Source organism: Acinetobacter sp. 22512 (assembly GCF_052044755.1).
GTDB lineage: Bacteria > Pseudomonadota > Gammaproteobacteria > Pseudomonadales > Moraxellaceae > Acinetobacter > Acinetobacter pittii.
On record NZ_JBQENP010000001.1, the window covers coordinates 1 to 115343 of the forward strand.

111 protein-coding genes and 2 pseudogenes are annotated in these 115343 nt (G+C 38.9%); 31 read left to right on the forward strand and 82 right to left on the reverse strand.

Annotation, left to right across the window (positions count from 1 at the left end; translation table 11 throughout):
• The 4 genes and pseudogenes from ACTJJG_RS00005 to ACTJJG_RS00020 form a co-directional block, all read right to left on the reverse strand.
• Positions 1-318, reverse strand: a pseudogene (locus ACTJJG_RS00005) (ShlB/FhaC/HecB family hemolysin secretion/activation protein); the annotation flags it as partial.
• Positions 319-517: 199 nt separating this feature from the next.
• Complete coding sequence (locus ACTJJG_RS00010) at positions 518-706, reverse strand: type II toxin-antitoxin system Phd/YefM family antitoxin (RefSeq protein ID WP_000435195.1); 189 nt, start codon at positions 704-706, stop codon at positions 518-520.
• A gap of 61 nt (positions 707-767) precedes the next feature.
• The gene (locus ACTJJG_RS00015) at positions 768-2036 is read right to left on the reverse strand and encodes a DcaP family trimeric outer membrane transporter (protein WP_233752363.1); all 1269 of its coding nucleotides are present in this window, start codon (positions 2034-2036) and stop codon (positions 768-770) included.
• 156 nt (positions 2037-2192) lie between these two features.
• Positions 2193-2870, reverse strand: a complete 678-nt coding sequence (locus ACTJJG_RS00020; RefSeq protein ID WP_017399161.1) for an RraA family protein — start codon at positions 2868-2870, stop codon at positions 2193-2195.
• 198 nt (positions 2871-3068) lie between these two features.
• Between ACTJJG_RS00020 and ACTJJG_RS00025 the strand changes: the two genes are divergently transcribed.
• Both ACTJJG_RS00025 and ACTJJG_RS00030 read left to right on the forward strand, forming a co-directional pair.
• Positions 3069-4058, forward strand: a complete 990-nt coding sequence (locus tag ACTJJG_RS00025) for a hydroxyacid dehydrogenase (RefSeq protein ID WP_230445296.1) — start codon at positions 3069-3071, stop codon at positions 4056-4058.
• Positions 4059-4133: 75 nt separating this feature from the next.
• Positions 4134-5453, forward strand: a complete 1320-nt coding sequence (locus ACTJJG_RS00030; RefSeq protein ID WP_372552847.1) for an MFS transporter — start codon at positions 4134-4136, stop codon at positions 5451-5453.
• A 60-nt stretch (positions 5454-5513) separates the two neighbouring features.
• On the opposite strand, the gene ACTJJG_RS00035 is transcribed toward ACTJJG_RS00030, so the two are convergent.
• The 3 genes from ACTJJG_RS00035 to ACTJJG_RS00045 all read right to left on the reverse strand — a co-directional run bounded on the left by ACTJJG_RS00035 (position 5514) and on the right by ACTJJG_RS00045 (position 7318).
• Positions 5514-6212, reverse strand: coding sequence for an IclR family transcriptional regulator (locus ACTJJG_RS00035; RefSeq protein ID WP_002113797.1), 699 nt, complete (start codon positions 6210-6212; stop codon positions 5514-5516).
• Between the two features lie 203 nt (positions 6213-6415).
• Positions 6416-6874 (reverse strand): DMT family transporter, encoded by a 459-nt coding sequence (locus ACTJJG_RS00040; protein ID WP_372552846.1) that lies wholly within the window; start codon positions 6872-6874, stop codon positions 6416-6418.
• Positions 6875-6883: 9 nt separating this feature from the next.
• On the reverse strand, positions 6884-7318 hold the full coding sequence (locus ACTJJG_RS00045) for a DMT family transporter (RefSeq protein ID WP_372552845.1): 435 nt from the start codon (positions 7316-7318) through the stop codon (positions 6884-6886).
• A gap of 99 nt (positions 7319-7417) precedes the next feature.
• On the opposite strand from ACTJJG_RS00045, the gene ACTJJG_RS00050 reads away from it, so the two are divergent.
• Together ACTJJG_RS00050 and ACTJJG_RS00055 are read left to right on the forward strand one after the other, a co-directional pair.
• Positions 7418-8350 carry a LysR family transcriptional regulator gene (locus tag ACTJJG_RS00050; protein ID WP_372552844.1) on the forward strand — a complete coding sequence of 311 codons (933 nt, stop codon included), beginning with the start codon at positions 7418-7420 and terminating at the stop codon, positions 8348-8350.
• Between the two features lie 379 nt (positions 8351-8729).
• On the forward strand, positions 8730-9194 hold the full coding sequence (locus ACTJJG_RS00055; protein ID WP_372552849.1) for a DoxX family protein: 465 nt from the start codon (positions 8730-8732) through the stop codon (positions 9192-9194).
• Between the two features lie 74 nt (positions 9195-9268).
• Here ACTJJG_RS00055 and ACTJJG_RS00060 read toward each other — a convergent pair whose 3' ends face one another.
• The 6 genes and pseudogenes from ACTJJG_RS00060 to ACTJJG_RS00085 form a co-directional block, all read right to left on the reverse strand.
• Complete coding sequence (locus tag ACTJJG_RS00060) at positions 9269-9712, reverse strand: hypothetical protein (protein WP_032063363.1); 444 nt, start codon at positions 9710-9712, stop codon at positions 9269-9271.
• A gap of 129 nt (positions 9713-9841) precedes the next feature.
• Positions 9842-9982: a hypothetical protein gene (locus ACTJJG_RS00065; protein WP_032070696.1), complete on the reverse strand. Its 141-nt coding sequence runs from the start codon at positions 9980-9982 to the stop codon at positions 9842-9844.
• A 193-nt stretch (positions 9983-10175) separates the two neighbouring features.
• On the reverse strand, positions 10176-10523 hold the full coding sequence (locus ACTJJG_RS00070) for a TonB C-terminal domain-containing protein (protein WP_032070697.1): 348 nt from the start codon (positions 10521-10523) through the stop codon (positions 10176-10178).
• Positions 10524-10627: 104 nt separating this feature from the next.
• Positions 10628-11068, reverse strand: coding sequence for a hypothetical protein (locus ACTJJG_RS00075; protein WP_228132973.1), 441 nt, complete (start codon positions 11066-11068; stop codon positions 10628-10630).
• A 352-nt stretch (positions 11069-11420) separates the two neighbouring features.
• Positions 11421-11654 (reverse strand): annotated as a pseudogene (locus tag ACTJJG_RS00080) (TetR/AcrR family transcriptional regulator); the annotation flags it as partial.
• A gap of 109 nt (positions 11655-11763) precedes the next feature.
• Positions 11764-14163 (reverse strand): membrane-bound PQQ-dependent dehydrogenase, glucose/quinate/shikimate family, encoded by a 2400-nt coding sequence (locus ACTJJG_RS00085; protein WP_025466713.1) that lies wholly within the window; start codon positions 14161-14163, stop codon positions 11764-11766.
• 534 nt (positions 14164-14697) lie between these two features.
• On the opposite strand from ACTJJG_RS00085, the gene ACTJJG_RS00090 reads away from it, so the two are divergent.
• Positions 14698-15615, forward strand: coding sequence for a LysR family transcriptional regulator (locus ACTJJG_RS00090; RefSeq protein WP_017403362.1), 918 nt, complete (start codon positions 14698-14700; stop codon positions 15613-15615).
• A gap of 119 nt (positions 15616-15734) precedes the next feature.
• On the opposite strand, the gene ACTJJG_RS00095 is transcribed toward ACTJJG_RS00090, so the two are convergent.
• The 3 genes from ACTJJG_RS00095 to ACTJJG_RS00105 all read right to left on the reverse strand — a co-directional run bounded on the left by ACTJJG_RS00095 (position 15735) and on the right by ACTJJG_RS00105 (position 17421).
• Entirely contained in the window at positions 15735-16346 is a 612-nt protein-coding gene (locus tag ACTJJG_RS00095) for a glutathione S-transferase family protein (protein WP_017403363.1), read from the reverse strand.
• A gap of 70 nt (positions 16347-16416) precedes the next feature.
• Complete coding sequence (locus ACTJJG_RS00100; protein WP_017403364.1) at positions 16417-16836, reverse strand: DoxX family protein; 420 nt, start codon at positions 16834-16836, stop codon at positions 16417-16419.
• A 12-nt stretch (positions 16837-16848) separates the two neighbouring features.
• Positions 16849-17421 carry an FMN-dependent NADH-azoreductase gene (locus tag ACTJJG_RS00105; protein WP_017403365.1) on the reverse strand — a complete coding sequence of 191 codons (573 nt, stop codon included), beginning with the start codon at positions 17419-17421 and terminating at the stop codon, positions 16849-16851.
• Positions 17422-17579: 158 nt separating this feature from the next.
• On the opposite strand from ACTJJG_RS00105, the gene ACTJJG_RS00110 reads away from it, so the two are divergent.
• A complete protein-coding gene (locus tag ACTJJG_RS00110) occupies positions 17580-18497 on the forward strand; it encodes a LysR substrate-binding domain-containing protein (protein ID WP_000654049.1) in 918 nt (305 codons plus the stop codon).
• A gap of 54 nt (positions 18498-18551) precedes the next feature.
• On the opposite strand, the gene ACTJJG_RS00115 is transcribed toward ACTJJG_RS00110, so the two are convergent.
• The 12 genes from ACTJJG_RS00115 to ACTJJG_RS00170 all read right to left on the reverse strand — a co-directional run bounded on the left by ACTJJG_RS00115 (position 18552) and on the right by ACTJJG_RS00170 (position 30459).
• Positions 18552-19613 (reverse strand): MBL fold metallo-hydrolase, encoded by a 1062-nt coding sequence (locus ACTJJG_RS00115; RefSeq protein ID WP_017403366.1) that lies wholly within the window; start codon positions 19611-19613, stop codon positions 18552-18554.
• Between the two features lie 192 nt (positions 19614-19805).
• Positions 19806-19982, reverse strand: a complete 177-nt coding sequence (locus ACTJJG_RS00120; RefSeq protein WP_017403367.1) for a hypothetical protein — start codon at positions 19980-19982, stop codon at positions 19806-19808.
• 103 nt (positions 19983-20085) lie between these two features.
• Positions 20086-20637 (reverse strand): TetR/AcrR family transcriptional regulator, encoded by a 552-nt coding sequence (locus tag ACTJJG_RS00125; RefSeq protein WP_372552848.1) that lies wholly within the window; start codon positions 20635-20637, stop codon positions 20086-20088.
• Between the two features lie 235 nt (positions 20638-20872).
• Positions 20873-21034, reverse strand: coding sequence for a hypothetical protein (locus ACTJJG_RS00130; RefSeq protein ID WP_262439498.1), 162 nt, complete (start codon positions 21032-21034; stop codon positions 20873-20875).
• A 420-nt stretch (positions 21035-21454) separates the two neighbouring features.
• A complete protein-coding gene (locus tag ACTJJG_RS00135; protein ID WP_372552675.1) occupies positions 21455-22303 on the reverse strand; it encodes a bile acid:sodium symporter family protein in 849 nt (282 codons plus the stop codon).
• A gap of 74 nt (positions 22304-22377) precedes the next feature.
• Positions 22378-24018 (reverse strand): AMP-binding protein, encoded by a 1641-nt coding sequence (locus ACTJJG_RS00140; protein WP_372552676.1) that lies wholly within the window; start codon positions 24016-24018, stop codon positions 22378-22380.
• Positions 24019-24155: 137 nt separating this feature from the next.
• Entirely contained in the window at positions 24156-25529 is a 1374-nt protein-coding gene (locus ACTJJG_RS00145) for a long-chain fatty acid transporter (RefSeq protein ID WP_372552677.1), read from the reverse strand.
• 156 nt (positions 25530-25685) lie between these two features.
• A complete protein-coding gene (locus tag ACTJJG_RS00150; RefSeq protein ID WP_069119932.1) occupies positions 25686-27509 on the reverse strand; it encodes an acyl-CoA dehydrogenase in 1824 nt (607 codons plus the stop codon).
• Between the two features lie 3 nt (positions 27510-27512).
• A complete protein-coding gene (locus ACTJJG_RS00155) occupies positions 27513-27980 on the reverse strand; it encodes a MaoC family dehydratase (RefSeq protein ID WP_372552678.1) in 468 nt (155 codons plus the stop codon).
• Between the two features lie 2 nt (positions 27981-27982).
• Complete coding sequence (locus tag ACTJJG_RS00160; RefSeq protein WP_069119925.1) at positions 27983-28894, reverse strand: SDR family NAD(P)-dependent oxidoreductase; 912 nt, start codon at positions 28892-28894, stop codon at positions 27983-27985.
• Positions 28895-28926: 32 nt separating this feature from the next.
• Positions 28927-29682: an SDR family NAD(P)-dependent oxidoreductase gene (locus ACTJJG_RS00165; protein WP_039210827.1), complete on the reverse strand. Its 756-nt coding sequence runs from the start codon at positions 29680-29682 to the stop codon at positions 28927-28929.
• Positions 29683-29694: 12 nt separating this feature from the next.
• The gene (locus tag ACTJJG_RS00170) at positions 29695-30459 is read right to left on the reverse strand and encodes an SDR family oxidoreductase (RefSeq protein ID WP_069119922.1); all 765 of its coding nucleotides are present in this window, start codon (positions 30457-30459) and stop codon (positions 29695-29697) included.
• 178 nt (positions 30460-30637) lie between these two features.
• Here ACTJJG_RS00170 and ACTJJG_RS00175 point away from each other — a divergent pair, with 178 nt between their 5' ends.
• The 3 genes from ACTJJG_RS00175 (at position 30638) to ACTJJG_RS00185 (ending at position 33395) form a co-directional block, all read left to right on the forward strand.
• On the forward strand, positions 30638-31573 hold the full coding sequence (locus tag ACTJJG_RS00175; protein WP_039762560.1) for a LysR family transcriptional regulator: 936 nt from the start codon (positions 30638-30640) through the stop codon (positions 31571-31573).
• Positions 31574-31666: 93 nt separating this feature from the next.
• Positions 31667-32236, forward strand: coding sequence for a TetR/AcrR family transcriptional regulator (locus tag ACTJJG_RS00180; RefSeq protein ID WP_000113715.1), 570 nt, complete (start codon positions 31667-31669; stop codon positions 32234-32236).
• A gap of 139 nt (positions 32237-32375) precedes the next feature.
• Positions 32376-33395: an MBL fold metallo-hydrolase gene (locus tag ACTJJG_RS00185; RefSeq protein ID WP_017403376.1), complete on the forward strand. Its 1020-nt coding sequence runs from the start codon at positions 32376-32378 to the stop codon at positions 33393-33395.
• A 57-nt stretch (positions 33396-33452) separates the two neighbouring features.
• On the opposite strand, the gene ACTJJG_RS00190 is transcribed toward ACTJJG_RS00185, so the two are convergent.
• The gene (locus ACTJJG_RS00190) at positions 33453-33821 is read right to left on the reverse strand and encodes a hypothetical protein (RefSeq protein ID WP_032056045.1); all 369 of its coding nucleotides are present in this window, start codon (positions 33819-33821) and stop codon (positions 33453-33455) included.
• Between the two features lie 407 nt (positions 33822-34228).
• Here ACTJJG_RS00190 and ACTJJG_RS00195 point away from each other — a divergent pair, with 407 nt between their 5' ends.
• Complete coding sequence (locus ACTJJG_RS00195; protein WP_032056044.1) at positions 34229-34777, forward strand: RrF2 family transcriptional regulator; 549 nt, start codon at positions 34229-34231, stop codon at positions 34775-34777.
• Between the two features lie 158 nt (positions 34778-34935).
• On the forward strand, positions 34936-36141 hold the full coding sequence (locus ACTJJG_RS00200; protein WP_017386087.1) for an NAD(P)/FAD-dependent oxidoreductase: 1206 nt from the start codon (positions 34936-34938) through the stop codon (positions 36139-36141).
• Positions 36142-36235: 94 nt separating this feature from the next.
• Here the strand turns inward: ACTJJG_RS00200 and ACTJJG_RS00205 are convergent, their stop codons facing one another.
• Entirely contained in the window at positions 36236-36928 is a 693-nt protein-coding gene (locus tag ACTJJG_RS00205) for a type 1 glutamine amidotransferase domain-containing protein (protein WP_002113715.1), read from the reverse strand.
• A 156-nt stretch (positions 36929-37084) separates the two neighbouring features.
• Between ACTJJG_RS00205 and ACTJJG_RS00210 the strand changes: the two genes are divergently transcribed.
• Positions 37085-37501, forward strand: coding sequence for a MerR family transcriptional regulator (locus ACTJJG_RS00210; RefSeq protein ID WP_002113932.1), 417 nt, complete (start codon positions 37085-37087; stop codon positions 37499-37501).
• A gap of 226 nt (positions 37502-37727) precedes the next feature.
• Here the strand turns inward: ACTJJG_RS00210 and ACTJJG_RS00215 are convergent, their stop codons facing one another.
• From ACTJJG_RS00215 to ACTJJG_RS00225, 3 genes are all read right to left on the reverse strand, one after another.
• On the reverse strand, positions 37728-38795 hold the full coding sequence (locus ACTJJG_RS00215; RefSeq protein WP_017386086.1) for a saccharopine dehydrogenase family protein: 1068 nt from the start codon (positions 38793-38795) through the stop codon (positions 37728-37730).
• A 15-nt stretch (positions 38796-38810) separates the two neighbouring features.
• Positions 38811-40049 carry an NADH:flavin oxidoreductase/NADH oxidase family protein gene (locus tag ACTJJG_RS00220; RefSeq protein WP_032056042.1) on the reverse strand — a complete coding sequence of 413 codons (1239 nt, stop codon included), beginning with the start codon at positions 40047-40049 and terminating at the stop codon, positions 38811-38813.
• A gap of 160 nt (positions 40050-40209) precedes the next feature.
• A complete protein-coding gene (locus tag ACTJJG_RS00225) occupies positions 40210-41040 on the reverse strand; it encodes an alpha/beta fold hydrolase (protein ID WP_002113902.1) in 831 nt (276 codons plus the stop codon).
• A 323-nt stretch (positions 41041-41363) separates the two neighbouring features.
• On the opposite strand from ACTJJG_RS00225, the gene ACTJJG_RS00230 reads away from it, so the two are divergent.
• Positions 41364-42263 (forward strand): acetoacetate decarboxylase family protein, encoded by a 900-nt coding sequence (locus ACTJJG_RS00230; protein WP_032056041.1) that lies wholly within the window; start codon positions 41364-41366, stop codon positions 42261-42263.
• 84 nt (positions 42264-42347) lie between these two features.
• Here the strand turns inward: ACTJJG_RS00230 and ACTJJG_RS00235 are convergent, their stop codons facing one another.
• From ACTJJG_RS00235 to ACTJJG_RS00250, 4 genes are read right to left on the reverse strand one after another with little or no spacing between them, the layout of a single operon-like run.
• Positions 42348-43817 (reverse strand): amidohydrolase family protein, encoded by a 1470-nt coding sequence (locus ACTJJG_RS00235; RefSeq protein ID WP_372552680.1) that lies wholly within the window; start codon positions 43815-43817, stop codon positions 42348-42350.
• Positions 43814-44608: an ABC transporter permease gene (locus ACTJJG_RS00240; RefSeq protein ID WP_032063340.1), complete on the reverse strand. Its 795-nt coding sequence runs from the start codon at positions 44606-44608 to the stop codon at positions 43814-43816. Before ACTJJG_RS00240 ends, ACTJJG_RS00235 begins: the two co-directional genes overlap by 4 nt.
• Positions 44601-45422, reverse strand: coding sequence for an ABC transporter ATP-binding protein (locus ACTJJG_RS00245; RefSeq protein ID WP_032063338.1), 822 nt, complete (start codon positions 45420-45422; stop codon positions 44601-44603). The genes ACTJJG_RS00240 and ACTJJG_RS00245 overlap by 8 nt, the downstream gene beginning before the upstream one ends.
• 50 nt (positions 45423-45472) lie before the next feature.
• Positions 45473-46465, reverse strand: a complete 993-nt coding sequence (locus ACTJJG_RS00250; RefSeq protein WP_019767751.1) for an ABC transporter substrate-binding protein — start codon at positions 46463-46465, stop codon at positions 45473-45475.
• 658 nt (positions 46466-47123) lie between these two features.
• Here ACTJJG_RS00250 and ACTJJG_RS00255 point away from each other — a divergent pair.
• The 3 genes from ACTJJG_RS00255 to hpxO all read left to right on the forward strand — a co-directional run bounded on the left by ACTJJG_RS00255 (position 47124) and on the right by hpxO (position 50437).
• The gene (locus tag ACTJJG_RS00255) at positions 47124-48137 is read left to right on the forward strand and encodes an isopenicillin N synthase family dioxygenase (RefSeq protein WP_023187873.1); all 1014 of its coding nucleotides are present in this window, start codon (positions 47124-47126) and stop codon (positions 48135-48137) included.
• 233 nt (positions 48138-48370) lie between these two features.
• The gene (locus tag ACTJJG_RS00260) at positions 48371-49087 is read left to right on the forward strand and encodes a FadR/GntR family transcriptional regulator (protein ID WP_069119920.1); all 717 of its coding nucleotides are present in this window, start codon (positions 48371-48373) and stop codon (positions 49085-49087) included.
• Positions 49088-49279: 192 nt separating this feature from the next.
• Positions 49280-50437, forward strand: coding sequence for an FAD-dependent urate hydroxylase HpxO (gene hpxO / locus ACTJJG_RS00265; RefSeq protein WP_069119917.1), 1158 nt, complete (start codon positions 49280-49282; stop codon positions 50435-50437).
• A gap of 97 nt (positions 50438-50534) precedes the next feature.
• Here the strand turns inward: hpxO and ACTJJG_RS00270 are convergent, their stop codons facing one another.
• The 6 genes from ACTJJG_RS00270 to abaQ all read right to left on the reverse strand — a co-directional run bounded on the left by ACTJJG_RS00270 (position 50535) and on the right by abaQ (position 58001).
• Positions 50535-51830, reverse strand: coding sequence for a hypothetical protein (locus ACTJJG_RS00270; RefSeq protein WP_069119914.1), 1296 nt, complete (start codon positions 51828-51830; stop codon positions 50535-50537).
• Between the two features lie 176 nt (positions 51831-52006).
• Positions 52007-53380 (reverse strand): nucleobase:cation symporter-2 family protein, encoded by a 1374-nt coding sequence (locus tag ACTJJG_RS00275; RefSeq protein ID WP_069119911.1) that lies wholly within the window; start codon positions 53378-53380, stop codon positions 52007-52009.
• Positions 53381-53430: 50 nt separating this feature from the next.
• Positions 53431-53766 (reverse strand): hydroxyisourate hydrolase, encoded by a 336-nt coding sequence (gene uraH, locus ACTJJG_RS00280; protein WP_069119955.1) that lies wholly within the window; start codon positions 53764-53766, stop codon positions 53431-53433.
• A gap of 336 nt (positions 53767-54102) precedes the next feature.
• Positions 54103-55677 carry an aldehyde dehydrogenase (NADP(+)) gene (locus ACTJJG_RS00285; protein WP_032063330.1) on the reverse strand — a complete coding sequence of 525 codons (1575 nt, stop codon included), beginning with the start codon at positions 55675-55677 and terminating at the stop codon, positions 54103-54105.
• Between the two features lie 10 nt (positions 55678-55687).
• Positions 55688-56686 (reverse strand): AraD1 family protein, encoded by a 999-nt coding sequence (gene araD1 / locus ACTJJG_RS00290; protein ID WP_032063329.1) that lies wholly within the window; start codon positions 56684-56686, stop codon positions 55688-55690.
• Positions 56687-56696: 10 nt separating this feature from the next.
• Positions 56697-58001, reverse strand: a complete 1305-nt coding sequence (abaQ, locus tag ACTJJG_RS00295) for a multidrug efflux MFS transporter AbaQ (protein ID WP_032063327.1) — start codon at positions 57999-58001, stop codon at positions 56697-56699.
• Positions 58002-58170: 169 nt separating this feature from the next.
• Here abaQ and ACTJJG_RS00300 point away from each other — a divergent pair, with 169 nt between their 5' ends.
• Together ACTJJG_RS00300 and ACTJJG_RS00305 are read left to right on the forward strand one after the other, a co-directional pair.
• Positions 58171-59904 (forward strand): IlvD/Edd family dehydratase, encoded by a 1734-nt coding sequence (locus ACTJJG_RS00300; RefSeq protein WP_032063326.1) that lies wholly within the window; start codon positions 58171-58173, stop codon positions 59902-59904.
• An 83-nt stretch (positions 59905-59987) separates the two neighbouring features.
• Positions 59988-60704 (forward strand): FadR/GntR family transcriptional regulator, encoded by a 717-nt coding sequence (locus ACTJJG_RS00305; RefSeq protein WP_005069141.1) that lies wholly within the window; start codon positions 59988-59990, stop codon positions 60702-60704.
• A gap of 67 nt (positions 60705-60771) precedes the next feature.
• On the opposite strand, the gene ACTJJG_RS00310 is transcribed toward ACTJJG_RS00305, so the two are convergent.
• Together ACTJJG_RS00310 and ACTJJG_RS00315 are read right to left on the reverse strand one after the other, a co-directional pair.
• Positions 60772-61566, reverse strand: coding sequence for a TorF family putative porin (locus tag ACTJJG_RS00310; protein WP_032056029.1), 795 nt, complete (start codon positions 61564-61566; stop codon positions 60772-60774).
• 80 nt (positions 61567-61646) lie between these two features.
• A complete protein-coding gene (locus ACTJJG_RS00315) occupies positions 61647-62561 on the reverse strand; it encodes a LysR family transcriptional regulator (protein WP_032056028.1) in 915 nt (304 codons plus the stop codon).
• A 100-nt stretch (positions 62562-62661) separates the two neighbouring features.
• Here ACTJJG_RS00315 and ACTJJG_RS00320 point away from each other — a divergent pair, with 100 nt between their 5' ends.
• The 7 genes from ACTJJG_RS00320 (at position 62662) to pcaD (ACTJJG_RS00350) (ending at position 69114) form a co-directional block, all read left to right on the forward strand.
• Positions 62662-63768, forward strand: coding sequence for a muconate/chloromuconate family cycloisomerase (locus ACTJJG_RS00320; RefSeq protein ID WP_025465977.1), 1107 nt, complete (start codon positions 62662-62664; stop codon positions 63766-63768).
• A gap of 23 nt (positions 63769-63791) precedes the next feature.
• Positions 63792-64082: a muconolactone Delta-isomerase gene (gene catC, locus ACTJJG_RS00325; RefSeq protein WP_017386076.1), complete on the forward strand. Its 291-nt coding sequence runs from the start codon at positions 63792-63794 to the stop codon at positions 64080-64082.
• 160 nt (positions 64083-64242) lie between these two features.
• Positions 64243-65163 (forward strand): catechol 1,2-dioxygenase, encoded by a 921-nt coding sequence (gene catA / locus ACTJJG_RS00330; RefSeq protein ID WP_032056027.1) that lies wholly within the window; start codon positions 64243-64245, stop codon positions 65161-65163.
• 134 nt (positions 65164-65297) lie between these two features.
• Positions 65298-65969: a 3-oxoacid CoA-transferase subunit A gene (locus ACTJJG_RS00335; RefSeq protein ID WP_005069060.1), complete on the forward strand. Its 672-nt coding sequence runs from the start codon at positions 65298-65300 to the stop codon at positions 65967-65969.
• A gap of 18 nt (positions 65970-65987) precedes the next feature.
• Positions 65988-66641 carry a 3-oxoacid CoA-transferase subunit B gene (locus tag ACTJJG_RS00340; protein ID WP_005802097.1) on the forward strand — a complete coding sequence of 218 codons (654 nt, stop codon included), beginning with the start codon at positions 65988-65990 and terminating at the stop codon, positions 66639-66641.
• A gap of 468 nt (positions 66642-67109) precedes the next feature.
• Complete coding sequence (gene pcaF, locus ACTJJG_RS00345; RefSeq protein ID WP_032056026.1) at positions 67110-68324, forward strand: 3-oxoadipyl-CoA thiolase; 1215 nt, start codon at positions 67110-67112, stop codon at positions 68322-68324.
• Between the two features lie 10 nt (positions 68325-68334).
• Positions 68335-69114, forward strand: coding sequence for a 3-oxoadipate enol-lactonase (gene pcaD, locus ACTJJG_RS00350; protein ID WP_002120942.1), 780 nt, complete (start codon positions 68335-68337; stop codon positions 69112-69114).
• A 57-nt stretch (positions 69115-69171) separates the two neighbouring features.
• On the opposite strand, the gene ACTJJG_RS00355 is transcribed toward pcaD (ACTJJG_RS00350), so the two are convergent.
• From ACTJJG_RS00355 to ACTJJG_RS00415, 13 genes are all read right to left on the reverse strand, one after another.
• A complete protein-coding gene (locus ACTJJG_RS00355) occupies positions 69172-70659 on the reverse strand; it encodes an NAD-dependent phenylacetaldehyde dehydrogenase (RefSeq protein WP_002121058.1) in 1488 nt (495 codons plus the stop codon).
• Between the two features lie 33 nt (positions 70660-70692).
• Complete coding sequence (locus ACTJJG_RS00360) at positions 70693-71910, reverse strand: hypothetical protein (RefSeq protein ID WP_081318615.1); 1218 nt, start codon at positions 71908-71910, stop codon at positions 70693-70695.
• A 144-nt stretch (positions 71911-72054) separates the two neighbouring features.
• Positions 72055-74370 (reverse strand): primary-amine oxidase, encoded by a 2316-nt coding sequence (tynA, locus tag ACTJJG_RS00365; RefSeq protein WP_081318593.1) that lies wholly within the window; start codon positions 74368-74370, stop codon positions 72055-72057.
• Between the two features lie 208 nt (positions 74371-74578).
• Entirely contained in the window at positions 74579-75493 is a 915-nt protein-coding gene (feaR, locus tag ACTJJG_RS00370; RefSeq protein ID WP_032063724.1) for a transcriptional regulator FeaR, read from the reverse strand.
• Between the two features lie 198 nt (positions 75494-75691).
• The gene (locus ACTJJG_RS00375; RefSeq protein WP_080777148.1) at positions 75692-76648 is read right to left on the reverse strand and encodes a p-hydroxyphenylacetate 3-hydroxylase reductase component; all 957 of its coding nucleotides are present in this window, start codon (positions 76646-76648) and stop codon (positions 75692-75694) included.
• Positions 76649-76693: 45 nt separating this feature from the next.
• The gene (locus ACTJJG_RS00380; protein ID WP_032056020.1) at positions 76694-77647 is read right to left on the reverse strand and encodes a PDR/VanB family oxidoreductase; all 954 of its coding nucleotides are present in this window, start codon (positions 77645-77647) and stop codon (positions 76694-76696) included.
• A 34-nt stretch (positions 77648-77681) separates the two neighbouring features.
• On the reverse strand, positions 77682-78419 hold the full coding sequence (locus ACTJJG_RS00385; RefSeq protein WP_032056019.1) for an SDR family NAD(P)-dependent oxidoreductase: 738 nt from the start codon (positions 78417-78419) through the stop codon (positions 77682-77684).
• Positions 78420-78429: 10 nt separating this feature from the next.
• Positions 78430-78915, reverse strand: coding sequence for an aromatic-ring-hydroxylating dioxygenase subunit beta (locus ACTJJG_RS00390; RefSeq protein WP_004701406.1), 486 nt, complete (start codon positions 78913-78915; stop codon positions 78430-78432).
• Positions 78916-78925: 10 nt separating this feature from the next.
• On the reverse strand, positions 78926-80203 hold the full coding sequence (locus ACTJJG_RS00395; RefSeq protein ID WP_032056018.1) for an aromatic ring-hydroxylating oxygenase subunit alpha: 1278 nt from the start codon (positions 80201-80203) through the stop codon (positions 78926-78928).
• A gap of 29 nt (positions 80204-80232) precedes the next feature.
• Positions 80233-80766, reverse strand: a complete 534-nt coding sequence (locus tag ACTJJG_RS00400; protein ID WP_080777145.1) for a nuclear transport factor 2 family protein — start codon at positions 80764-80766, stop codon at positions 80233-80235.
• 4 nt (positions 80767-80770) lie between these two features.
• A complete protein-coding gene (locus ACTJJG_RS00405) occupies positions 80771-81130 on the reverse strand; it encodes a hypothetical protein (RefSeq protein WP_000387554.1) in 360 nt (119 codons plus the stop codon).
• Between the two features lie 25 nt (positions 81131-81155).
• Positions 81156-82304 carry an acyl-CoA dehydrogenase family protein gene (locus ACTJJG_RS00410; protein ID WP_081038559.1) on the reverse strand — a complete coding sequence of 383 codons (1149 nt, stop codon included), beginning with the start codon at positions 82302-82304 and terminating at the stop codon, positions 81156-81158.
• A gap of 36 nt (positions 82305-82340) precedes the next feature.
• Positions 82341-83450 carry an amidase gene (locus ACTJJG_RS00415; RefSeq protein WP_032063722.1) on the reverse strand — a complete coding sequence of 370 codons (1110 nt, stop codon included), beginning with the start codon at positions 83448-83450 and terminating at the stop codon, positions 82341-82343.
• A 149-nt stretch (positions 83451-83599) separates the two neighbouring features.
• Between ACTJJG_RS00415 and ACTJJG_RS00420 the strand changes: the two genes are divergently transcribed.
• From ACTJJG_RS00420 to ACTJJG_RS00430, 3 genes are all read left to right on the forward strand, one after another.
• Positions 83600-84067 (forward strand): MarR family winged helix-turn-helix transcriptional regulator, encoded by a 468-nt coding sequence (locus ACTJJG_RS00420; RefSeq protein WP_069119905.1) that lies wholly within the window; start codon positions 83600-83602, stop codon positions 84065-84067.
• Positions 84068-84467: 400 nt separating this feature from the next.
• Complete coding sequence (locus tag ACTJJG_RS00425) at positions 84468-85817, forward strand: spinster family MFS transporter (RefSeq protein ID WP_017399597.1); 1350 nt, start codon at positions 84468-84470, stop codon at positions 85815-85817.
• Positions 85818-85926: 109 nt separating this feature from the next.
• Positions 85927-87183: an OprD family outer membrane porin gene (locus ACTJJG_RS00430; protein WP_032056015.1), complete on the forward strand. Its 1257-nt coding sequence runs from the start codon at positions 85927-85929 to the stop codon at positions 87181-87183.
• Between the two features lie 35 nt (positions 87184-87218).
• Here the strand turns inward: ACTJJG_RS00430 and ACTJJG_RS00435 are convergent, their stop codons facing one another.
• Genes ACTJJG_RS00435 through ACTJJG_RS00450 form a run of 4 tightly spaced genes read right to left on the reverse strand, consistent with a single transcriptional unit; the run spans position 87219 to position 91054 of the window.
• Positions 87219-87962 (reverse strand): SDR family oxidoreductase, encoded by a 744-nt coding sequence (locus ACTJJG_RS00435; protein WP_032046800.1) that lies wholly within the window; start codon positions 87960-87962, stop codon positions 87219-87221.
• Positions 87963-87978: 16 nt separating this feature from the next.
• Positions 87979-88677, reverse strand: a complete 699-nt coding sequence (locus ACTJJG_RS00440; RefSeq protein WP_013197682.1) for a histidine phosphatase family protein — start codon at positions 88675-88677, stop codon at positions 87979-87981.
• Complete coding sequence (locus tag ACTJJG_RS00445) at positions 88674-89795, reverse strand: phosphotransferase family protein (protein WP_032056014.1); 1122 nt, start codon at positions 89793-89795, stop codon at positions 88674-88676. Before ACTJJG_RS00445 ends, ACTJJG_RS00440 begins: the two co-directional genes overlap by 4 nt.
• A 17-nt stretch (positions 89796-89812) precedes the next feature.
• Positions 89813-91054 carry an acyl-CoA dehydrogenase family protein gene (locus ACTJJG_RS00450; RefSeq protein WP_032056013.1) on the reverse strand — a complete coding sequence of 414 codons (1242 nt, stop codon included), beginning with the start codon at positions 91052-91054 and terminating at the stop codon, positions 89813-89815.
• An 89-nt stretch (positions 91055-91143) separates the two neighbouring features.
• Here ACTJJG_RS00450 and ACTJJG_RS00455 point away from each other — a divergent pair, with 89 nt between their 5' ends.
• Both ACTJJG_RS00455 and pcaU read left to right on the forward strand, forming a co-directional pair.
• Positions 91144-92064: a LysR family transcriptional regulator gene (locus tag ACTJJG_RS00455; RefSeq protein ID WP_032063721.1), complete on the forward strand. Its 921-nt coding sequence runs from the start codon at positions 91144-91146 to the stop codon at positions 92062-92064.
• Between the two features lie 42 nt (positions 92065-92106).
• Entirely contained in the window at positions 92107-92919 is an 813-nt protein-coding gene (pcaU, locus tag ACTJJG_RS00460) for an IclR family transcriptional regulator PcaU (RefSeq protein WP_002120879.1), read from the forward strand.
• A 93-nt stretch (positions 92920-93012) separates the two neighbouring features.
• Here pcaU and ACTJJG_RS00465 read toward each other — a convergent pair whose 3' ends face one another.
• The 20 genes from ACTJJG_RS00465 to ACTJJG_RS00560 form a co-directional block, all read right to left on the reverse strand.
• Positions 93013-93879: an MBL fold metallo-hydrolase gene (locus ACTJJG_RS00465; protein ID WP_069119903.1), complete on the reverse strand. Its 867-nt coding sequence runs from the start codon at positions 93877-93879 to the stop codon at positions 93013-93015.
• Positions 93880-93883: 4 nt separating this feature from the next.
• A complete protein-coding gene (locus ACTJJG_RS00470) occupies positions 93884-94297 on the reverse strand; it encodes a DUF6691 family protein (protein ID WP_017481010.1) in 414 nt (137 codons plus the stop codon).
• A gap of 4 nt (positions 94298-94301) precedes the next feature.
• Positions 94302-94715 carry a YeeE/YedE family protein gene (locus ACTJJG_RS00475; RefSeq protein ID WP_032063717.1) on the reverse strand — a complete coding sequence of 138 codons (414 nt, stop codon included), beginning with the start codon at positions 94713-94715 and terminating at the stop codon, positions 94302-94304.
• 135 nt (positions 94716-94850) lie between these two features.
• Complete coding sequence (locus ACTJJG_RS00480) at positions 94851-95309, reverse strand: DUF6438 domain-containing protein (protein ID WP_081318613.1); 459 nt, start codon at positions 95307-95309, stop codon at positions 94851-94853.
• A gap of 646 nt (positions 95310-95955) precedes the next feature.
• A complete protein-coding gene (locus ACTJJG_RS00485; protein ID WP_440608906.1) occupies positions 95956-98385 on the reverse strand; it encodes a glucose/quinate/shikimate family membrane-bound PQQ-dependent dehydrogenase in 2430 nt (809 codons plus the stop codon).
• A gap of 82 nt (positions 98386-98467) precedes the next feature.
• Positions 98468-99787: a carbohydrate porin gene (locus ACTJJG_RS00490; protein ID WP_032063715.1), complete on the reverse strand. Its 1320-nt coding sequence runs from the start codon at positions 99785-99787 to the stop codon at positions 98468-98470.
• A gap of 65 nt (positions 99788-99852) precedes the next feature.
• Positions 99853-101304, reverse strand: a complete 1452-nt coding sequence (locus ACTJJG_RS00495; RefSeq protein ID WP_372552684.1) for a right-handed parallel beta-helix repeat-containing protein — start codon at positions 101302-101304, stop codon at positions 99853-99855.
• Positions 101305-101323: 19 nt separating this feature from the next.
• A complete protein-coding gene (gene aroD / locus ACTJJG_RS00500) occupies positions 101324-102151 on the reverse strand; it encodes a type I 3-dehydroquinate dehydratase (protein ID WP_081318610.1) in 828 nt (275 codons plus the stop codon).
• A gap of 69 nt (positions 102152-102220) precedes the next feature.
• Positions 102221-102850, reverse strand: a complete 630-nt coding sequence (gene pcaG / locus ACTJJG_RS00505) for a protocatechuate 3,4-dioxygenase subunit alpha (protein WP_001067208.1) — start codon at positions 102848-102850, stop codon at positions 102221-102223.
• A 14-nt stretch (positions 102851-102864) separates the two neighbouring features.
• Positions 102865-103590, reverse strand: coding sequence for a protocatechuate 3,4-dioxygenase subunit beta (pcaH, locus tag ACTJJG_RS00510; RefSeq protein ID WP_000077913.1), 726 nt, complete (start codon positions 103588-103590; stop codon positions 102865-102867).
• 10 nt (positions 103591-103600) lie between these two features.
• The gene (gene pcaC, locus ACTJJG_RS00515) at positions 103601-104014 is read right to left on the reverse strand and encodes a 4-carboxymuconolactone decarboxylase (RefSeq protein WP_000997505.1); all 414 of its coding nucleotides are present in this window, start codon (positions 104012-104014) and stop codon (positions 103601-103603) included.
• 15 nt (positions 104015-104029) lie between these two features.
• On the reverse strand, positions 104030-105385 hold the full coding sequence (locus ACTJJG_RS00520; protein ID WP_032006318.1) for an MFS transporter: 1356 nt from the start codon (positions 105383-105385) through the stop codon (positions 104030-104032).
• A 42-nt stretch (positions 105386-105427) separates the two neighbouring features.
• Positions 105428-106213, reverse strand: coding sequence for a 3-oxoadipate enol-lactonase (gene pcaD, locus ACTJJG_RS00525; protein ID WP_032056001.1), 786 nt, complete (start codon positions 106211-106213; stop codon positions 105428-105430).
• Positions 106210-107568 (reverse strand): 3-carboxy-cis,cis-muconate cycloisomerase, encoded by a 1359-nt coding sequence (pcaB, locus tag ACTJJG_RS00530; RefSeq protein WP_032056000.1) that lies wholly within the window; start codon positions 107566-107568, stop codon positions 106210-106212. Before pcaB ends, pcaD (ACTJJG_RS00525) begins: the two co-directional genes overlap by 4 nt.
• A 2-nt stretch (positions 107569-107570) precedes the next feature.
• On the reverse strand, positions 107571-108782 hold the full coding sequence (gene pcaF, locus ACTJJG_RS00535; protein WP_032055998.1) for a 3-oxoadipyl-CoA thiolase: 1212 nt from the start codon (positions 108780-108782) through the stop codon (positions 107571-107573).
• 12 nt (positions 108783-108794) lie between these two features.
• A complete protein-coding gene (locus tag ACTJJG_RS00540) occupies positions 108795-109448 on the reverse strand; it encodes a 3-oxoacid CoA-transferase subunit B (protein ID WP_032055996.1) in 654 nt (217 codons plus the stop codon).
• An 18-nt stretch (positions 109449-109466) separates the two neighbouring features.
• Entirely contained in the window at positions 109467-110138 is a 672-nt protein-coding gene (locus tag ACTJJG_RS00545; RefSeq protein WP_005069060.1) for a 3-oxoacid CoA-transferase subunit A, read from the reverse strand.
• A gap of 345 nt (positions 110139-110483) precedes the next feature.
• Positions 110484-111200 (reverse strand): 2-C-methyl-D-erythritol 4-phosphate cytidylyltransferase, encoded by a 717-nt coding sequence (ispD, locus tag ACTJJG_RS00550; protein WP_032055994.1) that lies wholly within the window; start codon positions 111198-111200, stop codon positions 110484-110486.
• Positions 111166-111555: a cell division protein FtsB gene (gene ftsB / locus ACTJJG_RS00555; RefSeq protein ID WP_005069056.1), complete on the reverse strand. Its 390-nt coding sequence runs from the start codon at positions 111553-111555 to the stop codon at positions 111166-111168. The genes ispD and ftsB overlap by 35 nt, the downstream gene beginning before the upstream one ends.
• A 277-nt stretch (positions 111556-111832) precedes the next feature.
• Complete coding sequence (locus ACTJJG_RS00560; protein WP_032055992.1) at positions 111833-114016, reverse strand: TonB-dependent siderophore receptor; 2184 nt, start codon at positions 114014-114016, stop codon at positions 111833-111835.
• 376 nt (positions 114017-114392) lie between these two features.
• Here ACTJJG_RS00560 and ACTJJG_RS00565 point away from each other — a divergent pair, with 376 nt between their 5' ends.
• A complete protein-coding gene (locus tag ACTJJG_RS00565) occupies positions 114393-115073 on the forward strand; it encodes a hypothetical protein (RefSeq protein ID WP_032055990.1) in 681 nt (226 codons plus the stop codon).
• The last annotated feature ends 270 nt before the right edge of the window (positions 115074-115343 follow it).

Genomic DNA, 115343 nt, shown 5'->3' on the forward strand with positions numbered 1-115343 from the left:
TTTTTTTATAGCTTTAACCACAAAGTTAAATTGCTGTAGTTCAGACTCAGACTGACCATTTAAAGGGATAAGACTAATTTCTTTAACCGTTACACATGGGCTTTCTTCAACAACTAAATGCTTAAAATCCTGTAATGGTTTTGTATTTTCATAAGGAGTTTGCTGAGCAAGCTGGTCTTGTAATTGCTGGTTAAGCTCTTTTAAACGTTGATCTTGAAGCACCTGGCTGGGCAAAGAAACATCTTCAATCGCATAGACATATTGGTGAAAACCCGCAAAAAGAATAAGGGAAGAAGTTATAAAATTCTTAGTTAACATTTTATAGACAGAATTGTACGTATAAGAACTTTATTTTACACAAAAAAACATATTATTCAATTTTTCTTTATCTTTTGATAAAATAAAGTTTATGAAGATTAAGTAACTAGCGGCCTTCATCTTATTAATTTTAATCAAAAAATCATAATTTTATTTTAAAAACCTTTATGGAGATGCTTGAGAAACGGATAGATGGGGGTTAAAAATCTTTGTTTTTTAATTTATTAAGCTCAAACATTGCATTTTTATATTCAAGGTATGCTTTTTCACTAATTAGAACCACAGCATCTTTCTCTTTTCGTGTAATTTTTACGGCGTAACCTAACAGCACTCTTTCCATGACCTTCGAAAATTGTGATCTTGCATTGGCATAATTAATTTGTTCCACAATATTAGCCCTTCTCAAATAAAAGAAAGCCACTTCTGATATTAAAGTGGCTGTGATTACATTAAAAATTGTATCGACCTAATAAGTTGATTCGAGATAATTTCCCTTCTAAATCTGAAAATGTTTCTCTCTTTCCATATGTGTATTCAACACCGAGATCGACTTTCTCAACAGGCGTCCAAAATAAATTGACGCTTGCATTGATTAGCCTTTTATTTTGATCACGGTTATTTTCTGAAAAATTTGAATCTTTATAGATAAGGCTACCAGCGGACAAAGAAGAACGTAAATTTTCATTCCATTTACGCAGATACCCTAACTCAATAGAATCAAATTCACTTAAATACATCCGATTTTGATCAAAGTAGAAAGCATCATTATCTTTTGAATAAAGCATGTAACGGTTATCGCCAGCGATGTGATAGTAATTAAACACAACTGAGTCATTTTCAGAAAGCTTATACTTTGTGCCTAATCCAGCACCCCAAGCAAGTTTAGTTTGCTCTTCATTCGTGTCAGACACTGCTCGATTTTCATGAAGCATGCCGTGCAATTGAACCAAAAAATCTGGATTTTTAAATTCATATCGCATGGTTAATGCAGGAAAACGGCTTCCACCTTCTACATTTTTATTTTCAACATCACCGCCTTCCAAAGCGAATAATAATTTTTGTTTGGCATCAACGATGTGCTGATAACGGATTTGAATATTACGCTGAGTTCCTGTGCCCATCGCACCTGTAAAATCAACCAAACTTGGAGCTGTATCACTATTTACAAAAGGTGAAGTCGTCTGACCAATTAACCAATTTCCTAGTGAAATATAAGCGTGTCTAACCCGAACCGAACCATTACCGTTATCTCCACCACTTCCCATGAAGTCGGCTTCTAGCTTTCCAACCAAATCTCCTTTCGAGGTGGGCTTAACAATATCCACCCCTACACGTGAAGTCGCGGCAGAAACATTTAATGATTTGCTTGTTGAGTTTGAATTGTCTAATGGTATTGATCCTGTCTTATTCGCAATTGAACGCGTTGAACCTTCAAAATCATATGCAGCATCAACACGTATATTTCCATAAAATTTAATTTTAGTCTGATCAGCCGAAATAGGCTTGTCAGTGTTTGATGTTTTGTTTTGACTCAATTCAAGTGCTTTATTCAATCCGTTATTTTGATTTAAATTCTGCCTCTCCATGAGATAATCTATTTGCTGTTGTAATTTAATTATTTTTTCATTTAGCGCTGAGTTATCTTCGCTTTCAGCTTTGGCTTGCTGCAAAGTAATACTCATTAATAATGATAAAGAAATTATCCCTTTATATTTCATGTCCTTTTCCTTTAGACGAAATCACATAGACCGAATTGAAATTTCCTATTTTTCAATCACTAAAATAATGATTATTGAATTAACTTTAGATAGGCTAACGAAGCTCAATCATTGACTTCGCTAGTTCCCTTTGTGTTTGCATGGTTTTGAATAACCTTATTCGGGTAATTCACATCCCTTTTGTTTTAAGCTGTTAATCACCCAACTACGATCATTTTCACCTACGGCGATTTGCTCTAATTGCTTTTGTTCAGCAGCATGTTTGGCGCTTGCTTTCAGATAAACTTCTTCAACTTCCGCATAAGGCACGCTTAAAAGTCCATCTTCATCACCTAAAATCAAGTCTCCAGGTTCAACCACCATTCCATTAATCGCGATAGGAACATTAATTTCCCCAGGTCCGTCTTTATAAGGTCCTCGATGTGAAATTCCTGCTGCAAAAAGTGGAAAATCGCCCTCTCCAATTACAACCGAATCACGAATAGCGCCATTAATAACGATGCCAGCTATACCTTTCTTAATGGCATAAGCAACCATCATCTCTCCAATTAATGCATTGGTTAGATCGCCACCAGCATCAACTACAATGACGTCTCCCGGCTGGGCGATATCAATAGCATAGTGCAACATCAAGTTGTCACCCGGACGAGCCTTAACTGTAATGGCAGGCCCACAAAGATATCCCTTTTTATGCATTGGTCTTAATTGAGCCCCACCTGAAGTCATTCGATTCATTGAGTCACTGACATTAGCGACTGGTAGATCTCGATATTGCTCAATCCATTTTTGCTCAACTTTTCTGTCGTTTTTTAGCACTCTAAAACCAATTGCCATAACTTTTCCCTTAGATCAGTTTTCTTGTGCAAATTAATATGACAGCATTTTTTTGAAATGTCATTTCATTTTTAATTAAATTTAAACTAAAATTTACTCAATTTTTAAATTTATTTTTACTATTGACTATTTTTTTGAAATGTCGTTTTAATAATATGGATTATTAAGGACGTATTTTGCTCAAAATACTTAAATGGAGTGCAAGTCAAAATGAAACGTAAAGTTCTTATCACGGGGCCAACATTAACTTCAGATGCGTTACTGTATGCTCAGTCTCATGATATTCAGTTGATTCCAACTGAACCCTACATGGCAAAAGATGAAATGGAAAAACTCATCCATGATGAACAGCCTGATGCAATCATTGTTCGAACAGGCAAACTTTCTAGAGATATGATTTTTGCTTCTGATAATTTAAAAGTGATTGCAAAACATGGTGTTGGGTTTGACACAATCGACACTCAAGCTGCTGCTGAACGAAAAATTCCTGTCACTATTGCAGTAGGCGCGAATGCACAATCTGTTGCCGAACACGCTTTTGCACTCATGTTTAATGTTGCTCGACAAGTCACATGGTTAGACCAACGTATTCGAGAAGGTCATTGGGACAAAGCAAGTGCAAATGGTGTAGAGCTTTATGGCAAAACGTTGGGCTTAATTGGTTTAGGGACAATCGGTAGCATACTCATGAAGTTAGTGGCTCCCTTAAACATGAAAGTAAAAGTATATGATCCGTTTTTACAAAATTTGCCAGAGCTCGATTATGTAGAACAGGAACACGACTTTGAAAAACTTTTAGAAACCAGTGACATTATTAGCCTACATTGCCCACTCACAGCTGAGAATAGACACTTATTTTCTCATGCCCAATTTGAAAAGATGAAACGCTCAAGCATCTTAATCAATACAGCACGTGGTGAATTAATTGATCAAGCTGCATTAGTTGATGCACTAAAAAATAATAAAATTGCTGGTGCAGGTTTAGATACCTTTTCTTCAGAACCACCAGAAAAAGATAATCCACTATGGGAATTACCTAACTTGGTTGTGACTCCTCACATAGGAGCAAACACAACAGATTCACGTAATCGCGTCGGTCTTTTAGCACTTGAACAGATTGTGAGTATTTGGGATGGCCAATTACTAAACCCACGAGCTATCGCTAACTGGAAGTTACTCAATAGCTAATCATGGAACTCAATTGTTTCTAAGCTTTTAGATGCGAGAACAATTAAAATACTGAATATAAAAAAGGATTTTTTTATGTCTACAGAATACTCTCAACCGAGTGCGATTGAACGCGAAACGATGCGCAAGGTGGCGTGGCGATTACTGCCATTTTTAACACTTTGTTATGTCATCGCTATTATTGATCGTGGCAATATTGGTATGGCTTCATTACAAATGAATGAAGATCTTGGCCTAACAGCTACTGCTTTTGGTTTTGCCAGTAGCTTATTTTTCTTTGCATATTTTCTATTTGAAGTACCCAGCAACCTCGCCATGCAAAAATTTGGAGCAAAAGTTTGGATTGCTCGAATTATGGTGACGTGGGGAGTGATTACAGCCGCAACAGCTTTCGTTGAAAGCTCTACATCGTTATATATTATGCGATTCTTACTCGGTGCTGCCGAAGCAGGGTTTTTCCCGGGTGTCATTTTATATTTAACCTATTGGTTGCCTGCAAACTATAGAGCCAGAATGGTCGCAATATTTATGGTGGCGATTCCGGGTGCAAACTTTATCGGTTCACCACTATCGGGACTTTTATTATCGCTAGATGGCTGGATGGGCATGCGTGGGTGGCATTGGCTATTTATTTTAGAAGGTATCCCTGCCATTTTATTAGGTATTGCCTGCCTATTTGCACTCACAGATCGACCAGAACAAGCAAAATGGCTTAATAGCGAACAAAAAGCTTGGTTAGTTGAAAGATTACAGTTTGAACGTCAACAAAAAACCCCAATTGGCCATATTTCACTATGGCAACTTTTAAAGAATAAATATATTTGGTTTATGATCATTATTTATTCTGGTGCTTCTGCTGCTGGCAGTACAATGAGTGTTTGGGCACCACAATTAATTAAATCATTTGGTTTGAGTAATTTAGAAATCGGTTTAGTGAATGCGATTCCTTATGGCCTAGCTTCTATTGCAATGATTTTTTGGGGTCGTAGCTCAGATCGTAAAAATGAACGCCGTTGGCATACAGCAATCACACTATTGATGATCTCATTTGGTTTATTAATTGCTTTGTTCACGTCTTCACTTATTGGCACAATCTTTTTACTCAGTGTCGTATTAATTGGTGCTTATTCTATGAAAGGTCCTTTCTGGGCTTTAGCATCCTCATGGATGTCACCGACTACAACGGCGGCAGGTCTAGCAGCCATTGGTGCATTTGCCAATCTGATTGGTGGCGGGTTGATAGTAAATATCTATGGCGCAATTCATGATGCAACAGGAAGCCATGCTATTGCCTTACTTCCACTTGCAGCCTTAAATCTCGTGTCGGCTATCATGGTTTTCGTTATGTCTAGAAAGAAAGCTGTTTTGTTTAGCCAACCACAAAGTACTTCATAAACAATATACATAAAAAGGGGCTAACGATTTAGCCCCTTTTTTATATCTACAATATTAGAATTAATTACGAATACTCTTACCACCTAAACTTTTCGTTAAATCATCTGCAATTTTGAAGAAAAAATCCCCCACAGATTTTGCAATTTCCGCAGTAAAACGACTTGATGGCCCCGAAACGACTAATGCTCCAACTACATCATTTTGAGCGTCAAATACTGGCAATGCCATTGAAGCAGCATGTGGCTCCGTTACACCTGTTGAATAAAAAGGTTCAGTTCTTGCTAAAACCTGTTCGTGTGTTGATCGCAATGCTTGAGCGCCTGCTGCCCCATCCATTGGTCGAACTTCGCCCGGCTGAATATGAACACGCAGTCGATGGGTAGAGTTCACTCTATATTGGCAAAGACGATATGCCCCATGTTTAACGTAAAACGAAGCAGTTTCACCAGTTTCATCAACAAGTTGCTGTAAACACGGCACCACATGTCTTTCTAGATCTAAAGCATCTTGATAAATTGTATTTAAACGCATAACTTCGCTGGCAAGCGTATATCTGCCATCCGAAAGACGGTTAACAAAACCAAAATCTTCTAGCGAAACGATTAAGCGCATGATGGTTGCTTTATTTAATTCTGTTCGTTCTGCGAGTTCTGCTAGGGTTAAAGATTTATCACCTATTCTAAAAGCAGTTAACAAAGTTAAAAGGCGATCAGCCGATGCATTTCCGCTTGTTGCTGGGTGAGGTTTAATTTTAACCATGTTTTTCCTACAATAGCTTGATATCAATTTTAATGTATTGAATTAGGTTTTTAACTTTACCATATTTCTTATATTTTAATTCTATCTCTCGACAGCAACTTCTTTCATTTATCAAAGTACTTAAAATATGAAGCATAGCCTCATTATTAGTGTGCTTTACAACTAACAATGAGACCTATATTAATTTCAATTTTAAGCTTGTATTACGCTTCTATCTTTTTGTCTTTACTACCTGAATAGATAAAATATAAAGCAATCCCTAAGCAAATTAGCGCTCCTAATCGATACGGTGAAAAAGAGAGCATTTCATTACCAAACCAGCCAAAGTTATCAATCAAGATACTCATCAAAAGTTGTCCAAAAATTACAGCTACCGTAGCTACGGCAGCTCCAATTCTTTGCACGGCCATTACCATAATGACAATATACGGCACTCCACACATAGCACCCAACAACTGCCATTTAGGAACATCTAACAAGGTTAAGGTTTGTTTTGGTTCAAAGTAAAAAATAAGGAGCGCCGTAATTAACGCACCGACTGAGAAAGTCAAAAAAGCACTACGAAATACACCAACTTTTGCTCCAAGTTGACCATTAATTGCAGCCTGTACACTCAATAAAGCACCACCAATGACGGCGAGAAGGATCATTAAAATTGTCATGCGGGTCTCCTATGCTTTTGCGACAAGTACAAGTGCAGCAACAATAAAGATGAGTGCCAAAATTCGTTTACGGTCTACCTTTCGGTGTGGAGTTCCTAGTAAACCATAGTGGTCGATGATCAGGCTTTTAGATACCTGTCCCGCTAAAATGCCAATCATGGTCATTGCAATGCCAATAATTGGAGTAGTAATGGTCAAAATAATGACGTAAGCAGGGCCAAGAACACCACCGAGTAATTGCCAAGAAGGAAGCGTAAAAAATGAAGGACTATTACGTGGACTAAAAAACAGCATGAGTAAAAAGGTAAGTGCTGCACCCACACCAAAAATACTAAACGTGGCCCATAACTCACCCACTTCCTTTCCTAACGGCCCTAAAAACCCCGCTTCGACCGATAGCCCCATACCCCCTAAAATGGTTAGGAGTAGTAATAGAATTTGCATCTACATTGCCTCTTCTGTATCTAGGCAACGAATACTAAGGTAGCCAATTCATCAGAAAAACAGCATAATTTATGAATCACTTTTGCAGAAATTGCACAAATGGATTTAACAAATTCGATTGATATCCGCACGCTTCGCTTCTTTATTAGTGTTTACAATGCTCAAAACTTCTCGAATGTAGCGCGTAAAGAAGACGTATCTGCATCTATGATTTCTCGAACCATCCAACAGCTTGAAGATGCGTTGGGACAGCAACTTTTCTACCGAAATACACGAGCAATCACACCGACCGAATCGGGCAAATTATTTTTTGAATATGCAAAAAGAATTACCGAACAATTTGATGAAGCACAAAAGGCATTACAAGATAAAACTATAGAGCCATCCGGACTCGTCCGCATTAATGCTCCTGTATTTTTTGGTCAACGGCATATTGCGCCGTGGTTGGCGGGTTTATCAGAACGTTATCCAAGACTTTTAATAGAGCTAATTCAAACCGACGAATTTATAGATCCATTACGCGAAAGCACCGATTTAATATTTCGCATTGGAACGCTAACTGATTCATCATTTCATGCACGTATTTTTGCTACACAAAAGTATCATTTAGCAGCATCTCCTCAGTATGTTGCTAAATACGGTACGCTTGATCACCCAGCAGAACTTAATCAACACAAATGTCTAGTCTATAAAGGTTTTGAAGGTCCTAACCGCTGGTTAGTGAGAAAGCCTGATAAAGAATGGGTACATTATCCAATTACCCCCTTACTTTCTTCAAACAATGCCGAGAGTTTAATGACAGCTGCGCTTCATGGTATGGGTATTGTTTTATTTCCTGATTGGTTGATTGGGGAAGCTTTAAAACAAGGTGATTTAATAAAGCTTTTACCTGAATATGAAGTCGCGATTAAATCGCAACCCCAGCATATTGCAGCCATTTATCCAAATGTCCGCCATCCCCCACTTAATATTAGAGCAGTGATAGATTATTTTTCAGAAATCTATGGAGACACACCGTATTGGCAGAATTAATTTTGTAAATAGAGTAAAAGAGATCAATTAACTAGTATCTTTTTGATTTATAACAAATCTATAAAGACTTAGCCGCAAATACTAGCTATTATTCTTTTTGTTTTTGGATCGATAACTATCGTGACTCTGTCTGGGCGAAATTCTTCTGTAACTGGCTCCCCAACATAAGCACTTCGATAAACTCTCGTATTAGTTGCCACCCATAAGCCATATAGAATAAGGCTTACGGTATAATAACAATCTATTAATTTATAAAATAAAATCAGGTAATTGCGTTCATTGTAGGAAATTGAAAGACAAATATCATACATCACAAAACTTGCTTAAGCTTGAACACTTCATCCATATTTCTAGAATATTTCTCCACTTTTCCCGCTCTATGTTGAAAATATTTTTCCAAAATCCCCTCTACTCCACAAAATTTAATAATTTTTCTCTAGCTCTTATAAGAATATCGATTGGGCTATTCTTTTTAACGACTGGATATAACAAGCTTTTTGTAGAAAAGAATCAACAAATTATGTTGGATACCATAATTCATGCAGGAATACCATTTCCTGAGTTCATGGCTGTCTTTGTATCACTTTGTGAGTTTGTACTAGGACTAATGCTTACCATCGGGCTTTTTACTCAACTTTCTTGTTTGATCTTAATCTTTATTTGTTTTATTGCCTTCTTCACAGTAGGCATCTATACAATTCCATCAGGACTAGATTTAATAACTTGGACAAGTTGGTTTTTTTATATTCATGATCTAATTTATATATTTATTCTAACTTTTATTCTTTCCAAAAAGCCTGACTCTTTAACCCTTGATCATTTATTATTTAAAAAGTTTATGTAAATAAAAAGCCCTGCTAACAATCAGTCTTTAGCTGGGTTCTCTTTAGTGAAATATGTTTGACTAATTTAACTAATTTAATACTGATACTTATAATTAAGATATAGAAAATAGAGAGCGTACAATACTCCCGCGACAATGAGAGTAAGAAAGAATGAAACTAAACATATGATTTTCATTTCAAATGATATATTCGCTTTAATTCCTGTCTCTTGCTCTCTTCTCTTTATAGAAAGATAACCTTTCATATTCCAAAAAGTGAAAAATATAATCGTAATAATTATGAGACAAAGCAAAAGATAGTATTCAGATGTGAAAGGATTATTGATAGCGTCATTGCATTTTTGCTTTTCTATTATTTCTGCTTGAGTTAATTCAGTTTTCACTGAAACACCCCATTTCTGACTATCAGGTAGAAAATACTTATATTCACAATAATCTATAAATTTTTCTTTCTGATCACGTCCATCTCCTTTAGTTCCAGAAGATGATGTGTGATTAAGTCTTACTGTAGTTGTCATTTGCCATTTGTATTTAAAAATTTGGAGCAATTATAAATACCAACTTGCTCCAAACTCAATAAACACCACTACAATAAAAAAGCCCATCTTCCGATGAGCTTTTTTATTTAATTAAGATTATCAAATGCATTAGGCTTTAAATTCTGCTAATACAAAGTTTTTTACTATTTCATCAAAATTAGGTTTTAGTAGAGTTGGCTTGATATTTTTTATAGTTCTATAACAATAACTCGCTGCAACTCCCATACTAATCAAAGCTAACAATTTCATTGCTCACCTCACTTATTGGGAAGAGTGAAACTTAAAGTATCATTCGCGTTTGTAGTGTTCCAACTCGTTTTAGGGAGGTTTCTGTATATTTTTTAAGCAATGTGTAATAGAAAAAGCCCATATCTTGGTGAGCTTTTTTTAAGGCCAGTAGTGCAATTTACTTACATCGCATCCAATATAACGCAAAAAAGATTTATTCTTCGGTTTTAACTTCGTCTGTAGCTGGAGTAATTATAAATGGTTGACTGAAGTAAACTGGATAATCCAGATTCTTATATCTAAGATTCAGCTTTTCCTGAAATTTCTTAAAGTTTGCAGCTCTGATCATTTTTAAAATTTTTTCATCTTGCTCTGGATCACCACTACTCTTTGTAAGAATTACCTCGAACGAACCATTTTTATATAGTTTTATACGTGCCTCTGCTGTTAGATCTTTTGGTCCTAGTTTAGTGGTTTGAGCACTTAGAGTCTCTCCATTTGCATGAATATTCATGCTGAGAATTAAAGCAAATAATCCACTTATTAAATATCTCTTTATCATATTTTACCTAGTTACGTTTACATATATTTTATAAGCGATACGAACAATCATTTAAAATAACTTTATTGCTTAATTTAAAGTTTGGAATTTCTTTTATAAAAAGTTTAAATTTCTTCATTCCCTTCACCCTTTTTTTCCAAAAAATTTTTTAATTTTATTTTTACTTTTTCATAAAATTCTTTTTGTTTTTTAAGTATGCGTTGATTTACTATTTCATCCTCTTTTAATCCTATTTCGATTCTCAGTTCTCTTTGCAAGTCTAAAGCTTTAATTCCATAGTCACGCATAAAATCCATCACCTCAATCTGCATTCTAAATCTTTCTGGTTCATTTCCTTCAAAGTCATAGAACTGCGTACCATAGTGCCTAATCTTGAATAAATCCTCTATCAGTTGCATTGTAAAATCTAATACTTTTTCTTTGGTCAATGGATCAGAAATGAAACTAGTCTCATGTAAAGAGGCAATTAATTCTGTCAAAGCTAAACTAAAATTTTCTTCGTAAACGTCCTTATTTAAGTTAATGAAAGAAAAAACTGCCATCATAAAGTTTTGCCAGTTACGGACTAAATCCAGATAGATATCTCTTTTTGCCTCAGCTAATTTATCGATTTTATATGCTTTTAAAGTAAATTGAGCAGTAAAAAAAAATTGAAGCTAATAAAATGCACCACCTAAAACAGCTGCCCAAAGTGCGTAATTAGCTTGAATTTGTGCACCTTGAATTGTTGCAGCTGCTGAAATCAGTTCATCCATAAGATTTAAAATTTAGTTTTTAATAATCATAAATATAATATAAAAAAGTTAATAATATTTTCTAAATATTATAAATAATTAATCTCCTACCGCATGATCTTAAATTCATCAATATAAATTTAAAGAAAGTAATATTTCCTATTTAAAAAAACCGCCACACCACCATATCCCTCTCTTCCAAACTTTTTGAGCTTAAAATCTGGAACATCAAGCCATCAATTAAGTTTAAAACCATGTTAGCACTTGGTTTTAACGTATGGTTTTCCAAACTAAAAACCAAATCAAAAAGTTCTTTAAGCAGCTATTTTCTATACTCAATTGCCATGTGGTAGGCCTGCGAGTAAATCTGTTTAGTTTCAAAAATGGCTTTAAGTATGCGGTGCCGCCCAATTATGCCACCACACCTCAAGCAGTAAAACTAAGAAAAAAGAGACCTTTTATGGCCTCTTTTTCTAAAAAATAGAACTTGGTAAAAGATTTTAAATTTATTTTTTCATTAGTTTAAAAGCAACTACATAGTCACCGGGCGGTGTTTGCATAAAGTAATGGCCACCTGCAACAATAACAACATACTGCTCTCCATCAATAGAATAAGTCATAGGTGTTGCTTGTCCACCCGCAGGTAATTTGGCACTCCAGATCGACTTACCAGTTTTACTGTCAAAGGCATGCAAACGGTTATCAGTTGCAGCAGCAACGAATACAACTCCACCATCTGTAATAATAGGCCCACCATTATTAGGTGTACCAATATTAATAGGTAAATATGTTGGCAATCCAAATGGACCATTGTGCTCTGCAGTTCCCAAAGGTTTTTGCCAAATCACTTTCTTGGTGTTCATATTAATAGCAGTAACCATTCCATATGGTGGTTCATTACAAAGCACATTGGTAATTGGAGCATAGAATGGTTGAACATTTACTGCATAAGGAGATTCAGCCATTGCTGCAATTGAGCCATTTTTCTTAGCACTAAATTTCGGATCATCCATCGGTAAAATACCTTCTTGATCTGCTTTAGCTCTTGCAACCAACTGGTTGTACATTGGGGTATTACTCCAGTTAGCGATCAAAATACCATTTTTAGGGTTATAGGCTATGCTTCCCCAATCACTACCACCATTAAATCCAGGATATTGAATCCATGGTTTATTAACCGTAGGAGGAGTAAATTCACCCACATAATATGCTTGTCTATATTTAATACGACAAAGCATTTGATCAATTGGTGATATGCCCCACATTTTTGATTCTGTTAAATCTGAAAACCCTAATCGAGGAATATCTACAGACCATGGTTGTGTAGGCGAACGCACATCATCTGGAATAACAGATTTAGGAGCTTGGCGCTCGACAACTTTTGAAATGGGTTTACCTGTAATTCGGTTTAATACAAATGTCTGTCCTCTTTTTGTTGGCATAATGAGCGCTGGAACAATCTTTCCTGATTGATCTTTATAATCAAGTAGAGTTGCTTGTGATCCTAAATCATAATCCCATGCGTCCTTATGAACAGTTTGAAAGCTCCATTTTTTTACCCCTGTTTGAGCATCCAATGCAACAACTGTGGTAGAAACTTGATTTTCTTCTTCTGTACGTAAAGCGCTATAGTAGTCGGGGGCCGAACTTCCTGTTGGAACATAGACTGTATTTAATTTTTCATCAACAGTCATAACTGTCCAAGAGTTAGGCGTACCACGGCTATAGGTTTCACCTTTTGGAGGTAATCCATGTCGATTTGGTTGTCTTACATCCCAAGCCCATTTAAGAGAGCCAGTATCAACATCGTATGCACGTATTACCCCGGATGGTGCTGTACGGCGTTGGTTATCTTGAACTTTATGGTTGACTACAATTACTCCATTTACTACAGGGGGTGGCGATGTAACAGCCATGAATCCTGGAACTGTATGACCAATCCCTTCTAGCAAGTTAACATGTCCATTTGTACCAAATTGGGGACATGCCTTTCCTGTTTTTGCATCTACCGCTATAAGTTGCATATCTAGTGTGCCTTCAATCACCTTTTCATGACATATTTCATTCTCAGGAATTACTTTTGAAGTATAGAACGTGACACCGCGACACACTGCGGTCGACGGTAATTTTTCATAAGCTAAATTATGCTTATATTCCCAAATTTTCTTACCAGTACGCGCATCTAATTTCAGCATGTTATTGGTAGCAGTACACAAGTAAAGAGCATCATTGACTTTAATTGGTGTTGTTTGGGCAGCCCATTTATTTTTTTTATCTACAGGAGGCATATCTCCTGTACGCGTTACCCAGACTTGTTTTAACTGATTAATATTTTCAGGGTTAATTTGATTAGTGGGTGAAAAACGGGTTCCCTGCGCATCTCTTCCATAATACCGCCAATCACTATCTGGTTGAGTACTATCCGCATGGTATACATTTGAAGTATTTTGAGGAATTTGGCTTGTATCGAGAGAAGTGAAATAGGGATACCATGCTAATGCACCTGCTATAACAAAACATGTAACAATAAAGCCGGTAAAACTATAAGCAACTCTTTTTCGTATACCATGCGCAATATATGGCAGGAGTAAAGATAAAAAAAATGCGAATACAGCTATGGTCGCTACACGAGGTATCCAGCCCCAAAATCTTGTACCAGACTCCCAAATTGTCCAAATGAGTGTGTACACAAAAACTATGCCAAAGATTTTAGCGCCTATAATCTTGTTTAGATATAGATATATACTTGATATTATGAGTAATAATCCAGTAATGCAGTAATACCAAGATCCATTTAATATTATTAAATATGCTCCACCACCAAACAAAGTCAGAGCAAACAATAACTGTATCACTGCATAAGCTTTTATAAAAAAGCTTGCACTCCCTATAGATTTAGAGCCCATTATTACCTCTTTTTAAATTATTTTTAAACATAATTCCAAGCCATATCTTTAAAATCACCGTATATAATTTCTATTCACAGTCACAGTATCTAGATTTAAAAAATTTGCGAAAGGTTAGGTGAATTTTAAAGGAATAGAGAGTGTGAATAATGCTTAAAAACAGTAGAAGATAGATTTTTCTACAGACAAATACTTTTACAAAGACACTATTAATTATAATTTTTTTAAAAAGCTAAACTATCGCTAAAAATGAAATTATATGTTGCATTTTTTGCAACATAAAAAAATAAATAAAAAATAACAATAGTTTATATTAATATTTTTATAAAAATGTATTTAAAAAATATCTTTCACTCTCTCAAAATACATGGTAAAAATCATATATAAAAAACAAATAGATACACAAAAATTTCTTAAAAAATACTCTACTAAAATATACATTTATTTTTCTAGGTATTACTTATTTTCAGTAAAATTACAAAAAAATAAGCATATTATAGAAAAATAAAAATCTTAATTTTTGATGCAGCCCCTATGAAAGACCTGAACGATTTATACATTTTTTCCCTAATTGTAGAGCATGGTGGATTAAGCAAAGTTGAAGAAAAAACTGGTATAAGCAAATCCAAATTAAGCCGTAGATTATCTACATTAGAAAAAAATCTAAATATTAAATTACTACAAAGGGACTCTCGACAAGTCAAAATGACTGCTATTGGCGAACAAATTTATCAATATGTTCAATCTATGCTTAAAGAGGCTCAAAATGTTTATGATTTAATTGATCAATGTCAAGAGGAGCCAATAGGTACTATTAATGTGAGTGTTCCAATTGGAGTTGCAGAAAGACAATTACCTTTGATTGTTCCAGAATTTATGGAGAAATACCCTAAAGTTGCAATAAACTTTATAGTGACTAATAAAAAAATTGATATATTAAAAGAATCAATAGATATTTGTATTAGGGTCGGCTCTAGCAAAGAAGTTGATAACAATTTAGTAATGAGACATTTAGGCTATCTTGAATCCGTTTTAGTCGCTAGCCCTGAATATATTCAACGGTATGGAATACCTAAACATCCAAATGAATTAAATAATCACAAATTATTAAGCAACAACCTGGATAATGAAAATCAGATTTGGTTTTTTGAAAATTTAGAACAAAAGTTAAATACAAGTATAAAGCCATTTATTAAAGCTTCAAGCCTAACATTACTCATGTCATTAGCACAAGATAACCAAGGTATTGCTTTACTCCCTCTTATCAGATGCCGAGATTTAATAAATGAAAAGAAACTTATAGTTATTTTACCTGAATGGAAGCTTCCTAAAGGAAATTTTCATATAATATTTCCACCTAGAAGTGGAGCACTTCCAGCATCTAAAGTTTTTCTCGATTTTTTAATTGAAAAAATGCCAAATTTAATCAATAAAATGCAAGCTATAACATAATTTATTTTTAAATTATTTATTTAAATTTCATTCTACAAAATACGTTATTTCTATAATCTATTTTATGACTATAAAATATAAAAGAGGAACATACGGATGTTCCTCTTTTTACATAAAATTTATTGCGACAAACTTGATTCAAACTTTAGAACTTCTTGTATAGAACTTCTTTTTTCCAAGTTATATTTCAAATTGAGAATTTTAGGCCATTTCTCTAAGTCTATAGAAAAATAGTCACACCAATGTAGCATTACAAAGAAATAGAAATCTGCGATTGAGATTTCATTGCCATTTAAATACTGATTTGACTGAAGTTTATTTTCAATAAAATCAAAACTTCTTGATAACTTGTGTTTGGATACTTCAATCCAAGACTCAATCTTTTCTTTGTAGAAAAAAGCAGAGAAATTTTTATGTATATCCATACTAATAAATGACAATAGACTCATCATTTCATAACGTTCAAAAGAACTAGATTTGGGTATTAGATTTTTCTCTGGAACCAAGTCAGCTAAATAAGTCAGTATTGTTGTAACTTCAGTTATGACTTTACCATTTTCAAGTCCAAGTGCTGGAACTGCCCCTTTAGGATTAATCTTTAAATAATCCAATCCGGATCCAGTGACTTTTGTTGATAAGTCTACAAACTCTGTATCAAATACTTGCCCTGTTTCTTTTAAAGCAATATGAATCGCCATTGAACAGGCATGAGGATAAAAAAATAATCTCATTGATAATAACCATTATTTAAATAGAAAAATAAAGGTAAAAATACAAATATGTACCTTTACCTTTCTGAAATTATTTAAGTTTCTTATCTACACTCAGGCCACCTGCGCCAAAGATAACAAGAGCCAGTAGACCTCCAGCCATTGAAATGTTTTTCATAAACATAATTTGGCTGTTCATATCAGAACCACTGTGAAATAGCACTGCTGCCACTAACGAGAAACCAAACAATAGAAATGCTGCAAGTCGCGTTTGAAGGCCAATCAATACAAGGAAACCACCTCCAAACTCAACCAGAATTGCTAATGGCAATAATGCAGATGACACTCCCATAGACTCCATATATCCAGCATTACTCGAATATTGAAATATCTTTCCTAATCCGGATAAGACAAAAATTACAGATATCATTACCCGCATTAGAAGTGATGCAAATCCAAATACTTTTGGATGTTGGATAATTTTTTCGATTGCGTTATTAATTCTAGTCATAATTATTCTCTCTCAGTTTGGAGCAGGAATAGCAAACATTTGTGGAATACTATTAATTGCTTTACTAATTGATTGAGAACGAGTTGGAAAAGCCATTCCTTCAGCACGTACTACAAATACGTCTTGTATACCTAAGAAATTAAAAATATCTTTTAAATAAGATTCTTGATGATCCATAGGAAATTGATCACCATAAGCACTACCGCGAGCACTCACAATAATAACTTTCTTACCTGAAACTAAGCCTTGTGGCCCATTCTCTGTATATCTGAAAGTCCGACCTGCAATTAAAATTCGGTCAATCCATGCTTTCAAAGTGGTGGGAATACTCAAGTTGTACATCGGTGCCCCTAGTACAAAAATATCTGTTTCTTCAAATTGTTGAAGAATACGTTCATCAACTTGTGCTTCTTCACTCAAACTATCAAAGTGTTTTGAAAAATGTGGAAGTGGTTCTACATGCAAATCGCGATAGGTTACCTCTAAAGGACCATGTTTTTTTAACTCTTGAACTACTGCTTGCCCAATCTCCCGAGTAGCCGAGAATTCACCGAGAGCACTTGAGTCTAAATGTAAAAGTTTCATTTCATACCTATAAGGGTTTTAAGTCGTGAAATGAGTTTATTCGTTTTATATTTGCCACTTAAGCCCTATAATCGGGAACATATGTTGCAAAAAATGCAACCAACAAAGATAAAGTTCGAAGTAAGATAAATTATTGGTTCATTAAGGTTAAAACACCGATGAAAGATTTAAATGATTTATATATTTTTGCTTTAATTGTCGAACATGGTGGTCTAAGTAAAGTAGAACAAAAAACAGGTATATCTAAATCAAAATTAAGCCGAAGACTCTCAAATTTAGAGAAAAATTTAAACGTTAAATTATTACAACGAGACTCAAGACAAATTAAGCTTACTGCAATCGGCGAGCAGATTTATCAATATGTACAATCAATGCTTTTAGAAGCGCAAACTGTTTATGACTTAATAGATCAGTTACGCGGCGAGCCGATTGGATCAATTACTGTAAGCATTCCTATAGATGTTGCAGAAAGAATTATGCCTCTCATTCTTCCTGAATTTATGGATAGATACCCAAAAGTAGAAATCAAATTTATTGTTACCAACAAGAGGGTTGATATTCTTAAAGAATCTGTCGATATTGGGATCCGTATTCGACAGAACTTAGATAGCGATCACAATTTAGTGATGAGACATCTTGGTTATACACAATCAGTATTAGTCGCCAGTCCACAATATCTCAACCAATATGGTACACCTACGCATCCTAGCGATTTAAGTAAGCATAAATTGTTAAGTAATATCGAAAATGAAAATCAAACTTGGTTCTTTAGCAATCAAACTATTAATGAAAATGTAAGTTTGCCTATAAAACCATTTATCAAAGCTGCAAGTTTAACTTTGCTTAATTGTTTAGCTACCGATGGAAAAGGTATTGCTTTGCTGCCTTTATTAAAATGCAAAAGCCTGATATTAGAAAAGAAACTTATCGTCGTTTTACCTGAATGGGAACTTCCAACTGGAAATTTTCATTTAATCTTTCCATCTCGGAGCGGTGCTTTACCAGCATCAAAGGTTTTTCTTGATTTCTTAATCGAAAAAATTCCTCCTCTACTCAAAGAAATGCAGGATATTTAATTAAAATAAATATATAAAATGTCTATACCCGATTTTAGGTATAGACATTTTTTACTATTGATAGGCATACATTAATAAAGCTGTGATTTCACCATTCTTTGGAACTGAAGTTTCAAACCCATAATATTGTCCATATTTTGGTCGTAAATATTCAGTTGCCTGATTACCTATTGCATCAAGATATGCTGGTAGCTGGGCCATATGTGAATTTGTTTTCTGAGGATCAGGAGCTCCTACTCCCCACTGCACTACCCCATATGATTGGCCCACTGCTTGTTTCATATCTTTTAGGAATTCTAAATAGAAATCTACATCAGCTTTAGATCCAACATTTCCATGGCCACCACTCAGAAATACCCAATTTAAACTTTTTAATTCTTTTAAATTTTCTTCAAAATAAAGAGGAACTTCAGCACCAGCGAAACCCCAATAAGGTAATTGATCGGCATTTATTAGATCGGGAATATGTGCAACTTTCTCACTTGGAATTAACCAAACACCTGTATCGGCAGTATGTGCTGCATATTTGAAACCATGTACTTGAACATTCACCCCTTCAAAATTAAAACTACCATTTTTAAAAGGAATTGTTTCAGTAGGTTTTGGTAATTTACTTTTAATTCGGTTTAAAAGCTCTGCTGTAGCATCAGATGAAATAATACGTACTTTGACACCTGCCTTTTTAGAAGCTTCAACAATTACTGGAGCTGAGCTGATATGATCAGCGTGCGCATGCGAATAGACAATTGTTGTAACAGGTAATTTTGTTACTTCTGAGATCGCTTTTAAAATCTTTTCTCCAGCATTTTCAACTGGGTCAAATAACAGTACTCCTTTTTCACCTACATAAAACATCGTTCCATAAAATTGAGATTGAAAAAAATAAGTATGTTCTGTCATACGTTGCAGTACATACTCTTGCTGAAGATTTCGGTTATATAGACGGTCAATTTTTTCCGATGGATTTAAAGCTTTATTACTCGATTGGGAAACATAAACCGCATTTACAGTAGAGGGAGCTTCTGGAATATCTATCGTACTTTGAGCATTGGCTCCATGACTTATGTTCAAATACATTAAGCCTAGTAGTGTGGTATTTAAAAAGATCTTTTTCATTCGAAACCTCAGATATACAATTAAATTAAATGTTCTATACTTGATAAAAACATTCTTATATTTCTGATTTCGAAAGATTAAAACAAGCTACTAAAATAAGAACTTAAGTTGCAAAAATAAGAACAGTCAGCAGTTATTTTTTAACTTAATATTCTCGTATTAATAAATTTTTTTAAATATAAATGCTCAACGCTATTTTCTAGATTCGTAACAGGCTTTTTTTAAGTTTTCCATTGCATCTGCTGGCATAGGTGCTGTCATCATTGCATGATAATTCATACATTCTGGGGTCTCTTCCTTTTGCACATTCTGATTAGTAACACAGGCAGAGATAATAAAAGGGATAGATAATATTCCTAACAATTTCATAAGCAAATTCCCAAATTATGATGAAATAATTCTAAATAATTTTATTTTAATATATGTTTGATTTTGTTAAATATACTCAAAAACCAAACAACTAAAACCATGTTCAATTCATAGTAAAAAACCTCCCCACAACCACATCCCTTTCCTCCAAACGCTTTGAGCTTAAAATCTGGAACATCAATCCATCAATCAGATTTAAAACCATATCGGCACTTGGTTTTAACGCAGGAGTTTCCAAACTAAAAACCAGATCAAAAAGTTCTTTAAGCAGCCATTTTCTATATTCAAGCGCTATACGGTAGGCCTGCGGGTAAATATGTTTAGTTTCAAAAATGGCTTTAAGTAATAGATAGTACAGGCTATTAAAATTGACATGTAAAACAATAATCTCTTTGAGTTTATCACTTGAGGTTCGGTAACGGCTTGAGTAGATAATTGCCAGCACTTCTTCTTTGAGTTTGCTTTTTTGAAAGGATACGCACATTTCAATAAGTCGCTGTTTTGAGTGAAAGTAGTTATAAAAAGTGGCTTTAGGAATTTTGGATTTTTTGACAATTAAGTCCACACCCGCATTGTGAAATCCATAGAGATTGAACAGCTCTATTGCTGTATGAATAACCTGTAATTTTTTGGAAGATCTTTCTAAAGTTGGCATCGTTTTACCGTTATAAATTCTTGTTGTTGCTAAAAGAGATAAAAAGCCTGTGCCTTTTCTGGGAGAAAAAAAGGCACAGCAAAGCCGTAAAGACTGTGCTTGGCACATCTCAAATTTTATTGTTGCTAAGTTTTAGACGTAATGATTTAAAACCTGAAAAGCCTATAGGCAATCAAGTTTCTTTAAATTGATTTAAGTTGTGTCGAGATAGATTTTGACAGTGACTGCCAATAATTTATGAATGTGCATAGCCAACTCCTTCTTCTGGGAGTTCTGCCGAAACATTATAAATTATGGTGGCAGAACGGAAGCGGGTTGACGGACTGGTTTCAACTCCAGCACACTCGAAAGTGTCCCACTCCCGTCCTACCGCTACGGGAGGGAACGAGGTGTGCACACAAGACTACTCCTCAGAAGAAATAATCCTGATGTGGTTGAAATAGCGGTCCGTCAAAACCGACTGGCAATGTAGGCCAGCCCGCAAATGGTAATCTTCAATATTTGAGCTGTCAATGTGAAATTGGCTAGAAATTATTTAATTAAATTATTGTTTTTCATTTAATTACATAATTAAGAAAAACCTTAAATATTGGCTTAACAATTTACTTTTATAACAGCACTCTAACGCTTTCTTTTTATTGTGACTGCGCTTACTCGGCCATAATATTTTAAATTTTGAGACTAAAAAAGGAGGTATTAGCCCCCTCTTTTAATTCAAACTATAAACGTTTGGTGGTAGTTAAATACCTTTAGCTGCCAGATATTACTGAAGATTCTTTGAGTACGTTTTAGTTGATATTTGTGTGATCTCTTTCTTTTATAGACGATTTAGCAATGTGCCAAAGATTGCAGCAACAATGTACATAAATAATGAATAAACTGCTGCTGGCATAGCGGCCATACTGCTTGCCATTACTGTAAAAGCAATGGTCATGGCTAAGGTACTGTTATGAATTCCAATTTCAAACGCGCAAGCTTTTGCCTGAAAGCTATTTACTCCCAATAATCTTGGAACAAAATAGCCAACCATTAAACTACATACGCAGAACAGCAAAGTTGCCAATCCAATTTGCCCAATATACGTCATCAGATTTTGATAATCTCGTGCAACTGCTAATATGATGATCGATACGAGAAAAACGATAGCAAAGATACGCACAGGTTTATTGAGCTTTTCGGCCGTATGCGGCGCAAAATGACGGACTAACATCCCGATCCCAACTGGAACTAAAATAATGAGAAAAACCTGTATGATTTTCGAGAATTGCAAACCTACATTTTGTCCATTTTCCATAAAGTGCTGTATTGCAAAATTCACAATTAACGGAAGTGTAAAGGCAGCAATGACCGAATTTATAGCCGTTAAAGTAATATTTAAAGCGATATCTCCTTTATAGAGATAACTAAATAAATTAGCTGTTGGCCCGCCCGGTGACGCAGAAAGAAGCATCAATCCAACAGCAAGCATTGGTGGTAAAGCAAGAACCTTACAAATAATAAATGCAATACCGACTAAAATAACCAGTTGGCAAAATAATGCGATAAATACAGCTTTGGGGTGTTGTCGCACGCGTTTAAAGTCATTTATGGTCAACTCTAGACCCAAACCTGCCATAATAATTGCGAGTGCAATTGGTAAAAATACGGTAATTAATCCTGAACCCATAATCTCATTCCTTTTTTCATTTATTTATGGAGCTTCTAGTCCCATACGCTTATGTTTTTAATTAAAAGTTCTTATTAAACTTTTAGTTCTTTTCTTAAAATTTTACCCACATTCGATTTGGGTAATTCATTGATAAATTGAATATAGCGCGGTTGTTTGTAGCCAGTCAGGTTTTCTTTTGCATAGATTTGGATTTCTTCAACCGATAAAGAGTCATCTTTTTTGACAATAAAGGCTTTCGGCACTTCACCCGATTTTTCATCTGCAATGCCAACCACGGCGACTTCTAAAATTTTTGGATGTTGGGCTAAAACTTCTTCAATTTCGTTTGGAAAAACATTAAAACCTGACACTAAAATCATATCTTTTTTACGGTCAATAATTTTGGTGTAGCCTTTTTCATTCATAAAGCCAATGTCACCCGTTCTAAAGAAACCATCAGCAGTCATGACTGCTTTCGTTTCTTCAGGTAAATTCCAATAACCTTTCATGACCTGCGGGCCACGAATTGCAATTTCTCCTGCTTCACCCAGTGCTAATTGATGACCTTCATCATCCAAAATTGCAATATCCGTACTCGGTACAGGAATACCGATCGTGCCACTAAAAGTATTAGAGATTGGCGGGTTAAAGGTAGCAACAGGCGACGTTTCTGATAAGCCATACCCTTCACGGATAATACGTCCTGTCAGTTTTTCCCATCCATCGGCAGTGGATTTCAAAATTGCCATACCGCCGCCTGTGGTAATTTCTAAACGGCTGTGGTCCAATTTATTAAAGCCTTCATTATGAAGCAGTGCATTAAATAAAGTATTTACAGCAGGAAAAACCGTAGGACGATATTTTTCAAAACAATGTACGAGAGCGTCTAAATCACGTGGGTTTGGAACTAAAACAGTGGTATATCCTTTATTCATTGCACTATGCAATAAACAAACAGTAAAACCAAAAATATGATAAAGCGGTAAGGCACAGATCGCTATTTCATCTTCAAAAGCATCTCGGTCACCAAAGTAGCTTTTAAAAACCACATTATTTTGTAATAAATTAGCGACAATATTTTTATGGGTTAATTCTGCACCCTTGGATACACCTGTTGTTCCACCCGTATATTGTAAAAGCGCAGTGTCCTCAAGAATAAGCTTAGGACGTATATAGTCTTGGGCATTTGTCTTCAATAAGATTTTCTTAAAAGCGTATTTTTTAGAATCTAAGGTGTCTAATTCATTAGGTTGCTCGACCAACATTTCAGTCATGGTGGTGGTAATAATCTGCTCAACCGACACTTGTTCTTTGACAGCGTCATAAACAGGTAAAAACTGTTCTAATATAAATAAGACTTTTGCACCTGCATCATTTAACTGATGCTTTAACTCACGTGCTGTATAGAGGGGGTTAATATTGACCAGAATATAACCTGCACGAATCACGGCAAGTGAAATAATCGGGTACTGAATAATATTGGGCATCATTACGGCAACACGTGTCCCTTTTTCTAGCCCTAAACTTTGCAAGAATGTTGCTACTTGTCGACTATATAAATCGATTTCAGCATAAGAAAAAGATTGATCAGCAAATATAAAAGCCTTTCTTTGCTGGAACTTATTAAAACTGTTGTCCCATAAATCGAGAAGTGAAGTTTGTTCATCCGGCAATGTAATCGTTCTTTCTATATTCCATTGCTTATATTCGTCTAACCAGATCTGATTTGTCATCTTATTGTCCTTTTATGAGAGGGAGAAATGGACCTATTCCTACTCCACTTTTTATATTTTCTTTAATCTCTTAAACTGCTTACTCTCGTACAGAAATAAACTGTTTATATAACTAAGCGATCCATTAAATAGTTAAATTAAAATTTATAACCAATTTTCAAACCGTAACCGATTGAATAGTTATTTTTATATTCACCAACATAATATTCACTGCCTGCTTGAGCACCAAGCTGTCCTTTGGCATCACCAAGCCATAGATACTTCATTCCACCTGAAATAAAGTATTTTGAAGTTGGACTATATTGCGCACCAAGACCAACACTGTAATAACCTTTAGCTGGCCCACCTGTGGACACCCGTTCACCTGCTCCCGAATCCCAACCTACAGAAACTGAACCTGACCATTTATCGCTTAGGCGTTGCCCAATTCCAAGATTGGCAGACCATTGATCATCATAATAACGAACCAGATTAAAACCATTTGGACGACTTGGCGTTGATAGAACCCCAACAACTTCTGAGATTTCACCGAAACGATAGGGTTTAAACTCAAAATCGTTCCAGTGAACCCAACGCACGTTACCGAACAATAAAGTCCCTTTGCGTAATCCGGTCTGAAATTCCAAATTTACTGACTCTGGCGCTCTAAACTTAGTTGAGCCTGATGTGCCTGCTTCGGGTAAGCCCGCAACAATATGATTGAGTGCATCCTTCCGCGATTCAGTGAGTTGTCCTATAGAAACCATATACGCCAAATGCTGATCAAGAAAATCACGGCCTTGTTGTGTACTTAACATATCAACCAGTGGCGCATTTTCATTGGCAGTCACTTCATGCATAATTTCTGAACGATAGGTCAATGAGGCTTTAATAGCTTTTTCGGGAATTTGATAACCAAATCCTGCCAACCATCCCCAATCTCCAACTTCTTTGGCATTAAAGTCATAGCCATTATATAAACTGAAAACTTGACCTCTTAAATTGACGTTACTTTTAAACGTCTGATAAACAGGACCTGCATAAAAATTCCAGTTTTTATCCGGTTGATAACCAAAAATCAGACTAAAATTTTGCATAACAAAATTCGATTTGGTGTTCCCTGTTACAACCTCTCCACCGGTCTTTTGGGCAAGTGTTGCTGAATCAATGCCTGGTACTAAAATCGTATCACTCGGCTTAGCAACAAAGCTGTTATTTCCATAATATTCAGAGTCGGAAGTAAAGGGCTGATCGTAAAGAAAACCAAATGAAAACTGAGGTGCTAACTGTAATTTCAAGGCTGCACTGGGACGATAATCAGAGTTTGCAATATCAGAAATACTATTACGTGTTGGGTTTGTCCCCGCTTCTTGTCCTTCTAACAAAGTGTCTGAAACAGATAAACTTGCCTCAAAATAATTACCAGGTTGTAGAAATGCAGAAATTGATTGTCCTGTTCGATCAAATGCTGCTGCATAGAGTGGGCTCGTACAAAATGAAGCCATGACCATGACTAATGTTTTCTTTTTCATCTTTTAATCCGTCCTAGATTTTTATTTTTACTTATTAGGGCGCTCTTTACTGAACGCCTGATGTTTTTTTTACATAGTGATTCTTATTAGGTATTTTCTATAAAATCAGGTTGTTCTCCTTTTCTGTCAAACGGCGCGGTTAAGGAATGGTTCTTACTAGAACCATTCTTCTGACATATTGAGTGGAGTTGTCTCTACTGGATCAAGTACCGCTAACCAACTCATAATTTTCGGCATTTCCCAGCCAAAGAAATAATCACACGCTGCAAGCTTCCCACGCAGAAAATCAGGGTCTGTTGAGTTTGGCATGAGTTTATGAATGACTACCGCTTGATCAAGCCATAACCACCCCACCACAAGATGTCCAAAAGCTTCTAGATAATTGGCGGCATTTGCCAGTTGAAGTTCTATATCGGTTAAGGCATGCAATTTCTCTGTTACATTTCGGATGAGTTGCCATTTTTGGTCTAATTGATCCGCATGATCTTTTAAAGAAGGCTCTGCTTTGGCTTGTTCAATCGTATTCATGATTTTTTCATGTAATAGCTTCATCGACAGTCCCTGATTAAGACGAGTTTTTCGTCCTAATAAATCGAGCGCTTGAATGCCAAATGTTCCTTCATGAATAGGGTTGAGTCGATTGTCCCGATAAAACTGTTCAACATTATATTCACGGGTATAACCGTAGCCGCCATGAACTTGAATGGCTAAATCATTTGCGACAAGCCCCCATTCAGAAGACCAGCTTTTCACCACTGGCGTTAATAGATCAAGTAATTTATGGGCTTGATTGCGTTGCTCGGCATCTTCAAGTGAGTGGATATCATCGGTTAATCGAGCTGCATATAGACACAGTGCCAACGCACCTGAGACATATGCTTTTTGCGCCAAGAGCATACGGCGAACATCCGCATGTTGAATGAGCGGAATTTGTGGAGAACTTGGATTGCGTTCACTACGAGAGCGACCTTGTACTCGAGTTTTTGCATAATCTAAAGCATGAAGATAACCTGTATATCCTAATGCTGCTGCCCCAAGTCCAACCGAAATTCGGGCTTCATTCATCATATGGAACATATAGGCCAGCCCTTTACCAGCTTCACCGACTAGCTCACCAATTGCGCCTGCTTCTCCTTCGGGTGTGAAACGACCTTCCCCAAAATTCAGCACACAATTCACAGTTCCCCGATAACCCATTTTGTGGTTAATTCCAGCTAATACCACATCATTACGTTCACTTGGCTGTCCATTTTCATCGAGTAATTTGCGCGGTACGGTAAACAGAGAAATGCCTTGCACACCTGCTGGTAATTGTCCATTTTCATCTGGAATTTTTGCCAAAACCAAATGAACAATATTGTCAGAGATATCGTGCTCGCCACCTGAAATCCACATTTTGTTTCCAAACAAACGATAACGACCATCTTTTGTTTTAATCGCACGTGTACGAATATCAGCCAGACTTGAACCTGCTTGCGGCTCCGATAAACACATCGTTCCGAAGCATTTGCCTTCCATCATGGCGTTGACATAGGGCTTAACTTTTTCAGGTTCTCCATGAGCCATTAATAAATTTGCATTACCAATGGTTAAAAAGGCGTAGCCCGCAGTTCCAGAATTGGCACCGAGTAGATATGCCATACCTGCACGCTCGATGGTATTGGGTAAGTTCATCCCATTCCAATCTGACGGAAACGCTGCACTCATCAAACCTGCATCAGCAAAGGCCTTTAGCGCCACCCCGACTTCAGGATTGACAGTTACACGCTCACCATCAAAAACAGGTTCGTTACTGTCATTTTTTTTATTATGAGGAGCAAATAAATCGGTTGCCAAAGCCTCGTAAACGTTTAAAACAGACGTATATTCAAAACGGTCCTGTCCTGCGAAAGAATTGCGTTGGCTGAGTTCTTCGACTTTTAGCCAATCGAATAGCAAAAAATCGACATCACGGCGAGAGAGAATTAATTCATTGCTCATGGTTTATTCCTCTACATTTACAAGTGTAAGCCACTCGGCCACAAGTGCCGGTTTTGCCTGATCTTCGATGTCAATCGTGACTTCCATGATCAACTGATAACTTCCCTTATTTTTTTGGGAAACATTTTTTAAGTGAAAATTTCCCCGCACCCGCTTACCGCTATGTACAGGACTAATAAAACGCAAATTATTGATGCCATAATTCACGCCAGATTTCTGCCCCTGTACAGTCGGCAACACCTGAGCGGCCATCGCTGAAAGTAAAGAGAGTGTTAAAAAACCATGGGCAATCGTGCCCCCAAAAGGTGTCTGACGAGCAGCTTCTTCATCCACATGAATAAATTGATGATCTTGTGTGACATCCGCAAAGGTATTAATCATGCTTTGATCAATGGTCATCCATTGTGAGCTACCTAATGCTTGACCTTGTAACTCAACAAGCTGGTCGATGCTTAATGTATTTTTTGTCAAAATTATTCTCCTGCCATTAATGAAGCTTTTTTCAGCTCAAGCTCACCCTGAGCGCCTCCTCTGACAGGCACAAACTCATCTGTTCGATCTGAAACATCAGCTAAACGTTGTGCTAAAACATGCTGAACTTGTTCATCCGTACCTAAATAAATTCCTTGCGTAAGGGTAATGTGGGCAGCTTCAAAACTACCTGCGCCAGCACAAAGAATCATACGGGTAGGTGCATCTTCGCTAACCAAAGTCGCGATTGCTGGACTGACCGCACTTGGAGCAAGAGCTTTAAGAGCTTCTTCGGGTAATAATCCTTCAAGCATACGAGTTGCAGCTGTTGGTGCTAGACAGTTCACCCGAACATTAGATTTTTCACCCTCTAAAGCTAGTGTCTGCATGAGTCCAACCAATGCCATTTTTGCAGCACTGTAGTTGGACTGCCCAAAGTTGCCATATAGACCAGAGGATGAAGTCGTCATAACAATACGACCATATTTTTGCTCGCGCATGATATCCCATACTGCTTTAGTGCAATTTACTGCCCCCATTAAGTGGACATCAATCACGGTACGGAAGTCATCTAGTGACATTTTGCTAAAAGTTTTATCTCGAAGAATTCCAGCGTTATTAATTAAAATATCTACACGTCCCCAACGGGCAATAGTTTCATCTACCATCTGTTGAACTTGTTCAATATCAGTGACTGAAGCACCATTTGCCATCGCCTCGCCACCAGCCGCAATAATTTCATCCACGACTTTTTGGGCCGCCATGGTTGAGCCACCTTTTCCGTTTACATCGCTACCAAGATCATTCACGACCACTTTTGCACCCAAACGAGCCAGTAACAATGCATGTTCCCGTCCTAGACCTGCGCCTGCACCTGTAACAATAGCCACTCGATTGCTTAAATTAATTGTCATGATTTTTTCCTAAATATATGAATAAGATGTATTTAATAAGCTGTCACGCCGCCATCAATTGCAATGGCTTGACCTGTGAGATATGAATTTTCTTTGGCACACATCATCAGCATCATTGCCACCACTTCGCTTGGATGGCCCAGACGCTTCATTGGCGAGGCCTGCGCTAAAAAGTCTTGTTTCTCTTTGAGTTCACTGTCGACCACCATCGGGGTGGTTGTATAAAATGGACAAATTGCATTAACTCGAATGCCTTTATTTGCATATTCAATCGCTGCTGTTTTGGTTAATCCCACCACAGCATGCTTTGCCGCAGAATAGGCAGCCAATTTGGGAGCCGCACCTAAACCTGCAACAGAAGCAACATTCAGAATAATGCCACCCCCTTGTTGCAACATCTGACGAATTTGATGCTTCATTCCAAAGAACACACCTTTGGCATTGACGGCAAAACTCAAATCCAGATCTGCTTCATCGGTATCAATAAAGCTTTTCATAGGCGGACTCATACCTGCATTATTGATCCCAACATCGATTCTACCAAACTGAGTAACTGCACTTTGCACCAAAGCCTGTACATCTGCTTCACAGCTGACATCACACACTTGCGCAACCACCTCCACTCCTGCTTGGCGTAGCGGTTCAACTACAGTATTTAACCCTTCAATATTCAGGTCACCCAACACTAGTTTTGCACCATACTTTGCCAGTTGCTCTGCCAGCAATGCACCAAATCCACTCGCCGCACCTGTGATTAAGACCACTTGACCTGAATAATGTTCGTACATTGCTATTTCTCCCTAAATAGTTAAACCGCCATCAACCACAATACATTCACCATTGGTGTAACTCGCAGCATCGGACACTAGATACAATACCGTACCTGCCATTTCACGTGGTTCTGCATGACGGCGTAATGGAATTGTGTCCATCCAGCTTTTATAAATATCTTCATTTTCAAATAGTGCCGAAGCAAATTTAGTCTTGGTAAGACCCGGCAATAAAGCATTCACTCGAATACCCAATGGTCCACATTCTTTTGCAAAGGCTTTGGTCATATTCACCACCGCAGCTTTGGTAATAGAATAAATACCTTGTTGGTCTCCTGGCTGTAGAGCATTTACAGATGCGGTATTAACAATTGCACCGCCCCCCTGTTCTTTCATTAATTTACCTGCCTCGACAGACATGAAGAAATATCCACGAATATTGACTTCAACCGTTTTGTTATATGCAGCAATATCTGTATCCAAAATATGACCAAAATAAGGGTTGGCAGCTGCATTGTTGACTAAAATGTCTAAACGACCATGTTCTTTACGAATATATTCAAAAATTTCTGCAATATCTTCTAACTTACCCACATGGCAAGCAAAAGCCTCCGCCTTTCCATTTGCTGCAATAATTTCATTAGCAACACGTTGGCAATCTTCAATCTTGCGACTAGAGACAATTACATGTGCGCCTTGTTCTGCTAAAAGTTTGGCAATTTCCTCACCAATACCACGGCTTGCACCTGTAACTAAGGCTATTTTTCCAGTCAAATCAAATAAATGCGTTGCCATATCATTTCCTTATGTTCATAGGTTTTATAAAAATTAGTTGTAATCAACGCTTCTAAATGTGGTTACCACAAGCACTACATTCAAAATTCACGGTTTTAATCACTCTATTTCTTATGCTATTTCCTGACCATATCTAACTTGTTACAATGAATAAAATGAATTGTTTGAATAGCAAACTATGAATGAAATGAATAATAATATTGCCTCTCTTGCTCGTATTGACCTGAATTTATTTCGTGTATTTGTGGCAATTTATAAAGAAAAAAATCTAACACGGGCTAGTGAACAACTTTTTCTAAGCCAACCTGCTGTTAGCCATGCATTAGCTCGTTTACGTGATCATTTTAATGACCCATTATTTATTCGAGATGGACACGGTGTTGTTCCATCACCTTTAGCCAAACGTTTATGGCCTAAAATTGAACAGTCATTACAACTTATGCATCAAGCAATTCAAAGCACACATGACTTTGTGCCAGCACGAGATTTAAAACATCTCACAATTGCTATGAATGATGAGTATGAAGGAATTTTTTTACCCTCTATTATTCAGCACTTAACTCAATTTAATCCTAATTTGCAGTTAAATAGCGTACGCATTGATCGTAAAAACTTAAGACATGAGCTTTCTACTGGGAAAATCGATTTTGCGATTGATGTTCAACATTCGGTTGAAGATAGCATTGGTTATGAATGCCTTACTAAAGATCAATTTGTGGTAATAAGTCGCAAGCAGCATCCCTTATTATCCAAAACGAACCTAACCAAAGAAATTTATTTAGAAGCTAAGCACATTACAGTGTCTTCTCGTCCTACAGGTCGTGTCTTTGAAGATTTTTTCTTATCTAAACAAGGTATCAAAAGAACGATTAGTTTCCGCTGTCAACAATATGAAACGGCAATCCGTTTAATTACACAAATGGACCATTTACTCACGATTCCTCAATGTCAAATTGCTCATTTTAAAGATAATTACCCCCAAATTAAGGTGCATCCACTACCGATAGATATTGTTGGATATCAGATGAATTTATATTGGGATCAGCAAAAGGCCCATGAACACCAAATCGTATGGTGTAAGAGCCAAATATTGCAGCTTATGAATAGTTTATAAAATAGTAAATTTATGACAGTAAAATTCTATTTCGCTTGCGCTACTCATATTTTTATGTATGATTGAGTAATCACTCAATTAATATTTTTATATATGGCTCGTCCTCGTAGTGAAGATAAACGTAATGCAATTTTAAGTGCTGCTATCGAAACATTGGCAGAGCTTGGCGAGCGTGCGTCTACCTCAAAAATTGCCAAAGTTGCTGGTGTGGCAGAAGGTACTTTATTTACCTATTTTAGTAATAAAGAAGAACTGCTGAACCAGTTATATCTTTCGCTAAAGGCCGAACTGCGTCAGGTGATGATGCTTAGTTACCCGACTAACGCTGACCTGCAAACACAAATGTCGCATATCTGGCAAAGCTATTTGGACTGGAGTTTAGAAGCTCCCCTTAAACGTAAAGTAATGGCGCAGCTTTCAACATCGGAACAAATTACTGAGCAAAGTAAACAAATTGGTATGCAAACCTTTTGTGACCTCACCCAAAACATTCAAGAATGTATTAATGACGGAAAATTAAGAGATTACCCACCGTTATTTATTGCTTCAATTTTAGGTGCGCTTGCTGAAGTTACACTCAATTTTATTGCCCAAGACCCTTCTCAAGCCGAGCGTTATCGCAAATCAGGTTTTGAAGCCTTTTGGCATGCAGTTTCAATATAGATAAAAGTAAGGATGCGCGGCGTCCTTATTTTTGAATGAATTAATGAGTGAGTAAATACTCATTTAAATAAATCAAAATAAGCACTTAGCCCAAGTTCTTATTTATACATATAGGTTTGTTCCAATAAGGAAAAACAAAATGACTATTTCAAACACAACAGACTTGCCTGCTCCCCTAATGCCATCTCAACAACACAATGGCAAATTTAGAAATACGCGTCCAAATCAACACAAGCCTTCTTTTGGTAAAACGCTTCAGCTCATGTGGAAGTTTTTATTTAATAAACCAAAAGACACCGTTCCAAATAGAGAAATTCCTGTTTTAAGTTTGTCGAAAGAACAGTTATTAAGTGCGCCCGATCGCTCTCTATTTCGTTTGGGCCACTCAACCATCTTGTTAAAACTGCAAAATGAATTTTGGTTAACCGACCCAGTGTTTTCAGAGCGTGCTTCGCCTTTTCAATGGCTTGGACCAAAACGTTTCCATCAGCCACCAATTAGCATTGCGAACTTACCACCTATTAAAGGCGTGATTTTGTCGCATAACCACTACGACCACCTCGACTACCATGCAGTGATGCAACTTCACGATAAAGTTGAGCATTTCTTAACACCGCTTGGTGTGGGTGACACACTCATTAAATGGGGAATTCCAGCAGAAAAAGTTCAACAACTTGATTGGTGGGATACTACCCATGTAGATGGACTAAAATTGGTGGCTACCCCTGCTCATCATTTTTCAGGCCGTGGTATGGGCGATAGCAATGCGACGCTTTGGGCCTCGTGGGTGATTATTGATAATGATTTACGTGTATTTTTTAGTGGAGATACGGGCTATTTTGATGGGTTTAAAGAGATTGGATATCGTTATGGCCCTTTCGATCTGACCATGTTAGAAACGGGTGCTTACGACCCCGAATGGCCTGATGTTCACATGCAACCAGAGCAAACTTTACAAGCACATATCGATTTAAAAGGACGTCATTTGCTGCCTGTGCACAACGGTACTTTTGATTTGGCCCTTCATGCTTGGGATGATCCATTTGAACGTATCGTGGCTTTGGCTCAACAAAATGAGTTAGCGATTAGCACACCGCAAATGGGTGAACTTTTAAACTTAAATGAGCCAAATGTTGAGAATTATTGGTGGCGTTCGTAAGTTTGAAGAAATTATTTGGAGAGTAAAAGAATGCTTTTACTCTCCAATTTTAAAATTTTAACTTCTCTGATGTGCCTTCCAAGGAAACTTAATTGTGCATAAAACAAAAACCAGAAATAAAAATTGGGAAATATACATATAGTTAAGCAAGTCTCGCCCCACTTTTAATGTAATCCAAGTGTTGTGAATGACATCACTAAATATAATAAGAAAAGTTAGAATTAAGCCGATACGAGGTCTATAAAATAGAAGAATTGCTGCAAGTGGATCAATAAACGTTAAAGATGTCCAATAAATACAAGTAAATAAAGGCGCATTGTTATAGTCCCAAAACAAACCATGCATCAAAACTGTTTGTAAATGGTTGAACCCTGCACCAATAAGGCAAAGTGCATAAATACATCTAATAGTAAATTCAGTTTTCAAAAACAACTCTCTTATTCATTCATCATGCTATGTAAAAAATATTTTTATTTGGATAAAGCTATTCAATATTTTAATTGCAACAATCTACATAAATATAATTTAAAAGACTCTAAAAATAAATGATAAATGGCTATCCCCTTTCATCAATCTTACTTATAAGTTGTGAACTATTTGATTAAGCATCTATTAGACATTCATACGATTAAAAGAACTCAATAAAATATTTTTTATAAATTATTAAAATTTTTTTATTTAATAAAATTTAAATTATTCAGTTAGATATATTCACAATTAACACTTTTAAATAGCTTACTTAAAACTAGGACTGATTTTGTCTTAGTTTTATTGTTGACTTAAAACACAGACTGCATTAGTCTGTGTTTGTAATTGATCAATTATGAAATTAAATGGCTTATATCACTAGTAGCGTTGAGTATGCGATTCACTGTCTTCTTTTTCTTGTGAACAATGAAGATAAACCTTTAAGTAGTAAGGACCTTGCTGAATTACAAGGAGTCTCTCCGAGTTTTATGGCCAAGATTTTTCCTAAACTTGAAAAGGCAGGTCTCGTTATTGCTCAAGAAGGTGTTCGCGGCGGCTATTTACTCGCCCGATCTGCTCATGAAATCAGTTTTTTAGATATTGTGAATGCCATTGAGGGTGAAAAACCGCTTTTTGAGTGCCAAGAAGTTCGTGGGAAATGTGCAGTCTTTAACACTGCCCCGCCAGATTGGGCAACCAGTGGTGTGTGCGCAGTACATGCAGTCATGCTACAAGCCGAAAAAGCCATGCGAGATGCTTTAGGTGCTCATACACTTGGCGATATTGCAGACCGTTTTGGCCGTTATGCACCTGACGTGTTTTTTAGTGATGTAAATGGCTGGATCAATGAACGCATCGAAGGAAGAACAGCAAAAATGCGTAAAAGTAAAATATCGCGGGATACCCCCGACTAATAAGTTAGTAGGGGTTCGCACCCTAATATAAAACACCCTTAATCCTTTTTAAATGCCTTCTCAGATTTTTTCGGACAATCAGAGAATGGATTCGCTCACCTTAAATTTTGTGATGAGTAGGAATATGTTGTCCGAAAATCTATCAAAAGGATAATCAAATGAGTAAGCGTATTATTATTGCAGGTTCTGGCTTTGCTGGCTTATGGGCTGCACTCGCTGCACAAAGAGCAATTCACTTAGCGTCGCAAGAACAAAACATTGAGGTACTGATTGTTTCCCCGAGCCCGAATGTTGGGATTCGTCCTCGTCTTTATGAAGCTGTGCTTGAAAACATGAACCCTGATATTTCAGAGTTATTAAGTGTGGTGGGAGTTAAATTTCTGGCAGGTTGGGTAAATAAAATTGATGTCGACCAACAGGCAATTGAGGTTTCAACCACCGATGACAACAAACAATCCTTAAGGTATGACCGTTTTATTCTGGCAACCGGAAGTACGACGTTTATGCCGCCTATATCGGGTCTTACCGAATATGGCTTTAGCGTAAGCACACTAGAAGATGCTGAAAAACTAGACCAACATCTTAAAAACTTAGCTAATAAACCTGCAAATGCAGCGCGTAATACGGTGGTCGTTGCAGGTGGTGGTCTTACTGGGTTAGAAACCGTTACTGAAATGCCTGAACGTCTGCGTAGCATTTTAGGTGAAACTGATGTCCGTGTAGTTTTAGTTGATTCCTCAACAGAAATTGGCGCGGCTATGGGGGATCAAGCAGCTACCGTTATTCGAGAAGCTCTTAGCGAGCTTGGTGTGGAAGGTAAAGCTGGGCTACGAGTTACAGCACTAGATGCATCAGGGGTAACACTTTCTAATGGCGAAAGAATTGAAACAGAAACCGTGATTTGGACTGCCGGTATGCGGGCTAATCCACTCACCTCTCAAATTGCTGGTGAAAAAGATAATTTAGGCCGTTTGATTGGGGATTCTTATTTACATGCACCTGAAGCAAAAAACATTTTTGTGACTGGCGATACTGTAAAAGTTCCAACCGATGATTTAGGCAATTTTAATGTGATGTCGTGTCAGCATGCTATGAGCTTAGGCCGTGTGGCGGGTTATAACGCTGCGGCAGAATTGGTTGATTTACCACTTCATCCATACAGCCAACCGAAGTATGTCACTTGTGTTGACTTAGGTCCTTGGGGTGCACTTTATACTGAAGGTTGGGATCGACAAGTTCAATTTGTGCGTGAGGAAGCGAAAAAAATTAAACAAGAAATTAATACCGTATGGATTTATCCACCAGTTGCTGACCGTGAAGCAGTTTTTGCAATAGCAAACCCTGATTTTGTAATTGTTCCTTAAATTTAACCTCGTAGGATCAATCCATTTATTTAAAAACCCTAAAAGCAAGCCCATCGCTGGTCCTACTTTTAGGGTTTATATTTGAATTATTAAATTATGACTTTTCTAGCTCTTCTATTATTGCTAGAGCCGTCTTTTTAGCTGAAAAAGGGTTTTGACCTGTAATTAACTTGCCATCTTGAACGACATATGGTGCAAAAGGAATAAAAGCCTTTTCATAACGAGCGCCATATTCTTTCGCTAACTCTTCGGCATTGTACGGCACTTTTTTTGCCACCCCTGCCAAAACCTCTTCACTCCATGCAAAGCCTGTTAATTTTTTGCCTGTTATAAGTCGTTCACCATTTGAAAGTCTGACATTGAGCAAGCCACAATAGCCATGACAAACACTTGAAACAATACCGCCTTTTTCATAAATATTTTTGGTGATTTCTTGAAGTTCAGGATTATCTAAAAAATCCCACATCACCCCATGGCCACCTGTGTAATAGATCACGTCATAATCTTGCCAATTAATATCGGAAGGCTTAAAGGTATTTGCCAGCAGCGTAATAAAAGCCTGATCTTTTTCTCGGTCTTTAACAGATTTATCTGCTACTAAAGGCACAAGCGATTTTGGTTCAATTGGAGTTTTTCCGCCATTTGGACTCACAATATCTTGCACATAACCTTGTTTTTCAAATTCGTCATAGGCATGGGTGAGCTCACCTAACCACAGTCCTGTTTGTTGATCTACATCCTTATAGCGTGAAACATTGGTCACGACGTGTAATATGCGTTTAGACATTTTCTCACCTCATTTTTCATATTTATAATTCTATTCTTTCGTCTATCAAAGCATAGAAAGTTGTTACTGAAAGTGTGTGCTTGGTAAAGTTATGAACCTTGCTTTTGTGTTACTATAAGTCTAAAGTTAGCTTGAATGTCAAGAGAGTATGTAGCTATGAATATTAGCGAGTTATCGAAATTAAGTGGTTTAAGTACCCCTACTATTCGTTATTACGAGCAAATTAAACTCTTGCCTAAAGCAAAAAGAAAATCGAATGGCTATCGTGAATATACTGATAACGATTTGAAACAACTTTCTTTAATCCAGCAAGCTCAACAAGTCGGGTTTTCTTTAGCAGAAATTAAAGCATTTTTGCCATCGAAAGTTGTCGCTTGGGACCATGATGCTCTCATTCAAACGATTGAAACCAAAATTCAGGAAATAGAAATTTTAGAACAAAAGCTAAAAGTCAGTAAGCAAAACTTACATACCATGATTGAAGCTATTAATAACAAACCAGATGAAATTACATGTGAGCAAAATGCAGAACGTCTGATGAATCTCTATTTTGACAACGCAAAAACACCATAATTTCAATTAGAGTTAATCGCTCTCGCGTTGTATAGATGGGTACTGGTATCAACTAAGTAACCAAAGCGTTTAAGTATCAATCTATAAATCTAAAAAAACGAATTACGGACCAACGCTGTAATTCGTTTTTTCATGCAAATACTATAGAAAAAAATCAGCCAATCTTTTGATAGCGAAAACCTTATTCGGGACCATCAATAAATGTGCTGTTTTAATAAAGGCTTTATTAATTAATGACCAGTGGACCAGAACCCGGTAGTTCGGTCACTAGCTTATAACCCATCAATTTTGCAGGTGTGTATGTACCACCCTTAACGGTATTTTTGAGCAAATAATTCACTACAGTCAGTGAACCATTTACGGTAAGGCTATAAGCGTTTTCCGTTTGGATGCGGGCGGTTTTGATTTCCCCACGTGAATTTCTTGCTTCACCCCAAACATAGGTGGGTACTTTTGCGCGGAGTTCCTCATTTGGCCCAACAACCGTTTTTTCTATACGCGATTTAATAAACTTCTGTACAGCATTTAGTTTTAATACTGGGCGTAAATAGTTCATCATTTTCGCACCAAAAATCATTTTGGGAAATGCGGGTACAAACACTTCAATGTTTGGAATACCTGTTGTATAGAACGCTGTAGATACGTCTCCCCATGGAACACTCATGGCACTTTTTTTACCATCACCAAAATCAATGGTCCGAACATAATGTGCTAATGGAACGGTAGTAATTTTTCCGTTTTTACGAATTTTTCCGCCTTCGGCCATGCCTTCTGTACTTGTTTTAGCAGTACCCGGTGAGAACCCTGTTCTAGAGTCAAAACCAAGCGCTAAATGGGTCGCATCTGGCAATGCTTCTTTGAGCGCAGCAGCAACACAATCTGTCGGGATCACATCGAAACCGACACCCGGACAAAGCACAACATCGGCTTTTTCAGCTTGACTATTAAGTGACTGTGCCAATTCAAATACAGCGATTTCACCAGTAATATCTAGATAGTGAGCACCAGCCTTTATACAAGCTTCCATCATGGGTTTTGATGTTGCTGAAAATGGCCCTGCACAGTGCATCACCAGTTTAAAGCCTTGGAGTTGTTGACTTACCGCATCTATGTTATCCAGCCCAAAAGCTTTATAGTCAAGTCCCAACTCTTGAGCTAATGTTTCAACCTTAGCGTTGTTACGACCAGCCAGAGTTGGTTTTAGACCTTGGCGTACAGCTTCACGAGCGATTAACTCGCCCGTGTAGCCATTTGCTCCATAAATTATCCAGTTTGAATCGTTAGGATTTGTCATAACACAACTCACTTATTAAGAAGCAAATGAATAGTCACGCATGCCTTTTTTGTATTGGCGGGTACGGCATGACATCGCTGATTGTTGCAAAATTAAAGCCCAAGCTGGTGAAACATTTGGTTTTGTTTTTTTACCAGAGCTTAAATTACGTAACTGGAATTTGACCACCGCCATATTGGCAAGTGAAGCAAGTGTTTTGTTCTTCCAAGTAATCGGTTTTAATTCAGGGCTAAGATTCTGGCCTTGTTTCCAAGCATTTGGCAAATTAGGTTCAATCGCTAGAGCTGTGGCAATACCGACCATATCTACACCGCTTTCAACTACTTTTTCTGCCACTTGTTTACGGCGTATGCCACCTGTCACCATAACAGGCATTTTGGCAACTTTACGAATCTCTTGCGCAAATTCTAAAAAGTAAGCTTCACGAGCAAGTGTACGGCCATCACGTGCTTGACCTTGCATTGCAGGTGCTTCATAGCTACCGCCTGAAAGTTCAACCAAATCGACTGCATGCTCATTTAACATTTTAACCACTTGTTGAGCATCTTCAGCGCTAAACCCACCACGTTGGAAATCGGCTGAATTTAGTTTCACTGCAACAGTAAACTGAGGCGAAACCACTTTACGAACAGCTTCAACAATCTCAATTAAAATGCGAGCGCGGTTTTCTAAAGAACCACCCCATTGATCTTGGCGTTTATTGCTCAGTGGAGAAAGAAACTGGCTTAATAAATAACCATGCGCTGCATGAATTTCTACACCTGTAAATCCTGCTTTTTCACCTAAACACGCCGTGTTTGCAAAACGCTGAATCACCTCTGCAATCATAGATTCCGTCATTTCGATTGGCGTGTTAAAACGATTTGACATTTTGCCAAGATCAAGTGAAATAGCTGATGGTGCCCACGTCTGCTGACCAAGATTGGCCTGCATCTGGCGACCCGGATGGTTAATTTGAAGCCACATCTGAGCGCCTTTTAAGCGCCCAATTTGTGCCCATTTTTTAAAAGTATCTAGATGCTTTTCATCTTCAAGCACTACGCCGCCCGGTCCAGTCATCGCTCGGCGGTCTACCATTACATTTCCGGTAATGATTAAACCTACGCCACCATTTGCCCAAGCCTGATATAAACGCATTAATTCTTCTGATGGTGCATGGTTTAAATCAGCCATATTTTCTTCCATTGCCGCTTTAGCAATACGGTTTGGAACATATGAGCCATTTGGGAATACTAATTTTTCGAACACTTTCATTGGAATGACCTCATTCAGTATGGCTTTACTTTAAGATTAAAGCTAACTTTAATGTCAATACCTTTTAGCATTTCTATATTTATTACTTTCAATTTCATTTACTTATAAATAAAAAAAGAGGCACTTAATAGGCCTCTTTTTTAAACTTTAAAGCTTTAAATTATTCGCGAATAAACGTCAACAAGTCAGCATTAATCACTTCATGGTTTACAGTTAACATACCGTGAGAAAAACCCGGATAGATCTTGAGTTGGCTATTTTGAAGTAACTCAGCAGATTTTACGCCAGACGTTTTATAAGGCACGATCTGATCGTCATCACCATGTAACACCAAAACAGGAATGGTGATTTTCTTTAAATCTTCGGTAAAGTCAGTTTGTGAGAACGCCACAATACCATCGTAATGCGCTTTTGCACTACCCGTCATACCCTGACGCCACCAGTTAGCAATAATACCTTCAGATGGTTTCGCATCTGGTCGGTTAAAACCATAGAACGGACCAGATGGAAGATCTCGGAAAAATTGCGCACGGTTGGTGAGAACCTGATTTTGCAGATCATCAAAAACTTCTTTTGGTAAACCTTCAGGATTATTTTCAGTTTTAACCATCAGTGGCGGAACTGCACTGACAAGAACAGCTTTCTTAACATTGTCTTGGCCATGACGTGCAATATAATGAGCTACTTCACCACCGCCCGTTGAGTGGCCAATGTGAATTGCATTTTTAATATTCAGATGTTTAACCACTTCTGCAACGTCATCTGCGTAGTGGTCCATATCGTGACCATCCCACACCTGACTTGAACGTCCATGTCCCCGTCTATCATGAGCAACTACACGAAAACCTTCTTTAAGGAAAAAAAGCAACTGTGTGTCCCAATCATCTGAACTTAAAGGCCATCCATGATGAAAAAATAAAACTTGGGCATCACGTGGTCCCCAATCTTTATAGAAAATTTCTACGCCGTCTTTTGTGGTTACATATCCCATCTTTGTTCTCCTGGTGAAAAACTGCTTGTTGATTCGTTATAAAGGATTGAATATTTATACTAAGTTTAAAGTTAACTTTAAGGTCAACTATCTTAATCGTCTTTTAAAAATAAAATTTATATGAAGACGCTAGGCGATATTGTATCTTTTTAATCTTTAATTGTTTTTATTTCCCTTAAATGTCAAAGACTTTACACCTCAAAATTAAAGACTTGACCTTAAAGTTAGCTTTAATCTTATAGTTTCTGTATTGATTCTAAATTAACACGTCTTGAAATATACAGCATTAGCTACTCGGTCAATTAATGTAAAGGTGAACTTTCATGAATACAAAACAACAGTTTACTGAAGTTGAATTTGGGCAACAAAAAGTCAAAGTACCCAAAGGTGGTTATTATGACCGTTTCAGAATGAACCCCGATTTAGATGAAGTCGCGCAAGATCCTGCTGTTGGCAACATCGATTTTTTCCGTCATATACCTAAAAAAATTGTGGAATCCCGAGTAGGTCCTGTTTGGGCACCCAATTTTTATTATCGTAGTGCAAATGTACAACTGCTCATGCTTGCACCTATTAAGCAAATTAAAGCAAAACTTCCTGCTGACTTAACGCCATTACAACCATTTCCGGGTTACGGGTTGGTTGCTGTTACGTTTTTTACCTATTCTGTTTGTGACAATGACCCTTATAACGAAGTGTCGATTGCGATTGTTGTCCGTAAGCCTAATGCTCGTGGTTCACATATTGCAGAGTTAATGAAATCGATGCGTCAACGTCATTTTTATGCTCATGTTTTAGCTTTGCCTGTTGATACTGAAATCGCCAGAGTGCGTGGTGTATATGGTTACCAGCTACCAAAATGGTTAACTAAAATTGACGTCAACATTAACTCAAAAGAAGTGCAAGCCGATATTTTTGATGTTAATGGCAAATTGGATTTAAGCTTAAAGACCGCTGTACCGACTTTAAAACATGTTGATTCTGAAACACATATTAATAAAGCAACTATGCTCCATGTAGTTGATGGGAAATGGCACCAGACAGAGGTTCAGTCCAACATTCTTTCTTTTGCGCAAAAGCTTTTTCCAAAGAATGTTCAACTCGAGAAAAATGAGGGGCCTTTAACTACATTGCTAAATGAATTAGGTGCTTCAAAAATTTTACGTCTAGATGTTGTTGAAGATGCTCAGGTGATACTTAATTTGCCGATTAAACTTCTTTGATATTTTGGCGGTATGATTACCGCCTCCCTTTAATTTAAAATAAACTTAAAGCTATTAATATCATAGTCTAATCACATATCTAAGTTAGGCTATTTTCGCCATTTCGACACTACGCTGCTGCAACAGTTTCACCGATTGCTTCGCTTGCCAAGCTAATTCCATCATATCAACATCAGGAATTTGATCATTTTCCACCACCATTTTTCCAGCCACAAACATGGCTTTAATATGTGCTCTCCCACCACTTGCCACAGGGCCAATCGCCATATCATGTAAGCCGAAATAACGCGGATCATCTAATTGATAAGCCACTAAATCTGCCTGTTGTCCAACCTCAATTGAACCCACTTGATCTAAACCTAAAATCTTAGCTCCACCTAAAGTTCCCCAACGAATGATATCCTCAATACTTGCAGCATCTGCTCCTCCTTCAAATAACCCACCCTCATATTGAGGTAGAGCCGACATGCCCTTTCTGGCCCGTTGTAACAACCATGTAGCATGGGTTTCAGATAACATATCTGCGGCTTCATTCGAGCCCGCACCATCTACTCCAATCGAAATGGTCATACCCGCTTGTTCTAAACTGACAAGATCGGCAATACCACTCCCCAAACGTGCATTACTCTGAGGACAATGTGCAATCCCTGTTTGTGTTTGACCCAACAGCTGTATTTCTTCAGGTAATAGCTTAACCAAATGGGCAAACCAGACATCGCTTCCAACCCAATCCTGCTCTGCACAAAACTGTACAGGTGTCATACCAAATTTAGCTCTAGCCGCATCCAGATAATCTACTGTTTCAGATAAATGGCTATGCATGCGGATACCGAATTGTCTAGCAATCTTGGCGCTTTCTCTTAATTGCTGTGCAGTGGTCGAATGCAAAGCTGTGGTGGGTGCCATCACAATTTTCCGGAATGCATCGGAACTTGGTTGATGATATCGCTGTACTAGGAGTTCTATATCCTCCATATAGTCTTCAAATTTCTCAGGACGTAATGCTTGCGGTAATTCGCTTTCTAAGCCACGCGTTAGAGTTGCGCCACCTCGGCATAACACAAAACGCATGCCTAACTTTTCAGCTTCATCAAATAAAATCGCAGCCCCATCGAACGGCATTTGTGGCCAGTAAAGATAATGATGATCGGCTACTGTTGCACAACCTGACCTTAATAATTCAATCAACCCAATGCGTACTGCCACCCGAAATGTGGCTTCATCGAATGCACCACGAAATCTATAGGGTGTACTGGCAAGCCAAGAGGTTAGGTTTTGATTTAAACCTTGCGGTTCTCCCTTCAATAAGGATTGAAATAAATGATGATGAGTATTTACCCAAGCTGGATAAATTACACAGTCTTTCGCATCGATAATTTGTTCATTCGATTGTGCGGTCAGTTGTCCCAATTCAATAATTTTACCGTCTTGAATACGGATATCAGTAAATGAAGAACGTGCTGCATCCCCCGATAACCCTGTCAAAATGGCATAAGCATTTTTGATTAAATAGCGATGATTTAAAGAACCATTATTTGAAAGATCAGGACTCATACTTGTTCACTCTCATGCCATTTACTTAAAAAGAAATGACTTAATAAAGACATCAGCACAAATAAACCCAAGCCTGTGCACGTGATAAGAAATAGTGCGGCAAACATTAATGGTAAATCGAGCTGAAAACCTGCTTGCAAAATTTGGTAAGCCAAACCTGCACTAGTCCCACCAGCTCCAGCCACAAACTCCGAAACCACGGCGCCAATAAGTGCCAAACCAGAAGAAATACGCAACCCACCAAAGAAATAAGGCAAAGCATTCGGCACACGTAAGCGTATTAAAATTTGCCAACGACTGGCTTTATTGATCTGAAAAAGATTAAGCAAACCTTTGTTGACGCTACGTAGACCTAAAGTGGTGTTAGTCAATATTGGAAATACTGCAACTAACATGGCACAAACGACTAATGCTAATGTTGTATTTTGAATCCAGATAATCACCAGAGGGGCAATAGCGACAATTGGAGTCACCTGAAATAAAATGGCATAAGGCATAAAACAGGCTTCTACTACACGGCTTTGTACAAAGACGAAAGCAATCAAGGTGCCAATGACTACAGCACAGACAAAAGCTAATAAGGTAATTTTTAGTGTGATCAACAAGCTTCCAAATAACACACTGGACTCTTTAATCATTGCCATAACAATATCGCTGGGTTTTGGTACGACATAGACAGGTACTTCAAGCTGTTGAAAACTCAACTGCCAAACTAGTAGGAAAATCAGACCTAACCCTAGTGGAGCTGCAATACGTTGTACCTTTGGATGTTCCATTAATGGTTTAATCATGACCATGCCCTCCGCTTGCCTCAGCTAATACTTGGGATAGATGTGAACATTGTTGAATAAAGACTTCAGAACTACGGAAAGCTTCATCACGCACATAAGGCCCCTCAATTTCAAGGTCAGCCACCACACGTCCTGGTCGTGCCCCCATCACAATGACCCGAGAAGATAAATACACTGCTTCATAGATGCTATGAGTAACAAAAACTACGGTTAAATCTCGCTCAGACCATAATTGACGAATATCACTGTCAAGTTTATGGCGAGTAAATTCATCTAAAGCTCCGAAGGGCTCATCCATTAACAGTAAATCTGGTTCAGTCACTAATGCACGAGCCAAGGAGGCACGCATTTGCATGCCCCCCGAAAGCTCGCGGGGATAAGCCTGACTAAAGTTTTCTAAACCAACGGCCTTTAACGCGGCCATAACTTTGGGTGTACTAGTTGATTTCGAAATATGCTGCAAATCCAAAGGTAAGCGTACATTTTCTGCAATATTAGCCCAAGGCATCAGGGTTGCTTCTTGAAAGACCATTGCCATTTTGCATTGTGATTGAATCTCGGCCTTGCCATTCCAACGCACTAGTCCTGCAGAAGGTTGCTCCAGATCGGCAAACATTTTCAGTAAAGTACTTTTCCCGCAACCTGACGGTCCAAGTAATGAAACAATCTCACCACGTGCAATATTTAAATCCAAACGTTGTAAAGCATTAGTACCATTTGGATAAGTCTTTTCTACCCCTCTGACCATAATCATTGGCGTAATAAAATTTGAAGATTCATGTATAGAAGTATCAATTGTTAATGCAGAATTCATATGGTTTCCCCTCCGCGCGAATGCCTTATTTCTTAACCCTATAACCCTGACTACTTGGCAGTTTTAACAAACTGTGTGGTATAAGCAGTTTTCCAGTTGGTTTGAGCTTTTAACAAACCAGCGTTCACCATAAAATCTCGTGTGGCTTTCCAACGCGCATCGGTCATGACCCCGATTCCTTGCGTTTTAGCATCTCCCCCATCAATCAGTTTGAGTTTGCGCATTTGACCTACTGCAAAGGCCAGCAGATCATCTTTCATATTTGGGTTTTCTTTTTTAATCAGACTATTCCCTAATCGAGGATCAGCTAAATAGTTTTTCCATCCTTCCATCGATGCCTGAACAAAACGACGCACAACATCTGGTTTGTTTTGAATCACATCATTGCGTGTAACTAAAATACCGCCATAAGCTGGATAGCCAGCATCAGCAAATAAAAAGAAATTACTTGAAGGCTCTGCTTTTTTTGCCTGAAAGACTTCAGAGGTTGCATAGGCTTGCTGTGCCACATTTTTGCCAGCTAAAAATGGCTGCATATTGAAGGTATAAGGGCGAGCCTGTGCTGCATTTAATTTATATTTCCCTTTTAACCATGGCCACCAGCTTGCTTGCCCACTGGTTGAAACAAGAATTGTTTTGCCTTTTAAGTCCGCCAAAGACTTTACATCGCCATGAGTTAATACACCTTGTGGGTCAAACTGAAATGGTGCCGCAACTGCTTTGATTGGAAAATTACTTTCAATACCCTTTAAGACCTGTAAATCATAATTAATTATAATGTCGGCACGTTTGGACAATAGTAAGGTCATATTATTGACCTGTGGCCCACCAATTTTAATATCGACATCGAGTCCGTATTTTTTATAAATCCCTTGTGCAAGTGCCTGATAATATCCACCTTGCTCGGCTTGTGCATACCATGTGGTTTGTAGAACAAGTTTATCGGCAGCATAACTGGTTGAACTGAAAATTGTTCCTAGCCCCAATAATGCACTCACAATAACAGTACGTCGCCCTTTGCTTACATAGTGCTGAATATTCATAAATAAGCCCCCTAAATCTGTATTGATTTATCTTGCTATTCTTTTTAGGGGGGCAATCAATGTATCAAATGTACATTTCTCTCAAAACCAAGATGGTTTTGTCCCCAAAAGAGGAACAGCAAACGCTGTAGAGCAATGTCCCGCATGTTTACTACACACTGACCGCTTATACTCAGGAATGAACTAGCAAGCTCTGTGCCAATTTTGATTTCATTTTGTTTTTCATAGTAATAATCTAATTTGGGCTTATTTTTAATCATGCCTAGATGAATAAACTGCGTTAATTAATTTGTTTTATATGCGGCTTAGTGGTGCACCAGGTCATCATTCATGCACTCCACAGGTGCTTTTCTAGAATAAAAGCTTTTTAATTATTCATCGCTGATTCCTCTATAAATGCAATATTGCTCTCCCCATCCCAACTTCATAACCTATCCTTAGAAATTGGCACAAAAAGTGCTACATGCTCTATATCAGAGTAGAAGCGTTCAGCATAGTAGTAATATCAATTGCTATGTGGGTCATTGCTCAGAAAACAGCTCATGTTCTTTACATAAAGTTATCTTTTATTAAGAACGTGTGGCTCTTTTTTGAATGTGACCCATCTATTTCAATCTATTTGATTGGGTCACGATTATCCAAAATATGAGGTTGAAATATGAACAGCGCCAATATGACTCCAGTAGCTGAAAATGACTACAGCTTAGAAGAACTGCAAAAAGAAGCTCGTATGGGAGCTTTTGGTCAAGAGACCTTTGAACGGGAAGTCCGGGTCATTGATTTATCAAATTTTGAACAACGTAAATATGAAATTGCGGACCAACTTTGGTCAGCAGCTACCGATATTGGTTTCTTTCAAGTATCGAATCATGGCATTCCACTTGAACAGATTCAAACTGCATTTGAAATGACACAACAGTTTTTTAATCTGCCAGAATCGATTAAAGCTCGCTACCCACTCAATCGCAATGCAGGTTGGGAAAGTAAGGCACAGGTTCGTCCATCGACCAGCACACCAGACCAAAAAGAGTCTTATCAAATTACCCGCCCACGTATGGAAGGTCTTTATCCTAGTCAAGAGGAATTACCTAATTTTAAAGATACCATGTTGGAGTTTGAACATGCATGCTGGCAAGTCGGCATGAAAATTTTATCTTGCTTTGCTTATAAACTAGGCTTTGCCGATAACTTCTTTACTCTTGCTCATGACCCTGATCAAGAAAGCTACCAAAGTACTTTAAGAATGCTGCACTACTATGCAATTGACCCTGCTCTTAAAGATCAATTAGGTCTATGGCGTGCAGGAGCGCATACAGATTTTGACTGTTTAACGCTACTGTTCCAACGTAAAGGACAAGGTGGCCTGCAAGTTTGTCCGGGTAAAGATATGGAACAACAGCAATGGACCAGCATTGAGCCACGTGATGATGTAATTACCTGTAATATCGGTGATATGCTCACGCGTTGGAGCGATGATCAACTACCTTCTAATTTTCATCGTGTTAAAAATCCTGAAACAAATGAATATCAAGGCGCACGTTATAGTTTGGCGTTCTTCTGCCAAGCCAATGAAGATATGATCATTGAAGGACCACAAAAGAAATATCCGGCCATTACAGCTAAAGAATATTTAAAACAAAGAATTAGCGCAAACTTCAACGGAAAGTATTAAAATTACTGTGTACGGTCAGAGATAAATAGTCTCTGACCGTTCTGAAGTTTCAGCAATACATATTGTCATTAATCATTCTTAAACTTTTTATCCTTATTCAATAACGTAATATCCAGTTCAACTGGTCTGATCTGTTATTAAAAATACGGCTAATTTTAAGCACGTGCACCAACAAATAGATAAATTTTGTGTAGAATCAAATTATTTATTTATATATTTATGGTGTGTTGCTTATGAGCCCACAAGCTATGCTCAATGGAAAATCATCTCAGGTGACTGAGCAAGCGGTGGAAATCATTTATCAACGCATTCAACAAAATACTTATGCAGTCGGGTCTGCCTTACCCTCACAACGTGAGCTTGCCATTCAATTAGGAATCAGCCGTGCTTCTTTACGTGAAGCATTAACCCGCCTCGCCGCTTTAGGTCTATTAGAAATCAAAGCAGGCAAAGGTGTTTACGTTATTTCACAGCATAGCCAAGCGGCAGAACAATGGGATGGTGAACATCGTGTATCACTTAAAGATTTCTATCAATTACGCTATGTACTAGAAAGTTTTTGCGCACTTCTCGCATGTGAGTATTTAACTGAAGATGATAAGTCCATCTTACAGCAACATTACCAATCATTAGCAAGTGCAATCAAAGAACAAAATTGGCAAGCAGCCTCTGAATTTGATTATGCATTTCATCAACATATTATTGAACTTAGTCATAATCAATCGATTATTCAAACACTTAAAATACATACCGACTGGATTCAAAAGAGTCAGATCCTACCCTTTGTTCAACCCAATCTGGCATTTAAAACCATTCATGAACATGAATTAATTCTGCAAGCTTTATTTAATCAGGACTCAACAGCAGCTGAAAAAGCTATGCAAGCACATATTATTGGTGCCGCACAGCGTGCTGGTGTGTATTTTTCCAGACATAACAGCACAATATAATCATAAATTCCAAATTTGTAGTGCTATGCACTACTTTGCTCCATACTTTGAACCACATCAATACCACTTTATTAAGATTGCTTTTTAATGAGGCAATATTGCTGGTATGACCAGTAAAACCAGTTAATAAAATTGGCACACTTCTCGCTTAGAACGGTTTAGAAACTTACTTAAATACTTAGGATCTGAACAATGAATATCGCGATTGTAGGTGCAGGTATGGGCGGTTTAACTGCTGGTATCGCTTTAAAAAAATTTGGTCATCAGGTCACAATCTATGAGCAAGCAGCCGAAATATTACCTATTGGCGCTGCCATCTCACTTTGGTCAAATGGTGTTAAGTGTCTCAACTATCTTGGTTTAACGGATCAAATCCAGAAACTAGGTGGACAAATGGAGTCTTTAGCATATCTTGATGGTCTTAACCAACAAACCATGACCCAATTTAGTTTGTTACCTTTATATAAAGAAGTAGGACAACGTGCCTATCCTGTCGCTCGAGCTGATCTACAACAATTATTAATGCAGCAATTTGGTCTGGAAGACATCAGACTCGGGATGAAAATGACTGCAATTGAAGCTCATCAAAATGATGTCACCATACATTTTCAGGATGGTTCTCAGATAACAGCCGATCTACTGATTGGTGCAGATGGTACACATTCACTTACGCGGCAGTTTGTACTGGGCCATCAAGTTGAACGTCGCTATGCTGGCTATGTAAATTGGAATGGATTGGTTGATATTGATGACCAGATTGCACCAGCCATGCAATGGACCACATATATTGGTGAAGGTAAACGTGTATCACTCATGCCCGTTGCACAAAATCGTTTCTATTTCTTCTTTGATGTGCCGCTTGAGGCTGGACTGTCAAATCAGCGTGAATATTATAAGCAAGACCTTAAAATGCATTTTAGTGGTTGGTGTGAACCAGTACAAAAACTCATTGAGCGTTTAGATGAGAAAAAAACCAATCGTGTCGAGATCCATGATATCGAGCCTTTTATGAATTTCTATAAAGGACGTGTAGTGCTCTTAGGTGACGCCGCTCATAGCACGACTCCGGATATTGGACAAGGTGGCTGCCAAGCCATGGAAGATGCGATTTATCTTGCTCGTGCCTTACAAATCAATACTTTTGGATTGGAAGATGCTTTGAACCGTTATCAAAACAAACGCAATGATCGTACTAAGGAAATGGTGTTAAGAGCACGCAAACGTTGCGATGTGACACATATGAAAGACCCGAAAATCACCCAAGAGTGGTATGAATCTTTATATCAAGAACAAGGTACTCACATCATGCAAGGGATCATCAGTAATATTATCGGCAATCCTCTCGACTAAATATTTAAATGCTTTCCCCCTCTATAGGGGGATTTTTTAATTTATAAAAAAAGTGCATATTTCGATTTAAATATGCACTCGATGCTATAAAACACAGTTAAAACTTATAAGATAATGCAAAACGGTTTTGTAAGAAATTTTTGTCATAGCGTGGTGATGTTTGGATACCTGTAAAATTGCTGACACTAAAACCTTTTAAAGCTCCCGTAAAATTATAAATACCAAACAACATGTATTCAGATTGATTTCGACTCGCAACATTTTCCGACTCTTTTAAGTCCATAAATGAATAACGCGCGCCAGCTATCAACTGATCTGTCAATTTACCTTCTAAAGACAACATCAATGCATTACCCGCACCTAAATCTTGAGTGCTGGTGAAAAATGGCTGGGCAAAAAGTTCACCTGAAGAGGTTTTAGCTGCATAGGGTGTTAATAATGCCCCATTCAAGTAACTACCCTGATCTGGTTTTATATAGTTATACGCGACTTTTAGACTGGCGGTAGGCATAACCTTAAACGCAGCCTGTACACCGAAAATTTGGCTATTAACCTCTCCAGCAAGTGCTTTGCTCTGATCTTTACCTGAAATATACTGGATTGAAAATTCAGGACTATAATTAAACTTTGGAATTGCTAAATCAGCTTGAGTATAGATTAGACGAGTATAGTCATCATAATTTTGATACCAAAATTGCGTTTTTAAACTTTTATCATTGGCTAAATTAAAGCGCTTCCCTGCACCAACCGACCAGACCCCATTGGTTTCCACATTTGAATTTTGACGAGAAGTTTTATTGAACTCATCCTCGCCATAACTTTTATATTTATTTACTTTAGTGAGTCGTAAGAAATAATAATTATTCCCGATCTGTACATCAGCGGCCTGATATAAAAACATCAATACACGACGGTCAGCATAATCGCCCATAAAAGGTAAATTTAGCCGCTGGTTACCAATCGTCACTCTAGCCAAATCGTTTTTCCAGCTTACATAAGCTTCTGCTAGACCATCCCTATCTTCTTTTAATTCTGGCACTTCATCATTTTCATTTTTATCATCCAGTCGGCGCTGTATGTCATATCCCACAGCTGCCTGTATGCCATAAAAAGGAGCTGTTTCATATTTAATATACCCACCAATGACGGTCGTATCCTGATTTAAATTATTCACAAAATAGCCATTATTAAGTGAGTAATATGCAGATTTAACTACCCCATGAATACTGCCGCATGCAAATGCTGCACCTATACGGTCAATTGAATCATTACTCGTCTGACAATCCTGCTTTAGATTAAATAGGCCATTCAGACTGGTATCAGCAGCCCATACCGGCACAGTAGCAGCCATGCTCAGCATAAGTAATGCCGATTTTAATTTAAAATTTCTCATAAAATTCCCCTGTAAGATTTGGTTTAAAAGTCGCTTATGGTCTTTCAAAAGACCTGTTTTTGACCTTTTTAAAGTCAAAATCCCCCTAACCTATTCATCATTGAATAAGCGACCTTTAAATTTTTGCGAATGAAAATGTGGTTAAATTAGAATGTCTAATCCCTAACCGGTGTCGATCAATGCCCTGAATTTATGGGCGTAGTTGCAACATCAACGGACTTTTTGCTAAACGGTAAGTGGTTAAAAATAATATTGAGCAAAATGGCAGTGATACAGGCAGAACTAATACCTGAATGTAATAGGGTTTTTACCCATGTCGGAAATTGCGCATAAAACTCTTGGTTTACAATTGGAATCATGCCGATTGTGAGTGAAGTAGCGACAATAATCAGATTTTTATGATCGTTATAATCTACTTTGGCTAGAGTTCGTATTCCACTGGCAGCAACAGTACCGAATAATACAATACCTGCGCCACCTAAAACAGGCATCGGAATTGATGCAACAAAGCGGCCAATAACAGGTAATAAGCCCAAGATAATTAAAATTCCACCAGCTGTTGCGACTACAAAACGGCTTTTAATGCCTGTAATTGCAACCAGACCTACATTTTGAGCAAAGGCGGTTTGCATGAATGAACCAAAGATTGGGGAAATTGCACTCGATAGCATATCTGCACGTAGACCATCACCAATTCGTTTTGAATCAACTTTAGTTCCAACGATTTCACCAATCGCAATAATATCGGCCGTGGTTTCAGTCATGATTACCAAAGTAACAATTACCATGGAAAGAATGGCAGAAAATTCAAATACAGGAGAACCAAAATGGAAGAAACTTGGAAAAGCAAAAATAGGACCTATACTTACTCTTGAGAAGTCAGTAAAGCCTGCAATATAGGCAATTACCGTACCCAAAACAATTGCTACAAGGATCGCAAGGCGGCGCAGAATCTGATTTCGTAACATACTAAAAATAATCACAATCGCTAGCGTAATTACCGCCAAACCAGTATTAGTCGGATCTCCCCAGTTTTCAGCTTTCGGGTTTCCCCCCATAATCCAGCGGATCGCAACAGGTGTGAGCGAAATACCAATCATGGTAATGACGCATCCTGTGACCACAGGTGGAAAGAAGCGGATAATTTTTGCAAAGAATGGTGTAATCAACAAACCAATTAGAGATGCGACAATCACAGCACCAAACGCAGATGGCAAACCACCACCGGTACTCACAATTGCCAAAATAGTTGCAACTCCAGCAAAAGACACCCCTTGCACAATCGGTAATTTTGCACCGAAATATTTAAAACCAATGGTTTGTATAACTGTGGCGAGGCCTCCCACAAATAAGGCGGCAGCTACCAATAAGCCAATCTCTGAAGCATCTAGACCAGCAGCTGCACCAATAATCAATGGCGGTGCAATAATTCCACCGTACATAGTCAATACATGCTGCAAACCATATAAGATGTTTTTATTCATCCCTAAATATTGATGTTCTGCCGAGATATGCGGATCTCGTTCTGGATTTATATTGTCTTGATGCATGGGTTATTTCCTCAAATTAAATTCATGATGTCCATATTGCTTGGGTTGATTTAGCTGCCACGATATGTTGAATATGAGAAAGGACTGATCAATAGGGGCACGTGATAGTGCTGGTGAATATCATTGACTTTAAAATCAATACAGACTCTCGGGTAAAAGCTATTGGTATTTAGAGTCTGAAAATAATCCCCTACTTCAAAAACCAATTGATAATGACCACGAATAAATGAGTCGACATTAAATGCTTGAATACGTCCATCTGCATCAGTGAACTGTTCATCGATTAAAATATATCCATGGCTCGTTTCCTCGAATAATTTCACCAATACTTGAGTTGCTGGCTGGCCGAGTGATGCATTTAAAATATGTGTGCTGATACCCGCCATTATTGAATCTCCTGATTTGAGCGAAGAAGGACGTTTCTGAATCAATTCAGAAACCCAAGTTGGGATATGCACACAGGCTTGTAAGACCAGCCGAGCCTGACTAGAAGCTAATTGATTAAAAGTTTCGAGTTGCATATCCGCTCCAATTTAATGCATTGTCTGACTGGTCTGACCAGATACATTAAATTAAGCAACAAATATGCCAGTTTAAATGAGATAGGCTTTTTAATAGTTATACATACAATAGAACTTTATGTAGACTTTTGAACACTATCCTTAAGGATAGAAAACAACAATAAAAAAAGAGACCCGTTTGTGGCCTCTTTTTTAAATTGATTAGATTGCTTCTCTGGTCATCTCACCATTCACCAATCTTAAAATCTGCAACGGGTTGCTGTCTTTTAAAGCCTCTGGCAATAAATTTTGTGGATAGTTCTGGTAACACACAGGTCTTAAATAACGGTCAATGGCCAAGGTTCCAACTGAAGTACCTCGGGCATCTGAAGTGGCTGGGTATGGCCCCCCGTGTACCATCGCATCACAGACCTCAACACCTGTTGGGTAGCCATTTATAAGTAATCGACCAGCTTTTTCCTCTAGCACAGGGACCACATCTGCAAACTCGATTAAGTCTGCTTCGTCGGCAATTAAAGTCGCTGTCAGCTGTCCATTCATGCTTTGTAGCGCCTGAATGAGTTGAGCTTTATCTTCAACTTCAATGATGACCGTGGTAGGCCCAAAGATTTCTTCTTGTAAAAGCTGGTCACCCGCCAGTAAAAGCTCAACATCAGCTTTAAAGAGTTGTGGCTGTGCCTGATTGTCTTGTTGAGTATTGCCAGCCAAGTGTTCAATGCCTTGATGCTCGGTTAAGTGCTCAAGACCAGCGGTATAACTTTTTAAGGTTCCGGCATTCAGCATAGTCTGTGCAGGTTTGCCACCTATAATTTCGGTTAGGTTACTAATGAGCTGATTAAACTCGGCTGATTTAATTCCCAAGATTAAGCCCGGATTGGTACAGAACTGACCACAGCCTAAAACCACTGAATCAGCCAAGTCCTGTGCAATTTTGTCACCACGGTTTTTTAAGGCTTCTGGCAACATCAGCATCGGGTTAATGCTACTCATTTCAGCAAATACGGGAATTGGTTGTGGACGGGCTGCGGCCATGTCACATAAAGCGCGACCACCACGAAGTGAACCGGTAAAACCCACAGCCTGAATTAAAGGATGTTTCACTAAAGGTTCACCCACGCCATTACCGTAGATCATGTTAAATACACCTTTTGGCATACTTGATTTTTCTACGGCACGCTCAATTGCCTGAGCTACAAAATCTGCTGTCGCCATATGTCCACTGTGGGCTTTCACCACCACAGAACAACCTGCGGCGAGTGCCGAAGCAGTGTCACCACCTGCAGTTGAAAATGCTAAGGGGAAGTTACTTGCCCCAAAGACCGCAACAGAACCAACACCGATTTTAATCTGACGCAGGTCTGGACGTGGTAAAGGCTGGCGCTCAGGCAAAGCGGTATCAATACGGGCACCTAAAAAATCACCACGGCGTAATACTTTGGCAAACAGGCGCATTTGTCCACTGGTACGGGCACGTTCACCTTGCAAACGTGCCAGCGGTAAAGCGGTTTCCTGTGAGACAATTTCAAGAAAATCTGTACCTAATGCATCGAGTTCATCGGCAATATTTTCTAAAAAGGTAGCGCGCTGTTCAGGTGATGTATGGCGGTAAGTTTTAAACGCTTGACTTGCTGCTTCACAAGCTTGATTTACTTCTTGCTCGGTTGCATGGTGAAACTCATAAGGTAGAGCCTCACCAGTCGTAGCATGAATGCTTTTTAATAAGGTTGTACCTTGTGCGCTGCGTGAACCGCCAATAAAGTTGTGTCCAATGACCATTTTAAATTCCTTAAAGAGTAATAACTGAACCAATCGGTAGCTCTGGTTGGGTATGGGCTAGTTTGTTTTTAAGAGGAAGACCGAACTCTTTCATCTCTATTTCAAACTCATCGTTGACTTGCGCTTGAATACCGTCGGCAAAAGACAAAGTGGCTGTACCGAAATAGTGAATATGAACATCCCCTGCTTTTAAGAATTGTTGATACTTAAAGTGGTGATATTCCAGATTTGCCAAGCTATGACACATATTGTCTTCACCCGACAAAAATTCTTTTTCCCAAATGATTTGTCCATCACGGCGTAAGCGGCTGGTTCCCACTAAATGTTTCGGTAATTCGCCTGTTCGTAAAGCTGGACCAAAACTACAAAAACGTAATTTTGAATGCGCCAGATATAAATAATTACGACGTTCCATCACATGGTCAGAATATTCATTGCCCAGCGCAAACCCGATTCGGTAAGGCTTTAAGTCTTCTCCAATCACATAGAGGCCTGCGATTTCAGGTTCTTCGCCGCCATCTTCAGCAAATGGGGGTAAAGGTAATTCAGCTCCCGGCCTTACCACAATTGAACCGTCGCCTTTATAAAACCATTCTGGCTGCGCCCCGATCTGACCTTGTGCTGGACGCCCCTTTTGTAGCCCCCATTGAAATATCCGCATGGTGTCGGTCACCGAGCTGTCATCGCTTAAATTTTGTTGATGCATTTTGTCGCGTGCAGATGCAGAACCTAAATGGGTTAAGCCTGTACCGGACACTAAACAGTGTGTTGGGTCTGGATGGTCTAAAGGCGGCAGTACCTTTAAGTTTGCTAATAAAGATGAATAATCATAGGTCTCCGCTTCAAAGCCTAACGCCTCAATTTGTCGTTCCAATGAAATTTTATTGCGGATTGCCAAAAGTGCTAAATCACGAACCGATTGAATATCTTTAACCGGATATGCCATGTTGCCTTCTACTTTGGCGACGGCACGTTGATTTGCACGATTTTCAAATTGAATAATTTGCATGTTTTATTCCTTACAAAGGCTTTTGAATATTCACTGTTTGTGTTTTTTGACGTTCGAGCTTGGCATACACGATGTAGGTCAGAATCAAGCCAAAAAGCATAACGATAGATAAGAAATACAAACCAGCAGCCATATTTCCCGTGTATTCTTTTAAAAGTCCGATACCAAATGGCCCGACATAGCCACCTAAATTTCCAACAGAGTTAATTAAGGCAATACCAGCCGCTGCACTTGCACCTGTTAAGAAACGGCCAGGTAATGTCCAAAACACGGCAGTTGAAGAAAATAGGCAGAACGCAACCACAGCCAAAGCAGCCAACTGCATGACTGGAGAATTTAGCCAACCACTTAAAAACATTGCACAAGCGCCTAGTGCGTAGAGAAAACTTAAATGTCCGTAGCGGTCATTTAGACGATCGGTACTACGTGGAATAATTAACAAACCAATAATTCCAAAAACGTAGGGAATGCTAGATAGGAAGCCAATTTGAAGATCAGTACCACCTCCAAATTGCTTAATAATGGTAGGAAGCCAAAGATTTAAACCATAAATACTTAAAGTCACTGGTAGGTAATACAATGCCAATAAAAGTACGCGTTTGTCTTTTAAGGCATGCAGTGGATTGGCATGTCGGGTTTGGTCATATTCGGCTTCATCTTTAACAAGTTCATTTGTAAGCCATTGTTTTTGTTCAATACTCAACCATTTCACTTTATCAATATTATCTGGCAACCACAGGAATGTCGGTAAAGCCAATAAAACCGCGGGCAAGCCAACTGCAACAAACAACCATTGCCAGCCGTGCAAATTTGCAATGCCATCCATTCCAAGTAATAGACCCGCTAAAGGCCCTGCAATCATCATGGCAATCGGTTGTGAAAGCACAAACATTCCCATGATTTTTCCGCGATGCCGCACCGGATACCACTGTGTAATTAGGTATAAAACACCAGGGAAAAAACCTGCCTCAGCTACACCAAGTAAAAACCGTAACAGATAAAAACTTTTAGGGCCTTGAATGAGCGCCATGGCCATGGTGATGAGGCCCCATGTTAATAAAATGCGGGTAAACCATTTACGAGCACCAAATTTGTCTAAAAGCAAATTACTTGGAACTTCAAAAAGAAAATATCCAATAAAAAATAAGCCAGCTCCTAGACCATAGGCAGCATCACCAATTCCAACATCTGCACCCATATGCAAATGGGCAAATCCGACAGCGGCCCGATCAATGTATGCCACCAGATATAGTATGACTAATGCAGGTATCAGCTTAAACGTGACCGTCCGTATTACATCCTTTTCGAAATCCATGTTCGACTCCATTTCCTATTATTTACTTATAGAGCATCTTGCTCGTAAATTATCCTTTTAATTTAAAATATAGTAATACTATTTAAATTTCAAACCTTTTAAAAATAAAATTTATGGTGTATTTTTAAATTAATTAATTCTAATAGTAATACTATATAGGGAAATTTGTATGAATAACAAACAAGTTCTTCGCTCGGCTGCCTGGTTTGGTACAACGGATAAAAATGGCTTTATGTATCGCAGCTGGATGAAGAACCAAGGAATTCCAGATCATGAGTTTCAAGGCAAACCGATTATTGGAATTTGTAATACGTGGTCTGAACTCACCCCATGTAATGCGCATTTTCGAAAAATTGCCGAACACGTAAAAAAAGGGATTTTAGAAGCGGGCGGCTACCCTGTTGAGTTTCCTGTGTTTTCAAATGGTGAGTCGAATTTACGTCCCACCGCCATGTTTACACGCAACTTGGCTAGTATGGATGTGGAGGAAGCTATCCGTGGTAACCCTATTGACGGCGTGGTGTTACTAACAGGTTGTGACAAAACCACCCCTGCATTATTAATGGGAGCTGCAAGTTGTGATATTCCAGCCATTGTAGTGACTGGCGGTCCCATGTTGAATGGTAAGCACAAAGGCAAAGATATTGGTGCAGGTACTATCGTTTGGCAAATGCATGAAGAGTTAAAAGCAGGCAAAATTGATTTAAATGAATTTTTATCTGCTGAGTCTGGTATGTCGCGCTCGGCTGGTACATGTAACACCATGGGCACAGCTTCTACAATGGCCTGTATGGCTGAAGCCCTAGGCACTTCTTTACCACACAATGCAGCCATTCCAGCGGTAGATTCGCGCCGTTATGTGCTGGCTCATCTGTCTGGTATGCGTATTGTTGACATGGTTCATGAAGATTTACGCCTTTCTAAAATCTTAACCAAAGAAGCTTTCGAAAATGCCATTAAAGTCAATGCAGCTATTGGTGGTTCAACCAATGCAGTCATTCATTTAAAGGCAATTGCCGGACGTATTGGGGTTGATTTACAACTCGATGACTGGAACCGTGTCGGCCGTGGCATGCCAACCATTGTTGACTTACAGCCTTCGGGTCGTTTTTTAATGGAAGAGTTTTATTATAGCGGCGGTTTGCCAGCCGTGATTCGTCGTATGGGTGAAGCCAATCTTTTGCCACATCCACAGGCTTTAACCGTAAATGGTCAAGGCATTTGGGAAAATTGTCAGCAATCACCTATTTATAACGATGAAGTGATTCGGAAAATAGATAATCCAATTCGACAAGATGGCGGTATGTGTATTTTGCGCGGTAATTTAGCGCCTAAAGGTGCGGTACTTAAACCATCTGCTGCCACACCTGAACTGATGAAACACCGTGGTCGTGCAGTCGTATTTGAAAACTTTGATGATTATAAAACCCGTATTAATGACCCAGACCTTGATGTCGATGAAACTTGTATTCTAGTCATGAAAAATGCCGGCCCTAAAGGCTATCCGGGCATGGCCGAGGTTGGAAATATGGGCCTACCACCAAAAATTTTAGCCAAAGGCATTACCGATATGGTTCGTATTTCCGACGCACGTATGAGCGGAACAGCGTATGGCACGGTGGTTTTACATGTTGCCCCTGAAGCCATGGCTGGCGGACCTTTAGCTGTAGTTCAAAATGGTGACTTTATTGAACTCGATGCCTATGCAGGTAAACTTCACCTAGAAGTAAGTGATGAAGAACTTAAGCAACGTCTTGAAAATTTAGCACCATCAGCTCCACCAAGTTTTATTGGCGGTTACCGTAAGCTCTATGTAGAACATGTTTTACAAGCCGATGAGGGCTGTGATTTTGATTTCTTGATCGGTTGCCGTGGCTCAGAAGTTCCACGTCATTCTCATTAATATTTATTCTTGAAAAAGATGATCTTGTTAAAACACAAGGTCATCTATACCATAGGATATTCAACATGTCGTAATAGTGAAATATGAGTAAAGCTGACTATAAAAATCCTATTCCAAGCAAAAGCCAACATGCATTAATTGTTCAACAATTGGGATTAAAAATTGTTTCTGGAGAAATTTCAGAAAATGAAAAGCTCCCGAGTGAAGTTGATTTATGTGAGGAATATAAAGTCAGCCGCCCTGTCTTTCGCGAAGCAATCCGTGTTTTAAACGCTAAAGGCTTAACTTACTCAAGACCCAAAATTGGAACTGTGGTGAGACCGAAAGAAGAATGGCATTTACTCGATCCAGATGTATTGTTTTGGTTGATTCAAACCACGCCTGAACACGAATTTTTTAAAACACTTTCTACCGTACGACGCGTTTTGGAACCAGAGCTTGCTTATATTGCGGCAAGTACGGCAAACGAAGAAGATATTGAACGTATTAAACATGCCTATGAAGGGATGGAAAAAGCGACAACAGTTGAAGAATTTATAGAGCCAGATATTCAATTTCATTTGGCAATTGCCAAAGCAACTCATAATGACTTGCTGGCTTATATGTCAAAAATGTTGGTTTTACCTTTGCAGCAATCCATTCAAGTCACTAGTCTGCGCCCAAATTTACAAGGCCATTCACTACCTAGACATAAAGCGATTTTAACCGCAATTGAAAATAAAGATCCGCTCTCGGCTCGCCATGCTTCACTTGTTCAGCTTGATGACACCAAAATGGCTTACGATTTAATTAAAAAATAATCTTTATATATTCACTATTTAAAGCCTGATGCTCAAAATAAAGTCATCAGGCTTTTTTATTTATAAATTAGAATACCTTTTTAACTGAGACAGTAAATGTCGAATCAATCGGATTTGAAATTGGCGCATCATGTTCACCATTACTATACTTTTTATAGAAACCATCTTTGTCCCAAGCTTTGGCATACGCTAAACCAGTAGTCCAGCCATCCCCTAAATCCTTAATCAGCTCGATTTTCATATCTTGAAAGTTAGCTTCCGAGAAATTTTTAATTCTTTCATAGCCATAGTGAGCACCAAAAGTCCAAGACTCATTGATAGGCTGAGTAAAAGTTAGATCTAGATAAGTTGTTCCTCGTGAACGTTTACCTGCTGGGCCACCCATCGTATCTGAGTTATAGCCTGCATAATCTGGAGTGTAGGTAATGAAATATTTAAGAGTCAAAGGCCCATAACCAATTTGAGGCACAATTTCGCCATAGTTATAACTGGTACTCCCTGTTTCAGGTGTACTTTTAGCTCCTGGATAATAGTAATAAAAAACCGTCATTCCAGCTGAAAACTTATCAAAAGTTTTTATATAACCTGTGTAAAAATCCCACTCAACTGAAGCATCACGAAGATAGTTAGAGCTTACATTCGATGCCCAAGTCCCCACAAATAATCCATTCGGATTTGCATAATCTAGACCAATTTGTAAAGCAGGCTTGCCCCAAGTTTGTTGAAAACCACGTGAAATATATTGACTTGCGAAGGTTACATTAGCACTGTATGGAGAAATTTGTTCTTGTTCATTTAATTGTTCAGCATGTACAACACCAGTAGACATAATAAGAGAAGCTATCCCTAAAATTTTTCTCATCTAATAATCCTTTTAAATATTACCTATAGGTTTAAAGTTTTAAAATAACATGATAATTCAATTTAAAACTTATTAAAAAGTTATAAATTTAAATTTCTGGATACTTCTTCTTCGCTATAGATCTCTTCAATACAATCTAAGATTTTAGGAATATATGAACTTTGGTCCATATTGCGCATCGATAGAGAAATGGGACTATAGGCTTCTAAGTCTAAGATATTTAAATAAGTTAGATTCTTCATTCCAATATCACAGGCGCTTTCTGGAATAATACAAATACCCTCTCCAGATGCCACTAAGCCAAGAGCCATATGAATTTCGCGGACTTCAGTCAGTTTGGCGGGAACAAGACCTAATTTGGTAAATAAAGCTTGAATAGTGGTCGAAAAATTCGGCTTAGGTGTTGTGGGATAAGAAAAAATTGTCTCATTGATAATTTGAGATAAATAAATTCCTGATTCTTGGAGCTCACTTAAAGGATGTTTTTTATGAATCGCGAGTTTTAATTTTTCTTTTCGAAGTAGAAGTCGCTTAATGGCAGGATCGCTAATAGGTAATCGACCAAAACCTAAATCGATTTTGCCTAACTTTAAAGCTTCGACCTGATCTCGTGTACCACATTCAATAAGCTCGACATGAATGTCAGGATTTTTTTGTCTAAATAGATAAATGACCTGCGGTAATCGCCCGTAAAGAAGCGAACTCACATAGCCAACTTTAACAACATTCTCGACCAGCTTCATTTTTTTAGCCATAGAAGCTGCTTGAGCCGTATGCGTTAGAATTTGTACTGCATGTTGGTAAAAAAACAGCCCTGCTTCTGTCACTTTTAATGGACGCGACCCTTTCACAAACAAATCAATACCTAATTCTTCTTCTAGTTTTTTGATTTGACGCGTGAGCGGTGGCTGGGCAATAAAAAGTTTCTCAGCGGCTTTTGTCAGACTTTGTTCTTCAACAACGGTAACAAAATAACGTAGATGTCTTAATTCCATTAATATACCTTTTTAGTATCTTAAAATACCGTTCTATATCTATTTTAGGCTATTACATTCTTCTATGGTATGTAAACAAGTTTGAAATAGTTGAAACTTCATGTATAGAACCATAGAAACCATACTTGTGGATATTCCAACTATCCGTCCTCACCAGTTGTCTGTAACTACCATGCGTACTCAGACTTTGGTGCTCGTTAAAATTACGACCACGGATGGTATTGTAGGTTGGGGTGAAGCGACCACCATTGGTGGACTGAACTATGGTGAAGAAAGTCCTGAAAGTGTCAAAGCCAATATTGATACTTACTTTGCACCATTACTCGCATCAGTTAAAGATTTAAATGTTGCTCAAACACTAAAACTGATTCGTAAGAATATTAATGGTAACCGTTTCGCGAAATGTGCCATTCAGACTGCTCTACTTGATATTCAGGCAAAACGTTTAGGCGTGCCATTAAGTGAAGTTTTAGGTGGCCGTCTGCGCAATAGTTTACCTGTACTTTGGACGCTCGCGTCTGGTGACACAGAAAAAGATATTGCTGAAGCTCGAAAAATGATTGAGTTAAAACGTCATAACACGTTCAAACTCAAAATTGGTTCACGCCCTTTGCAACACGATGTTGATCATGTGATTGCAATTAAAAAAGCACTCGGTGCAGATATTAGTGTACGCGTTGACGTAAATCGTGCATGGTCAGAGCTGGAATGTATTCAAGGTATTCAACAGCTACAAGATGGCGGGATTGATTTAATTGAACAGCCTTGTGCTATTCAAAATACTGAAGCACTTGCTCGCCTCACCCATCGTTTTGATGTCGCAATCATGGCGGATGAAGCTTTAACTGGTCCTGACAGCGCATATCGTATTGCAAAAAGTCATGGTGCAGACGTATTTGCCGTGAAGATTGAACAATCTGGTGGTCTGATCGAAGCGTGTGAAGTTGCCAAGGTTGCAGGTTTGGCTGGAATTGATCTTTATGGCGGCACTATGCTTGAAGGCCCTGTAGGTAGCATGGCTTCTGCTCATGCGTTTGCAACCTTTGAAACATTAGCGTTTGGTACTGAATTATTTGGTCCGTTATTGCTTACCGAAGAAATTCTGAAAGAACCGCTACGTTACGAAAACTTTGAATTGCACTTGCCAACGGCTCCCGGCTTAGGCATTGAAATTGATGAAGATAAAGTCGAGAAGTTACGTCGTTGAGGCAATAGGATAAGGAGTTTCCCATGTTATTTCATGTACGTATGGATGTGCATATTCCACTTGATATGCCAGCCGACAAAGCAAATGAAATTAAGGCTGTTGAAAAAGCCTATTCGCAAGAATTACAGCGTCAAGGCAAATGGCGTCACATCTGGCGAATTACAGGCCAGTACTCAAACATCAGCATTTTTGATGTCGAGAGCAATGAAGAGTTGCACAATATTTTACAGGGGTTACCACTTTATCCTTATATGAACATCGAAGTGATGGCGCTTAATCGTCACCCGTCTTCTGTTCGTGATGATGATTCGTAAACCAAAAGAATTTTTTAAATGTGATCTCTGAAGTCCATTTAAAAACCAAGCAGATTATTCAGAAGGTAACAAGGAACGTGGCGGCACTTATTCGCTAGCAAAACAAAATGCCCGCAGCGCTGCCACCCAAAACCGTATTGCATACTTAAGGAGTTTTAGTATGAACCGTCAACAAATTGATGCGCTTGTAAAACAAATGAATGTCGACACTGCAAAAGGCGAAGTTGATGCACGTGTTCAACAAATTGTAGTGCGCCTTCTCGGGGATTTATTTCAAGCCATCGAAGATTTAGACATCCAACCTTCAGAAGTATGGAAAGGTTTGGAATATTTCACAGATGCTGGTCAAGCAAACGAACTTGGTCTTTTGGCAGCTGGTTTAGGTTTAGAGCACTATCTTGATTTACGTGCAGATGAAGCTGATGCAAAAGCTGGCGTTACGGGTGGCACACCTCGTACCATCGAAGGTCCACTTTATGTTGCTGGCGCACCTGAATCAGTTGGTTTTGCGCGTATGGATGATGGTACTGAAACAGGCAAAATCGATACCTTAATTATTGAAGGTACCGTAACTGATACTGATGGCAATATCATTGAAAATGCCAAAGTTGAAGTATGGCATGCCAACAGTTTAGGTAACTATTCATTCTTTGATAAGTCTCAATCTGACTTTAACTTACGTCGTACTATCTTGACTGATGCCGATGGTAAGTATGTTGCATTAACCACTATGCCAGTGGGCTATGGATGCCCGCCAGAAGGTACGACTCAGGCCCTTCTTAACAAATTAGGCCGTCATGGTAACCGTCCATCTCACGTTCATTACTTCGTTTCTGCACTGGGTTATCGCAAACTGACTACTCAATTCAACATTGAGGGTGATGAGTACTTATGGGACGACTTTGCTTTCGCAACCCGTGATGGCTTAGTTGCAACAGCAGTTGATGTAACTGACCCAGCTGAAATTCAACGCCGTGGTTTAGATCACGCTTTCAAACACATCACATTTAACATCGAACTTGTTAAAGATGCCGCTGCTGCTCCTTCAACTGAAGTTGAACGTCGTCGTGCTAGTGCTTAATTGAAAGTATATGTGAGTTAAAAGTTCGCTTTTGACTCACAAAATTTATTCCATTTATTACTACCATTAAGAATTTAAATAAATTTTTAGCGGTAGTAGTACATCACGTTACCTCATGCTCTAAGGTTTCTCACATGATTGACAAAAGTAAGTCCTCACTAAGCGAGGTTCTATCGCAGATTAAAGATGGTGCAACCATTCTGATTGGTGGTTTCGGTACCGCAGGACAACCCGCTGAACTCATTGATGGTCTTATTGAACTCGGTGTTAAAGGCTTAACCATTGTCAGCAACAATGCCGGTAATGGTGACTATGGTCTGGCGAAACTGCTTAAAGCAGGTTCAGTTAAAAAAGTCATCTGTTCTTTCCCACGTCAGTCAGATTCTTATGTATTTGATGAATTGTATCGTGCCGGAAAGGTTGAACTTGAAGTGGTACCGCAAGGTAATCTGGCGTGTCGTATTCAGGCAGCTGGTATGGGCCTAGGCGCTGTGTTTACCCCAACAGGCTTTGGAACACTTTTGGCTGAAGGCAAAGAAACCCGTGAGATTGATGGGAAAGATTACGTACTTGAGTATCCGATCAAGGCGGACTTTGCCTTGATTAAAGCCTACAAGGGTGACCGCTGGGGCAATCTGGTTTACCGTAAATCTGCACGTAACTTTGGCCCAATCATGGCGATGGCTGCGGATGTCACTATTGCTCAGGTTTCTGAAGTGGTTGAGCTAGGTGGTTTAGACCCGGAGCACATCATCACCCCAGGTATCTTTGTACAGCATGTTGTACAAGTAGCGCCAGCACAGTAAGCAATAAGGAGAAATAACATGAGCTACCAGAAACTCAGCCGTGACCAGATTGCACAACGTGTGGCGCAAGATATTCCCGATGGTGCCTATGTGAACCTAGGCATTGGCTTACCAACCAAGATTGCCAGCTACTTACCTAACGATAAAGATATTTTTCTTCACTCTGAAAATGGCCTATTGGCTTTTGGCCCACCACCAGCGGCAGGTGAAGAAGACCCAGAACTGATTAATGCGGGTAAAGAGTTTGTGACCATGCTTGAAGGTGGTAGCTTTTTCCACCATGGCGACTCGTTTGCGATGATGCGTGGTGGTCACCTTGATATTGCGGTACTTGGTGCATTTCAGGTTGCTGCGAATGGCGACTTGGCGAACTGGCACACGGGTGCACCCGATGCGATTCCTGCTGTAGGTGGTGCGATGGATTTAGCTGTGGGTGCCAAGAAAGTATTTATCACCACAGATCATGTGACCAAGCAAGGTGAGCCGAAGATTGTGGCTGAGCTGAGCTATCCGGTTACAGGTAAAAAATGTGTTGACCGTATTTACACGGATCTTTGTGTGATTGACGTGACCAAAGATGGTTTAAAGGTGATTGAGAAAGTTGAAGGTCTTAGCTTTGATGAGTTACAGGCTTTAACGGGTGCAACTTTGATTGATGCAACTCAAGGGTAAGGTTTATACAGCCCCCAATTACTAGTGAAAGCAAAAGTTTTTTGTATAAGTAATGCCTTACTTTTTAAGGATAAAAAGTAACAAAAATCCTTTGTTACTCAGACACAACATCCCTGTTGTGCTGAGCAACGAGGCGACATCCATGTCGCCATCGCGAAACACAGAATGGAACTCATTGAATACGGTTCTTGCTTATTAATTTGGTTTTTACCGTAATTCGCTATTGTGACAGGCGACATGGATGTCGCCCGTTGGACAGGGAGGCATGGAAGCCTCCTCTGTTCAACAAAGGTTTTTGGTTACTTTTTTAAAAAAGTGACAAGAATTAGCTACTGGCATTTGACTCAACACGATAAGACTCTGTCATGTCTACTTTTAACTTAGTAACCATGATGATCGCCAGCAAACTCTGGAAAAGTCTAACGATGTGGCAATGACAGCAATAGATTTCAAAATGGAAATGTAAGAATGAAAAACGCTTATATCATCGATGCCATCCGTACTCCATTCGGCCGTTATGCCGGTGGCCTTGCACCTGTCCGTGCCGATGACCTTGGTGCTGTGCCGATTAAAGCCCTCATGCAGCGTAACCCAAGTGTAGATTGGGAACAGATCGATGATGTGATCTATGGTTGTGCTAACCAAGCCGGTGAAGATAACCGTAATGTCGGCCGTATGTCAGCACTGCTTGCAGGTTTACCGTATCAAGTACCGGCAACGACCATTAACCGTTTGTGCGGTTCTTCACTCGATGCGATTGCCATTGCTGCCCGCGCCATTAAAGCAGGTGAAGCGAATTTGGTGATTGCAGGTGGTGTGGAAAGTATGAGCCGTGCACCCTATGTGATGGGTAAGTCAGACAGTGCCTTTGGCCGTAGCCAGAAGATTGAAGATACCACCATGGGCTGGCGTTTCATTAACCCTAAACTTAAAGAATTGTATGGTGTAGATACCATGCCCCAGACTGCCGAAAACGTCGCTGAACAGTTCAACGTTAATCGTGCAGATCAGGACCAGTTTGCCTTGGTGAGCCAACAACGCACCGCAAGCGCGCAAGCCAAAGGCTTTTTTTCTAAAGAAATCGTGGCAGTTGAAATCCCTCAGCGTAAGGGTGATGCTGTGGTGATTGATATCGATGAGCATCCACGTGCATCAACCACGCTTGAAGGTTTAAGCAAACTTAAACCTGTGGTTAAAGCAGATGGCACAGTAACAGCAGGAAATGCTTCAGGCATTAATGATGGTGCAGCAGCTCTACTGATTGCTTCTGATGAGGCAGTTCAAGCTTACAATCTAAAACCACGTGCCAAGATCATTGCTTCAACAGCGGTCGGTGTAGAACCACGTATTATGGGTTTTGCTCCGGCACCAGCCATTAAAAAATTACTTAAACAAGCCAACCTGACTTTAGAGCAGATGGATGTAATTGAGCTCAATGAAGCCTTTGCTGCACAGGCTTTGGCCGTGACCCGTGATTTAGGTTTGCCAGATGATTCTGACAAGGTAAATCCAAACGGTGGTGCCATTGCTTTAGGTCATCCACTTGGTGCATCAGGTGCACGCTTAGTCACTACAGCCTTAAACCAGCTTGAACAAACAGGTGGCCGTTATGCCTTGTGTTCAATGTGTATTGGTGTGGGACAAGGCATTGCTTTGATTATTGAATGTGTTGAAGCACTTTAAGGAGAAACAAATGCCATCTTTTCAATCTGCCGATGCACAAATTAACTATCAAACTTTTGGCGAGCCATCTTTCCCTGCTCTGGTATTTTCCAATTCTTTGGGCACCAACTATGGCATGTGGCAAAAACAGTTTAATGAGTTAAAAGATCAATTTTTTGTGATCTGCTATGACACACGTGGTCACGGTTCATCATCTACGCCTGACGGTCCATATACTGTAGAGCAATTAGGTGAAGATGTTGTCCGTTTACTGGATCATCTAAATATTAGCAAAGCTGCTTTTTGTGGAATTTCTATGGGTGGTTTAACCGGTCAATGGCTGGCAATTCACTACCCTGACCGGTTTAGTCATGTGGTTGTGGCAAATACTGCCGCTAAAATTGGACAAGAACAAGCATGGCTTGACCGTGCAAAATTAGTACGTGAGCAAGGTTTACAACCGATCGCAGCTACAGCAGCCTCGCGATGGTTTACAGATCCCTTTATCCAAAGTCATGCTTCAATCGTCAACAACCTATGTAACGACTTAAGTGCTGGCAGCGCAATGGGTTATGCCAATTGTTGTGAGGCTTTGGCTAAAGCGGATGTCCGTGAGCAGTTAAAAGACATTAAAATTTCTGTATTGGTGATCGCTGGAACTCAAGACCCTGTAACGACTGTTGCAGATGGTGAGTTTATTCAGCAACGCATTCCACAATCAAAACTTGCAGAAATAGATGCCTCTCATATTTCCAATGTAGAGCAACCAGAAGCTTTTAATAAAATCCTAAAGGATTTTTTATTAGGTTAATTTAATGATTCAAAAAAAATGGCCTATAAAGGCCATTTTTTTATATCTCGTAGAAACTTAATACCGAATCATCACCGATTTTAATTCGGTGTAATCTTCAATAAATGCATCTGAAAACTCTCTGCCAATTCCTGAAGCTTTCACGCCGCCAAATGGAACTGAAGGATCTAAGAAAGTATGCATATTGACCCACAAGGTGCCTGCTTCAATTTTAGGAATTAATCGCAAAGCTTTAGACAAATCATTTGTCCAGATACTTGCGGTTAAACCAAAGCGTGACTGGTTCATCAGTTGAACGAGTTCTTCATCAGTTTCGAATGGCATTATCCCGACCACCGGACCAAAAGTTTCCTCTGAAAATAAAGGATCATCCGTATTTTTGAAGGAAATCAAAGTCGGCTGTACAAAATATCCTGATCGATCTAGAGTCTCACCACCGGCAATAATCTGGTTTTTGGCTTTAGCCATATCTAAATAATGTTTCACTTTATGAAAATGTGGCTGATTAGAAAGTGGACCAAACATACTTCCTTCATCCATAGCCGATCCAATTTTGAAACTAGAAAGTGCTTTCGAGAGTTTCTCGACCAGTTCATCATATTTTGCACGGTGTACAAAAAAACGCTCTGGGGATGCGCAAACTTGACCTTGATGTACAAAAGTTGCTTGCAACAAAGTCGGTAAAATCTCATCAATATTTGCATCGGCCAAAACAGCTATGGCATTTTTACCACCCAGCTCCAGACTTACACGGGTTAAATCACTGCTCATCGCAAGTTTACCAATCGCAATACCTGTTGGTACTGAACCTGTAAACGAGACTTTCTTAACGAGCGGCGACTCAATTAAATATTGTCCTGTCTCCCCCTTACCCGTAACCACATTAATTACACCCACTGGAATACCTGCCTCAATGGCAAGTTCAGCTAAGCGTAATAAAGATAAGCTGGCAAACTCACTTGGTTTAAGCACAATCGTACAACCAGTGGTTAAAGCTGAACCAATTTTCCAAACACCAATCATCAGTGAAAAATTCCAAGGCACAATCCCTGCAACCACGCCAATAGGCTGTCTTAAAGTAAAGGCTGTATATTTTTCACCTTGCATAGAAGGAATAGACGGTTGCATGGTTTGACCATTAATTTTAGTTGCCCAACCCGCAAAATATCTTAAGAAAATAACGGATTGTGCGACCTCAAGATGACGGGAAATATTGATAAGTTTTCCGGTAGACAAAGTTTCAAGCTGTGCAAGTTCTTCACCATATTGCTCAATTAAGTCTGCTAGCTTGTTCAGTTTAACGCCACGTTCATACGGCGTTGTTTCAGCCCAAGCATTTTGAAAAGCATGTTCAGCACTTTTTACCGCACTATCTACATCTTGTTGACTACCAATACTAATTTGAGCAACCACTTCTTCAGTCGATGGATTCACAATATCCACTTTATCTAAAAGCTCGGCAGCAACTAATTTTCCATCAATAAAATGTCCATGTTGACGCGCCATAAATTGCTGTACGCTTTCTAAAATCTGAACTTCACTCATTTTTATTTCTCTCAATTCATTTAAAAGGATTTATTAATAGATGTATTGCAAAATTAACTGCGCATACACATTGGTCTTATCATCGTAGTTTTGAGTACCACCACTATGGATATCGTGTTTCGGTTTATAGAGCCCAACTAAAGGAATAACATTGAATTTTTTATTGACCGACCAGACTGAAAAGACATCTAACTCATGTCCATCTACATTAGTTAAAGATTTATTTACTGTTTTGAACTTATAGGCCAAAGCACCCAACATAAAATTTTCTTTCAAATTCATCATGTAAGAAACTTGATGAATATCGGCATTTTTATTGAATGGACCAGCATAATTTCCGGCAACTTCGCCCTGAAACCATGTACCAAAGCCGACTGTATTTCCATAAAACATAGTGTCATATTGGTCTGAAAAATGGCTAAAACGGTAGCCTAATGAGGGTGTATATTTTGAAGATAAAAAGTTATAGTTCAGCGCTAAGTAGCCAGCATTTTCGTGGCTATCTTTTTTATCTTGAACTACAAACTCAGTCTTAACTTGCAGCTCTGGCAAAGGTTGATAATTTAAACGTAAAGCATAATTTTTAAGATCTTCGCGCCCTGAAACGTGTTCAGCATCTTCAAGATCCAATACATTTAAATAGGTAAACCCAACGCCCTTATTTTTAAGCTGATACATCAGATCAGTCACAAAGAGTTCTGGGGAAAATTGTGCTTTATTGTCCGATTTTAAATAAGCCAGCTTTAGCGTTGTATTCTCTTGCGGTTTGTATTGAAGCAAACTTGTAAAATCAAAGCTTCGACGAGCTGCCAGATAATATGCTCCGCCCCGATCTAGTGTGCCGTCCGCAGGCACTTTTCCTAGGTTTAACGCATCACCCGCAATAAAGAACCCATCACCAATCATGATATTTTGTCGACCAATACTTAAATCATAAGTCATCAACTCATCTTTATTGGTACCGTCTTTAAAACCAATGATCCATTCATTCACATCTGTTTTACGTTCTTTGCCATTACTATTTTGGCCTGCGTCACCATCACCAAATGTTGCCGAGCTAATACCGCTCAAGCTTGCATAGAGCTGATTGTTTTTAAAGGTGTAGTTTCCCTTCGCACCATATTTAAGATGACCTTCTTGCCAATTGACTATTTCATCATCTAGGTTTTCGCCGTTATAGCTTTTACCGCTACTAAAAGCTCCAAAAGTTGCTTCAAAAGTTGGCTTAATTTCAAGCTCACCAGCATGCACAGTTGAAAAAAATGAGACAAAGAGAGTCCCTCTCACAACCTGAGAAAATAAATTTTTCATTGAGAAATTCCTTTTTTGCGAACGGCCTAACCGTGCTCAAGTGTGGGTAATCGATTCGTTACCCACTCTAGATCATGCACCCGTTTAGTGATGGTCGTGCTGAGTGTTTTGCTCTTCTTCACCCAAGTTTAAAGTCGGGGTGCTGTCAAAGAAGTTCCAAGGTTTGATGAGTGTATTCACCCATTCTGTTGGCATGATTGGCCACTCTTCAGCACGTGCCACATGGGTTGTGCCTGTTGTCATCCACACCACAAGGTCTTTATTTTCAATATTCTCATTGTTGCCAATGAACTGTCCTAACCCTGTATCATGAGTTGAACGGTTTGAATATTTCCCTTCAGGATAGCGTTCGTCTGGATTGTACTGAGTCACCCAAATTTGCTTATCCATAAAGTTCAAACGTTTAAATAACCATTCATCTTTAGAGAAATTGGCTCCTTTTGCTACAGGGTGTGTTCCACCTGCAAAAGGAATGAGTTGATAAGAAACCGGATTACCTAGTTTATTTTCTTTGTTGAAATTCGTGAGTAAGCGAATAGTGGATGGATCAAATTTTTCAGCTGCATTTTGCTCATTCGTAATGACTTTACTGTCAATTTGCATTGAGCTTGTACGGACACCACTTTTGTCATTGGCTTTCACCACAGGGTCCATATGCATAAAGCTGTTGTTTTCCCCATCTACATCCATGTCTAAGCGGAAGTTATAGATGTGCTGATGCGTTGTACCCACAATATTATGGTCAATTAAAGTTCCATATTTAGTGTCTTCTTTTGCGGTACTGTCATGCATGGTGCGTGATTTAACACCTTTAACAGCTTCAATACCTGTTGCACCCGCATTAATCCCAATTACACCATTTTGGGCAAATACCCAGTCAAACATGTAATCGTAGTTCCCCACTGTACTAATCCAGCGCACAACAAGTTCACGGCGGGCTTCACTCGCATCTTGGTTGCCAAAAATTTCGTGATGTTTATATTCAGGCCCAGCATAACGTTCAAATACAGCAATCGCATTTGGAATTACTTGTGGTTGGCCTTTATAGTCTGCAATCACAGCATCAAGTAAAACAGCGTTGTCTGGTGCATCTGTTCCCGGAAGAATAGATGAGGTAAGTGTTCCCATACCATATTCGCCAGAATCTAAATAGGATTTGAAGTACCAACCGATATCCGGGTCGCCATATGGAACCACCATTCCACCCAAGTTCCCTTCATACATGACTTTACGCTTAACGCCTTTATCTTTATAGGTCACGGTTGAAAGCTGTAAGCCAACACGAGAGTCTAAGGCCACATGCAAACACCAGTTGCCCCAATGTATGGTTTGACCTGTAATGCTAAAGTTCTTACCCTCAGGTTCAGTAATATTGAGTGGTTTTAGCTTACTTGGTACTGGCTTATTCGACATATAAGGTCGATTTGCCATTGGTACAGGAATGATTGAACCTTCTTCAATCTTAATAATTTTTTCTTTATCTAAATCGACTACGGCAACTAAATTTTCAATCGGATGCGCCCAGTAGTTACCATCACCGACATCAAGGTAAGCAACAACTTTTAATATATTGAGTTGTTTGTCCAAACCATCTTTACCGCCAAAATATCCAACAGTTAGCGGTGTAGCAATCACTTTCTTCACATCGGTAATGCCGCGTTTCCGTAAAGCTTCCTGATATTCTTTACTTGTCTCAATTACACGCTGTACGGCTTCAAAATTATCGAGCAGCACCATTCCATGAGTGTCTTTAAGTACATTCCATTTGGTGACTTGTTGAGTGTTAAGATTAACTTCACCTTCAATCGCTTGACTCCCCTTTAACAAAATAAAAGAGGCAATACGATCTTCTTTAAATTCTTTGTGATTAATAAAGTAATCCCAAACTTTTGCTTTTTCAGGCTCTTTAAGCTTTAACTCGGCAAAACGCATATTTTTATAGGCATATTTCGAGCGGTTAATCACATCAAATGTCTTTTTAATTTCTTCGGAATTTAAGCTATTGAGTGGATGAAACGTATTTTCAATTTTAAAAGTTTGATCTAACCCAGACTGGAATACTTCATTAAAAAAATCTTTTCCAATAACAGGTTTACCATCTTTAATCAATAAAGGCACGCTGAGCTTGAAAGGTTTGCCATTTATCAAAACCTGATCTGAATTAGGTTTAGCTCGAACTACCATAGAGCCTTTGGTAATCATATAAGTATTAGTAAAATCGTCTTTGACAACTTTAGCACCTTGCTCACTCATGTTTTGATAAAGTGAGACCATTTCGGCCTTGCCACCATGCGCAAACGCTTGAGTATTGAGTCCCCAAAAGCTTGCAGCGATTGATAAGTTAAGTGCCAGTATTTTTTGTATGTCATTCAATAATCGTTGTTTACGCATTGGTTTCATCCTTTTCATCTATCCCTGAACTATCTGAATCAGACAGTTAAAATGCACTTCCTGTGAGTGAAATTCATTAGACTAACTTAATAGTTTTATGGTTATTAAGCTTATCTAACCTGCTCTAATGAATTTAATTTCAACACAGTTACATAGGGCTAGCTTGTTCAAGAATGACGTCGAATTTGTCTAAAAATGACATTGAGAGATGAAAGATTTAAACCGGCATACCCTCTCTAAATTCTTTAGGAGAGATACCATAGGTCTTTTTAAAGATCTTTGAAAAATGAGCGCCGTCCCAGAAACCCCACTTCAAGGCAATTTGGGTAATCGAGCTTTGTTTATTTCTTTTATCAAGCAAATCTGCTTTGACTTTTTCGAGGCGTTTGAGCTGTATATATTTGTTAATAGATAAATTTTCTTGAAGAAATAAACGGTAGAGATGACGTAGCGACACCCCAATGTGCTCTGCAATTAATTTAGGTGTTAAATCGGGTTTTGCTAAGTTTTCTATAATATAGCGCTCGGCTTTTTCCATCAGATTATTGGAGCTATTAATATTCTTATAATTGATTGTAGGTTTAATTAGGGCAATTAACGCATCTTCAAAAGCATTACCATCTTCCGTTGCATACCAAAGCTTAATGTTTTCAGCAGACATATTTTTCAAAATATTTTTAAGTAAAAAGCCGCTCATATTTTGTGTAATCAGTTTCCCAAAATATTCGGTACTAATATTTTCTTTAAGTAATTTTTCACGCGACAGGTGCACTGAAATCTGACTTACCAAACCTTGCGGATACATCGAAATCGTTTCGACTGGGTCGACCAACACAATATCGCCTTCATTTAGGCTTAAAGTTTCATTTTTATATTCGAGCAGCATTCTTCCCGAATACTGCAAAATCAAAAAACAAAAACGATTATTCACTCGATCAATTTCATCGGCTTTTCGGACAATTTTATTGGCATTGTTTTTAATAAAAGCAATTTCAGTATCGCCCAATAAAAAGCACTGAACTTCACCAATGAATAAATTACGGGTTCCGTCAAAATCGGTTTCAAAATTGCCGCACACACTTTTAATGTGGTGCGTCCATGTGAGTAATGCATCGCTTACATATTGGTTCATCCCTTACCTCTCTATACATGTACCACCGCTCAAAATTTTGCGTTTGTGGTGGTGCACTGTCTTGGCTTATTTGCAATCTTGTTTTATTGATAAACAAATTGTGTGCCAAAAATTCCTTATCCTTGGAATTGTTTTGCTGATAGTCAGCTAGATGTAAAGAAGCTGATAAATCAATTTAATTTATCAGCTTAATGGGACTTATGCTACTCCTGCAAAATCTCGCAGCATGGTAATAAAAATATCCTTTTGCTCCTCAGAATACTTTTTAAACACCTCATTTTGGTGGCTGTCGGCAATATCAAATAAATACTGCGCTGTTTGTTTACCCTTTTCCGTCAGTGCGTATAAATTATCATGATCAACCAATAAGCCTTCAAATTTTAGAATTTCAGCCGATCTTTCAACTTCTTGCATTGGCATAGCAATATCACGCGGTAAATCTTCCTTACTTGAAGCAGTACCACTTGCCAAAACGAGCAAAAGACGTGATTCACTGGTACGGAAACCCGAAGCCATTTGCTTTGGAATATAGTCGGTTTGATAAGCTTTAAAAGCACGGCTCATCAAGTAGCAGACATTATTATATAAGTGCCCATAATGTGTTTGGTCTACGCCGTTCTCTTCAGTTTGCTTAACTTGAAGGCTTGGATGCGGCATGACACAAGAATATGCGCCTTGGTGGTAGACCAATGGGCTTCGACCTTGGTCATGGAAACGAACCACTTTACCAACAATAATCCAGTGGTCACCACCTTCAATCACTTGATAGCGTTCGCACTCAAATACCGCAGAACAATTTTCTAAAATAGGTGCACGTCCTGCACCAAGTTGAAAATTGGTCTCTGCAAATTTATCAATATTTCGTCTCGAAAACTTATTAGATAGCTCAATTTGCGTGCCTGATAAAATATTGACTGCAAAATGTGTTGCTTCTTCAAATACTGAAAAACTTGAAGACTTTTTATCAATGCTCCACAAAATAAGCGGTGGGTCGAGTGACACCGAGTTAAAACTATTTGCAGTTACACCGACTTTCTCACCTTGTGCATTTTGTGCAGTAACAATGGTAACGCCTGTTGCAAAATTTCCTAATGCTCGTCGGAACTGTAGTGGATCGACCGTAAACTCATCTATTTGTTGTAATACATTCATCATCTTTCTCCTAAACCTTCTCTTACATCCATATAAATCGCGAGAGCATTAGATATCTAAAACTAGTCTCGGTGTTTTAGAACGCGAACAGCACACTAATATTTGCTCATTGCTGGCTTTTTCTTCGTCAGTAAAATAAACATCTCGATGATCAGGTTCGCCTTCAATTACATCGCACATACAGGTTCCACATACGCCTTGCTCGCAAGACATTTCAATGTCGATGCCTTCTTTAGCCAAAGCCTGCAAAATGGTTTCACCAGCTTCAACCATAATGATTTTTCCGCTACGCTCAGCCACCACCTCGAATGAATCTCCAGAGATGTCTGTTTCAACTTGGAAATATTCTTTGTGGATTTGCTGCTCAGGAAAATCGTGAGTCGTGGCAAGGTTAATTACCCAGTCCATAAAACCGACTGGACCACAGGTATAAATATGACTTTCAGGATCAATATCTTTAATGGCAGATTCAAAAAATGCTCTGTGGCTTGCACCTTCGGATTTAAAATGGAAAGTTGTGTATTGTGCTAACTCACCATTTTTAATTTCATCAACAAAAGCACAGTTTTCTGGGCTAGCGCCGCAGTAGTGAAGCTCAAATGATTCGCCTTCATGTGCAAGTTGATATGCCATCGTGATTAACGGCGTAATCCCGATTCCACCGCCAATCAAGACACTGTGTTTGGCTTTTAAAAGTGGAAATAAATTTTTTGGCTCACTGACCTGAATTTGCATACCATCTTTAATTTCATCAAATGCAGAAATCGAGCCACCACGTGATTCAGGGTCACGTAAGATTCCAAGGCGAAACTTTCCTTCGTCATTTGGATTTTGGCAAAGCGAATACTGGCGCACCATACCATTCGGTAAGTGCACATCAATATGTGCACCGGGTTCAACCTTTGGTAATGCAGCAGAAGTTGCAGATTCAAACTCCATAACTGCAATATTTCCACCTTCCACATGGCGATTTTTAACGACAACATCATAAAGTGTAGTCATGATTTAACTCCCTTTTCATACCTAAGCTTGTGGCTTAGCGCATGAATAAACCACCGTTAATATCCCATGTTGCACCAGTCACAAAACTCGCATTTGGACTCGCAAGCAACCCACAAGTTTCAGCAATAAAATGCATACTTCCTAAGGCTTTAACCGGAATATTCTGGATGAACTGTTCCATTTTTTCGTCTGGCACCACACTATGAACGATCGGTGACTCCATCGGTCCCGGTGCAATCGCATTGACCGTAACACCTTTTGCCGCAAACTCTTTGGCAAAAATTTTGGTTAACGTCACAATGGCCCCTTTGGTTGCCGCGTAGTGTGCACCCGTTGCAGTACCGCCGTTTTGTCCCGCTAAAGACGCCATATTGATGATGCGTCCATAGCCTTTTTTAGCCATATATTGGCCAATAATTTGACAAGCCTGAAAGGTGCCGCGTTGGTTGACTTGGGTCACCCAATCAAAATCAGCTGCGGTAATTTCAAGTACTGGCGTTGCTTTAGTGACGGTAGCATTGTTAATCAACACATCAAGTTTAGAAAATTTCTCTTCAATCCATTGCACGGCAGCATGAAAATCTGCTTCGACAGAAATATCTAATTTCAAGGGAAACATATTTTGTGCATATTGACTTTGTGCCTTAGCGTTTTCAGCTTTTTCAAGCGTACTCGCTGACAAAATCACTTGATGACCGTGGCTCGCAAAATATTCAGCAATGACATTACCGAGTCCAGAAGCAGCACCTGTCACTAAAACAACTTGTTTCATGTTACCGCTCCTAAAGAATGTAGCTAATACCAGCTAAGGTATCGGTTGAGTTAACCAAATTAATGATTTTACGGTTAATCTTAAAACCTGTAGCCGCATCACGAGTTAGATGGTAGGTAATATCAGCTGTGTAATGCTTGAGGTTTTCTTTACGGAATTCACGTAAGTTTTGAGCACAACGTAAAACGATTTCATCATCTTGATCTTGAATCACTCGTACACGAGAAATGCTACGCACAGTATTTGCTTTAGGCGCTGTAGAAATCGCCTCACCATTTTCCAGACGCTCTACACGCAAAGTACGCATATGATTATCGTCATAGGCATAATTTAAGTTGTTTTCGTAGTCAGTGAGGTTCGGGTCAATTGGAATGATATAGACACCCTTTTCATTCCATAAATTAAGCCATTCACGGTACTCACTGTGGTCTAACATATCTGCTTCAGCCCAGATGAAAGCAGTGACTTCATTTAATAATTGCAGATTCATATTCATTGCTCTCTCCTTAAGCTTTCATCATCTTTTTCCACTGCTGATAGGCTGCACGCATACCTGTTTCAGCACTGACATCACTTTTTAAGCCATCTTCGGTTTTGACTTCGCCCGGTAAACCGCGGTTGAGCATGATCCATAAATCATTACCCGCATTTGCACCGTGTTGTACGCGCTCCCAAGCTTCCGAGTCATCTGGCGTACCAAAACCAAATGGACCTTGGAAATGTTCATGCAAACGTAAGCGATATTGGTTGGCAATTTGCGGACCACCGTCCATCGTAATCACCGAGTGATGAATTTCTGTTTCAGCCACTGAAATTGGCTGTAACACACGGAAGAACGCCATTGAACATGCAATATTTGGGAATAAATTTAAGTTAAAGCCAGAACCACCAACTGCTCGAACAATACGGCGTACTTCTAACTCTTCATGGCCTTCGTCGCGCAAAGCTTGAGCCAAGTCTTCAAAGCGCTCTTGAATTGGTCGCTCCATAAGCTCTTCGTCTAGATCAACCAGTTCAGGAATCATCACCATAACACTGTGACCATTACCTAATTCTTCAACAAAGCCCGGCTGATTTTCGAAGTTAAAGAGTTCTTCTGTTTTTTCATCTACAGAACTTAAGAATGACTTATGTACCAACGGGAAGTGATATGCATCAGTGGTATTTTCAAGCTGGATTTTCCAGTTACCCGGAAAACGGAAACGGTGTTCACCCAACACTTTAATTGGATAACCCGCGCCTTGTTTCATAAACAGGTCAATCCATTTTTTTGCAGGTCCAAGGAACTCTTCAAGAGGCTGAATATCTTCTTTAAATGAAGCGAAGATCATGCCGTTATATTCTTCTACACGTAGACTCACCAACGGTAATTCTGACTTATCTAAACAATCGCCGTAACTTTCTGGAGATGGCACACCACGTAAACTGCCATCAAGTGCATAACTCCAACCGTGGTACGGGCATACAAAACTATTGGTTTTTCCTTTTTTATGTTCGCATACGGTTGCTGCACGGTGACGGCAACGGTTTAAAAGTACATGGACTTTCTTTTTACGGTCACGCACCACAACCACAGGTTGTTTACCGATATTAATGGTTTTATAGCTTCCGCCTTCCGGAATTTCGCTGGCATGTGCAACCCACACCCAAGTGCTATAAAAGATTTTTTCCATTTCTTCATCAAAAATGCGTTCATCTTTATAAAGAGAAGTATGCGCACGGTCACTTTGAACCAAAGCATCGTAATCAATACCAATGTTATGCGTTGGGATAATACTGTTCATATTAATAGTCCTTTTAAATATGTCCTGGGTCATTCCTGGGAAGGTACCGGCAACTCGGCTTCACTGTGCCAATGCGATACGGGACGACTGAAAATATTCTGTGTTTGGAAATGTTTAATTTTCCATGTTCCATCTGCTTGCTTATGAAACTTCACGTTGAGCTTTGCTGCATTTGAGTGACTACGGCCATCTTTAAACGTTGAAGTCTGCAACATGAGCCAAGAAGCATTTGCATCATTTTGATTTACATAAATTTGTTCTGAATTTACAAAGTGTGCATTCATAACAAAGTGAGATTCTTTTTGGGTATAGCTTTTAAACATGTCGTAAATCGACTGCCAAGAATCATAACGGCCAAAGGATTTGGCATATTTCTCACCAATACCTTCCCAAATACAGTCTTGATCAAAAAGATTCATCAGCTCATCAAGATCTGTATTTGCATTGAGCTCATCGCAGATTTCCATATAACGGTTCAGACAATTACGAATGGCGTTATGCGCTTCTAACTCTTCTAGTCGCTCTAAGATTTCTACAATATTCACTTTGTCATTCATTGCCATCGCCTTAACGTTGGATAATTAATTCACGCCCAACACGCGCTTCAACTTTGCAATATTTCCAAAGTTTGTATGGCCCTTCACCCACTACGGTCGTTCTAAACAAGTTACAAGCGGCATGTACGGTTTCAATATCCGGAACATCAGCAAGCAAGTAGGTTGTCCAAGGCCAACCAGCACTTGGACCAACCATGCTTTGGTCATCATCAAGATTTCCAAAAACATGTACGCCCGGTAAGTCATGAATGCCATTCCACATTTCACCAAACGCGGCCCAAACTGCTTTTGCTTCAGCAGGTTCCGCGTCAAAAAAGTTTTGGTTAATACCCATGCAGAACAAAACGCGTAATGATTTTTTAGCTTCCATTTCAATATCCTTTTAAAAATTAAACTTATAAATAACCTGGAGTTGGTTTTAACCCGAAACTGATTGAGCCTGCATTTTGTAAAGTCGCATCGCCCATAAAGGCATGCTGAGTCACCACGTTGGTGTCATTCACAAAACGGCTAAATGGATTGTTGGTATAGATCGCCGTCATGCCCGCGAGCATTTGCATTTTTCGGGTGACTTTGGCGCAAACTCGCGCTGCATGTGTACATGCCAAACGCATATCGCTAATTTGTTCAGCAGTTGCTTCACGACCAGCAATAATTTCATTCCAGACAATATCCATGGTTTGATAAAACCAAGATTTTGCAGCCTGAAATTCTGCATCTGCCTGAGCAAACTCATATTGAGTCACTGGGCGGTTGGCAATTTCTGAACCGCCTGTAATGGATGCTTTACCCGGCGCCAGTTTTTCAAATTCTTCTAATGCGGCAGCTGCAACCCCAATACCCACCACGGTTAATACTTGAGTCGCTAAAGAAAGCGACGGATATTTAAAAAATGGTTCGCTTAGTTTTGAAGGTTCACCACGTACAAAGGTCCATTTCTTTTCGACCAATACATCTTCAACGACTAAATCATGACTTCCCGTACCTTTTAGGCCAACTGTGTCCCAAGTCATTTCAATTTTGGCTTTTTTCGCAGGCATCACTGCCATGCGAGGTAAGCCTTGCATTTCATTATTTTTAAGCGGTGAAATCCCCACGCCAACAATGTCAGCTCCCATACAACCGCTGGAAAATTTCCATCTTCCACGCACCACCACACCTTCATCGGTAATTTCGGCAGGTTGGGGTGGAAAAATACCTCCGGCAAACACCACATCTGGCCCGTTTTGGTATAACTCTTTAAGCGTTTCTTCTGGCAAACTTCCTAAATACGCAGGGCTCATACCGAAACTTGCCACCCAACCCACTGAACCATCAGCTTTAGATAAAGTCTCGATCAACTCACAAAATTGCCGAGGAGACCATTCTTCACCGCCAAAACGTTTAGGCACCAAGGCACGATAAACACCAATCTGTTTAAGTTTTTCGATAATGTCTTGGCTCACGTAGGCCTGATTATCAAACTCACCTGCACAGGCACGCTCACGAATTTCTTGGCACAAAGCATCTAAGTCAACTGCTTTGTCTTGAGAAGCAAACTCCATTTTAGACAACTTATTCATCATCTAACTCCTTGTAATTTATTGCATTGCATCAACACAAAATTTAGCTATAGCGCATAATTGCTCATCTTTTTGATGCTTCGATACGATCTGTAAACCCACTGGTAAACCTTCACTGGTTTCAAGTGGCACTGAAATGGCTGGATGACCTGATAAATTAAATGGTCGAACTAAAGCTGTAAGATTCAAAAAAGCAACCGTGTTTTCAGCTTCAGAAACTTTCGGTGGAATTTGCGGAAGTGTCGGTAGAACCAATGCATCATATTTTTCTAATAAAGCATCGAGTTCTTGGGTCAACTGTGCTCTCACAACTTCTGCTTGTTTCACTTGCTCTAAAGTTGTTGCGGCAGCTTTTAATAAACGACCATTTACATCAGAACCAATTAAGCCCGTTTGAGTTAATTCACCAAAAGCTTGCCAATTTTCATAATTAATAATCTGCATGCCTGCGTCATAAGCCGCTTCAAAGTATTCAACTTTTTTTAAAACGGTCTCTAAATTCGCTTTTTGAAATGCTTGATAAATACAATTCCAAACAACGTCATCTGCGCTTACATCCAAAACAGCAAGTTTTGGTGCGCTAGTACATGCAGAAGGCTTGAAAGTTGGATCAATAATTTGCATGGCCTTTTCAATCATCTCGACTGAATTTGCAAAAGGACCAACGCAATCCAGAGAACTTGACGGCGGATATACGCCTTTTCTGCTAACACGGCCAAAAGTCGGTTTTAAACCAAAAACTCCGCAGCATGCGGCAGGCATACGAATAGAGCCACCCGTGTCTGTGCCTAGAGTAAAGTCAGCTTGTTTAGCAGCAACTGCCGCAGCCGAACCACTTGAAGATCCGCCTGGGATAAGTTCAGGATATTTAGGATTGATGGGTGTACCAAAAGCGTGATTAATGCCTGTAATACCAAAAGCCAATTCATGCAAATTTGTTTTCGCAATAATTTCACAATCTGCTTTTAGAATGTTTTTAACTACTTCAGCATCATCTTGAGCAGGTTCAACATTTAATAAAGCTCGACTGCCAGCAATGGTTTTTAGACCTTGAATATCAATTGTGTCTTTCACCATGACCTTGAGCTTGCCACTTCCTTTGTGCACGCTTTGGCTAACAATATTCATTCACTTTTCCATGTATTTTTATTCATTAATTAAAATATCGGAAAATTTAATGGAATTGTCAAGTATTTTTTATAATTTGTTCTCAAGGAAATATGCAAAATTTTGTTTATAATAGGATTACCCTTTTTTCACTAAGTTATTGCTTAGCTATGCTTGATCATTTAGAACAATTTCTTCCTAATAAAGAACCGTCGAGTATTCAAAATTTTCCTTTTTTTTGGGTTTCCCAAGTGAATGGAAAGTATTCACAACTGATTGAAAAATCAATAAAAAAGCTAGGTGTTGATAATACACGCCGTAAAATTATTTTAAGTACTAATGCCCTTGGGGAAGCCAGTATTACCGACATTGCCAATCTTTCTACTTTAAAGTTAACGACGGCCACAAAAGCTGTATATCGCTTGGTAGAAGATGGAATTGTCGAGGTCTACTCTTCTACTTCTGATGAACGGATCTCGATGGTGAAATTAACGGCCAAAGGTATTGAGCTGGTTGAACAGATTAATCAAATTAGTGTGGTCACCTTGGCAGGCATCCTGAATGCTTTTTCAGAAGACGAGCTACATAATTTAAATACCCAGTTAAAGAAATTATTTGACCTGATGCCATCCAGCTAAATATTTCTCATTATGATAAATTAGCTCTCTTAGAGCAGTTAAAAATTTCTTTTTCTTTAGCTGCTCTTTCGTTAAAACAATAAAAATTAATAAAATCAAATTCTTATATCATAAATTTATCTGTATATAATTACTTAACATACTTTTTAGGTATTCTAACATACTCAATAAGTAATGGAATTTTACATATAAAAAGAAAATAATAATTCCATGATCTTAAAAATCCCATTAACTCCTAATTGGGTTTAGACGCACTCTTCCGGTCTGTACGAGACCAAATTACTCATTTCTAGCCTATTTATTATTCTTATCTAAAAGGGGGAAATATCGAAAACTTTAGAGGAATAATAAAAGTTAGATATCAATTTCTTTAAGCGTTTTATACATAAGGATTAAGTGTATGAACCAAAGTAATATCGCTGTTGAAAGGACACAGAAGAAAAGCAATGCATATGCATGGTATGTGGTCATACTTTGTATGTTGGCATATATATTTTCATTTATTGACCGCCAAATTCTGGCGCTGATGATTGAACCCATCAAAGCAGATCTCCAGCTTTCAGATACACAATTTAGCTTGTTACATGGCCTCGCCTTCTCACTGTTTTATGCGGTTATGGGTTTACCACTCGCCTACATTGCCGATCGTTTTTCACGACCAAAACTAATTTCAATCGGGATTATTGTTTGGAGTCTGGCAACAGCAACTTGCGGTTTAAGTAAAAACTTTATTCAACTGTTCTTAAGCCGTATGGCGGTAGGTGTCGGTGAAGCGGCTTTATCTCCAGCGGCTTATTCAATGTTTAGCGACATGTTTAGTAAAGACAAACTAGGGCGTGCTGTCGGGATCTATTCAATTGGCGCTTTTTTAGGTGGAGGTATTGCCTTCTTAGTTGGCGGTTATGTCATTAACCTGCTTAAAGGTGTGACACTCATTGAGGTTCCTTTATTGGGTGCGCTTAAAGCATGGCAAATTGCCTTTTTAGTGGTAGGTTTACCCGGCATCATTATTGGTTTGCTATTTATTCTGACCGTTAAAGACCCTGCACGTAAAGGCCAACAACTCAACCAAAATGGACAAGTTGACCAAGTTAAATTCACACAATGTCTTCAGTTTATTAAAAAACATTCGAAAACATTTGCTTGTCATTATTTAGGTTTTACCTTTTATGCAATGGCACTCTATAGCCTAACTAGCTGGACACCTGCATTTTATATTCGTAAGTTTCAACTCGCGCCGACTGAAACAGGCTATATGCTTGGTACCATTCTGTTAGTCGCAAATACATTAGGCGTATTTTGTGCAGGCTGGCTAAATGACTGGTTTATCAAAAAAGGCCGTCAAGATGCGCCGATGTTCACGGGTGTAATTGGTATTGTTGGCCTGATTATTCCAATTGCATTTTTTACCCAAACAGATCAGCTTTGGCTTTCAGTTAGCTTACTGATTCCTGCAATGTTCTTTGCATCTTTCCCTCTAGTGATTTCAGCAACTGCTTTGCAAATGTTAGCCCCAAACCAGTTTAGAGCACGCCTTTCTGCCCTCTTCCTTTTAGTCAGTAACTTAATTGGACTCGGTATTGGCACAACACTGGTAGCCATTATTACAGATAAAGTTTTTGGTAGCCCATTAATGGTGGGTTCTTCTTTATCTATTGTGGGTGGTTTGTCTTGTGTACTGGCTTTAATTCTACTTTTTAAAGGCTGCAAATTCTTTAGTGAAAGCATGAAGCTTGAAAAATTAAATTAATAGGTCTCACCAATTGCAAAAATGTACTCTCTAACTAAACGCTTAGAGAGTACCAAAATATTCAAAATTACGTAGTGCCGAGGATTGGCATACATCTGGGAAATGGATTATGGAATTATTTCAGCGTTTTAAACCACGCACTTTAGCTGTTGCTACTTTATTACTGATGTGCAGCAACTCATGGGCTGCAAATCCAAATCAGCAAACTGAAGATGAATGGAAATTCACTTTAAAAAATGCCTATATCAACCGTGATTTTGATAATGATGCACTCAAAGATACTGGCAGTTGGTCTCAGGCAGCGTCATTATTTTATAAATCGAAAATGCATGACACTCCGCTGCAAATTGCAAACAAACCGATTACGATTGGGGCTGATGCTTCTGTCCAATACGCCGTGCGCTTGAGTTCAGACAAACATGTTGCGGATACAGTTTTGCCTTTTAATAAAGAAACGCAATCTCAGGCTTCAGACTATCTAAAATACGGCGCGACTTTAAAGCTGGGTTATGACAAAACTCTTTTACGTGTCGGTGAACTCTGGCTAGATTTACCTGTAACTGCCGTAGATGCTAGTCGTCAGTTACTCACTTCGTATTGGGGAACCAACCTAAAGTCACAACTTTCAGACCAACTCTACGCAGAAATTGGTCGGGTTGAAAAAGTCTCTCCACGAAATGAAGAAGACTTTAAAAAGTTTTCTTTCACATCAAATGGGATTACTAAAGAATCTGATGGGTTAAATTATATTGACCTACGTTATCAATTCACGCCGTCTTTGAAGGGCGAATACTATTTTGGTAATTTAGAAGATCTGTATAACAAACACTATATAGGACTTGAACATACGTGGAAACAGCCAAGTTTTGCTCTGACCTCTAAGTTTAAATACTTCAATGCAAAAGATGATGGCAATACCTTTGATATTGATGCGCAGAACATTGGATTACTTGAAACGGTTAAAGTAAAAAACCATACCTTTGGTTTAGGTTACCAACAGATTATTGGTGAATCGGCTTACCCATTACCAGATGGTTTTTTACCAGAGACGTATTTCATTAACTGGAACGCTACAGGCTTTTTTAAAGAGGATGAAAAGTCTTACCACGTCATGTATGGCTACGATTTTAAAGATTATGTACCGGGCCTAAATGCGATGGTGAAATATGTTTACGGACATGACTTTAAAGCAGCCAATGGTGAAAAAAACCACGAAACCGAGTCAAATGTGATTTTAAACTACGCATTTCAGCAACCGTTCCTAAAAGGCGTGGCCCTGCAATATATTCGTATTGATTACAATGTAAAACATGGCAATGACTTTGGTGAAGATCGCTTGTTTGTCAATTACACTAAAAAATTCTAAATAAAAAATACCCCCTAAACTTTAGGGGGTATTTTTTATCCTAATTTATTGACCAACTTTAATGGTAAAACCTTCATAGCAATACTCATTGGTAACCACGGCCACTGTGGCACATAAGCTTTTACAGGTTGTTTTTCGATAGCTTTTACTAAAGCTTTACATCCTGTTTTGGCGTCAACTTCAAAAGGTAAATGTTTAGCACCTTCATTCATTTCAGTTCGGATGTAACCCGGGAAAATGGTGGAGACTTTAATTGGGGTATCCAGTAATTCAGCACGGATACCCTCGGCCAAGTGAGCAACTGCAGCTTTACTTGCCGCATAAGTCGATAAATGTTTTGGTAATCCGCGCATCGCACTCATGGATGACATCACCACCAAATGACCAGCGTTTTGCTCTCTAAAAATTTCAGTCGCCGCCTCACACTGTGCTAAGGCAGAGATAAAGTTTGTTTCAGCTGTGGCTCTGTTAATTTCAAAATTACCTTTACCAATACGACGACCATTTCCGACTCCCGCATTTACAATAATTCGGTCTAAATAGCCAAATTCTTGTTTAAAGGCACGAAATACTTCAAAAACCTGATCGTAATTAGTTACGTCCAGACTTTTTGCAATGACTTTAATACCGTACTGATTTTCAAGTTCAGTTTTTAAAGTCTCTAATCGGTCTAAACGGCGTGCACAAATCGCTAAGTTATAGCCTTTGGCTGCAAATTCATGCGCCATACCCGCGCCCAATCCAGAACTTGCACCTGTAATTAAAATTGTCTTTGCCATGCTTTTATCCTTATTTTTAAATCCATGTCAGTAAATCTGGACGTTCAGCTTTTATAAAATGATGTTCATTTAAACTTAACACCTGAGCTTCATTTCCAACCAAACGCAAAGTCGTGAGGCTTGTATTCGCGATTGCCCAATTCAACGCAAAAGTTCGATTAGGGCTAAGTTCAAGCAATTTTCCGATTGCTACAGAAATCACACCACCAGAGGTAAAAACCACTGCATAGCGAGGTTTAGTTTTTGCTAACTCATCACAAAGTTGCTGCAATGCTGTTTCGACTCTTTCTTTAAAGTGTGGCCAAGACTCATCATACTCATGATGAAAATCGCCATCTGTCCATCGTCCAATGGCGCCTTCAAATATTTTGGCAAGATAAGCACGCGGGTTTTGTTCTTGTGCAACATCAGCTTTTAAAAGTTCAGGCTGTTCAAAACGCGGTTCATAGCGGGCAAAAACCTGCTGATGATTAAACTCATTCCATAAATTATTATGATGAATTACCGCATCTGGGAAGCATTCATTGAGTGCGAGCTTTGCAGTTTGCTCGTGGCGCTGCATGGTTCCTGCAACCACATACGGTTGTTCTTTCAATATTTGCTTAAAATATTGGCCTAATAAAGTCGCTTGAGCTTCACCATTTTCAGACAACTCATCATAATTACTTTTACCAAATGATGCCTGACCATGTCTTACCAGATAAATTGTGGTCATTTTCTTAAAATACCCTGTATTTTCTGTAGAGATTGCTGAGCAAATTCGGATTCTTGCAGTTTTTGCTGCGCGATAAGTTTTAAAGCTCGAATATGTAGCGCATGAATGACAACCCAGAAATCTTTAAAAGCGGGGTTTCGGGTTTGTTTATGGTAATAACGATAATAGATTTGCTGGGCAATCACGGCTAAACGGAATACACCGAAGACTTCATAAAAAGCCCAGTTTTGAGGCTCCAGACCTGTTTTTTGCAAATAATAGTCAACGACTTCTTTTCGAGAGAACATTCCCTTTAAGTGAGTAGGCTGACGGCGTGTTGATCTAAAAATCATATTATCCGTAGGCTCGACCCAATAGGCCAAAGCGCTACCCAAATCCATTAATGGATCACCCAAAGTCGCCATTTCCCAATCCAATACACCAATCACTTCTGTTGGATGCTCTGGATCTAAAATCACATTATCAAAACGCCAATCATTGTGAATAATACAAGTCGTAGAGTCTTGAGGGATATTATCATTTAGCCATTTTCGGACATATTTAAATGAAGGAACATTGATTGTGCGGACTTTCTCATAGCGCTTATCCCAACCTTCAACTTGTCTACGGCAATATCCTGTTCCTTTACCTAGTTCAGCTAAAGGGGTGTTCTGATAAGGAACTTGATGCAGTTCAATCAACTTATCAATAACGTTTACACAAAGTTGATGAACATCTTCCTCATTAAAACCAAGTTCAGGCGGTAATTTTGCACGAGGAATAATGCCTTCAATTCGTTCCATGACATAAAAATCACAGCCAATGACCGACTCATCCTGACAAAGTGCCACCATTTTAGGAAGTACTGGATAATAAGGTGCAAGGTTTTTCTGCACCATATATTCACGGGCCATATCGTGGGCCGACTTCGCTTTTGTTCCTTTAGGAGGACGTCGTAAAATTAAATCGGTATTTTCATATTTTAAACGATAAGTCCAATTCGACGCCCCGCCCGTATATTGAGTAACAACTGCTGGGCCAACCAACTCAACACCTTGGTTCTTTAACCAGTTTTCAACTGCCCCAATATCAAGCTCTTCACCTTCACGTACTTCACCGCCTACATCAATTACCGACATATTCACTTCCTTTAAGCTTATACTTTCTTATGACGACCATAACCACGTTTGGCCAACTCTAATTTGGCAATCATGCCTTTATGCACTTCATCCGGACCATCAGCTAAACGTAAACTGCGTGCTTGGGCAAAGAAACCTGTTAATGGTGTATCTCTTGAAACGCCCGCACCGCCATGTAGCTGAATCGCCATATCGACTACTTTTTCTAAAACACTCGGAGCGACCACTTTAATTGCAGATATTTCTGTTAAAGCAGCCATATTTCCTAAAGTATCCATTTTATAAGCAGCATACAAGGTTAAAAGTCTGGCTTGATCTATAGCTACTCGAGCATCAGCCACGCGTTCGAGGTTTCCACCGAGTTTTAAAATTTCTTTGCCAAACGCCGTTCTAGACATGCCTCTATCGACCATGAGTTCTAGTGCTTTTTCAGCAGCTCCAATACAGCGCATGCAATGGTGAATACGCCCTGGACCTAAACGGCCTTGTGCAATTTCAAAACCTTGCCCCGCTCCACCAATAAAGTTTTCAATAGGTACTCGAACATTATTAAAGTGAACCTCACCGTGTCCATGCGGTGCATCGTAGTCACCAAACACAGGTAACATACGTTGAATTTCAATACCTGCCGTATCAATCGGTACTAAAACCATAGAGTGTTGATGATGACGGTCTTTGGTTTCATCAGGGGTATGTGCCATAAAAATAATGACTTTAGCATTTGGGTCACCTAAACCAGACGACCACCATTTTTTGCCATTTAAAACAATTTCATTACCGTCGATGAGTGCAGTCGCTTGCATGTTGGTTGCATCGCTTGACGCAACATCAGGTTCAGTCATGCAAAAAACCGAACGAATTTTTCCGTCCAATAAAGGGTGTAACCATTGCTGTTTTTGCTGCTCACTGCCATAGCGCCATAACAATTCCATATTTCCTGTATCTGGTGCATTACAGTTAAAAACGGTTGGTGCCAATAAACTGCGGCCAGTCAATTCAGCAATATGCGCATACTCTTGAACTGATAACCCAGCACCCAGCTTTTCATCGGGTAAAAACATATTCCAAAGACCGGCTTGTTTAGCTTTAGATTTCAAAGTTTCTAAAAGGTCTGGCCATTGCCATTTTTTCCAGTTTCCATCTGGATTTAGCTCATGAACCTCTTCCCAAAATTTTGCTTCGATAGGTTCTATTTCTTCTAAAATAAATTTTCTTGTTCGCTCAGCAAAATCTTGAGCTTTCTTTGAAAGTTCAAACATTCTTTTTTCCTTCACATCATTATCCGGTCTTTACATCAACATAACTTGAAACTTAATATGAATGAAATGATTTTATTAAATAACACCTCATGAATAATATTCATAACTTGCATGGCCTCGACTTAAGTTTTTTTCACCGAATTGATATCAATTTATATCCGCTTTTTATCGCAATTTATGAGCAAAAAAGTATTTCGAATGCTGCAAGTAGTCTCAATATTACGCAGTCAGCAGCAAGTCATGCTTTGCAACGTTTACGCCAGCAACTTGAAGATGATGTATTCATACGAGTAGGCAATAAAATGTCTGCCACTCCTTTTGCCGAGCAGATTTACCCAACTGTTAAGCAAGCACTTTTAACGATTCAAAATATTAGCCAACAGAAACATGTCTTTGATCCAACCAGTTTAAAAAGCTTAAAAATCGCCGTTCATGATGAGATTGAACCGATTATTCTTCCAAGGCTTTCTCAACATTTTCAAAATCTTAATTTAGATTTGCAGTTTGTGAGTATGAAGCTAGATCGAAAACATATTATGACTGACTTGGCGACACAACAGCTCGATTTCGTGATTGACCTAGAACAATATTTATCACCCAAAATTACCTTTGATCATTTGGTAACAGACGAGTTCGTCATTTGCAGTCAACTTAAAGAAGTCGATTTATCTACATACATCAGTGGTAGGCATATTGGTGTTTCATCACGCCGTACGGGCGCTTTACTTGAAGATATTTATTTAAACCAGCATCAAAAAATTTCAAGAAATGTATTTATGCGCTGTCAAAACTACTCAACGGCATTACAAGTTTTGGCAGCTCAAGCCAACGCAATCCTGACCATGCCTCGTATGATTTTGCAGCATTTGTCTTATAGTCCTGAAATTTGCTTACATTCTCTGCCTTTTGAGATGACCAATATTAAAATGGGTATGTTTTGGCACGAAGATTTAAGGGATAATTTAAGACATCAATTTTTGCGACATGAAATTATTAAACTTTTTCATTAAAGCAAATTGATCTACTAAGCTTCTATCGTACAAGGACCAGTAATGAGTAAAGATGAACGGATAATCCAGAATCAGGACAACAAAAAAACGATTCGTCATGAAGATTACATTGCTGGCATTGGTAAAGGCATGGCGATTTTAGATAGCTTTAGTAGTAATCAACATCGTTTAAACATTTCTATGGCTGCTGAAAAAACTGGGCTTACCCGAGCGGCAGCAAGACGCCATTTATTAACTTTAGAATATTTAGGGTATCTTGAGTCAGATGGTCACTATTATTATTTAACCCCTAAAGTACTCAAATTTTCAGGAGCTTATTTAGGTGCAGCTCAGCTTCCAAAAGTGTCCCAGCCGTTATTAAACCTTCTAACTAACCAGACTTCCCTTATTTATTCAGTGATGGTACTTGATGGTTATGAAGCCATTACCATTGCCCGTAGTGCTGCCCACCAACAAACTGACCGAGTAAATCCATATGGTTTGCACTTGGGTAACCGTCTGCCTGCTCATGCGACATCTGCGGGTAAAATTTTACTGGCACATTTAAGCCAAGAAGAACAATTGGACTGGCTCCAAAAATATCCTCTTCAGCGTTTAACTAAATATACGCATGTCGAAAATGATAAATTTTTAGAGTTACTACAAGAGATTCGAGAACAAGATTGGTGTTATTCGCGTGAAGAACACGAATTAGGAGTTCATGCGCTCGCCGTACCAATTTATGGACAAGACTTTAAAGTGGTTGCAGCTTTAAATATTGTTTCTCCAACTATGAAAACAACTGAAGAATATTTAATTCAACATATTCTGCCTTTATTGCAAGAGACTTCGCGGGATTTGAGACAAGTTCTTTAAATCTTGCTTAGGCTATTTTATAGGGTTAATTTTATTGTTTGCTTAGGCTATTTGGATAGAATGAATGATCCCAAATAAATGCTTAGGCTATTTCTAGAAGTAGTTGAAAGGAATTTTCAAATAACGAATGCCGTTTGATTCTGGTTCCGGAAAGTTTCCACCGTTCATATTAATTTGAATTGAAGGCAGAATTAATTTTGGCATTGCCAAAGTAGCATCTCTTTCTTGACGCATTTTGATGAATGATTCTTTAGAAACTTGTCGATTTAAATGAATATTGCTTTGCTTTTGAGTTTTTATATCTGTTTGACAGATATATTCATCACGGCCTTCGGGCTTATAGTCATGGCATAAGAACATACGCATGTCGTCGGGAAGTGTATAAAGTTTTTGTACCGAATCATAAAGCTCAGCAGCACTTCCTTTAGGGAAGTCGCATCTCGCTGAGCCATAATCAGGCATAAATAAAGTATCACCTACAAAAACAGCATCGGCAATCACATAGCTTAAGCAAGCTGGCGTATGCCCTGATGTAGGAATGTTATAGGCTTCTATCTCCCCTATTTTAAAATATTCATAATCTTCAAACAAATAATCAAAGGGCTGATTTTCATTAAATTTCTTAAAATCAAAATTATAGATAGCCGAAAATGTTTCTTGTACTATCGAGATTTTTTGACTAATCGCAATTGTACCGCCCAATTTAGATTTTAAATATTGAGCCGCAGTCATATGGTCGGCATGTACATGGGTTTCTAAAATCCATTGTACTTTAAAGTTTTGCGCCAAGACATAATCGACGATCAGATCAGCATTGGATGTTTTTGTAGTGGCCGAAGCTGCATCATAGTCAAGCACGCTATCAATAATAGCGCATTGAAGAGTCGCTAAATCCGCAACAACATAGCTAAAAGTATTGGTGTTTTCATCAAAAAAATCTTTTACTAGAGGTTGTTGCATAGGCTTAATTTCCTTTATTTAAAATTCGGTAAATAAACATTCCTAATAACATTGCGACAATAAAATAAAGCGCTTCAAAATGCCCTAATCCAATCAGAGTTAAAGCGGGCGCTGGACATATACCTGCTATTCCCCAGCCTATACCGAAAATAAAAGCACCCACAATTAACCTTTGGTCAATCTGTGTATTCGTTGGTAATTGAATTTGTTCATTAAAGAGTGTTTTAGGAGTTTTTATAGCCTTTTGAAATGGAATAAATGCCACAGCAATAGCACCTAACATTACAAACATTAAGCTAATATCCCACTGCCCAAAAATATCTAAAAAACCTAATACCTTTTCTGGATTAGACATGCCAGAGATCATTAAACCTAATGAAAATAAGCTACCAAATAAAAAAGCAAAAATGTTTTTCATAGGATTACCCCATCACATGACGAATGATATAAACCGTTAACATGCTAGCAAACATAAAAACTGCTGTCGCTATCATCGAACGTTTTGATAACCTGCTCATACCACAAATACCATGGCCACTTGTACAACCCGACCCTAACCGTGTTCCAAAACCAACAAGCACCCCCGCCAGAATGAGCGCAAATGTATTGGCTTTAATTTCAATTTCGGGCTGAAAAAAATAACCATATATGAAAGGTGTAATCACAAGTCCTGCAATGAACCAGAATGCAGAACTTTTAAAAGTATCTTTAGTAGGATTAATGATTTGAGCAAGCAATCCACTAATTCCGGCTATACGACCATTTATATATAAATATCCAACTGTTGCGATGCCGAGTAATAAACCACCCAAAAAGGCATAGACAATATTTGACATATAACCACTCTTAACAATATATGTTTTTATAATTTGTATTATACGCTGATTCTTTTAGAAATACTTAAAATAAAACTCTTAAATGTATAATTCCTCTTAACAAGAAAAAGCCCCAAGATTTTGGGGCTTTTATCATTAAATTAGATCTTTAATGCCTAATTGTTCAGGTAACTTTTCCATAACCTTATTCAATCTATTATTTGCTGGAGAGATACAACCTGTGTAATGGCTTAATTTAGTTTCTATGCCATTAGGTTGAATCCAAGTAATGTAATAGCTAGACATGTCGGTCGCTGTTTGCTGGCAACCCGCAGTTTTTGATTGTGTACCTGTTTCAGGGCGATAAGTTTTTAGATCATCTGCAAGTTTTTTATAATCTTTTACGCTACCTTGAATTTCTTTAACGCCTATAGCCTTAGTGTATTGTTTACCTTCAAAGCGAATTAAACCTGTAGGTGTTACTTCTACAGAATAAATCGGACATGCGCCAAAACATGGGCTAGAAGCATAGCGAATTGTCTCTTGTGTATTCGGTGCCTGCTGAACAGAAGCACAACCCATCAAAGCTAAACCAGATAAAGTTGCAAGAACCAAAAATCTCATTACATCACCTATTATTATCAAGTGGCTTTAATTTATCAAATCATACACTTCTTGTCATTAAAGACTAATTTTTGTGATTTTATTCATTATTTAACTTTTAATTTTACTTAGGCTATTGAGCAAGATAAAAGAATTTTCTTTCATCCATAAAAAAAGGCCCATCTTTCGATGAGCCTTAAGCCATAAAAGCTTAAATTCCTGAAATACAAATTATTACTGGATAGTAATAATCTGCGTCGACCATTCTAGCGCAACCCAATAAATTATATAAATATAATATAAGTATATATTTAAGCTCGTTTTTCCAACAAAAAACACCGTATTTTTAAAGTTTAAAACTTAATAATGTTTATTTTTAATTAAAATTCACAATGTTAAGTTAAACAAAACTTAATAAAAGTTAAGGTTTTATTTATAGGTAAAACATCCTAAGAAACTGGTCAATAGTTAAGCTATATCTAGCGTTCAGGTTGAATTGACCATAAGGCTATTTTAAGTTTAGCAACAACATCAAGCACTTTTTTACTATTTGGTAAAGCTATCTAGTTAAAAATATAGAATTTACTTTCACTCTTTTATATAAAAAATATATTAAAGAGTAAGGCAAAAGAGAAATACTCTCTTTTGCCTTTCTTAATTATTGTTCTAAGCTATAAGCGATCACATAATCACCATGATCAGGTGATTGACGTGCTCCACCTGCGGTAACAACCACATACTGTTTACCTGTTTTAGGTGAAACATAGCTTATTGGTGTTCCTTGGCTACCTACTGGCATGCGTGATTTCCACAGTTCCTTACCTGTAGATGAATCAAATGCACGTAAGTAGTAATCTTGTGTTGCAGCAAAGAAAACCAAGCCACCTTGAGTTGCCATCGGCCCGCCAATTGTTGGCATACCAATCGGTGCCTTTAAGCCCATCTTAATACCCATCGGCCCAGTATCTTCCACTGTACCTAATGGTACTTGCCATGCAACTTGACGAGTTTTCATGTCAATTGCAGTCATGGTGCCAAATGGTGGTTTTTGACAAGGAATACTTAGAGCCGACATAAAGCGGTTTTTATTCACTTTATATGGTGTACCTTTCATTGGTACAGCTCCCATACCTGTGTTTACTTTCTCTCCACCATTGGCCTGAATCTTAATATCTTCAGGAGTTTGCTCCATCAATTGAATCCACAAACCAAGGCGCATATCGTTCACGAACATATAACGATGAGTCGGGTCAAAAGCGATGCTACCCCAGTTCATACCACCCAACGAACCTGGGAAGCTTAATGAAACATCAGTACCTGGTGCAGTAAATAAGCCTTCGTAACGCATTGACTTGAAGTTAATACGACACATCAGTTGATCAAACGGCGTTGCGCCCCACATATCTGATTCAGTTAAAGTCTGATTACCAATTTGAGGCATTTCAACTGAACGAGGTTGAGTTAAGCTGTATTGTTCACCCGGAATATTGGCAGGTTTAACTGGTTGTTCAATCACTTTAGTCAGTGGTTTACCCGTTACACGGTCAAGAACAAAGAATTGGCCTGATTTGGTTCCAATGACAACAGCTGGTTTAGTCGTACCATCTTTTAATGGGAAGTCGACTAGACTCGGTTGCATTGGTAAGTCAAAGTCCCATAAATCGTTATGAACAGTTTGATATACCCACTTCTCTTTACCTGTTGTCGCATCAAGTGCTAACACAGAAGTATTGTATTTGTGATCTAATGGATTACGGTTACCCCCCCAAATGTCGACAGATGAACTACCCATAGGTAAGAACACCGTATTCATTTGCGGGTCATATGACATTGCAGCCCATGAGTTTGCCGAACTACGTTTATAGGTTTCACCCGGTTTAAGAACATAGTTAGGATTTGGATTACGCGGGTCAAATGCCCAGCGAAGTTTACCCGTAATCACGTCATAACCACGAATAACACCACTTGGCATATCTGCGGCTACGTTGTCGGCAATACGGCTACCCACCACAATGGTTGTACCCGCAATAGTCGGTGCAGAAGTTACTTCAAAACGTGGCGCTTTTGTTCCAGCCCCAAGACCTTCTAGCAAATCAACCGTTCCATTTACACCAAAATCAGCACAGCGCTGACCGTTATCTGCATTCACTGCAATTAAACGACCATCAGGTGTATTGGTATATACACGGCGTGGACATGCCGTATTGGTTGCAACCGCAGTTACTGCATTTGCACCAGCTAAAGTTGGTTGTACAAGCGGTTTTGTTGAATCAAAGTATGCAACACCGCGGCAACGTTCCCAAGCATCGGCTGTAGAGTTCACCTCAGCTTTCCAGAGTTGTTTGCCCGAGTCGGCATCTATCGCAAAAATGTTGTTATGTGGTGTACATAAAAACACTTTATTTCCAACTTGTAGCGGAGTCATTTGGTCTTCGGCACCATTACCGCTACCCGTTGTAAAGTCGCCCGTTCTAAAGCGCCAAGCTTCTTTTAATTTATGAACGTTATCTCGGTTAATTTGATCGAGAGCAACAAAGCGGCTACCACCTGCATCATTACCATAATTTTCCCAATTTACCTGTTTTTTTGCAGGATCAACTGGTACTAGAGGTAGTTTTTCACCTGAACTTGCTACTGTTGGATGTGGTTGGAACATTTGATAGAGCGCAATCAACATTCCCACAACAACTAATCCACCTACCGCATAGGATGAAGATGCCAAACTCGTTTGAAATTGGTAACGTCGGATTGAAGGCAAAGTAAATAGCAAGGCAGCAAAAAGACCAGCAGGAAACATTAAGCGCGAAAATAACGGCCAAAATTCCCATCCAGCATCAACAAATGACCAAATTACGGTACCAACAAAAACAGCCGCAAAAATCCAGACACCTAGCGCTTTTTTTCGGAAAATACTAATTGCAGAAATGGTAATAAATAATCCTGCTATAAGAAAATACCAAGAACCACCAAGAGATACTAGCTTTCCACCACCTACGATGTAAAAAACACCAGTAGCCAATAAAACTAGACCTAATATAAAACACCATATTTTGAATAAGATATGAAACTTAGAATCTGACTCAGACATAGATCCTACTCCACATATACTGAACCCGAATAGTTCAAGCATTTGGGCCAGTTAAACTATGTCTAACCAGCCATCAATATTGTTAAAAATTGACTTTCACACTAAGACCAGCCACCCAAGCATCATCAACTTCTTTTACACCAGCAGGTTGATGAATATATTGAATGTTTGGACGTAACATGACGGCCGGAGACCATTGATAGGTATAGTTCAACTCGACATTTAACTCGTCGTCTTGAATTGGAATATAATCAGATGCAATCGAATCATAGCTATAGTATCCACGACTTTCATTTGTTGCGATCTGCTTATCTTTAGCGCGATCATTGACTACATAATTGGCAATACCAAAACCAATCGAATCATTTGGGCGGCTATCAAACGGTCCCTTATACCAAAGAGCAAGCTGTTGCGTACTTTGAACAAAAGTCGTTGCTTTATCATTTACAACGCCGTTAAAACTGATATATAAACCGCGTTTCGGATCTTGGCCATTATTCGTAAGTTGTTGCTGTGCATTAAGCCAGAAACTTTGTTTTCCATCATGAACCTTACCCGCAGTTTTAATATCATTGGCTTCTGCAGTTGAATACAGTGCACCTACTTTATATTCACCCGGCAAGCCATTAAAGGCAGCAAGTTTTGGTTTCCATGCAAGTTCAACTGGTATGGTTGCACCCTTGACGTTGTTCATATCCAGATTAAAACCATCACTGTTTGATTCGGTTTTAATGTTGTCTGGATTTACTTCATAAACACCGACACCCAAAGTCCACTCAGGCGCAAATTGATATTTAACGTTTGCAGCCCAAACACCAACTGGTGAGTTGTACCAAATTGAACCAATTGATTTTCCTAGCTGCCCACCGCAAAGCAATAAGTTCTGAAATTCACATTGAGAACTGTTAAAGTCCTCTGACATTCCCATACGGCCAAATTTGACCTGTACAGTATTATCAACAAAGCCCTTCTTCACCCATGCTTGGGATAAACGCCAGATTTTACCGCGACCATAAATTTCTTGAGCATTGCCCAATTGGCTAGAACGTGGGTCTTTAATACGCTCGAGAGTTAATGCATTACCATCACGTTTGGTCACGACTAAATTGACTGTTGTATCTTTCCACCCAGCAATTTTTTCTAAATCGAGGTTTGCACCTAAAGAAAGTTGTGCAGCATTTTCAAAAGTATTGCTGTCGTTGTAACCACCATCTAAATTTGTGGCACTTTGGCTCATAATAGAAGCTGTAAATTTATAGCCCTGCTGCTCTAATTGCTGGCGTTTTCCATTCCAGTCACCTAGCAACCATTGACGGTCTTGTGACCAAGGCTCATTCGCGAGCGCAAATTGGCTACCTAATACAGCGAGCGTTAAAACACTCAGTTTCATTAAATTTGACATTTCAAGTCCCTTTTATCATTTCTATATTTCTATGCTGCGCCTCATATGAGGCGCTTTCCTTATTGTTATTTAACACTTGTAAAACCAAGCTCAGATGTTGCGCCAAAACGATCAGTAATATTCGCTGTAATTGAGGCAACTTTTACAGTCGGCTTCCAATTCGCTTTTGCGATCCCTTGTGCATCTGTAGCAACAGTTATTGCTCCTAAATATTGCTCAGCTTCTTTTGATGACGCATTTTGATTACCAAAAAATTCAACTTTATAGCGTTGATTTGGCAAGCCATTGACTTCTACAACAACTGAACCTTTATTTGCAGTTAATTTAGGAGCTTTAATACCCTGATTAGGTTGAGCATTACAGCCTTGTTCATTTGGCTGAGTACATGTTTTTTGTTGTTTAGATGGGTCAACAACCACACCGCCACCACGAGAACCTACAAATCCTGCATGTTCAAGTGCAGGCACAGCAAATACAATTGCACCCAAACGCTGATCTGGTACACATGAACCACCCGCTTCACAGCGTTTAATATCTTTACCATTGTCCCAAATCAGGTTTTTAGTCAATGTAATTTTTGCATTTGCATCTTTTTCAGAGCGGATGGCTACACCAATACGGTTACCGTGTACTTTATTGCTATCAAGAATGTTGCCATCACCCGTCATATTGAAACCAATCGAGTTATTGGTCATTTCGTTATAGGCGATATAGTTACGCTTACCCCAGTTAATCTGTAAGCCATCCGAGTAGTTTTCGAATTTATTACCAACTACCGCATTATCATTACCCCACAAAATTTCAATACCTTGTGATGGTTCTGGGTTTGCTTTGGTTGAAACAAAATGGTTATTCGCAATTAAGTTAAACGCAGCACCACGTGTCAGCTCTAGACCATCACCATTGTCTTGGAAAATATTGTCTAAAACTTTGTTGTTATTGGTGGTGGTTGCGGTTGGGTTACCTTGACCATCATCACCAGTGAGCATGACACCAGCACCGCCGTAGTTATTACTAATACGGTTGTGTTGGATGAGGTTATTGCTTGAACGGTTAATCAATACCCCAATACAGAAGCGATGGATGTCTAAACCTTTTAAAGTGACATTGTTGACGTCACGCAATACCAATCCCGGTAAAGTCATCGTACGTACATTAGTGCCGTACTGCTCAGGGTTTGCCCCAGGACAAGCTTTTGCACCTTCGCCTTTAATATAATTTGAACCATCAATTGCGATGTATTCGCCAGTTTTATCCCACTGTGTACCAATGATTTTGACAGGTGCTTTAATTTCAGGAAGTGCACTATTTAATTTAATCGCATAAGGTGCTTTGCCTACTGCTCGAATCAAAATGTCGCTAGCTTCGCTTGGGTTTGCATTGGCTTGTTCAATTGCCCAGCGTAAAGAGCCTTTATTGCTATCGTCTTGATAACGATCAACAACATAAGTTTGAGCCGCAGCTATGCCTGAAACCATCAAACCTAATGCAAGAGTAGTTAAACGTAATGTATTCATTTCATCATATCCTTATGATTTATGGGTTTGTTGGTTGAACGGTTTGTAAAATCTGTTTGAGCTTAGTCACATCAATTTGACCCGGTGCAGAAGCCTGACCAATCATGCCAAAGCTATAACTTCCGCCCATGTTGGCAGTCGCAACACGAGAAATCGTACCTAGTTGCCCCATTGACATCGTCAATAAAGGTTTAGTGGTTTGGTGACTTACTTTTAAAGTTGCGTTCATTAAAGTGAAAACATCTTGTTTAGATTTTGGCATTACGGCAATTTTGAGAATATCTGCCCCCATTTGATCTTGTTTTAACAAGCGTTTTTCAATTTCATCTTGGCTTGGTGTTTTTTGGAAGTCATGATTAGACATAACAATCAGCACTTTCTTTTGATGTGCTTTTTGAACAATTTCTGAAACTACTTTTTGATCACGGAACATTTCAACATCTAACCAGTCCATGAACGGATTCTTTAAATAAGCCTGATAAGTCTTACCATAATCCACATCACTAATTTCAAGCTGGCCACCTTCGTTTTTGGTACGAATTGTGGCGATCATTGGCTTATTGCCTAAAATCTTTTTTAACTCATGCCCCAAAGCAATCACTTGTTTTGTATCACTCGCAAAACTGAGTAAATCGATACGAAACTCTGCCAAATCAGCATCTGCCGTATTTGCAATGACTTGAGCTTGTGCCAAAGCTTGTTCTTTGGTTTTTGCGGTAATCGGAACAATCGTTTTAACAGCTGTAGCGGCAGGTTGTGTTTGAGCGGCTAAAGCAACAGGTTCAGCATTCACCTGTGCTGTAAAAAATGGGAGTGCAAGCAAACTGAGGCTTAATAATGTTTTCATGTTCATATCGTTCATCCTTAAAAAGGCTACACGCATCCTTGAATAATCAGGTGTAGCCTTAGGTGTTTCTTAAATATCAAAAAATACAGTTTCGTCATCACCTTGAATACGAATATCAAAGCGGTAAACAACTTCACCATTTTCTTCAAAACGTTTTGCAATAAGTGTTTGGCGACGTGGCGCCCATTCAATGCTATTTAGAATTGGGTCGTTAGCATTTGCTTCAGCTTCATCTTCAAAATAAACACGTGTATGAAGACCTAAGTTAATACCGCGAGCGAAGATGACTAATGCAATATGAGGTGCTTGAGTTGAACCTTTACGGCCTGCTGTCGCGCCCGGCTTAATTGTATTAAAGCTCCAAACACCCGTTTCAAAGTCTGCACCTGTACGGCCCCAACCTTGAAATGCAGGATCAGCTTTTTGCTCACGCGTATCTGCCTGACTTGGGTAAATACCATTCGCATCGGCTTGCCAAATTTCGATCAGCACATCGCGTAGCGGTAAACCTAATCCGTCAAACACTTGGCCTTCAAGACGAATACGCTCACCTTTGGTCTGATCTTGTACTAACTGGTTATTAAAGTTGTTTTCAAACACTTCAATATTTGCTTGTTGTGGCAATAGCCCAATGTGAACGTAAGGTCCACCTGTTTGAGACGGAGTTTCTTTTAGTTCCTGAAAATTCCAGTTATTCATGCTCGTGCTTCCGATTAAGTCAATTCGTTTTCGAAGTAAGTCGCTCGACGGCCACGTAAAGTGATGTCAAAACGGTAACAACGGCTATCAGCTTCGATAAAGTTGTTTTTATCTTCTAGTGCAATCAAGGCACGACGTTGATCTTCAGAAGGAATTGTTTTTAAGATTGGGCAAGTGTCAATGAGCGTATCGCCTTCAAAATAAAACTGCGAAATTAGGCGCTGAGCCCAACCATCAGCAATTAAAGAGAAATGAATATGTGCAGGACGCCATTCATTAATACGGTTACGCCATGGGTACGGACCCGGTTTAATGGTACGGAAAATATAAAAACCGTTTTCATCAGTTAAGGTACGACCACAACCACCAAAGTTAGGATCCATTGCACCAATAAACTTGTCGTTTGGATGACGGTAACGACCAGAAGCATTGGCTTGCCATACTTCTAGAAGTGCATTTTTTACAGGACGACCAAATTGGTCACGAACATAGCCATGAACAATGACACGCTCACCAATTGGCAAACCATCTTTGGCATAGTTCAAAATCAAATCGTTATCTTTTGGGCCAAACAGATTTGAAGAAAAATGCGGTGCAGTAACTTCAGTTAAAGTCTCATTAATTGAGATCAATGCATTTTTTGGCGAACGTAATACACTTGTTTTATAACCTGGCGTATACGCTGGTGGATGGTCATCTGTATTACGTTGGGCATAAGCACCCCAGCTATGTTGTGACATCTTTATCTCCTTAATCCTGTTCTTTCGCTGCAATTGGGTTTACTTCTATCCCCAACTCTTTAAAGACTTCTTCAGCCATATGCATTGCAGCGTTTGCAGCAGGTAAACCTGCATAGAGTGAACTGTGTAAGATCAGCTCTTTTAAATCTTCTTTAGTTACGCCATTGTTGAAGCAAGCACGTAAATGCATGCGTAGTTCATCTTCACGGCCCAGCGCCAATAAAATTGCGATAGTGACTAAACTACGTGTATGACGTGGAAGGCCTGGACGAGACCACACCTCACCCCATGCGTAACGGCTAATAAAATTTTGAAAATCTTGGTTAAAGTCATTTAAGTTCTGCAAAGACCGACCAACATGCTTTTCACCCAAAACTTCAGTCCGCACCTCAATGCCTTGTTTATAGCGTTGTTCATCATTCATTGTGATAGACCTCTATTAAGTTGCATCGGTATGCGCAACAATTGATTTAACAAATACAGCAACAGCCGCAGCAGTCGCTGGAATTAGTAATAAACTAAGAATGGCGGTAAACGACCAATCATTGCCGAGTAATACAGCACCAATCCAAGCACCAAATACCGCACCAAAACGTCCAATCCCCGTCATCCAAGACACGCCAGTTGCACGGCACTGCGTTGGATAGAAACGAGCGCTTAACGCAGGCATTGAAGATTGCGCACCGTTAATTGCGATACCCGCACAAAGCACCAATACTGCAAGTAATGTTGAGTTTCCTAAGCTTTGACCAACAGCAATCGCAAATAGACCTGCAGCAAAGTAGAAAATAGCAATCACTCGGTTAGGGTTGAATTTGTCCATCGCCCAACCAATAAATAAGGCACTTACCACACCACCGAACTGGAACAATCCACCAATAAATGCAGCCCGCTCCATTGACGCACCCGTTTCACGCATAAGTGTTGGCAACCAGCTTGTAAGCAAGTAAACAACCACCAAGCCCATGAAATAGGTCAACCAAAGCAAAAGCGTTCCTTTCGCATATGGTTTAGAAAACATAATTCCAAAGACATTTTTCTTTTGAGCTGTCTCGGTTTTCTCTTCAGGTACGTGAAACGCAGTCGCATTTTGGATCTGAGCTGGCGCAATATGATTTAAGATTTTGCGTACTTTTTCAGGATTCTTACCTTTCACAATTAAAAAGCGGTAAGACTCAGGTAAAACTAAAATCACTAAAATCATTAAGATCAAAGGTGACCAGCCACCAAGTAAAAATAGACTGTGCCAACCATAAGTCGGGATCAGCCAACTACTGATAAAACCACCGGTTGCCATACCTAAGTTATAACCACAGAACATACAGGTCACGAGTAATGAGCGAATGCGTGTTGGGCAGTATTCAGAAAATAATGTAGTGGCATTTGGCATAGCTGCACCCAAACCAATACCTGTCAAAAAGCGTAAAACGACAAGACTATCTAAGTTGGTTGCATACGCAGATGCTAAAGTAAAACCACCGAACACAAGCATCGAAAAAGCCAGTACGATTTTGCGACCAAAACGGTCAGCTGTTGGGCCAGAAACCAAAGCTCCAATAATCATTCCACCAAGTGCAGCACTCATCACTGGGCCTAACTGAGAGCGATCAACACCCCAGTCTTGAGCCAAAGCTGGAGCGATAAAACCCATTGCAGCAGTATCGATACCATCAGTAAAAATAATTAAGAAACAGATGATTGCGATCATCCATTGATACTTACTGAGTGGAGCATCATTAATTAATGCTTGAGCATCGATACTTTTATTTGGTGCAGCGTAATCCTGAGACGCCATATTTGCCTCCTTAAGGCCAATTCCTTTTAAACTACTAAGCTATTAGATTTGCTGAATAAACCTAGTCAATTCCTGAGTAAATCTTTGCGGTTGCTCAATATTAGAAAGATGAGATGCTTCTAATTTAGCAATTTGACTGTTCTTAATAGCATTCTGCATAAACTCAGCATCTGCTACTGTGGTCACTGGATCTGCCGTTCCTGCAATGAGCAATACTGGAACTTGGATTTGTGTAATTTCATCTCTTAAATCAGCATCTGCTAAAGTACGACAAGCATTGGCATAACCTTGTGCTGGTGTGTTTGCCAGACTTTGAATCGTCGTTTGTGCAACCACATTATGTTGATAGTCGAATTTTTCGCTAAACCAACGTGTGTGCGTGGTTTTAACCAACTCAGCTAAACCATTCTGTTCCACAGACTCAGCACGACTCAACCAAGCCTCCGCCTGACCAATTTTGGCTGCCGAGTTCGCAACCGTAATACTTAAAAAGCGCTCTGGGTAATGGATAGCTAACCAAAGCCCTGTAATTCCGCCCATTGAAATGCCACAAAAATGAGCTTTTTCAATATCTAAGGCATTTAAAATATCAGCAACATCTTCACCTAAATTTTGTAAAGATGTTTCAGCGACCACATCACTTTCGCCATGACCACGTGTATCGTATGTAATGACATTAAAATGACTTTTAAGTTCATCTACTTGTGGCTGCCACATTCCATGATCTGTTCCTAAGGAGTTAGATAACACAAGTGCTGGAGCATCTTTTAAGCCGTCGGTATATATAGCGAGCTGTTTACCTTGTCGATTGGTTATAAACTGTTTCACTTTATGTCTCCTCCTTGTGCTTCTTGCAGAACAGCATCAATCTGTTGCTGAATATTGCCTAAATAGTTTTCTGCTTTAAATATTTCCAAAATTTCTGTTTGACTAAAATGTTCTTTTACTTCATCTAACTGACTAACAACCTCAGATAAATGCTGCTTTTGAGCCACGGCTGTTTTACAAGCTGCTTCAACAACATGATGAGCATTTAAACGTCCAATTTTTGGAGCAAGTGCCATCATCACAGCTTCTGCCATAATTAACCCGTTGGTACACTCAAGGTTCTGTTGCATATGTTCAGCATTCACTTCAAAACCTTGTAAAACTTCACCAGTACGAGTTAATGCTCCAGCACAAAGCTGAAAGATTTCTGGAACTGCTAACCATTCTGCATGCCACGCGCCTAAGCTACGCTCATGTTCCTGTACCATGCTTTGATAAATGCTAGACATAAGTGCTGGTACACGATTCGCCGCGGCTAATACGGATGCTGCCGCAACTGGATTACGCTTATGCGGCATGGTTGATGAACCACCACGACCTTTCGCAGTTGGTTCAAACAACTCTGCAATTTCAGTTTGCATCATGAGCGACCAATCACGTGCCATCTTGCCCGTATTCCCGACAATCATGCCAAGTACACTTGCAATTTCTACAATACGGTCACGCTCACCATGCCATGTACTTGTCGGTACAGTCAGATTCAGTTTTTGGGCAAATGCATTTACCACAAGTGAACCTTGATCTTGCAAAGAAGCTAAAGAACCTACAGCCCCACCTAACTGAGCAGTGAGTACACGTGACTTCATGGCTTGAATACGATCTAAATCACGTTTAAATGTAGAAGCCCAACGAGCAAGCTTGTGTCCCAAAGTAATGGGCAAAGCTTGCTGTAACCATGTACGTCCAATCATGACTTGATGGCGATATTGCTTAGCTTGCTGTAATGCAGTCGCATAGCATTGTTGAAGTTGATCTTCCACAAGGTTCAACGCATCACGGCATTGCAAAATACAAGCTGTGTCTAAAATATCCTGACTTGTTGCACCCCAATGCACATAACGTGAAGCATCTTCATCAACATCTTTAACGATTGCCGTAAGCTGTTTTACAAATGGAATTGCGATATTTCCAGCTAAGCCTGTTGCTACAGCCAAAGCGGAAAAATCAAACTTGTCTAATGCCTGCTCAGCTACTTGTGCAATGGTATTAGCCGCATTTTGAGGAATCACACCAACTTGTGCCTGTGCTTGCGCTAACGCAACTTCAACCTCAATCATGTATTTGATTAAAGATGAGTCACTAAAGATGTCAGTGACGTCTTTTTGGTAAAACAAGCTGGCATATAACTGGCTCATGATTAGACTCTCTCAATAATCAATGCGATGCCTTGCCCCACACCAATACACATTGAACACAAGGCATAACGACCATCCGTTTGTTCAAGCTGGTTTAAGGCTGTAGTTACGAGGCGTGCACCTGAAGCACCAAGTGGATGACCCAATGCAATTGCACCACCGTTTGGATTTACCTTGTTGCTATCATCTGGCAAGCCTAAATCACGGGTCACGGCCAAAGCCTGAGCAGCAAAAGCTTCATTTAGCTCAATTACATCCATTTGCTCTAAAGTCAGGTTGGCTTGTTTAAGTAATTTTTTAATGGCTGGTGCCGGAGCAAAACCCATAATACGTGGTTCTACACCGACCGCTGTTGAAGCAATGATCTTGGCACGTGGTTTTAGATTGTAAGCTTGAACTGCCTCATCAGAAGCAATAAGTAATGCGGCTGCACCATCATTAATGCCTGAAGCATTACCTGCAGTCACTGAACCATCTGCTTTGACAACAGGTTTAAGTTTGCTTAAGCCTTCAAGTGTGGTTGATGCACGAGGATGCTCATCGGTATCAATCACAACAGCATCACCCTTACGCTGAGGGATTTCAACTGGCACGATTTCTTTAGAAAAAAAGCCTTTGGCTTGCGCGCTTGCGGTGCGTTGTTGGCTCACCAAGGCAAACTGGTCCTGATCTGCACGATTAACGTTGAACTGTTCAGCGACGTTTTCGGCAGTCTGGGGCATGGTATCTACACCATACAATTCTTTAAGTTTAGGGTTAATGAAACGCCATCCCATGGTGGTGTCTTCAATCTTCTGGCTACGACCAAAGGCACTGTCAGACTTACCCATCACATAGGGTGCACGGCTCATGCTTTCCACACCACCAGCAATCACCAAATTCGCTTCACCGGCCTTAATGGCACGAGCAGCAATGGCAATCGCATCGAGTGAAGAACCACATAGACGATTAATGGTGGTTGCGGGCACCTGATACGGTAAACCTGCAAGTAGTGCTGACATACGACCGACATTACGGTTATCTTCACCGGCTTGGTTGGCACAGCCATAGATCACATCATCGACCTGTTCCCAATCTACATTTGGGTTACGCTGAATTAAGGCTTTGATCGGCACAGCACCAAGGTCATCGGCACGGACAGGTGCAAGGCCACCGGCATAACGGCCAAATGGGGTACGGATGGCATCGATGATATAAGCGTTTTTTAATGTCATTTCCCTATTTCCTTACCCTTGAGTTGCATCAATCAAAGTTGCACCCGTTAAAGCCTGTAACTCATCAAAGCTAAGACCTTCCACTTTCTCAATCACCTTTAAACCATCTTCGGTCACGTCAATCACACACAGGTCCGTGTAAATACGGTCAACACATTTTTTACCTGTTACTGGATAAGTTAGCTCAGCCACAATCTTCGGCTCACCTTGTTTGGTCACATGATCTGTGGTGATAAATACTTTCTTGGCACCTACAGCTAAATCCATCGCACCACCCACAGCAGGAATCGCATCGGGTGCACCTGTATGCCAGTTGGCCAAGTCACCATTCGCAGCAACCTGAAATGCACCGAGTACTGCAATATCAAGGTGACCACCACGCATCATCGCAAATGAGTCGCCATGATGGAAAAAGCTGCCACCTTCAAGCATGGTCACAAACTCTTTACCCGCATTAATCAGTTCAGGGTCTTCTTCACCTGCAGCTGGCGGTGGGCCAAAAGCCAATAGGCCATTTTCAGAATGAAGAAAAATATCTTTGTCGTTAGGTAAGTAGCTGGCAATCTTGGTCGGTAAGCCAATACCTAGGTTCACATAGGCACCATCGGGAATATCTTGTGCCACACGTTGTGCAATCTGGTCACGGCTGAGTTTCTGGTAGCTCATGTTATTTCTCCTTATTGCTTACTGTGCTGGCGCTACTTGTACAACGTGCTGTACAAAGATACCTGGGGTGATGATGTGCTCAGGGTCTAATCCACCGAGTTCAACCACTTCAGAAACCTGAGCAATAGTGACATCCGCAGCCATCGCCATAATCGGGCCAAAGTTACGTGCAGATTTACGGTAAACCAGATTGCCCCAGCGATCGCCTTTGTAGGCTTTAATCAAGGCAAAGTCAGCCTTGATCGGATACTCAAGCACATAATCTTTCCCATCAATCTCACGGGTTTCTTTACCTTCAGCTAAAAGTGTTCCAAAGCCAGTTGGGGTAAATACCGCACCTAGGCCCATACCCGCAGCCTGAATACGGCAAGCCAGATTACCTTGTGGTACCACTTCAAGCTCGACCTTTCCAGCACGATAAAGTTCATCAAACACATAAGAGTCAGACTGACGCGGGAAAGAGCAAATCACTTTTTTAACCGAACCTGCTTTAAGCAGTTTCGCCAGACCATAGTCACCATTACCGGCATTGTTGCTGACAATGGTTAAGCCTTTAACACCGAGTTCAATAAGACCATCAATGAGTTCAGCGGGTTGTCCTGCGGTACCGAAACCACCAATCAGAATGGTTGCACCATCTTTAATCTGCGATAGAACCTCGCTTAGTGAGGACTTACTTTTGTCAATCATTAGACAACTCCATTGTGCTCATTGAAGAAGAGAGATAAGAGAGTTAGGCACACTGAGGCGAGAAGAATAGATAAATATTTCACTCAATCCCGAGTGTTTCCCTTAGATTTCCCTTTTAAACATTTTTGATAATTTTCGTATTTTGATCTAGTAAGCTAGATACAGTTTTGTTCGCTATAAATATATTTTGTTCGATTATCGAACATTATCTAAGTAAATTACTCAACTAATCTTATCGATTTGAGGTGTAAAAAACATTAATTCTTATAAATAGATATGTAGAAATGAAATATTTACTTAGGCTATTTTACAATTAAAACTACAATTTATTATTCGATTTTTATCTTAAGACTGTGATTGTAAAATTAAACGTGCAAGTTCTAAATCATCGGGATAAGTAATTTTGATATTATCAGAACGCCCCATCACAACCTGTACAGTTTCACCCATATATTCAAGTGCACTTGCCTCATCGGTAATAGCAATATTATTTTCTAAAGCGTATTCAATTGCTTTTTTGAGTTTACCGATTTTCGTAATTTGAGGGGTTTGCGCTTGCCATAAGAAATCACGGCTTACCGTTTTATTAATATGATTATTTACTTCAACCTGCTTTAACGTGTCACGAACAGGAATCGCTAAAATAGCACTCTCATTTGATTCAATTGCATTTGCCACAAGCGCATTTAAACAATCAATTGTTACACAAGGCCGAGCTGCATCATGCACAAGCACCCAATCATTTTCGTCAGCAAAAGTTAAAAGATGATTTAATGCGTTTAATACTGAATGGACTCGTTCTGCCCCACCCATACAAAAATGAGCCTTATCTATATTTTGAAATGCGAGAGTCTGAGCAAAAGTATCTTGGGTACCAATTGCCAGAACATAACCATTTAATGGAAGTTGACTTATACGCCGAACAGTATGTTCTAAAACAGTCGTATTCTGAATATATTGATACTGTTTCAATTCAGTTTTAGAAAATCGGCTTCCTGACCCTGCAGCTGGAATAACTGCCCATAATTTAGTCTGGGATATCTGGGGATGCAGGTGTCTCATTCGTTTCCAAATCAACTTTAGCGTTCGGGTCAATATAAATAGGCTTGTAATGGGTACTGATGGTACTCATTTGAACAAATGTCTCATGTGGTTTAACCAAACCAAGATCAAGGCGAGCATGTTCTTCAATTGCTTCTGTACCATTTTTCAGGTCAAAAACCTCTGCTGCCAAAATACGGTTTCGTTCTTTAAGCTCTTCATTTACTTCAGCTTGTTGCTGAATTTGTTGCATGAGAGCTTGATGAGGGAGATAACCGCCCTCACCTAACCAAAATTGATATTGCAGTATGGCTACTAAAACAATAACCAGTAGCAATATCAGTTTGCTTGAAGTGGATCGAAATACTTCTAACATATCATTAAGATTTTTAATTAAAAACTTTCGTTAAGAGATTGTATTGTATAGTAATTAAGAAGTAGCATGCGAAATTCCTGCAAAAATTTAAGCAAAATTATTAATGGGCATATTACTTTAATTGACCATTGTGACATGTTTCATTTTGTCAAAAATGAATGGAATTTGAAAGGGAAATAATATTTATAAGTACAACTGCTTATAAATCAATCTACGCACAAAAAAGCCCTCTTTTGAGGGCTTTTATAAATCGGTTAATTATGTGAGTATGTCTATATCAAAAATTATAACGAACACTCAGCGTTGCATTTCGTGGTGTTCCCCAATTCATTGAGTTTTCACCAATACCTTCATAATATTTCTCATCAAAAATATTATCGATATTAAATTGAAGTTTAATATTTTTATCTACTTGATAGCCAAGCATCGCACTTGCTAAAACATAAGCATCTTGCTCAATACGAGAGCTTCCACTACCCGTATAGTATTTACTCTTATAATTTAAGCCAAGTCCTGCACTCCACTGATTAACTTTGTACTTAACAAATAAATTTGAAGTTGTTCGAGAGTTTGTCGTATTAACCTTCGTACCCTTTGCATCTTTTGCTTCAAAATTAGCAATACCGAAATTAATACCCCAATTGTCATTAATCTCGCCATCAGCTTCAAACTCAAAACCTTTACTTTCAACCCCATCTACAGCGCGATAGGCCTGCTCGGTAGTTTGTGTACCATTGCGAATAATGAACGTGTCAGGTATCGATTCAGCAAAATTAGATTGTTCTATTCGAAATACTGACAACGCTGTATTTAAACGCCCCCCAAACCACTCACTTTTTAAGCCAGCTTCATAACTCTTACCTGTAATGGGGTCAATATATTGATCATTTACATCTTTACGATCTTGAGGTTTGAAAATTTCTGTATAACTCGCATACACAGAATGATCTTGGGCAAAATCATAAATAGCGCCAATATATGGTGCTAATTCATTGTTAAATTCACGGTTACCTTTATCATTTTCAGATTTATATTTCCAGTTAGATAAACGTGCACCAGCAATAATTTTTAAAGGATCGAGAATTTGAAATTTACCCGCAACATATGCAGCAGTTTGTGTGGTTTCATTGAGTGCACCTCTAGTATTTAGTACCAGTGGCTGAAGTAATTCTTGCGCTATATCATTATAGTTAAGCGGGCCACCTAAATATTTTTCAATCTCTTTGTTTGCATTAGAACCACCAGAAAGATCTTTGGTCTTTTCATTCTTATTCCAAGATCCACCAATGATGATTTCTTGTGGGCGATTAAAAAGCATAAATGGCGCATTGATAAAAACATCAATATTGTTTTCTTCACTGGCAGCTTTTGCACCATATACAGAAACATTATCCTTTTTATTATCATCTATATTTTTTAGTGGACTGGTGTTGGTTGCCTTATCTACTCTTCCAGCTGTATATAACAACATGGAGTCCGTATCTTCTTTGCGGAAGGTATAAGCAACATTTAAATTAACATCACTAAATAAATTTTGTTTTAAGTTCGCAAACACTGCCGTTGTATTCACATCCCAATATGTCCAAGGTGCGCTTACTGTTAAGCTTCTAGAAAAATTGGTACGAGTCCCATCAGTATAAAACGCAGGTGTACCGCCCCAGCGGATACCATCACGATGCAATTCTTGATAAGTAGCTCCAAGTGACATACTTGTTTTATCGCTCAGATCATAATCAAGGGCACCATAAAATACATTCCGTTCTTTCTCATAAAAATCCATAAATGAATTTTCATCAGAATGCTTCACAAACATACGTCCACGCAATGAACCATCAGCGTTAAGCGATGTAGAAATATCTGCTGAACTACTCCAAGAGTTCCATGAGCCTAATGATGTGCTGACATTACCACTAAGTTCTTTTGAGTTTGCATGTTTACGAATCATGTTCAGCGCCATCGCTGGATTGCCCGCACCTGTGGTTAAGCCATTAGCACCTTTCACCACCTCGACGCGATCATAAATATCTAAATCAAGGTCCCCTGTACCTAAATTAATCGTGCTCGGTATTCCATCTATTAAGTAATAATCTACCTCAAAACCACGTGCATAAACTTTCTGACGCTCATCAGTACGTGAAGTCGAAACACCCGTAATATTGTTCATTAAATCTTGAAAAGAATCGATTTTCCGATCATCTAAATATTCACGGGTTAAAACCTTCACCGACTGTGGTGTTTCACGAAGAGATAAATTTAATTTTGTAGAAGTATTTGTGCTTTTTGCTGTATAGCTGCCCGAACCTTCGGTAACAGCGGAATCTTCTTCTGCTTGCACTTTTATCGTTTCTAAAGTGGCTGTTCCATTTGTCTCATCTGCATAAACAATTGAAGGAGCAATTAAAGCCATAGCAAGTGCTAAGGGATGAGATGTAAACGCTTTTCTAAAGGGCGGAGTGTACATAAGAAAATTCCATAATAACCAATGTGCTGTGCGAGATTCCTTAGCCTTTTGCTACTTTGGTCCTTGTTACACAGCAGCAAAAGTCGGCACAAAAATTAACATGAATGATAATTGTTATCAACAATATATTAATAATTATTCCTATTTGTTTAAATTAAATTATCAATGGTTCTAATCACTTATATATTTTCACTCTCTTCAAACCTTGTTTTGGTCATCACATCTTTTAAATTTATTGCTCTTTTCAATTAGCCAATAAAATGTTATGCAATAGTTTTATGATTAACTCAAAAAATAATAAACTAAACAGTATTTTCTTTTATATTTTATTATTCTTCTCAAACCTCTTAAGAGAGAATAAAAGGTACAAGTTGTAGTGCATAAAGTTTTAGCATTTTCTTTAGTAAGCTTAGGTTTGAGCGCTTGTAATAACCATACTGATGATAGTCCTTCTAAAATAATTAATACGAAGGACTATCAGAAGCAGCACAAACCAAATAATACTTATATATATGAATATAATGAAATTATTTATAAATTAAACACGGAACAAGACCAAACAACTGCTCACTTAAGATTTAAAAACTTATTGAAAAAGATACCTTCTAACGAGAACAATCTAAATATTTTAAAAACTAAACGCAAAATACTTGTACATTTAGGTTGTCTTAATGAAGCATATAGTGTTACCGAAAAAATACTAGCTAAAACAGATAGTTCAAAGCTACAAGAGATGCAATGTATTTTTTTAAGCAAAATGAAAAGAGACCCTTATCAAATAAAAGAATGCTATGAAGAAACTGCTAATAGTTATTTAACCGAGATAAATTTGATCCCAAAAGCTGCTTTAAGATATCAATATGCTTTATGGGGACACTATGCAGCGATGTTCAATGCTGGTCATATAGAATACAAAGACAAACTCCAAGAAATTATCGACTATCATAATATTGAAGATCACAAAAAAACTTATCAACAAATGTATAAAAATATTATGGATCCTCATGCTTTTCAAAAACGTTTAGATGCCATCCCCTATACCTCTAATTGTCGTTAAACTATCTTATTAAATATAATAAATTTTTGATTATTAATTATATTCACAGTCATATCTTTCTTAAGGAGAATTTATTTAATAATAAGAAACCACCCACAAAGTATATCTTTTATCTCCCATTTAAATACAAGCTCATATAAAGTAAAAGTACCTTTTTAATAGATCTACTTTGCAATAAATCAGCTTGGTCACGCTATCAACAGTAAACTTCTTCGTAGAGAATTAGTTGAAATAAATTTATAAAAAGTCACATATATTTCGAGCTTTTAA

Bases quoted from the DNA above. Each gene is read 5' to 3' on its own strand.
- ACTJJG_RS00015 (WP_233752363.1), bottom strand. From the start codon at position 2,036: ATGAAATATAAAGGGATAATTTCTTTATCATTATTAATGAGTATTACT.
- ACTJJG_RS00020 (WP_017399161.1), bottom strand. From the start codon at position 2,870: ATGGCAATTGGTTTTAGAGTGCTAAAAAACGACAGAAAAGTTGAGCAA.
- ACTJJG_RS00030 (WP_372552847.1), top strand. From the start codon at position 4,134: ATGTCTACAGAATACTCTCAACCGAGTGCGATTGAACGCGAAACGATG.
- ACTJJG_RS00035 (WP_002113797.1), bottom strand. From the start codon at position 6,212: ATGGTTAAAATTAAACCTCACCCAGCAACAAGCGGAAATGCATCGGCT.
- ACTJJG_RS00040 (WP_372552846.1), bottom strand. From the start codon at position 6,874: ATGACAATTTTAATGATCCTTCTCGCCGTCATTGGTGGTGCTTTATTG.
- ACTJJG_RS00045 (WP_372552845.1), bottom strand. From the start codon at position 7,318: ATGCAAATTCTATTACTACTCCTAACCATTTTAGGGGGTATGGGGCTA.
- ACTJJG_RS00050 (WP_372552844.1), top strand. From the start codon at position 7,418: ATGGATTTAACAAATTCGATTGATATCCGCACGCTTCGCTTCTTTATT.
- ACTJJG_RS00055 (WP_372552849.1), top strand. From the start codon at position 8,730: ATGTTGAAAATATTTTTCCAAAATCCCCTCTACTCCACAAAATTTAAT.
- ACTJJG_RS00060 (WP_032063363.1), bottom strand. From the start codon at position 9,712: ATGACAACTACAGTAAGACTTAATCACACATCATCTTCTGGAACTAAA.
- ACTJJG_RS00065 (WP_032070696.1), bottom strand. From the start codon at position 9,982: ATGAAATTGTTAGCTTTGATTAGTATGGGAGTTGCAGCGAGTTATTGT.
- ACTJJG_RS00070 (WP_032070697.1), bottom strand. From the start codon at position 10,523: ATGATAAAGAGATATTTAATAAGTGGATTATTTGCTTTAATTCTCAGC.
- ACTJJG_RS00075 (WP_228132973.1), bottom strand. From the start codon at position 11,068: ATGATGGCAGTTTTTTCTTTCATTAACTTAAATAAGGACGTTTACGAA.
- ACTJJG_RS00085 (WP_025466713.1), bottom strand. From the start codon at position 14,163: ATGGGCTCTAAATCTATAGGGAGTGCAAGCTTTTTTATAAAAGCTTAT.
- ACTJJG_RS00090 (WP_017403362.1), top strand. From the start codon at position 14,698: ATGAAAGACCTGAACGATTTATACATTTTTTCCCTAATTGTAGAGCAT.
- ACTJJG_RS00095 (WP_017403363.1), bottom strand. From the start codon at position 16,346: ATGAGATTATTTTTTTATCCTCATGCCTGTTCAATGGCGATTCATATT.
- ACTJJG_RS00100 (WP_017403364.1), bottom strand. From the start codon at position 16,836: ATGACTAGAATTAATAACGCAATCGAAAAAATTATCCAACATCCAAAA.
- ACTJJG_RS00105 (WP_017403365.1), bottom strand. From the start codon at position 17,421: ATGAAACTTTTACATTTAGACTCAAGTGCTCTCGGTGAATTCTCGGCT.
- ACTJJG_RS00110 (WP_000654049.1), top strand. From the start codon at position 17,580: ATGAAAGATTTAAATGATTTATATATTTTTGCTTTAATTGTCGAACAT.
- ACTJJG_RS00115 (WP_017403366.1), bottom strand. From the start codon at position 19,613: ATGAAAAAGATCTTTTTAAATACCACACTACTAGGCTTAATGTATTTG.
- ACTJJG_RS00120 (WP_017403367.1), bottom strand. From the start codon at position 19,982: ATGAAATTGTTAGGAATATTATCTATCCCTTTTATTATCTCTGCCTGT.
- ACTJJG_RS00125 (WP_372552848.1), bottom strand. From the start codon at position 20,637: ATGCCAACTTTAGAAAGATCTTCCAAAAAATTACAGGTTATTCATACA.
- ACTJJG_RS00135 (WP_372552675.1), bottom strand. From the start codon at position 22,303: ATGGGTTCAGGATTAATTACCGTATTTTTACCAATTGCACTCGCAATT.
- ACTJJG_RS00140 (WP_372552676.1), bottom strand. From the start codon at position 24,018: ATGACAAATCAGATCTGGTTAGACGAATATAAGCAATGGAATATAGAA.
- ACTJJG_RS00145 (WP_372552677.1), bottom strand. From the start codon at position 25,529: ATGAAAAAGAAAACATTAGTCATGGTCATGGCTTCATTTTGTACGAGC.
- ACTJJG_RS00150 (WP_069119932.1), bottom strand. From the start codon at position 27,509: ATGAGCAATGAATTAATTCTCTCTCGCCGTGATGTCGATTTTTTGCTA.
- ACTJJG_RS00160 (WP_069119925.1), bottom strand. From the start codon at position 28,894: ATGACAATTAATTTAAGCAATCGAGTGGCTATTGTTACAGGTGCAGGC.
- ACTJJG_RS00165 (WP_039210827.1), bottom strand. From the start codon at position 29,682: ATGTACGAACATTATTCAGGTCAAGTGGTCTTAATCACAGGTGCGGCG.
- ACTJJG_RS00170 (WP_069119922.1), bottom strand. From the start codon at position 30,459: ATGGCAACGCATTTATTTGATTTGACTGGAAAAATAGCCTTAGTTACA.
- ACTJJG_RS00175 (WP_039762560.1), top strand. From the start codon at position 30,638: ATGAATGAAATGAATAATAATATTGCCTCTCTTGCTCGTATTGACCTG.
- ACTJJG_RS00180 (WP_000113715.1), top strand. From the start codon at position 31,667: ATGGCTCGTCCTCGTAGTGAAGATAAACGTAATGCAATTTTAAGTGCT.
- ACTJJG_RS00185 (WP_017403376.1), top strand. From the start codon at position 32,376: ATGACTATTTCAAACACAACAGACTTGCCTGCTCCCCTAATGCCATCT.
- ACTJJG_RS00195 (WP_032056044.1), top strand. From the start codon at position 34,229: ATGGCTTATATCACTAGTAGCGTTGAGTATGCGATTCACTGTCTTCTT.
- ACTJJG_RS00200 (WP_017386087.1), top strand. From the start codon at position 34,936: ATGAGTAAGCGTATTATTATTGCAGGTTCTGGCTTTGCTGGCTTATGG.
- ACTJJG_RS00205 (WP_002113715.1), bottom strand. From the start codon at position 36,928: ATGTCTAAACGCATATTACACGTCGTGACCAATGTTTCACGCTATAAG.
- ACTJJG_RS00210 (WP_002113932.1), top strand. From the start codon at position 37,085: ATGAATATTAGCGAGTTATCGAAATTAAGTGGTTTAAGTACCCCTACT.
- ACTJJG_RS00215 (WP_017386086.1), bottom strand. From the start codon at position 38,795: ATGACAAATCCTAACGATTCAAACTGGATAATTTATGGAGCAAATGGC.
- ACTJJG_RS00220 (WP_032056042.1), bottom strand. From the start codon at position 40,049: ATGAAAGTGTTCGAAAAATTAGTATTCCCAAATGGCTCATATGTTCCA.
- ACTJJG_RS00225 (WP_002113902.1), bottom strand. From the start codon at position 41,040: ATGGGATATGTAACCACAAAAGACGGCGTAGAAATTTTCTATAAAGAT.
- ACTJJG_RS00230 (WP_032056041.1), top strand. From the start codon at position 41,364: ATGAATACAAAACAACAGTTTACTGAAGTTGAATTTGGGCAACAAAAA.
- ACTJJG_RS00235 (WP_372552680.1), bottom strand. From the start codon at position 43,817: ATGAGTCCTGATCTTTCAAATAATGGTTCTTTAAATCATCGCTATTTA.
- ACTJJG_RS00240 (WP_032063340.1), bottom strand. From the start codon at position 44,608: ATGATTAAACCATTAATGGAACATCCAAAGGTACAACGTATTGCAGCT.
- ACTJJG_RS00245 (WP_032063338.1), bottom strand. From the start codon at position 45,422: ATGAATTCTGCATTAACAATTGATACTTCTATACATGAATCTTCAAAT.
- ACTJJG_RS00250 (WP_019767751.1), bottom strand. From the start codon at position 46,465: ATGAATATTCAGCACTATGTAAGCAAAGGGCGACGTACTGTTATTGTG.
- ACTJJG_RS00255 (WP_023187873.1), top strand. From the start codon at position 47,124: ATGAACAGCGCCAATATGACTCCAGTAGCTGAAAATGACTACAGCTTA.
- ACTJJG_RS00260 (WP_069119920.1), top strand. From the start codon at position 48,371: ATGAGCCCACAAGCTATGCTCAATGGAAAATCATCTCAGGTGACTGAG.
- hpxO (WP_069119917.1), top strand. From the start codon at position 49,280: ATGAATATCGCGATTGTAGGTGCAGGTATGGGCGGTTTAACTGCTGGT.
- ACTJJG_RS00270 (WP_069119914.1), bottom strand. From the start codon at position 51,830: ATGAGAAATTTTAAATTAAAATCGGCATTACTTATGCTGAGCATGGCT.
- ACTJJG_RS00275 (WP_069119911.1), bottom strand. From the start codon at position 53,380: ATGCATCAAGACAATATAAATCCAGAACGAGATCCGCATATCTCGGCA.
- uraH (WP_069119955.1), bottom strand. From the start codon at position 53,766: ATGGCGGGTATCAGCACACATATTTTAAATGCATCACTCGGCCAGCCA.
- ACTJJG_RS00285 (WP_032063330.1), bottom strand. From the start codon at position 55,677: ATGGTCATTGGACACAACTTTATTGGCGGTTCACGCAGCGCACAAGGT.
- araD1 (WP_032063329.1), bottom strand. From the start codon at position 56,686: ATGCAAATTATTCAATTTGAAAATCGTGCAAATCAACGTGCCGTCGCC.
- abaQ (WP_032063327.1), bottom strand. From the start codon at position 58,001: ATGGATTTCGAAAAGGATGTAATACGGACGGTCACGTTTAAGCTGATA.
- ACTJJG_RS00300 (WP_032063326.1), top strand. From the start codon at position 58,171: ATGAATAACAAACAAGTTCTTCGCTCGGCTGCCTGGTTTGGTACAACG.
- ACTJJG_RS00305 (WP_005069141.1), top strand. From the start codon at position 59,988: ATGAGTAAAGCTGACTATAAAAATCCTATTCCAAGCAAAAGCCAACAT.
- ACTJJG_RS00310 (WP_032056029.1), bottom strand. From the start codon at position 61,566: ATGAGAAAAATTTTAGGGATAGCTTCTCTTATTATGTCTACTGGTGTT.
- ACTJJG_RS00315 (WP_032056028.1), bottom strand. From the start codon at position 62,561: ATGGAATTAAGACATCTACGTTATTTTGTTACCGTTGTTGAAGAACAA.
- ACTJJG_RS00320 (WP_025465977.1), top strand. From the start codon at position 62,662: ATGTATAGAACCATAGAAACCATACTTGTGGATATTCCAACTATCCGT.
- catC (WP_017386076.1), top strand. From the start codon at position 63,792: ATGTTATTTCATGTACGTATGGATGTGCATATTCCACTTGATATGCCA.
- catA (WP_032056027.1), top strand. From the start codon at position 64,243: ATGAACCGTCAACAAATTGATGCGCTTGTAAAACAAATGAATGTCGAC.
- ACTJJG_RS00335 (WP_005069060.1), top strand. From the start codon at position 65,298: ATGATTGACAAAAGTAAGTCCTCACTAAGCGAGGTTCTATCGCAGATT.
- ACTJJG_RS00340 (WP_005802097.1), top strand. From the start codon at position 65,988: ATGAGCTACCAGAAACTCAGCCGTGACCAGATTGCACAACGTGTGGCG.
- pcaF (WP_032056026.1), top strand. From the start codon at position 67,110: ATGAAAAACGCTTATATCATCGATGCCATCCGTACTCCATTCGGCCGT.
- pcaD (WP_002120942.1), top strand. From the start codon at position 68,335: ATGCCATCTTTTCAATCTGCCGATGCACAAATTAACTATCAAACTTTT.
- ACTJJG_RS00355 (WP_002121058.1), bottom strand. From the start codon at position 70,659: ATGAGTGAAGTTCAGATTTTAGAAAGCGTACAGCAATTTATGGCGCGT.
- tynA (WP_081318593.1), bottom strand. From the start codon at position 74,370: ATGAAACCAATGCGTAAACAACGATTATTGAATGACATACAAAAAATA.
- feaR (WP_032063724.1), bottom strand. From the start codon at position 75,493: ATGAACCAATATGTAAGCGATGCATTACTCACATGGACGCACCACATT.
- ACTJJG_RS00375 (WP_080777148.1), bottom strand. From the start codon at position 76,648: ATGATGAATGTATTACAACAAATAGATGAGTTTACGGTCGATCCACTA.
- ACTJJG_RS00380 (WP_032056020.1), bottom strand. From the start codon at position 77,647: ATGACTACACTTTATGATGTTGTCGTTAAAAATCGCCATGTGGAAGGT.
- ACTJJG_RS00385 (WP_032056019.1), bottom strand. From the start codon at position 78,419: ATGAAACAAGTTGTTTTAGTGACAGGTGCTGCTTCTGGACTCGGTAAT.
- ACTJJG_RS00390 (WP_004701406.1), bottom strand. From the start codon at position 78,915: ATGAATATGAATCTGCAATTATTAAATGAAGTCACTGCTTTCATCTGG.
- ACTJJG_RS00395 (WP_032056018.1), bottom strand. From the start codon at position 80,203: ATGAACAGTATTATCCCAACGCATAACATTGGTATTGATTACGATGCT.
- ACTJJG_RS00400 (WP_080777145.1), bottom strand. From the start codon at position 80,766: ATGGCAATGAATGACAAAGTGAATATTGTAGAAATCTTAGAGCGACTA.
- ACTJJG_RS00405 (WP_000387554.1), bottom strand. From the start codon at position 81,130: ATGGAAGCTAAAAAATCATTACGCGTTTTGTTCTGCATGGGTATTAAC.
- ACTJJG_RS00410 (WP_081038559.1), bottom strand. From the start codon at position 82,304: ATGGAGTTTGCTTCTCAAGACAAAGCAGTTGACTTAGATGCTTTGTGC.
- ACTJJG_RS00415 (WP_032063722.1), bottom strand. From the start codon at position 83,450: ATGAATATTGTTAGCCAAAGCGTGCACAAAGGAAGTGGCAAGCTCAAG.
- ACTJJG_RS00420 (WP_069119905.1), top strand. From the start codon at position 83,600: ATGCTTGATCATTTAGAACAATTTCTTCCTAATAAAGAACCGTCGAGT.
- ACTJJG_RS00425 (WP_017399597.1), top strand. From the start codon at position 84,468: ATGAACCAAAGTAATATCGCTGTTGAAAGGACACAGAAGAAAAGCAAT.
- ACTJJG_RS00430 (WP_032056015.1), top strand. From the start codon at position 85,927: ATGGAATTATTTCAGCGTTTTAAACCACGCACTTTAGCTGTTGCTACT.
- ACTJJG_RS00435 (WP_032046800.1), bottom strand. From the start codon at position 87,962: ATGGCAAAGACAATTTTAATTACAGGTGCAAGTTCTGGATTGGGCGCG.
- ACTJJG_RS00440 (WP_013197682.1), bottom strand. From the start codon at position 88,677: ATGACCACAATTTATCTGGTAAGACATGGTCAGGCATCATTTGGTAAA.
- ACTJJG_RS00445 (WP_032056014.1), bottom strand. From the start codon at position 89,795: ATGTCGGTAATTGATGTAGGCGGTGAAGTACGTGAAGGTGAAGAGCTT.
- ACTJJG_RS00450 (WP_032056013.1), bottom strand. From the start codon at position 91,054: ATGTTTGAACTTTCAAAGAAAGCTCAAGATTTTGCTGAGCGAACAAGA.
- ACTJJG_RS00455 (WP_032063721.1), top strand. From the start codon at position 91,144: ATGAATAATATTCATAACTTGCATGGCCTCGACTTAAGTTTTTTTCAC.
- pcaU (WP_002120879.1), top strand. From the start codon at position 92,107: ATGAGTAAAGATGAACGGATAATCCAGAATCAGGACAACAAAAAAACG.
- ACTJJG_RS00465 (WP_069119903.1), bottom strand. From the start codon at position 93,879: ATGCAACAACCTCTAGTAAAAGATTTTTTTGATGAAAACACCAATACT.
- ACTJJG_RS00470 (WP_017481010.1), bottom strand. From the start codon at position 94,297: ATGAAAAACATTTTTGCTTTTTTATTTGGTAGCTTATTTTCATTAGGT.
- ACTJJG_RS00475 (WP_032063717.1), bottom strand. From the start codon at position 94,715: ATGTCAAATATTGTCTATGCCTTTTTGGGTGGTTTATTACTCGGCATC.
- ACTJJG_RS00485 (WP_440608906.1), bottom strand. From the start codon at position 98,385: ATGTCTGAGTCAGATTCTAAGTTTCATATCTTATTCAAAATATGGTGT.
- ACTJJG_RS00490 (WP_032063715.1), bottom strand. From the start codon at position 99,787: ATGTCAAATTTAATGAAACTGAGTGTTTTAACGCTCGCTGTATTAGGT.
- ACTJJG_RS00495 (WP_372552684.1), bottom strand. From the start codon at position 101,304: ATGAATACATTACGTTTAACTACTCTTGCATTAGGTTTGATGGTTTCA.
- aroD (WP_081318610.1), bottom strand. From the start codon at position 102,151: ATGAAAACATTATTAAGCCTCAGTTTGCTTGCACTCCCATTTTTTACA.
- pcaG (WP_001067208.1), bottom strand. From the start codon at position 102,850: ATGAATAACTGGAATTTTCAGGAACTAAAAGAAACTCCGTCTCAAACA.
- pcaH (WP_000077913.1), bottom strand. From the start codon at position 103,590: ATGTCACAACATAGCTGGGGTGCTTATGCCCAACGTAATACAGATGAC.
- pcaC (WP_000997505.1), bottom strand. From the start codon at position 104,014: ATGAATGATGAACAACGCTATAAACAAGGCATTGAGGTGCGGACTGAA.
- ACTJJG_RS00520 (WP_032006318.1), bottom strand. From the start codon at position 105,385: ATGGCGTCTCAGGATTACGCTGCACCAAATAAAAGTATCGATGCTCAA.
- pcaB (WP_032056000.1), bottom strand. From the start codon at position 107,568: ATGAGCCAGTTATATGCCAGCTTGTTTTACCAAAAAGACGTCACTGAC.
- pcaF (WP_032055998.1), bottom strand. From the start codon at position 108,782: ATGACATTAAAAAACGCTTATATCATCGATGCCATCCGTACCCCATTT.
- ACTJJG_RS00540 (WP_032055996.1), bottom strand. From the start codon at position 109,448: ATGAGCTACCAGAAACTCAGCCGTGACCAGATTGCACAACGTGTGGCA.
- ACTJJG_RS00545 (WP_005069060.1), bottom strand. From the start codon at position 110,138: ATGATTGACAAAAGTAAGTCCTCACTAAGCGAGGTTCTATCGCAGATT.
- ispD (WP_032055994.1), bottom strand. From the start codon at position 111,200: ATGAGACACCTGCATCCCCAGATATCCCAGACTAAATTATGGGCAGTT.
- ftsB (WP_005069056.1), bottom strand. From the start codon at position 111,555: ATGTTAGAAGTATTTCGATCCACTTCAAGCAAACTGATATTGCTACTG.
- ACTJJG_RS00560 (WP_032055992.1), bottom strand. From the start codon at position 114,016: ATGTACACTCCGCCCTTTAGAAAAGCGTTTACATCTCATCCCTTAGCA.